Source organism: uncultured Kordia sp., assembly GCF_947496985.1.
GTDB lineage: Bacteria > Bacteroidota > Bacteroidia > Flavobacteriales > Flavobacteriaceae > Kordia.
The window spans coordinates 1-93,373 of the sequence record NZ_CANMEZ010000015.1 but is presented as its reverse complement, the minus strand read 5'-3'; the positions used below and the strand labels follow the sequence as shown (position 1 = coordinate 93,373).

Annotated in this window: 69 protein-coding genes; 43 read left to right on the top strand and 26 right to left on the bottom strand. The window is 31.8% G+C overall.

The features are described from left to right. The first annotated feature begins 159 nt into the window (after window positions 1–159). The 15 genes from Q0828_RS23875 to Q0828_RS23805 all read left to right on the top strand — a co-directional run bounded on the left by Q0828_RS23875 (window position 160) and on the right by Q0828_RS23805 (window position 41,787). Window positions 160–19,167, top strand: a complete 19,008-nt coding sequence (locus Q0828_RS23875) for a non-ribosomal peptide synthase/polyketide synthase (RefSeq protein ID WP_298427782.1) — start codon at window positions 160–162, stop codon at window positions 19,165–19,167. Between the two features lie 12 nt (window positions 19,168–19,179). Next, window positions 19,180–19,872 (top strand): thioesterase domain-containing protein, encoded by a 693-nt coding sequence (locus tag Q0828_RS23870; RefSeq protein ID WP_298427780.1) that lies wholly within the window; start codon window positions 19,180–19,182, stop codon window positions 19,870–19,872. Between the two features lie 102 nt (window positions 19,873–19,974). Continuing rightward, the gene (locus Q0828_RS23865; protein ID WP_298427777.1) at window positions 19,975–21,732 is read left to right on the top strand and encodes a carbamoyltransferase; all 1,758 of its coding nucleotides are present in this window, start codon (window positions 19,975–19,977) and stop codon (window positions 21,730–21,732) included. Window positions 21,733–21,750: 18 nt separating this feature from the next. After that, window positions 21,751–23,835, top strand: a complete 2,085-nt coding sequence (locus Q0828_RS23860; protein ID WP_298427775.1) for a hypothetical protein — start codon at window positions 21,751–21,753, stop codon at window positions 23,833–23,835. A 37-nt stretch (window positions 23,836–23,872) separates the two neighbouring features. Next, window positions 23,873–25,510, top strand: a complete 1,638-nt coding sequence (locus tag Q0828_RS23855; RefSeq protein WP_298427774.1) for a cyclic peptide export ABC transporter — start codon at window positions 23,873–23,875, stop codon at window positions 25,508–25,510. Between the two features lie 31 nt (window positions 25,511–25,541). Continuing rightward, on the top strand, window positions 25,542–29,969 hold the full coding sequence (locus tag Q0828_RS23850) for an amino acid adenylation domain-containing protein (protein ID WP_298427772.1): 4,428 nt from the start codon (window positions 25,542–25,544) through the stop codon (window positions 29,967–29,969). Window positions 29,970–30,047: 78 nt separating this feature from the next. Then, window positions 30,048–31,394 carry a hypothetical protein gene (locus Q0828_RS23845; RefSeq protein ID WP_298427769.1) on the top strand — a complete coding sequence of 449 codons (1,347 nt, stop codon included), beginning with the start codon at window positions 30,048–30,050 and terminating at the stop codon, window positions 31,392–31,394. Between the two features lie 89 nt (window positions 31,395–31,483). Beyond that, window positions 31,484–32,845, top strand: coding sequence for a hypothetical protein (locus Q0828_RS23840; protein WP_298427767.1), 1,362 nt, complete (start codon window positions 31,484–31,486; stop codon window positions 32,843–32,845). 35 nt (window positions 32,846–32,880) lie between these two features. Further along, window positions 32,881–34,803, top strand: a complete 1,923-nt coding sequence (locus Q0828_RS23835; protein WP_298427765.1) for an alpha/beta fold hydrolase — start codon at window positions 32,881–32,883, stop codon at window positions 34,801–34,803. A gap of 17 nt (window positions 34,804–34,820) precedes the next feature. Beyond that, window positions 34,821–36,182 carry a hypothetical protein gene (locus Q0828_RS23830; protein ID WP_298427764.1) on the top strand — a complete coding sequence of 454 codons (1,362 nt, stop codon included), beginning with the start codon at window positions 34,821–34,823 and terminating at the stop codon, window positions 36,180–36,182. A gap of 165 nt (window positions 36,183–36,347) precedes the next feature. Continuing rightward, window positions 36,348–36,821: a hypothetical protein gene (locus tag Q0828_RS23825; protein ID WP_298427762.1), complete on the top strand. Its 474-nt coding sequence runs from the start codon at window positions 36,348–36,350 to the stop codon at window positions 36,819–36,821. Window positions 36,822–36,833: 12 nt separating this feature from the next. After that, window positions 36,834–38,546, top strand: coding sequence for an ATP-binding protein (locus Q0828_RS23820; RefSeq protein WP_298427759.1), 1,713 nt, complete (start codon window positions 36,834–36,836; stop codon window positions 38,544–38,546). A gap of 6 nt (window positions 38,547–38,552) precedes the next feature. Further along, window positions 38,553–39,290: a LytTR family DNA-binding domain-containing protein gene (locus Q0828_RS23815; protein WP_298427757.1), complete on the top strand. Its 738-nt coding sequence runs from the start codon at window positions 38,553–38,555 to the stop codon at window positions 39,288–39,290. Window positions 39,291–39,643: 353 nt separating this feature from the next. After that, on the top strand, window positions 39,644–40,324 hold the full coding sequence (locus Q0828_RS23810; protein ID WP_298427755.1) for a hypothetical protein: 681 nt from the start codon (window positions 39,644–39,646) through the stop codon (window positions 40,322–40,324). A 98-nt stretch (window positions 40,325–40,422) separates the two neighbouring features. Beyond that, window positions 40,423–41,787 (top strand): hypothetical protein, encoded by a 1,365-nt coding sequence (locus Q0828_RS23805; protein WP_298427753.1) that lies wholly within the window; start codon window positions 40,423–40,425, stop codon window positions 41,785–41,787. 99 nt (window positions 41,788–41,886) lie between these two features. Here Q0828_RS23805 and Q0828_RS23800 read toward each other — a convergent pair whose 3' ends face one another. Together Q0828_RS23800 and Q0828_RS23795 are read right to left on the bottom strand one after the other, a co-directional pair. Beyond that, window positions 41,887–42,072, bottom strand: coding sequence for a hypothetical protein (locus tag Q0828_RS23800; RefSeq protein ID WP_298427751.1), 186 nt, complete (start codon window positions 42,070–42,072; stop codon window positions 41,887–41,889). Window positions 42,073–42,218: 146 nt separating this feature from the next. After that, window positions 42,219–42,446, bottom strand: a complete 228-nt coding sequence (locus tag Q0828_RS23795) for a hypothetical protein (protein WP_298427749.1) — start codon at window positions 42,444–42,446, stop codon at window positions 42,219–42,221. A 267-nt stretch (window positions 42,447–42,713) separates the two neighbouring features. On the opposite strand from Q0828_RS23795, the gene Q0828_RS23790 reads away from it, so the two are divergent. The 9 genes from Q0828_RS23790 (at window position 42,714) to Q0828_RS23750 (ending at window position 51,464) form a co-directional block, all read left to right on the top strand. Then, window positions 42,714–44,435 (top strand): helix-turn-helix domain-containing protein, encoded by a 1,722-nt coding sequence (locus Q0828_RS23790; protein ID WP_298427747.1) that lies wholly within the window; start codon window positions 42,714–42,716, stop codon window positions 44,433–44,435. Window positions 44,436–44,547: 112 nt separating this feature from the next. Next, window positions 44,548–44,766 carry a hypothetical protein gene (locus Q0828_RS23785; protein ID WP_298427743.1) on the top strand — a complete coding sequence of 73 codons (219 nt, stop codon included), beginning with the start codon at window positions 44,548–44,550 and terminating at the stop codon, window positions 44,764–44,766. Window positions 44,767–44,969: 203 nt separating this feature from the next. Continuing rightward, window positions 44,970–45,851, top strand: a complete 882-nt coding sequence (locus Q0828_RS23780; RefSeq protein WP_298427741.1) for a LytTR family DNA-binding domain-containing protein — start codon at window positions 44,970–44,972, stop codon at window positions 45,849–45,851. A gap of 233 nt (window positions 45,852–46,084) precedes the next feature. Further along, entirely contained in the window at window positions 46,085–46,330 is a 246-nt protein-coding gene (locus Q0828_RS23775; protein WP_298427739.1) for a hypothetical protein, read from the top strand. Between the two features lie 86 nt (window positions 46,331–46,416). Then, window positions 46,417–46,626 carry a hypothetical protein gene (locus tag Q0828_RS23770; RefSeq protein ID WP_298427737.1) on the top strand — a complete coding sequence of 70 codons (210 nt, stop codon included), beginning with the start codon at window positions 46,417–46,419 and terminating at the stop codon, window positions 46,624–46,626. Window positions 46,627–46,764: 138 nt separating this feature from the next. Then, a complete protein-coding gene (locus tag Q0828_RS23765) occupies window positions 46,765–47,904 on the top strand; it encodes a DUF2891 domain-containing protein (RefSeq protein ID WP_298427735.1) in 1,140 nt (379 codons plus the stop codon). Next, window positions 47,888–49,078: an Nramp family divalent metal transporter gene (locus Q0828_RS23760; protein ID WP_298427733.1), complete on the top strand. Its 1,191-nt coding sequence runs from the start codon at window positions 47,888–47,890 to the stop codon at window positions 49,076–49,078. The genes Q0828_RS23765 and Q0828_RS23760 overlap by 17 nt, the downstream gene beginning before the upstream one ends. Before the next feature lie 89 nt (window positions 49,079–49,167). Beyond that, window positions 49,168–50,622, top strand: a complete 1,455-nt coding sequence (gene pxpB, locus Q0828_RS23755; RefSeq protein WP_298427731.1) for a 5-oxoprolinase subunit PxpB — start codon at window positions 49,168–49,170, stop codon at window positions 50,620–50,622. Continuing rightward, window positions 50,616–51,464 (top strand): biotin-dependent carboxyltransferase family protein, encoded by an 849-nt coding sequence (locus tag Q0828_RS23750; RefSeq protein WP_298427729.1) that lies wholly within the window; start codon window positions 50,616–50,618, stop codon window positions 51,462–51,464. The genes pxpB and Q0828_RS23750 overlap by 7 nt, the downstream gene beginning before the upstream one ends. Here Q0828_RS23750 and Q0828_RS23745 read toward each other — a convergent pair. Further along, window positions 51,442–51,699, bottom strand: a complete 258-nt coding sequence (locus Q0828_RS23745; protein WP_298427727.1) for a hypothetical protein — start codon at window positions 51,697–51,699, stop codon at window positions 51,442–51,444. The genes Q0828_RS23750 and Q0828_RS23745 overlap by 23 nt on opposite strands. Before the next feature lie 257 nt (window positions 51,700–51,956). Between Q0828_RS23745 and Q0828_RS23740 the strand changes: the two genes are divergently transcribed. The 4 genes from Q0828_RS23740 (at window position 51,957) to Q0828_RS23725 (ending at window position 54,676) form a co-directional block, all read left to right on the top strand. Beyond that, window positions 51,957–52,376: a hypothetical protein gene (locus tag Q0828_RS23740; protein WP_298427725.1), complete on the top strand. Its 420-nt coding sequence runs from the start codon at window positions 51,957–51,959 to the stop codon at window positions 52,374–52,376. A gap of 15 nt (window positions 52,377–52,391) precedes the next feature. Beyond that, window positions 52,392–53,072 (top strand): hypothetical protein, encoded by a 681-nt coding sequence (locus Q0828_RS23735; RefSeq protein WP_298427723.1) that lies wholly within the window; start codon window positions 52,392–52,394, stop codon window positions 53,070–53,072. A gap of 163 nt (window positions 53,073–53,235) precedes the next feature. Further along, window positions 53,236–54,018 (top strand): histidine kinase, encoded by a 783-nt coding sequence (locus Q0828_RS23730; protein ID WP_298427721.1) that lies wholly within the window; start codon window positions 53,236–53,238, stop codon window positions 54,016–54,018. 1 nt (window position 54,019) lies between these two features. After that, window positions 54,020–54,676, top strand: a complete 657-nt coding sequence (locus Q0828_RS23725) for a response regulator transcription factor (RefSeq protein WP_298427719.1) — start codon at window positions 54,020–54,022, stop codon at window positions 54,674–54,676. Between the two features lie 23 nt (window positions 54,677–54,699). Here Q0828_RS23725 and Q0828_RS23720 read toward each other — a convergent pair whose 3' ends face one another. From Q0828_RS23720 to Q0828_RS23640, 17 genes are all read right to left on the bottom strand, one after another. Beyond that, on the bottom strand, window positions 54,700–55,527 hold the full coding sequence (locus tag Q0828_RS23720) for a carcinine hydrolase/isopenicillin-N N-acyltransferase family protein (RefSeq protein WP_298427717.1): 828 nt from the start codon (window positions 55,525–55,527) through the stop codon (window positions 54,700–54,702). A gap of 122 nt (window positions 55,528–55,649) precedes the next feature. Then, window positions 55,650–56,384 carry a nitroreductase family protein gene (locus Q0828_RS23715; RefSeq protein WP_298427715.1) on the bottom strand — a complete coding sequence of 245 codons (735 nt, stop codon included), beginning with the start codon at window positions 56,382–56,384 and terminating at the stop codon, window positions 55,650–55,652. Window positions 56,385–56,486: 102 nt separating this feature from the next. Continuing rightward, window positions 56,487–56,630 (bottom strand): class I lanthipeptide, encoded by a 144-nt coding sequence (locus tag Q0828_RS23710; protein ID WP_298427713.1) that lies wholly within the window; start codon window positions 56,628–56,630, stop codon window positions 56,487–56,489. Between the two features lie 388 nt (window positions 56,631–57,018). After that, window positions 57,019–57,255 carry a hypothetical protein gene (locus Q0828_RS23705; protein WP_298427710.1) on the bottom strand — a complete coding sequence of 79 codons (237 nt, stop codon included), beginning with the start codon at window positions 57,253–57,255 and terminating at the stop codon, window positions 57,019–57,021. A gap of 255 nt (window positions 57,256–57,510) precedes the next feature. After that, a complete protein-coding gene (locus Q0828_RS23700) occupies window positions 57,511–57,711 on the bottom strand; it encodes a hypothetical protein (RefSeq protein WP_298427708.1) in 201 nt (66 codons plus the stop codon). 137 nt (window positions 57,712–57,848) lie between these two features. After that, a complete protein-coding gene (locus Q0828_RS23695; protein WP_298427707.1) occupies window positions 57,849–58,043 on the bottom strand; it encodes a hypothetical protein in 195 nt (64 codons plus the stop codon). A 94-nt stretch (window positions 58,044–58,137) separates the two neighbouring features. Beyond that, window positions 58,138–58,290, bottom strand: a complete 153-nt coding sequence (locus tag Q0828_RS23690) for a class I lanthipeptide (RefSeq protein ID WP_298427705.1) — start codon at window positions 58,288–58,290, stop codon at window positions 58,138–58,140. A 120-nt stretch (window positions 58,291–58,410) separates the two neighbouring features. Then, on the bottom strand, window positions 58,411–60,216 hold the full coding sequence (locus tag Q0828_RS23685; RefSeq protein WP_298427703.1) for a tetratricopeptide repeat protein: 1,806 nt from the start codon (window positions 60,214–60,216) through the stop codon (window positions 58,411–58,413). An 88-nt stretch (window positions 60,217–60,304) separates the two neighbouring features. Continuing rightward, window positions 60,305–61,684, bottom strand: a complete 1,380-nt coding sequence (locus tag Q0828_RS23680; protein WP_298427701.1) for an aldehyde dehydrogenase — start codon at window positions 61,682–61,684, stop codon at window positions 60,305–60,307. Then, entirely contained in the window at window positions 61,654–62,178 is a 525-nt protein-coding gene (locus Q0828_RS23675) for a DUF4252 domain-containing protein (protein ID WP_298427699.1), read from the bottom strand. The genes Q0828_RS23680 and Q0828_RS23675 overlap by 31 nt, the downstream gene beginning before the upstream one ends. 49 nt (window positions 62,179–62,227) lie before the next feature. Then, entirely contained in the window at window positions 62,228–64,609 is a 2,382-nt protein-coding gene (locus Q0828_RS23670) for a penicillin acylase family protein (protein WP_298427697.1), read from the bottom strand. Between the two features lie 70 nt (window positions 64,610–64,679). Then, a complete protein-coding gene (locus Q0828_RS23665; RefSeq protein WP_298427695.1) occupies window positions 64,680–65,132 on the bottom strand; it encodes a hypothetical protein in 453 nt (150 codons plus the stop codon). Between the two features lie 483 nt (window positions 65,133–65,615). Then, window positions 65,616–67,844, bottom strand: coding sequence for a SulP family inorganic anion transporter (locus Q0828_RS23660; RefSeq protein WP_298427692.1), 2,229 nt, complete (start codon window positions 67,842–67,844; stop codon window positions 65,616–65,618). A 241-nt stretch (window positions 67,845–68,085) separates the two neighbouring features. After that, window positions 68,086–69,027, bottom strand: a complete 942-nt coding sequence (locus Q0828_RS23655; RefSeq protein ID WP_298427689.1) for a hypothetical protein — start codon at window positions 69,025–69,027, stop codon at window positions 68,086–68,088. Window positions 69,028–69,152: 125 nt separating this feature from the next. After that, window positions 69,153–69,320 carry a hypothetical protein gene (locus Q0828_RS23650; protein WP_298427687.1) on the bottom strand — a complete coding sequence of 56 codons (168 nt, stop codon included), beginning with the start codon at window positions 69,318–69,320 and terminating at the stop codon, window positions 69,153–69,155. 145 nt (window positions 69,321–69,465) lie between these two features. After that, on the bottom strand, window positions 69,466–69,855 hold the full coding sequence (locus Q0828_RS23645) for a Rid family detoxifying hydrolase (protein WP_298427685.1): 390 nt from the start codon (window positions 69,853–69,855) through the stop codon (window positions 69,466–69,468). 131 nt (window positions 69,856–69,986) lie between these two features. Continuing rightward, a complete protein-coding gene (locus Q0828_RS23640) occupies window positions 69,987–72,704 on the bottom strand; it encodes a putative LPS assembly protein LptD (protein ID WP_298427683.1) in 2,718 nt (905 codons plus the stop codon). 234 nt (window positions 72,705–72,938) lie between these two features. On the opposite strand from Q0828_RS23640, the gene Q0828_RS23635 reads away from it, so the two are divergent. From Q0828_RS23635 to Q0828_RS23590, 10 genes are all read left to right on the top strand, one after another. Continuing rightward, a complete protein-coding gene (locus Q0828_RS23635) occupies window positions 72,939–74,072 on the top strand; it encodes an N-acetylmuramoyl-L-alanine amidase (RefSeq protein ID WP_298427681.1) in 1,134 nt (377 codons plus the stop codon). A gap of 161 nt (window positions 74,073–74,233) precedes the next feature. Continuing rightward, complete coding sequence (locus Q0828_RS23630) at window positions 74,234–75,193, top strand: MlaD family protein (RefSeq protein WP_298427679.1); 960 nt, start codon at window positions 74,234–74,236, stop codon at window positions 75,191–75,193. 28 nt (window positions 75,194–75,221) lie between these two features. Beyond that, a complete protein-coding gene (locus Q0828_RS23625; protein WP_298427677.1) occupies window positions 75,222–76,535 on the top strand; it encodes a (Fe-S)-binding protein in 1,314 nt (437 codons plus the stop codon). 26 nt (window positions 76,536–76,561) lie between these two features. Then, complete coding sequence (locus Q0828_RS23620; RefSeq protein ID WP_298427675.1) at window positions 76,562–77,341, top strand: (Fe-S)-binding protein; 780 nt, start codon at window positions 76,562–76,564, stop codon at window positions 77,339–77,341. A gap of 3 nt (window positions 77,342–77,344) precedes the next feature. Next, the gene (locus tag Q0828_RS23615) at window positions 77,345–77,986 is read left to right on the top strand and encodes a hypothetical protein (RefSeq protein ID WP_298427672.1); all 642 of its coding nucleotides are present in this window, start codon (window positions 77,345–77,347) and stop codon (window positions 77,984–77,986) included. A 6-nt stretch (window positions 77,987–77,992) separates the two neighbouring features. Next, window positions 77,993–78,478, top strand: a complete 486-nt coding sequence (locus tag Q0828_RS23610; protein WP_298427669.1) for an ABC transporter ATPase — start codon at window positions 77,993–77,995, stop codon at window positions 78,476–78,478. Window positions 78,479–78,684: 206 nt separating this feature from the next. Beyond that, window positions 78,685–78,849 (top strand): hypothetical protein, encoded by a 165-nt coding sequence (locus Q0828_RS23605; protein ID WP_298427665.1) that lies wholly within the window; start codon window positions 78,685–78,687, stop codon window positions 78,847–78,849. A 114-nt stretch (window positions 78,850–78,963) separates the two neighbouring features. Next, window positions 78,964–79,170, top strand: a complete 207-nt coding sequence (locus Q0828_RS23600; RefSeq protein WP_298427662.1) for a hypothetical protein — start codon at window positions 78,964–78,966, stop codon at window positions 79,168–79,170. Between the two features lie 113 nt (window positions 79,171–79,283). Beyond that, window positions 79,284–79,451, top strand: a complete 168-nt coding sequence (locus Q0828_RS23595; protein ID WP_298427659.1) for a hypothetical protein — start codon at window positions 79,284–79,286, stop codon at window positions 79,449–79,451. Between the two features lie 157 nt (window positions 79,452–79,608). Further along, window positions 79,609–80,142: a hypothetical protein gene (locus tag Q0828_RS23590; protein WP_298427656.1), complete on the top strand. Its 534-nt coding sequence runs from the start codon at window positions 79,609–79,611 to the stop codon at window positions 80,140–80,142. A gap of 255 nt (window positions 80,143–80,397) precedes the next feature. Here the strand turns inward: Q0828_RS23590 and Q0828_RS23585 are convergent, their stop codons facing one another. The 5 genes from Q0828_RS23585 to Q0828_RS23565 all read right to left on the bottom strand — a co-directional run bounded on the left by Q0828_RS23585 (window position 80,398) and on the right by Q0828_RS23565 (window position 83,616). After that, window positions 80,398–81,570 (bottom strand): lanthionine synthetase LanC family protein, encoded by a 1,173-nt coding sequence (locus Q0828_RS23585; RefSeq protein WP_298427654.1) that lies wholly within the window; start codon window positions 81,568–81,570, stop codon window positions 80,398–80,400. A gap of 54 nt (window positions 81,571–81,624) precedes the next feature. Further along, window positions 81,625–81,882 carry a class I lanthipeptide gene (locus Q0828_RS23580; protein WP_298427651.1) on the bottom strand — a complete coding sequence of 86 codons (258 nt, stop codon included), beginning with the start codon at window positions 81,880–81,882 and terminating at the stop codon, window positions 81,625–81,627. A gap of 35 nt (window positions 81,883–81,917) precedes the next feature. After that, window positions 81,918–82,679: a nucleotidyltransferase domain-containing protein gene (locus Q0828_RS23575; RefSeq protein ID WP_298427648.1), complete on the bottom strand. Its 762-nt coding sequence runs from the start codon at window positions 82,677–82,679 to the stop codon at window positions 81,918–81,920. Between the two features lie 227 nt (window positions 82,680–82,906). Then, complete coding sequence (locus Q0828_RS23570; RefSeq protein WP_298427645.1) at window positions 82,907–83,155, bottom strand: hypothetical protein; 249 nt, start codon at window positions 83,153–83,155, stop codon at window positions 82,907–82,909. Window positions 83,156–83,367: 212 nt separating this feature from the next. Next, window positions 83,368–83,616 (bottom strand): class I lanthipeptide, encoded by a 249-nt coding sequence (locus tag Q0828_RS23565; protein ID WP_298427642.1) that lies wholly within the window; start codon window positions 83,614–83,616, stop codon window positions 83,368–83,370. A 282-nt stretch (window positions 83,617–83,898) separates the two neighbouring features. Between Q0828_RS23565 and Q0828_RS23560 the strand changes: the two genes are divergently transcribed. The 5 genes from Q0828_RS23560 to bshA all read left to right on the top strand — a co-directional run bounded on the left by Q0828_RS23560 (window position 83,899) and on the right by bshA (window position 92,126). Next, window positions 83,899–85,500, top strand: coding sequence for a sensor histidine kinase (locus Q0828_RS23560; protein ID WP_298427639.1), 1,602 nt, complete (start codon window positions 83,899–83,901; stop codon window positions 85,498–85,500). 239 nt (window positions 85,501–85,739) lie between these two features. Beyond that, window positions 85,740–87,413 carry a helix-turn-helix domain-containing protein gene (locus Q0828_RS23555; RefSeq protein WP_298427637.1) on the top strand — a complete coding sequence of 558 codons (1,674 nt, stop codon included), beginning with the start codon at window positions 85,740–85,742 and terminating at the stop codon, window positions 87,411–87,413. Between the two features lie 96 nt (window positions 87,414–87,509). Beyond that, window positions 87,510–87,797: a hypothetical protein gene (locus tag Q0828_RS23550; protein ID WP_298427634.1), complete on the top strand. Its 288-nt coding sequence runs from the start codon at window positions 87,510–87,512 to the stop codon at window positions 87,795–87,797. A 270-nt stretch (window positions 87,798–88,067) separates the two neighbouring features. Beyond that, on the top strand, window positions 88,068–90,986 hold the full coding sequence (locus Q0828_RS23545; RefSeq protein WP_298427631.1) for a glycoside hydrolase family 3 N-terminal domain-containing protein: 2,919 nt from the start codon (window positions 88,068–88,070) through the stop codon (window positions 90,984–90,986). 12 nt (window positions 90,987–90,998) lie between these two features. Next, a complete protein-coding gene (bshA, locus tag Q0828_RS23540) occupies window positions 90,999–92,126 on the top strand; it encodes an N-acetyl-alpha-D-glucosaminyl L-malate synthase BshA (RefSeq protein ID WP_298427628.1) in 1,128 nt (375 codons plus the stop codon). A 493-nt stretch (window positions 92,127–92,619) separates the two neighbouring features. Here bshA and msrB read toward each other — a convergent pair whose 3' ends face one another. Then, the gene (gene msrB, locus Q0828_RS23535) at window positions 92,620–93,063 is read right to left on the bottom strand and encodes a peptide-methionine (R)-S-oxide reductase MsrB (protein WP_298427625.1); all 444 of its coding nucleotides are present in this window, start codon (window positions 93,061–93,063) and stop codon (window positions 92,620–92,622) included. Window positions 93,064–93,373 lie beyond the last annotated feature (310 nt).

Below are 93,373 nucleotides of genomic sequence, written 5' to 3'. Positions count from 1 at the left end.
TTATCACAAAGAAACGATACAAACAATTGCAGACAACTACATTGCTGCACTACAACATATTATATCACATTGTAATGAATTTTTCGATCATGAAGAAGAAGATCAAGACTTTGAAATCTCTTTAATCTAACCGAATTAATTCATTAAAAACCACACCACATGGAGACCAAAAATATTCACGAAATCATTGAATTTCTAAAAAGTAATGGAATCACATTATTTGTAAAAGAAGATCAATTAGGGATCAAACGAAAAAAAGGAAGTGAACTATCAGAAGATATCTTAGCAACCATAAAATCCAATAAAGAGCAACTGATTTCTGTCTTAAGCAGGCAAAAAAGTCAATCACGAAACAAAATAAAAACTGCGAGTGATTACGGTTTGCCAATAAGCGTTACCAATAAGGAATTGGCAGATTTCTTGAAGTTATCAGCGCATCAGAGTAATATATCTGATATCTATCCGCTTACGCCACTACAAGAAGGTTTATTATTTCACAGTCTCTATGAAGAGAATACATCTGCATATATAGTTCAGTTTCAGTGTGATTTGGTCGGAACTTTCTCAAAAACATCATTTGACAAAGCTTGGGCATATCTATTAGAAAAACATACCATCTTACGGACGGCAATCTTTACGGAAGCACTAGATCTTCCTGTGCAATGTGTTTATGATCGTGTACAAATGCCTGTCACAGAAATTGATTATAGTGAACTATCAGAAGAAGAAAGAAATACAAAAGTAGATGTGTTTTTAGAAAACGATAGAACTTCTGGATTCTCACTCGAACAAGCACCATTATTCCGTGTCACCTTACTCAATTTAGGGAACAATCGTACACGAATGGTATTTACAAACCATCATATTTTGTGGGATGGATGGTCGTTTTCGAGTCTTATGGGAAGTTTTATGGCGTGTTATACACAACTTGAAACTGAAGGTACATTGCCAAAAGTTACATTGGATGATTATGGTGCACACATTCGTAGAATTTCAGGAAACAATGACAGTATCGGCCTATCGTATTGGAAAAAATATCTATCGGAAGTTACGTCTCCAACCTATTTCCCTTTCATAAATGATGTAGCAAAGCGAAACAAAGTATTTGGAAATACAGACGATTTATTAATACTACCAAAAGGATTTAGTGTTGAAATAAACAAATATGCAGAGCAAAATAGAATAACTGTAAACACTTTATTACAAGGAGTTTGGTCGTTTTTACTATCAAAATATACAGCACAAGAAACGATTGTTTTTGGAGCAACAGTTTCAGGAAGAGATTCCAATGTAAAAGGAATAGAAGACAAAGTTGGACTCTATATCAACACAATTCCTGTGTGCAGCCAGGTTAATCAGGATACAAAAATTGCAGATTGGTTACAAGAAATTCAAAACGAACATACAATAGCGCGTGAAGAACATAGCTACCTTCCATTAAGCAGTGTAGAATCGCAAAGTACGGTAAATGGTTCATTATTTGACAGTATTTTGGTATTTGAAAACTATCCAGTAGAAGAAATTTTATCAGAATCAAAATCGAGTTTTGAAATTGAAAATGTCGAAGAAACGGAAAGTACAAACTATACACTGGCAATAAGCGCAGCACAATCAGGGAATGGTTTAGCAATAAATTTTATGTACAACAATACAATTGTTGACACTGAAATGATTGCAAAAATCAAAACCCATATGCAAACGCTATTAAAAAGTTTCTTAACAGCAGAAAAAGTAGCAGATTTACAGTACCTAACCATTGATGAGCAAACAGAATTGTTGGATGTATTCAATACCACTTCCGTAGAATATCCTCAGAAAGAAACCATAATAAGTCTATTTGAGTCACAAGTAGTAAAAACACCAAATGCAGTTGCGGCGGTGTATGAAGATCAAAAACTAACATACAAGCAACTTGATGCACAATCGAATCAATTAGCACATTACTTACGAGAAAAAGGCGTAAAAGAAGAAACGTTTGTACCAATTTGTGTAGAACGTTCATTACACATGATTGTTGGAATGTTAGGAATTGTAAAAGCTGGTGGCGTATATGTTCCAATAGATCCAATTTATCCGCAAGAACGTGTAGATTTTATCTTGAATGATCTCAAGGCAGAAATAGTTGTCACAGCAAACGCTTTCGCGGAATTCTTCTCAGAAAACATTGAAGTATTAGAACTAGATACTATATCAGAAACGCTAGAAAGTTATTCAACAGGCAAAACAAAAAATACAATAAAAAGTGATCAATTACTCTATGTAATCTATACATCAGGAACCACAGGAACGCCAAAAGGAGTGCTCATCACACATGAAAATGTGGTGCGTTTATTCTACAATGAAGACTCATTATTTGATTTTGATGAAAAAGATGTGTGGAGTATGTTTCATTCGTACAACTTTGACTTCTCAGTATGGGAAATGTACGGCGCCTTACTCTTTGGAGGAAAACTAGTAATTGTACCAAAATCATACACAAAAGATCCAGATTTATTTGGAAGCTTACTATCAAATGAAGGAGTTACAATATTAAATCAAACACCATCATCATTTAGTGTATTACAAGAACGCGTCTTACAAAACAAGCTAGACTTACAAGTCAGATATGTCATCTTTGGAGGAGAAGCACTGCATCCACAAATTGTAAAAAACTGGAAAGAAACATATACGGATTGTAAAATGATCAATATGTATGGAATCACGGAAACGACGGTTCACGTAACATACAAAGAAATCACGGAAAAAGAAATAGCATCAAATCAAAGTAACATTGGAGTTCCAATACCAACGTTAGGATGTGTGATTCTTGACGATTCACAAAAACTAGTTCCAACAGGTGTACAAGGAGAATTATATGTTAGTGGAGCAGGATTGGCAAGAGGTTATCTAAACCGAGAAGAACTAACCAAAGAACGATTTGTCACACTCAAAATAGGAGAAGAAGCAAAACGATATTATCGAAGTGGTGATTTGGCAAAAATCAACACAGATGGCGAATTAGAATACCTAGGAAGAAAAGACGATCAAGTAAAAATACGAGGATATCGAATAGAACTTGGCGAAATAGAAGCTGCTTTAGAACAAATTAAGACAATCAAACAGTCGGTTGTATTAGCAAAAGAAGCCACTACAGGAGATAAGCAATTAGTTGCATATATTATCACAGAAAAAGAATTTGATCAAAAGGCAATTCAGGAAGAACTTACTACAAAAATTCCTGAATATATGGTTCCTAAACTCTATGTTTCATTAACTGAATTTCCATTAACATCAAATGGAAAAATAGACAAGAAAAACTTACCTTCTCCAGCTTCTGACGATTACAAAACGGCAAACTATGTTGCGCCAACAACGGAAATAGAAAAACAATTAGTAGCAATTTGGGAAGAACAATTAGAACTTCCACAAGTTGGAATCTATGACGATTTCTTTGAATTAGGAGGTGATTCCATCAAAATTATTCGTTTAGTTAGTGTATTAAACAAACAATTTGATACAAAAATAGCATTAGCAAAATTCTATCAAAATCCAACAATTACACACCTTGTTAACTTAATTGATGGAGAAAAAGAAACGGTTGATGAAAGCACTAAAGCTCGATTAATCATTGAAAAAGAACTGGAAGATATTGCGCTATCCGTTCTAAACAGTCATCCTGAAAAAGAACGCATTGAAAATGTGTATCCTATGAGTGATATTCAGGTTGGAATGGTGTTGACAAGTGAAATGATGCGTGGTGATGGGGAAATTGGAATTTACCATGATCAAATGGTTTCGCAAGTAGGTTCATTAGAAATTCCACTTATGGAAAAAGCACTGAATTTACTCGTAAAAAAGCATGAAATCTTGCGTACATCTTTTCATTTATATGAATTTAGTCAACCAATTCAAATTGTACACAAAGCAAAAAAGAATTCAATTTTAATTGAAGATATTAGCGAAAAAACAAGTGAAGAACGTGAACAATACATCAATGATTTCTTAGTAAAAGAACGTTCAGAAAATCCTTTTGATGTCACAAAAGCTCCACTTTGGCGTATTCATATCTTTCAAATAAACGATTCTGATTCCATTTTTATGTTCCAATTCCACCATGCAATCATTGATGGTTGGTCGGACAAAAGTTTCCGTTCAGAGCTGATGCAAACCTATTTGGAGTTACAGAAAAATGAAAACTTCAAACCAAAGAAACTTGCAATCGGACTTAAAGAAAGTGTGATTTCAGACCTATTAGAACTTAAAAATGAAGAAAATAATACCTATTGGAAGGAAAAACTTCAAGGTTACAAACGATTAGATATTCTCAGTAATGAACGTCAGTATCATGAAACAGGAATCATTTACAGACAAGAATTTTATGAAAAAATCATAGCTAAATGTAAAGAAGATCACATTACGCCAAAAAGTTTATTTGTTGCAGGATATTTGTATACGTTGAGTTTATTCTCTTTGGAAAAAGATATGACAGTCGGAATGGTTTCGCACAGAAGACCTATTGCTGAAGATGGTGATAAACTATTGGGTTGCTTCTTAAATACTGTTCCGTTCCGTTTCAATACGGAAACTATCGGAAATGATTCTTGGCTTGCATATATCAAAGAAATTGAAGCTGCATTGCAAGAACTCAAAGGAAAAGATCGTTTCTCATTATTAGAAATTTCAAAACTGCATAACGAAAGCTCACAAAACAACCCGTTTTTTGATGTAATGTTTAACTATGTTGATTTCCATGTGATTGATAATTTGATGGAAAATAAAGAGTTTGAAACGCATACGAATCAAAAAGAAACGACAGAATTGGCTGTTGGTGATTTTGAACGTACCAACACATTTTTAGATATAACTGTAAGTTTAACAGGAAATGAACTAACGATTTCGGCGAGTCAAACCAAGAAAATAAAATCAGGTCATCGTTTAGAAGATGTTGTTGATTATTTTGATAATTTCTTGAATAACTATCTTGAAAATTCAGAGGCAAAAGTCAATAGTACAGCAATCTTATTCGAAGATGAACAAACACAACTTTTAGAAACCTTCAATAATACGAAAGTTAACTATGGCGAAGGAAAAACGGTTTTAGATGTATTTGCAGATCAAGTTGCGAAGAATCCGAATGCTGTTGCGATTACATTTGAAGAGATAACACTTTCGTATCAAGAATTAGATGCAAAATCGAATCAAATAGCAAATTACTTAGCAAAACAAAATTTACAGGCAAACAGTTTAATTCCATTATGTATCGAACGTTCAGTGGAAATGATAATTGGAATCTTTGGAATATTAAAAGCAGGTTTTGCTTATGTTCCAATTGATCCAACAAATCCACAAGCTCGAATAGATTTCATTCTAGAAGATATTTCTACAGAAATCATATTGACAGAAAGTTCATTAGAAAATAGATTTGTAGAAGCAAATCAAACGGTTATTTCTTTAGATGTGTTAAACTTTGAAAATGAGGGAAATACGTTTGAATCAGAAGTAAACGAAGATCAATTAGCATACATTATTTATACCTCTGGAACGACAGGAATTCCAAAAGGCGTAATAATTGAACACAAATCGTTGTTCAATTTCATACATGGTTTTTCTGAATTATATGATTTTTCGGCTGCAGCCAGAATCGGATTCAAAACGAATTATGCTTTTGATGTTTCGGTTCATGAAATCTTCGGTTGGATCAAAGATGGTGGAAGTGTGGTAATACTTCCAAAAGATGCTGAAAAAGAAGCAAAAGGACTTATCGAGCGTATTGAGAAGTATAAAATTACACACCTAAACTTAGTACCTTCGTTATTTTCAGTTTTACTTGAAGAATTACAATTTACAGACAAAGAAACGCTTTCAAGCTTGGAATACTTTTTCTTAGCAGGCGAAGCATTGCCAATTCAATTAGTAAGAAACTATGATGCATTAGGTTTTGAAGCAAAGTTGGAAAACATATACGGACCAACAGAAGCTACGATTTACAGTTCATATTACAGTACAGAAAACTTAACAGACGATCAAACAAGTATTCCAATTGGGAAACCAACGCTCAACACACAATTATACATTTTAGACGAACAATTATCATTAGTACCAAGTGGCGTTATTGGCGAATTGTGTATCAGCGGAAAAGGCTTATCGAAAGGTTATTTAAACAGAGAAGAATTAACAGAAGAGAAATTTGTAAATCATCCGTTTAGAGAAGGAGAGAAGCTTTACAAAACAGGCGATTTAGCAAAATGGCTTCCGGATGGAAACATTGCATACATTGGACGAAAAGACGATCAAGTAAAAATACGAGGATACAGAATTGAGTTGGGTGAAATAGAAACAGCTTTAGATAAGTTGGAAAACATCAAACAATCGGTTGTTGTAGCAAAAGAAGACAATACAGGAAGTAAGCAATTAGTAGCGTATTTTATCGCAGAAGAAGAAATTGATTTTACAGAAATCCAAGAATCATTAGCTAGTGAATTACCAAATTACATGATTCCGAACCGTTTTATACAATTAGAAGAATTTCCACTAAATGCAAACGGTAAAATCAACAAAAAGGAACTTCCTGAATTAGATACAACCGCATTAAAAACAACAACATACAAAGCACCAACAACGGAAACTGAAAAGCAATTAGTTGCTATTTGGGAAGAACTATTAGGAATAGAAAACATAGGCATAAAAGACAACTTCTTCCAACTTGGAGGTGATTCTATCAAAGCGATTCAATTGGTAAGTCGTAGCAAAATGGTAGACATTCATTATCAAGTTCGCGATATTTTTACACATCAAAATATAGCACAAATTGCATTACATGTAAAAGATGCAAGTACACTCATTCAAGAAACAGGTGTTTTAAAAGGCGAAGTCGTATTACATCCAATTCAAAAACAATTCTTCGAAAAAGAAAACGAATCATACAATCATTACAATCAATCTGTATTATTAACGCTTTCTAAATCAATCACTGAGAAAAATCTAGCGGAAGCGATAAGCTTATTGTATAAACAACACGACGCGTTACGTTTACACTTTCAACTTGAAGAAAACATAATCCAAACTTACGGTACACAAAAAGCTAGTTTGCAAGTAGAAACGGTAAATTCAGTAGAAGATATTTCAGAAATATGTGCAAAAGCGCAAAAAACCTTAGTGATTGAAAAAGGTGATATTGCACGTTTTGTATGGATTCAAACACCAAATGAAGAAGCAGAAAATCGTTTGTTTATAGGAATTCACCATTTAGCAATTGATGGAATTTCATGGAGAATCCTATTAGAAGATTTTACAAATATTGTTGAAAATCAACAAAAAGGAATTACAAATTCATTACCAGAAAAAGGAACATCATACCGTCAATGGACAAATGCTTTAGAAAATTATGCAACTTCGGCAACTTTAGAAAATGAAGCAACATATTGGAAAGAAGTATTATCCAATCATGGAAATTTGCCAACAGATACTTCGCATGAAGCATCAATTACGTTTCAAGAAACTAAAAATTATAGTGTTTCTTTAGACAAATCGGCAACACAATCATTGGTACATGAAGTGCACAAAACGTATGGAACTGAAATCAATGATATCTTATTAACTGCATTAGCGATGTCATTACAATCGTGGGTAAATGCTCCAAAAGTAGTTATAGGATTGGAAGGTCACGGACGTGAAGAACTATTCGATAATATCGATATCAATCGTACAATAGGTTGGTTTACAAGTTTGTATCCAGTTTGCTTAGATATGAAAAACACTTCCAATATTGGAACGTTACTAGCAGATACAAAAGACATGTTACGTGAAATTCCAAACAAAGGAATTGGATATAGTGTATTGCGATATCTTTCTGAAAAAGAACAGATTAAAACAGAATTGTCTGTTGCATATGAAGAAATCATCTTCAATTACTTAGGAAGTTTTGACAATAGTGTTTCTTCGGAAAAAGACAGTTTGGTTGGTTTTGCAAGTGAATCAGCAGGTGAAACCATGGGCGCAAAAAATAAATATCCTTATAAGTTCTCAATCAATAGTATGATTGTAGAAGGTTGCTTACAACTAGATTGGGATTACGATGCAAAACGTTACAATAAAGAAACGATACAACAACTTGCAGACAATTATATTACAGCTTTACACTCAATAATTGAACATTGTAAAGCGACAGAAACACCTATAAAAACAGTAAGTGATTATAAATTACCAGCATCAATTAGTAACGAACAGTTAGCAAACTTTACAGCATTAGCTAAACATCAAAGTGAAATTGAAGACATTTATTTGTTGAGTCCTTTACAGGAAGGGTTTCTATTCCATAGTTTATATGACGAAGATACTTCTAGTTATATCATCCAATTTCAATGTGATATTATAGAAGGTTTCTCAGAAAACTCATTTCAAAAAACATGGAAATACTTAATGGAAAAGCATACAATTCTAAGAACAGCAATGTTTACGGAAGAATTGGCGATTCCTGTACAATGTGTTTATTCGGAAGTTGAACCACCAATTACTACCGTTGATTATAGTAATTTAACAGGTGAAGCTTTAAATGAAGCAGTAGAAACATATATAGAAAATGATAGAACTGCAGGATTTGATTTAGAAAATGCGCCACTATTTAGAATATCATTACTAAACATAGGAAACAATCGTACGAAAATGGTATTTACCAATCATCACATGTTGTGGGATGGATGGTCATTATCGAGATTAATGAGTAGTTTCATGTCGTGTTATTCACAATTAGAAACGAACGGAACGCTTCCTGAATTGTCATTTGATAACTATGGTGCACACATTCGTCATATCTCAGGAATGAATGAAATAAAAGGTGAAAACTATTGGAAAGAATATTTATCAGAAGTAAACTCGCCAAGTTACTTACCATTCATCAAAGATGCTTCCAAACGAAATAAAATCTTTGGAAATACGGAAAAAGATTTCACATTCAAAGGCGACATTCAAGCATTTATAGAAAAGCATCATATAACCATGAACACCTTGGTTCAAGGAGCTTGGTCGTACTTATTGTCAAAATATGCAAATCAAGAAACAGTTGTATTTGGAGCCACAATTTCTGGAAGAGATGCTGGAATTGAAAATGTAGAAGAAAAAGTAGGTTTATATATCAATACAATTCCTGTAAGTAGTACTATAAAAGGAGAAGTAAAAGTTTCGGATTGGTTACAAGAATTGCAAAAAGAACATACTGTAGGTAGAGAAGCATACGGTTTTATGTCGCTAAACACGGTAGAATCACAAAGTGAAGTAAGTGGATCATTATTTGATAGTATCGTTGTTTTTGAAAACTATCCTGCAGAAGAAATATCATCTGAATCGAGTGCTAAATTCATGATTGAGAATGCAAAAGGTGTAGAGCGAAATAACTATTCGCTCTCACTAAGCATTTTTCCAGCAATAGAAGGAGTTACAATTAGATTTGGTTACAATGATGGAGTAATTGCTGATGAAACTATAGAAATGATCAAAGGTCACTTGGACTCACTCTTAGAAAGTTTCTTAAGCGATGTAGAAAATATTAAAGATTTAAATTACTTACAAGCAGCCGAAAAGAAACAAATTCTAACAGATTTCAACAGTATAAAAGCAAGCTATCCAACAGAAGAAAATGTAGTAAGCCTGTTTGAAACACAAGCTGAGAAAACACCAAATGCTATTGCAGTTGTATATGAAGATGTACAATTGACCTATAAAGAGTTGAATGAAAAAGCAAATCAAGTAGCGTATTACTTAAAAGAAAGTTACAAAATAACAAGTGTTGACTATATAGGAATCATGATGAAACGCTCTGATTGGATGTTAGTTTCCATACTTGGAATTTTAAAATCGGGCGCAGCCTACGTACCGATTGACAGTAACTATCCAATGTCGCGAAAATCGTTTATGGTAGAAGATACCAAGATTAAAGCTTTGCTAATTGCTTCGGAAGACTTATTTGAAGCCATGGAACTCAATGTAAGTTTATGTTCAGTAGATATTGAATATGATACAATGGTAACCGATATGCCACATGCGGAAAACTTACAATTAGACAGAAAACAGTCAGATGTAGCTTATACAATCTATACATCAGGTACTACAGGGATTGCCAAAGGAAGCATCATTACACATGAAGCCATTGTCCGATTGGCAAACATGACGGAATTACCTCTAAATGAAGAAACACGCATACTACAATTGGCGTCTATTTCGTTTGATGCAGCAACTTTTGAAATATGGTGTTCTTTATTAAATGGTGGACAATTAGTAGTATATCCGCATCATGAAGTTGATCCTGAATTAATAAACGATACCATTCAAAAAAATAAAGTAAACACAACTTGGTTTACGTCTGGTTTATTAGATCAATGGGTTGAAAGTGATATATCTCAATTACCATTAACATATATGCTATGTGGAGGAGATGTATTAACACCTTCAAGCATTTCATTATTGTATGATAAATTACCACAAATAACAATCATAAATGGATATGGACCAACGGAAAATACAACGTTTACAGCCTGTTATCGAATACCAAAAGACTTTGATGCACACAAAAGTATTCCAATTGGATATCCAATCACAGGAACTTCTATCTATATTCTTAATGACAATCTAGAAATTGTTCCAATAGGTGTTGCAGGAGAATTATGCACAGGCGGCGCAGGATTATCCAAAGGATATCTAAATCAGCCAGTATTAACAGCAGAGAAATTTATTTCGAATCCATTTGTAAAAGGAGAACGCTTATACAAAACAGGTGATTTAGTAAAATGGTTGCCAAATGGAAGCATTGAATTCATTGGAAGAAAAGATGATCAAGTAAAAATACGTGGATATCGTATAGAACTTGGCGAGATAGAAGCGGCATTAGAAAAAATTGAAGAAGTAAAACAATCGGTTGTATTAGCACGCGATGATGAACAAGGAGGAAAACAATTAGTAGCCTATACCGTTTCAGATGTATTACTAGATAGCAAATACCTTCAAACTGCTTTAGAAGCAAAACTACCCGAATACATGATTCCTAAAGCGTATGTAAACCTTACGGAATTTCCACTAACAACAAATGGAAAAGTAGATCGGAAAGCATTACCAACTCCAAGTATAGATGCCTATCAAACATCAGCTTACATAGCGCCAACAACACCAGAAGAGATACAGTTAACAGAAATCTGGCAAGATTTATTAGGAATTGATCAAATAGGAATAGAAGATAACTTCTTCGAATTAGGTGGCGATTCTATCAAAGCAATTCAGTTGGTGAGTCGTAGTAAATCATCTGGTTTGTTTTACAGTGTAAAAGATATTTTTGAACATCAAACCATTTCAGAAATAGCAAAACGACTCAAAGAGGCAAACACTATCATAAAAGAAAGTGGTGTTTTAGAAGAAGAAGTTGCTTTGCATCCAATTCAAAAACAATTCTTTGAACATAACTATATAGAATTCAATCATTACAATCAATCTGTATTAGTAACAATTCCAAAAACGATTTCAAAAAGAACATTAGAAAATGCAGTTGAAAAATTGTACAAGCATCATGATGCATTACGATTGAGCTATCAAAAAGATGAAAATAATACATATCCAACTCAAAAATATGGTACACATGAAGTTGTTTTAAAAGTTGAAAAAGTGATGGCTGTAGCCGAAATATCAACGTTATGTAACAAATACCAAACTGATTTAGATATTCATAAAGGTGACATTGCACGTTTTGTATGGATTCAAACACCTGAAACGGAAGAAAAAAATAGAATATTCATAGGAATTCATCACTTAGCTGTAGATGGTGTTTCATGGAGAATTCTATTAGAAGACTTTACAGATCTTATTAAAAATGAAACAACTTCATTGCCAGCAAAAGGAACTTCATATCGTCAATGGACAACAGAATTACAAAAGTATGCTGAAAAAATTACAATAACAGACGAACAAAAATACTGGAAAAAAGTATTAGCAAATTACAAACCGTTCCCAGTTGATATCTCACACACGGAAGAAGTTACAAACAAAGAAACGGCAAGTTATAGTGTTTCTATTAATACTGAAAAAACACAAACATTATTACAAGAGGGACATAGTGCATACGGAACGGAAATCAATGATGTATTACTTACAGCTTTAGCTATAGCGATGCAAGAATATATAACAGGAAACAAGCTTGTTATTGCACTAGAAGGTCATGGACGTGAAGAATTGTTTGATGGAGTTGATATCAACCGAACAGTAGGATGGTTTACAAGTATGTATCCTGTATGTTTACAAACAAACAACAATACAAATCTTGGAACACTTTTAACAGATACAAAAGATATGTTACGTCGTATTCCAACAAAAGGAATTGGATACGGAGCATTACGTTATTTAGCTACTGATGAAGATATCCGAAATGATTTATCCGTTTCCTATGAAGATATTATTTTTAACTACTTAGGAAGTTTTGATAATAGTGTTTCTGCTAAAGAAGAAGGCATCATAGGTTTTGCTGAAGAAATTGCCGGAGAAACGACAGGAAGCAACAATACAAATCCACACAAACTATCAATCAACAGTATGGTAGTTGAAGGTGCATTACAATTAGATTGGAATTATGATGCAAAACGTTATCATGAAGCAACAATTAAAGAATTCGCAACACGTTACACAAATGCTATTGACGAAATCATAAAACATTGTACAGCAATTCCTAAAAAAGTAAAAACGGCAAATGATTTCGGATTGCCATCAGAAATTTCAAATGCTGAATTACTAGAATTTCAAAATTTAGAAATACATCAAAACACCATTGAAGATATATATCCACTAAGTCCGCTACAAGAAGGATTATTATTCCATAGTTTATATAACAATAATACAGCGGCCTATATAGTTCAATTTCAATGTGATATTGTTGGAGAATTCTCAAAAGAATCTTTTGAAAAAGCATGGGCTTATCTACTAGAAAAACATACAATCTTGCGCACAGGAATTCACACGCAAAACATTTCAATTCCTGTACAATGTGTTTATGAAAATGTAAAAGTTCCGCTAACAATAATAGATTACACTGATTTATCAGCAAAAGAAGCGGCAAAAGCATTACAAACATTTATTCAAGAAGATAAAAATTCAGGGTTTGTCTTTCATGAAGCGCCATTATTCCGTATCACATTGATTCATACAAGAAACGGACGTACTAAAATGGTTTTCACCAATCATCATATGTTATGGGATGGATGGTCACTATCAAGGTTAATGGAAAACTTCATGAAATGTTATACAACCATTGAAAAAAATGATTCACTTCCTGTATTACCAAAAGACAATTATGGAAGTCACATTCGACATATCATATCTAAAAATGAAGGACATGGGAAATCTTACTGGAAATCCTATCTAGCAAACATTTCGGAACCAAGTTATTTACCATTCATAAAAGATGCTTCCAAGCGAAATAAAATATTTGGAAACCAAGAGCGCGAATTTGTATTAACGGTAGATATGAATACCAAAATTTACGCATACGCAGAAAAGCAACGAATTACGGTAAACACTCTATTACAAGCTACTTGGGCATACTTGCTCTCAAAATATACACAACAAAATGAAGTCGTATTTGGAGCAACTATATCTGGAAGAGATTCTGATGTAGTAGGAATTGACGATAAAATCGGACTATACATCAATACAATTCCCGTATGTAGCACAATTGACGAAACTCAGGAAATTTCAACCTGGTTGCAAACGCTACAAAAGGAACATACAGAAGCAAGAGAAGAATATGCATACTTGCCTTTGAGTACAGTAGAAGGGCAAAGCAATGTAAAAGGTTCTTTATTTGATAGTTTAGTCGTTTTTGAAAACTATCCTGTAGAAGAAATCTCTTCAGAAACCAACATTAACGAAGGTTCAAGTTTTGGGTTAGAAAATGTAAAAGGAACGGAAAGTACAAACTATTCACTATCACTGGTTATTTTACCTGCAAAAGAAGGGTTAACAATCCGATTTGGATACAATGATGCGTTAATTGCAGAGGATACAATTGAGATGATTGAATTGCACATAGAGCAACTCTTAGAAAGTTTCTTAACAGCAGAAAAAGTAGCAGATTTACAGTACCTAACCATTGATGAGCATACAGAATTGTTGGATGTATTCAATACCACTTCCGTAGAATATCCTCAGAAAGAAACCATAATAAGTCTATTTGAGTCACAAGTAGTAAAAACACCAAATGCAGTTGCGGCGGTGTATGAAGATCAAAAACTAACGTACAAGCAACTTGATGCACAATCGAATCAATTAGCACATTACTTACGAGAAAAAGGCGTAAAAGAAGAAACGTTTGTACCAATTTGTGTAGAACGTTCATTACACATGATTGTTGGAATGTTGGCAATCGTAAAAGCTGGCGGAGTATATGTTCCAATAGATCCAATTTATCCGCAAGAACGTGTAGATTTCATCTTGAATGATCTCAAGGCAGAAATAGTTGTCACAGCAAACGCTTTCGCGGAATTCTTCTCAGAAAACATTGAAGTATTAGAACTAGATACTATATCAGAAACGCTAGAAAGTTATTCAACAGGCAAAACAAAAAATACAATAAAAAGTGATCAATTACTCTATGTAATCTATACATCAGGAACCACAGGAACACCAAAAGGAGTGCTCATCACACATGAAAATGTAGTGCGTTTATTCTACAATGAAGACTCATTATTTGATTTTGATGAAAAAGATGTGTGGAGTATGTTTCATTCGTACAACTTTGACTTCTCAGTATGGGAAATGTACGGCGCCTTACTCTTTGGAGGAAAACTAGTAATTGTACCAAAATCATACACAAAAGATCCAGATTTATTTGGAAGCTTACTATCAAATGAAGGAGTTACAATATTAAATCAAACACCATCATCATTTAGTGTATTACAAGAGCGCGTCTTACAAAACAAGCTAGACTTACAAGTCAGATATGTCATCTTTGGAGGAGAAGCATTGCATCCCCAAATTGTAAAAAACTGGAAAGAAACATATACGGATTGTAAAATGATCAATATGTATGGAATCACGGAAACGACGGTTCACGTAACCTACAAAGAAATCACGGAAAAAGAAATAGCATCAAATCAAAGTAACATTGGAGTTCCAATACCAACGTTAGGATGTGTGATTCTTGACGATTCACAAAAACTAGTTCCAACAGGTGTACAAGGAGAATTATACGTTAGTGGAGCAGGATTGGCAAGAGGTTATCTAAACCGAGAAGAACTAACCAAAGAACGATTTGTTACACTCAAAATAGGAGAAGAAGCAAAACGATATTATCGAAGTGGTGATTTGGCAAAAATCAACACAGATGGCGAATTAGAATACCTAGGAAGAAAAGACGATCAAGTAAAAATACGAGGATATCGAATAGAACTTGGTGAAATTGCAGCCACATTAGATCAATTAGAATCTATCAAAAAATCGGTTGTTGTAGCCAGCGATGACAAATCAAATAAGCAATTAGTAGCTTACATCATCACAGAAAAAACAGTAGATAACAAAACAATTCAAGAAAAACTAGCAACAAAATTACCTGAATACATGGTTCCAAAAGTATACATTACTTTGGACACATTTCCACTAACAAACAATGGGAAAATTGATAAAAAAGCACTGCCAGCGCCAATAGATATTGATTATCAAACTACGGCATATGTTGCACCAACAACAGAAATAGAAAAACAATTGGCAACTATTTGGCAAACACAACTAGAAATAGAACGTATCGGAATTCATGATAATTTCTTTGAATTAGGTGGAGATTCTATCAAAGTCATTCGCTTGATAAGTGTTTTGAATAAACAGTTTAACACGAAAATTCCAATCGTTAAATTCTATCAAGCACCAACAATTGTAAACCTTGCAATGTTGGTTACGAATGAAAACAAAGAAGATCAAACGGTAGTGTATTCAACTATCGAGGAAGAATTAAAAGCGACAATGTTATCAGTTGTTAACGATCATCCAGATAAGGAAAAGATTGAAAATGTGTATCCTATGAGTGATATTCAGGTTGGAATGACATTGACAAGTGAAATGATGCTATTAAATGGTGAACTAGGAATTTATCATGATCAAATGGTGTCGCAGGTTAGTAAAATAAATGTTCAACTCATGGAAAAAGCACTACAATTAATGGTGCAAAAACATGAAACATTACGTACATCTTTCCATTTATATGACTATGCAAAACCCGTTCAAATCATAAAGAAAGAGGTCGAAGTTGCTATAAAAGTGATTGATATTAGTGATAAAACTGACGAAGTAAAACAAGAAACTATCAATACTTTCTTAATAGAAGAACGCGAACAAAATCCATTTGTAATTACAGAATCACCACTATGGCGAGTACATGTTTTCGAAATGGGAACTTCCGATTCAATGTTTGTTTATCAATTCCATCATGCTATCATGGATGGTTGGTCTGACAAAAGTTTCCGTTCGGAACTCATGCAAACCTATCTAGCGTTAGAAAAAGATGAAAACTATCAGCCAACTCCTTTAGCTATTAACATAAAAGAAAGTGTGGTTTCAGACATGTTAGAGCTTCGTAATGAAGAAAGTATTAATTATTGGACAGACAGATTAAAAGGGTACAAACGATTAGACATTTTATCAGACGAACAGTTTTATGATCAGTCTAATAAAATGTATGCACAAGATTTTTATCAAGAAATTTTAGCAAAATGTAAAACGGATCATATCGCACCAAAAAGTTTATTCTTTGCAGGATACTTATACGTATTAAGTTTATTTTCTTATGAAAAAGACCTTACTGTTGGAAAAGTGGCACACAGAAGACCAATAGCAGAAGATGGAGACAAACTTTTGGGCTGTTTCTTAAATACAGTGCCTTTCCGTTACAACATGGATCAAGTACATACAAATACGTGGATAGAGTATATCACTTCCGTAGAATCGTCTCTGAACGAGCTCAAAGGGAAAGATCGTTATTCATTATTAGAAATCGCAAAACAACATCAAGAAAATACAGATCAAAGTCCATTCTTTGACGTTTTATTTAACTATGTAGACTTCCATGTAGTTGATAAGTTGATAGAAAGTAAAGCATATGAAGATCATGTATCACAAATGAAAGTTGGTGATTTAGCCGTAAATGGTTTTGAACGTACAAATACGTTTTTAGAATTCATAGTAAATGTAACAGGAGATGAAATGATGATTTCTTTTAGTCAAACCAGAGCATTCAAATCTGGTCATAACTTAGAAGAAGTATTTGTGTACTTTGATAATTTCTTACACAATTATTTATACAATGACACGTCTATAACAACTCATACAACAGTACTATCAAGTGAAGAACAGGAAACTTTAGTTAAAAAGTATAATGCAACTACAATTGACTATACGGAAGAAACTGTATTAGAATTATTTACAAAAAAAGCACAAGAAAGTCCTGAAAAAATAGCTGTTGAATTCAATGGAACAGAATTAACATATAAAGAATTAGATGAACAATCTAGTCAGTTAGCAAATTGTTTACAATCTGAATATAAAGTTGAAAAAGGAAATCATGTTGGTATCCATTTAGATAGAAGTGAAATCTACATACTCACAATTCTAGGAATCTTAAAAGCAGGTTGTGTATATGTTCCAATTGATACTACCTATCCAGTTTCGCGTAAGCAATACATACTAGAAAATGCCGAAATCAATCTGTTAATATCGGATACCAATTATATGTTTGAGTTAGATTATTACAACGGAACGTTATTGGCTTTAGATGTAGAATTTGATGCAAATCAATTTAGTACGGAACTTAAAACACAAGTTACATTACAAGATACTGCGTACATTATTTATACATCCGGATCAACAGGAAATCCAAAAGGAACACCAATAATACATGATTCATTAGCAAATTATGTACAATGGGGAAGTAATTGTTATGTTGAAAAAAGAGCGCAAGCGAATTTCGGATTATTCACATCACCTTCTTTCGATTTAACAATTACAAGTATCTTCTTACCGCTTGTAACTGGCGGATTAATTACTGTATTTGATGAAGCACAAGATACAATTGCTGTATTATACGATTATATCGAAAATGGAATATCGAGTATAAAAATGACGCCTTCACACGTAAGTCTATTAAATGAAATAGAAATAGAAAGTGATACGTTGAAAGTAGCAATAGTAGGAGGAGAAGAACTCAAAACCACTCATGTAGAAATACTAAAAAGAATAAACCCGAACATCAAAATTTTCAATGAATATGGCCCAACAGAAGCAACTGTAGGTTGTATGGTTCATGAAGTAACAATTGCAAACGATATATCTATAGGAAACCCAATTGCCAACACAGAAATTTATATTGTAGATACCAATACTAATTTAGTTCCAATTGGAGGTACAGGAGAACTTTGTATAAGTGGAAAAGGATTATCAAAAGGATATCTAAATGCTCCGGAATTAACGAAAGGTAAATTCATTCCAAATCCATTCAAAAAAGGAGAACGTTTATACAAAACGGGTGATTTAGGAAAACGATTATCGGACGGAACTATTCAATACTTAGGCAGAATTGACGATCAGGTAAAAATAAGAGGATATCGTATTGAACTAGGAGAAATTGAAAATACAATCAATACAATTCCAACAATTTTAGAATCGGTAGTGTTTGCTACAGATGATCAAACAGAGGAAAAACAACTAATTGCTTATATAATAGCTTCGGGAGAAATAGATAAAAAAGATATACAATCTGTACTTGCGGAAAAATTACCCGAATACATGATTCCTAAGTTATACATGCAATTAGAAGCCTTTCCATTAACCACCAATGGAAAGGTTGATAAAAAAGCATTACCAGCAATAGATGATACTGCATATCAAACAGTTGAATACATAGCACCATCAACGCCAATAGAAACACAATTAGTAAACATTTGGCAAGAATTACTAGGCGTAGAAAAAGTTGGAGTTAGTGATAACTTCTTCGAACTCGGAGGTCATTCATTATTAGCAGTACGTATGGTATCAAGAATCAACAAAGATCTTTCCTTAAAACTGGATATCAGAACAATGTTTGAAATGACAAATATTTCACTATTAGCAGCTCATATAGCGCTTAAACAAAGTAATGTAGAAGACGAATCAAAAACATACAAACAAATAGAATTGTAACATATATCATACATGAAAATCATAGCATTCACATTTGCAGGCGGCAACAAATATTCATTCAATACACTATTTAAAAAAGAACTAAATACAGTTGTCTTAGAATATGCAGGAAGAGGAACTCGAATGGCAGAAAAATCATTTACAAATTTGGATGATGTAGTTGCTGATTTATTTCCGAAAGTTCAAAAAGAAATTGAATCAAAAGAACCATACATTATTTACGGGCATAGCATGGGATCAATAGTAGCCTATCAAATGTGCAAAAAAATTGAAAAACTTGGATTGAAATTGCCTGTAAAATTAATTGTTAATGGAGTAAAAGGACCACAATACACAAAAGAAGAAAAAATTTCGGGATTGCCCGATCGTGAATTTTGGCAGGAAATTATAAAACTAGGAGGAATTCCTAAAGAAGTTGGAAACAGTCCAGAATTAGTGGACTTCTTTGCACCAATTTTAAAAGCAGATTACAAGTGTGTAGAAAGTTATCAATACGATGAAACATCGCTAAAACTGAATATTCCTATAGATGTTTTTTACGGTTCAGAAGAAGACATAAAAGAAGAAGAAATTTTAGGTTGGAAAGATGTTACAAACAAAGACGTAATCATAAAAAAATTAGCAGGAAATCATTTTTTCATATTTGAACATCCAGAATTTTTCAATACCTATTTTCAACAACAAATGTCATATAGTTATAAATAACATAAAAAAAGGCATTGCTAAAAAGTAAACTTACTAGGAAACAATTAACGAGTAGCATACCTAACATAAAAAATAACCACCATCAATTACTAAACTAATATTATGAAAGTTAACATCATTGGAATATCCGCCTTTTATCATGATGCATCTTGTTGTATTCTTCAAGATGGAAAGTTAATCGCTGCCGCAGAAGAAGAACGATTTACACGTATAAAATTTGATCCTTCCATTCCTAAAAAAGCATTAAACTATTGCTTGCAAGAAGCTGGAATTACATTAAACGATATTGATTGTATTGCATTTTATGAAGATCCAAGAAAGAAAATATCAAGACAAATTTGGAGCGGACTCATAAAAAATGACAGTACGCTAAAAGATACAAACTTCAATAAAGTAGCAGACGAAATTCGTGACGTATTAGGATATGAAGGTAAAATCATATATGTAGATCATCATGCTTCACATGCAGCAAGCGCGTATTATTTTTCAGGGTTCAATGATGCTGCATTACTCACAGTAGATGGTGTAGGAGAGTGGGCAACTACAACATATGGAACAGGAAAAGGAAACGATATCGAATTATTTGAAGAAGTTCACTTCCCACATTCAATAGGATTATTATACAGTACTATTACGAGTTATTTAGGTTTCCTCGTAAACAATGGAGAATACAAAGTAATGGGATTAGCTCCATATGGTGAAGCTATATATGTTGACAAGATTAGAGAGTTAATAGAATTGCATGAAAACGGGCAGTTCAAACTGAATATGAAATACTTCGATTTCGTAAAAGGAAATCGTATGTATACAGATTTATTGCCTGAATTATTTGGAAGCGCACCTAGAGAACGTGAATCAGAAATGGAACAATTTCACATGGATGTTGCCAAAAGTTTGCAAGTTGTTTTAGAAGAAACACTCATAGAAAAAGCAAACTATCTATACGAAAAAACTGGAGCAGACAATTTATGTATGGCTGGTGGAGTTGCACTAAACTGTGTTGCGAATGGTAAAATTCTTAAACACACAAAATTCAAAAAGCTATTTGTACAACCTTCTTCTAATGATGCTGGTGGCGCACTTGGCGCTGCAGCCCTAGCACATTTACAACTCACAGGTAAACGACCAATAAACGAACAAATTCCACATGTATATTTAGGACCTTCATACACTGCAGAAGAAATAAAACAAACATTAGGAGCAACAAATATCTACTATCAAAACTTAATTGGAGATCAAAAAAATCTCATGAAAGAAGTTGCTGCCAGATTAAGTGAAGGAAAGGTAATAGGATGGTTTCAAGGACGAATGGAATTTGGACCAAGAGCATTAGGCGCACGATCTATCATTGCCGATCCAAGAAATTCAGAAATGAAAGATAGAATCAATGCAATGGTAAAAAAGAGAGAAGGATTCAGACCTTTTGCGCCAGCAGCGTTACACGAAAAAGCGGCAGAACACTTCGATATCGATCATGAATCACCTTTTATGTTAGAAACCTGTCAAGTAATATCTAAACTAGCGCTGCCTGCAATTACGCATGTAGATGGTTCTGCACGTTTACAAACAGTCACTAAAGAAGCCAACGGACGTTTTTATGAATTACTGAAAGCATTTGACGAAATTACAGATTGTCCTATACTCTTAAATACATCATTTAATGTTCGTGGAGAACCTATCGTGTGCACACCTGAAGATGCTATAAGGTGTTTTGTAGATACAGATATTGACTGTCTAGTATTAGGAGATTTCATAATAGATAGAAGTCAAAACAACTTCGATTTATTACGCCTCTTTTTACAAAATGACGCCAATAAAATTAAAAGTGGTATTGAGCACGATGTATATACCTTCATATAAACAATAAAGTAGGACAAATTGGAAAATACAGATAAAATAAAACAACAAGCAGAAACATTATCACATCTATTGATGCAAGAACCAAAAGATATGGATACTATTAATTCCTTATTTGAGGAAATAGGAATCTCGACTTCATTGGTTGAAAAAAATGTAAAGAAAAGGAACCAAACTCTTTTTACAAAAACAGATACAGTTGGTATTTGGAAAAAGAAAATAGTCAATGGACAAGAAATATATCAAAGAGATATTGAAAAGTATGCAGAATGGCATTCATGGGCTAATGTGAATCAATTACCTGCAAAATCATATAAAAAACGGATTGTATTTTTAGGGGAATCGGTTGCAAGAGGCTATTTCTATGCACCAAAATACTCAGTAGCAAAAGAACTTGAAGGTGTATTAACAGCAAGTAATGCATTTAATGGAGTAGAAGTAATAGATCTATCTAAAAATAGTTTACTCATTGATGGATTGCAAGAACTTACGCAATCATGTGTGCAATTAAAGCCAGATCAGATAGTTGTATTTGCAGGAAATAATTGGGTACACAAACTCTATGAAGAAATCACGAAAGATGATTATAAAAAAATTGCAGAAATCTATGAAACAAAAGGCTACCAAGGTGTTAAAATTTACACAGAAAACAAACTTGAAGCCATTGTTCAGAATTACTTGAAAGTACTTGTAAAAACAAGCAAAATATATAAAATTCCTTTAATAATTATAATTCCAGGGTTTAATCTGCTAGACTGGAAAAGCGATGATACAGAAAAAATACTAACTAGATTATCTGGAAATCAAATTCAAGAATGGATTGCCGCAAAAAATGATGCAGATATTGCACTAGCGGCAAAAAATCATACTGAATTTAACGCAGCTGCAGAACGCTTAGTTACAATAGATCCTTCCAATCCAGTTGGGTTTGAGTATTTAGCAGAAAGCTACATTCATCAAAATAAATTTGATGCAGCTCGTGAATGTTTAGACGAATCAAAAGATACCATCCTATTTGGAAGAGGTATCAGTCCTAAACCAAGATGCTTCAGAATTATACGTGATGTCATAATTCAAACGGCTACAGAACGCAACATTCCATACATAGATGTACATAAAATATTTTTAGAAGAATACAGTAATGAAGTTGCTGGCAAAGAATTATATCTTGATTATTGTCATCTTTCCGAAAAAGGAATAAAAATGACGGCAAAATACACAGCTAAAACCATTATTAATACACTTACAAATCAAGAAATTTCTTTAGATTCAATTCCTGATTCCTCAATAAAACCTAGCAATGCTACTGCGGCAATAGCTCATTTTTGTGCAGCAATTCACAATGCACACTTTACACAACCAAAACACATACTAACATATCATTGTCAGCAAGCCGTTAATTTATATCCAGAAATTAAAGATATAATGTTGCAGTACATGAATTTTACTTCTCATAAAACATCTTCAATTCTTTGTGGCGCTTTTGAAAAAATTATTGTTGGCGGTCAGATGGAACAATACGAAGGAGGAATGTCTTTAATACATCCTAAAGGAAAAAAATTAATCGATATTGATTTGCTAGATGCTATCGTAGAAGCACTAAAAAGTATTGGTTATGACTATGAAAATGAGCTTAAAAAAATTCGTTTAAAAGAGCATGGAATTACTGATAAACCAACAGATTTACTAACTTCTTTTTACAATCTGAAAGGATACAATAGTTATAATACAACTACGTTTAGAAATTATTTGCAAATACGAAATCACACTAAGGAATTTACAATCATAACTTCTGGAAATGAAGATTTAGAAGCAAATATAGTTTACCGAATACCAACATATTTAAAAAACGGTGAGCTAAAAATATATATCAATACCAAAGAACAATTACTTACAACGCTACCATTTAGTAATACTTGGAAAAAACACACACTACAAATTCCTAGTAAATACCTACAGGAATGTGTCAACAAAATTATTATAGAATGTCCTGTGAAATACGATTCAGAAGAATTCTTAAAAACAGTAAAAGTATCGACGGCAATGGATTCATTCTTTCCAGTATTGGGAGAAATTTGTGCACTTACAATCACAACCAAAGCATAAAAGGAATAAACATTCAATAAAAAAACGCGCTCACACAATGATGTTTAAAATCACATTCAAAAATATACTTCTTATAAGTATATATTCATTGCTCAATACAGCATTAAGCTTTGGAATAATTTATATTATAAACAATGCACTCTCAGGCAATGAAGCTTTCTTACGCGATTATATTGGAATGGTTTTCATTGCGTTGGTAGTGTATAGTTATCTATTAAACGTAATCTTTCAAAAACAACTATATAAATTTACTTACGCTATTCTATATAGTGAAGAAAAAAAATTATTTAAAAAGATACTGGAAATACCATTAATACGACTCGAAAAACTTGGGCCACAACGATTTTATACAGCAGTAGAAGACTTACGAACATTCTCAACATTACCATTCACGGTAACAAATACAATCAATGCAGTATTAACACTAATTCTATATTTAGCGTACATGTTTACATTATCGTTTACATCAGCCTTTATTGTTATCATATTGATTATAATCGTTATATGTTCTTTCCTTATAGTGATGAAATTAATGTCTAAAAAAATAGTAAAATTGAGATCGTATAGCGATGAGTATTATAAATATGTAGATGATGTTGTAAAAGGATTTAAAGAATTAAAACTGAATTATTTCAGAAGAAAAAATTTAATGAGTCGTTTCCTCATTCCAAATCGTGAAAATGCAGAAAATTTAGGATATAAAGTGAATTTTGCCTTTTACCTTATTGGACTGATAACGCAATATGGATTGTATTTTGTAATCGCTTCCATCTTGTTCATATTACCTCAAATGGGATTATTAAACAGAGCAGACGTTATTGCATATGTAGTAATATTATTATTTATATCATCGCCAATATCAAGTTTAATGGATCTTCAACACACCTATACACAATTTTTGGTGGCACACAGGCGTTTGAAAACATTTGCAAAAGATTTTCAAATAGTAGAGTTAAAAGAAGAAAAAGAAAGAGAAGTAAGCTCAGATTTTTCTTCTTTAGAATTCATAGATACTGCGTTTTCTTATGACAATGATACAAACGAAAGTAACTTCTCATTAGGTCCAGTCAATCTAAAACTTGAAAAAGGAGAAGTCATATTTATTGTTGGAGGAAATGGTTCAGGTAAAAGTACTTTCATTAATATCTTAACAGGTTTATATCCAAATAGTGAAGGAGAATTGTTACTCAATAATGAAAAGACAGAAAACACAAAAGAAAAACTTCAAGACTTAACAGCAGCAGTGTTTACAAACAATTACATCTTCTCTCAAAACTATGAGAATTTCACTACGGAAGACAATCCACAATACAAAGAATTACTAAAAATAATGGAATTAGATACGGTTGTATTAGATGACAATGAAGACTCTGCCCGAAGGAATTTCTCAAAAGGACAAAGCAAGCGTATGTCACTCATATTTGCATTACTGGAGCAAAAACCAATATTAGTATTAGATGAATGGGCAGCTGACCAAGATCCACACTTTAGAAAATTCTTTTATGAAGAATTGATTCCGAAACTCCAAAAAGAAGGGAAAACGATCATTGCAGTAACGCATGATGACGCTTATTTCCATCAAGCAGATAGAATTATAAAATTTGACTATGGAAAAATTGTCAAAGATGTTCGTGTAGAAAACAAAACAAGTCTCATGAACGAAAAATGGTTATAACAAACAATTCTCATTATAGGTCCGTACATTTATGAAATTAACGCTTCCTCAATACGATGTATATTACGAACAACTCTTATATCCAACGGAGCCAATTTATAATATTGGCGCTAAGATTAAGATTGAAGGAACAATTGATGTAGAAACGTTTCAAAAAGCATATGATGCGTTAATTCGTCAGCATGATGCTTACCGAACGCAGTTTACAGAAGAAAATGGAATTGTTGTTGCAAATATAATAGAAGAAGAACGCTATGACTTACAACTGATTGATTTTTCAAATCGTGAAAATGCAGATGAAGTGGCCAATATATTCATGGTAGAAGAGTTTGTCAAACCTTTTCAAATACTCAGCACATCTTTTTTGCATACATTTATTCTGATAAAAGTAAATGAACAACTTCACTATTTATTTTCGGTATATCATCATATTATAACAGATGGTTGGGGAACTTCATTGATGTTTCAACGTTTGGTGAAAAATTACAATGAAATCTTAACATCAGGAAAAGTAACAACTAACTATCCATTTTCATATAAAGATTTTGTGAAAGATGATGAAGAATATCATAATTCTGAAGCATTTGAAGCAGATAAAAACTATTGGAAAGCTAAGTTTATAGAACTACCTGAAAATCTATTTGAAAAAAAAGAAGCATATAAAAACATACACAAAAGCAGTCGGAAATCTGTAGCAATAACGAGAGAAGTATATAATGAAATAGCCGTATTGGCAAAGCAATACAAAGTATCTACTTTCCATTTCATACTTGGTGTTTTATATGTATACTTCGGTAGAAAACACCAAAATAAAGACTTTGCTATTGGATTACCTGTACTAAATAGAAGCAAATCAATCTTTAAAAAAACAGTTGGACTTTTCATGGGAGTTTCGCCTTTGCGAATGCAACTAAACTTTGAAGAAACATTTGGTGAATTGGTCTCAAAAATTAGAAACCAATTGCGACAAGATTATCGTCATCAACGACTTCCGTTAGGAAAACTGATTCAAACCTTAGGTGTTTTTAATGAAAAAGAAAAGGTTTTCAATATTACACTTTCGTATGAAAAACAAAACTATTCGCACAATTTTGGCGATACAAAAACACGAGTAATTCCCTTAACTCACCAGTCAGAAAGAGTTGCGTTGGCGATTTATATCAGAGAGTTTGATGAAAAAGAAGATGTCATCATCGATTTTGATTACAATACAAATTATTTTGATGAAATATCAATTAATGGAGTAGCAACACATTTTGAAACCTTAGTAAGCAATATCTTAAAAAATCCAACAAGTACATTAGCACAACTTGAATATATTCCAAAAGCAGAAAAACAAAAACTACTAGTAGATTTTAATCAAACAGAAACAGCATACCAAAAAACAAAAACATTTCTTGATGTTTTTACACAACAAGTAAAATATTTAGCAGACAAAGTGGCTGTGTATGATGTTGATAATGAATATACTTATGGAGAGTTAGAAAAAAAATCGAATCAAGTTGCAAGCTATATTTTATCGTTAACGAAAGATAAAAACACTAATTGTATTGGAGTTTTAGTAGAACGATCAGCGGAACTCATTGCAATTCTTCTTGGAATACTAAAAGCTGGGAAAGCATATATTCCACTTGATCCTACATTTCCAAACGAACGATTACAATATATTATAGAGCATAGTGAATTAGAAATTCTTATCAGTGATCAACCAAACGTAGCGCTTCAAACACCAACTAATGAAGTTCTTTCAACAACTACTTTATGGGAGCAAAGTAAAGACTTGCCCGAAAATGAAATCAATAATAGTATTGGGAATTCTACAGCATATATAATTTATACATCTGGTTCAACCGGAAATCCAAAAGGTGTAGAAATTGGGCATGCATCATTGCTTAATTTTCTACTGAGCATGCAACAAAAACCTGGAATTGAAGTTGCAGATAGCTTATTTTCAGTAACAACCTATTCGTTTGACATTTCTATACTAGAATTTTTTGCACCATTACTATCAGGAGCAACACTATACGTGGCAACTAATGAAACTTTGGACTCTCCTGAAACAATTATAAATACATTACATCAAGTAGAACCAACAATAATACAGGCAACTCCAAGTTTTTACCAATTATTATTTAATGCAGGTTGGAATGGAAACAAAATGCTGAAAATACTATGTGGAGGAGATGCCTTAAGTAAAAAATTAGCATCAAAACTACTAGAAAAATGTGATGAAGTCTGGAATATGTATGGACCTACAGAAACCACAATTTGGTCAAGTGTAAAACAAATTAAAACTTCGGAAGATGCTTCCAATATTGGAAAGCCAATTGCCAATACACAATTTTATATTCTAGATAAAGAATTGCAAACGCTACCATTAGAAACACAAGGAAATATTTTTATTGGCGGTGATGGTTTAGCGCTTGGATACTATAAAAATCAGGAACTTACAAATGAAAAATTCATCAAAAATCCGTTTGGAAAAGGATTCATCTATGAAACAGGTGATGTAGGCTATTGGACATCTACGGGTGAAATTATATTTGGAGGAAGAAATGATAATCAGGTTAAAATAAGAGGTTATCGTATAGAATTAGAAGATGTTGAAACAAAGCTAAACGCACTCTCAACAATAAAACAAGCTATTGTAATTCCGAAAAAGAGCAAAGATCAAGAAGCTTTTTTAGCAGCGTACATTATTCCTACACATGATAATTTTAAAGTTGAAACTTGCCGAAAAGAATTGGCAAAGCAATTACCTGCATACATGATTCCTTCTTACTTTAATACACTGGAGACATTTCCAATGACGTTGAATAAAAAAGTAAATCGTAAAGTGTTGATTAATTTAGCATTACAATCAAAATTTAATGAAGAAAATCAACAAAAGGAACTAACTCCTTTACAAGAGAACTTATTAATATTCTGGAAAGAAACACTACAATATGATGGACATATACATATCAATGATAACTATTTTACACTTGGCGGACATTCACTAAATGCAGTGAAATTAGTATATAAAATAAACAAAGAACTATCATATAACATCAGTTTAAAAACCATTTTTGAAAACCCTACAATTGTTTCACTCGCAAGTTATTTAGAAACTAAAAAAACAACAAAGAAAGCACTATCACCAATCTTAAAAGCTACTAAAAAACTGTTGTATAAAGTAACTCCTTCTCAATATGCTATATGGCTTGCGTCTCAAAATAAAGCTACTTCCATTGCATATAATATGGTCGCTGCATTCACAGTAGACGGAAATATAGATTCAGAACGTTTCCAAACTTCTATATCCCGATTGATACAAAAGCATGAAATTTTACGAACGAATTTTGTTGAAAAAAATGGTACTGTATATCAAAAAATAACTACTAAAAATGATCAATGTTTTTCTATAACAGAATTAAATAAAAATATTCAGATAGATGAAGTTAAAAGTTTTATAAATACTGAATTCGATTTAGCGAATGATAATTTGATTAAAATTTTAATACTAAAAGAAAATCAAACAGCTTCCACAATTGTATTTTGTACGCATCATATCATTATGGATGGTTGGTCATTAGAATTGTTTACAAAAGACTTTGTTCATGCATATAAAAACACGAAAGTGTTAGTGAATACAAGTGGTCAACTGCAATTTAAAGATTATTCAGAATGGTTGCTAATGAACAAATCAACTTCTGAAAACACTACCTTTTGGAATGATTATATGTCTAATTACGAACCAAAAGAAAGTTTTAAATCAGATACTATTTTTGAAAATCATCAACATACAGGAAGTCACTTTGACGTTTCTTTAGATGTTGGAGAAACAAAACACTTACAAACGTTTGTTCAAGATAATAAAACAACAATGCATAACTTTTTAGTGGCAGCATTACAGGTTTTAATCTTCAAGTTAAATCATCATACAGATATTAGTATCGGAACTGTAAATTTAGGAAGAAATCGCTCTGAAATGAACAGTATTATTGGAATGTTCGTAAAAACATTGCCATTGCGTTTACAACTTAAGACTATTGATTCTTTTGAAAAAATCATTGATTTAGTTCAAACAAATATTTTGAAAATTGATGCACATCTAGATAACGCAAGTGTACAACAAACAAACATAAATTTTGATGTATTAATAGCGTTTCAAAATACAGATTTCTCTCATATGGAAACAATTATGATAAATAATATCAAACTTACTCCATATCCAATAGATGTAAACTACAGTAGATTGCCGTTGTTGTTCAACTTTGCTATCGTAGCAAACGAATTAAAACTGCATCTTTCATATGATAGAACAAAATATAATAAAGACACAATTGAATGGATTTGGGCTAAATATCAAAAACTCATAGAAGAATTAATTAAATCTCCGAAACAGCAACTTTCAAAAATTGAAATAGCATTACCATTTGAAGCGGAAGACACCTTAGATATTGATTTTAACTTTTAAAGCGAAGAAATATATAAGATAAATGCTACTGTGCAAAAATCATGAAAACCTACCATACATACTATAAAATCAATTCATATGGATACTATCTTATCTTCCAAATACAATGAGTTTATTGCACAAAAAAATCATGAATTTCCATCATTAGTAGCAATTGAAAAAGCAGCCGTCCCAAAAATATTAAAACAATTTCACTATCCAATAAGTAGTTGGCCAGTACTTATAGAAAAAGAAATAGTTAAAGAAATAAAGCTATTAAGTGTTCGAATACCGAAATTAATCGCAAAAATTCCTGAGTTATATTTTAACAATGACATTCAAAGAATTGCCGATTTCTATGTAAACGGAAACAAAACGCTTGCAGAATTCACTATGATGTGTCAGGAAAAGCAAGTCTTGGCTTCTTGCAGATTAGATATTGTGAACACTAATAAAGGTTTAAAAGTATTAGAAGCAAACATTTGTTCTTCTATTGGCGGTTGGCAGTTGCAAAGTTTTGAGAAAGAAATTAGAAGTTATCATCCACTTTTGAAAAGTGATATTAAAAAAGAAAAATTTATATCAAGAAATACGCAAGTCAATTATATAAAATTCATCATAAATGAAATACTAAATAATGTTTATGATATAGATAAAGAAATAAACATATTTATATCGCTAGATGATGAAGAAGCTATAGCACCTATTGATACTGTTGCGTTTTTCCAAAACTTGATTGATGTTGTTAATGAAGAAAAAGAATATAAAATAAAAATATTTACAGGAGATGTCACTAAATTATATCTAGAAGGAAAAAATCTTCATTTCAATTCAGTACGCATTCACGGATTGTTAGATATGGATATAAAAGAAATTCCATCAATTGTAACAAGAGCTTTTCTTTTAGGAACTACCTATTTTCCAGATAACTTGGCAACAAATATGCATTCCGATAAGCGAAACTTAGCATTACTAAGACTATTAGCAGAAGCAGGAAAGTTTACTGCTACTGATAACAGATTATTGAAAAACTGTATGCCATGGACAGTTGAGTTGCAAAGTAAAGAAGTCAATTATAAAGAAGAAAAAATAGCAATTACAGAGTTAATTAAAGAAAAAGACAAGTTTGTGATCAAGCCATTTCGTGGATTCCAAGGAAAAGAAGTCTTCGTTGGAAAATTTTTAACACAAACACAATGGGAAGCGATCGTTAAAAAAAACGTAAACTCAGGAAAATTCATTTTACAAGAATTTTGTGATTCCAAACAATACCTAGCGCCTAATAAAAATAACGAGTGGACACCACATAAAATAATTTGGGGAACATTTGGTTTTGGAACTAAGTATGCAGGCACTTTCGTGCGAATGTCTGAAGTGACAAGCAATAGAGGCGTTATCAATGCAGCAACTGGTGCTATAGAAACTATTGTTTACGAAGTCTTATAATGCATTTTTTACAATTAAAACAAACGAAGACTACACTAAAAAAGTAGCAAGAATTAATACAATAACTGAACAAAATATACTTAACTAATATGAAATCAATTCATATGGATTCTATTCTATCTCACAAACATGATGAATTTATTGCCACACAGAAGCCTGAATTAACTTCGTTGGTAAAATGCGAAACAGCTAATGTTCCCTATATTTTCAAGAAATATCATTACCCTGTGAGTTCTTGGCCTGTGCTAGTAAACAAGGAAATGGCAAACGAAATACGGCAACTCAGTATGCGAATTCCAAAATTAATAGCACAAATACCTGAATTATATTTTGATAATGACATTCAAAAAATTGCAGACTTTTATTTAGAAGGAAACACTACAATTGCTGAGTTTACCATGATGTGTCAAGAAAAGCAGATGGTAGCTTCTGCTCGTTTAGACGTTAGCTATTCAGATGATGGTTTCAAAGTATTAGAAGCCAATATGGGGTCTTCTATTGGAGGTTGGCAAGTACAAAGTTTTGAAGAGGAAATACGCAGTTATCATGGGCCTTTACATAACAGTACTACAAAAGAAAAATACTTTTCAAGTAATACACAAGTGCATTATGTAGAGTTTATCACGAATGAAATCTTAAGAAGTGTTAGTGATATTGATAAAGAAATTAACCTTTTCTTATCGTTGATTGAAGGCGATAACATGTTGCCAGAAGATACTGTAAACTTTTTTCAAGATCTGATTGATCAAGTTCATAAGGATAGAGATTTCAAAATTAATGTATACACAAGTGATATTGAAGACTTGTATTTAGATGGTAAGAATTTATGTTTTAATTCAATTCGTATTCATGGAATCTTAGATATGAATGAAAAGGATATTCCACCAATTGTATTTAGAGCATTTTTGTTGGGAACAACATACTTTCCAGATAACTTAATTACAAATCTTCATGCAGATAAAAGAAATTTAGCTCTATTACGATTCTTGGCAGAAGAAGGTAAGTTTAGCGAGGAAGACAACAAATTACTTAAAAGATCGATGCCATGGACGGTTGAATTCACAAGTAAAATAGTGAATTACAAAGGAGAAAATAGGGCAGTAACTGACTTAATAAAACACAAAGATAATTTTGTAATTAAACCGTTTAAAGGGCTGAAAGGTATAGATGTTTCGGCAGGGAAATTTTTAACCCAAGACGAATGGGAAGCAGTAGTTGCTAAAACCTTAGATTCAGGAAAATTTATTCTACAAGAATTCTGTGATTCAAAACATTATTTAGCACCTAACAGAAACAATGAATGGACGCCACATAAACTCATATGGGGAATGTTTGGTTTTAATGGTATGTATGGTGGTGTTTGGGTTCGACTGTCTGAAGTAGTCACGGATGTTGGTGTTATCAACTCCGCAACTGGTGCTATTGAAGCTATCGTATATGAAATTGCATAATTCTATTATTTAAGTTCAAGAACTAAAAATTACACATGTATAAAAAATTAAAACTCTTACTAGTCTTTTTCCTTTTCTCTGTGACCATACAAGCACAGCATTTTGAAAAAACAGAATCATTTTACCCAAAATCAGAAACACTTAAAAACGAGGATATTGAATGGGGATATTTAACGGTACCTGAAAATTGGAATGGTACCACGGATAAATCTGTGAAATTAGCGGTCGCTGTTATCAAAAGTACCTCAAAAAACAAAGAAAAAGGAAGTCCAGTTGTAGTAATAGAAGGAGGACCAGGATCTGGAGCTATAAATGCCGTATGGTCTTGGATATCGCATCCATTACGAGAAAAAAGCGATATAATTTTAATAGATGTAAGAGGAACAGGATTATCCGAACCAAAACTATGTCCAGATTTAGGAAATGAATTCTTTAAAATATTAGCTAAAAACCAAACACCAGCCGAAGATGCAATAGAGAAAGCGACGGCCGCTATGAAATGTCAACGAAAACTACTCATAGAAGAAATAGATGTAACAGCATATCATAGTGGAAACATTGCAAAAGACTTACATAGTCTTAAAACATACCTAAAATATGACAATTGGACTGTTTATGGAATTTCTTATGGAACATACATGGCGCAAGTATATGCAAACAATTTTCCTCAAGATGTGCATACTTTAATTTTAGATTCACCAATTTCAGACATTAAAGAATATTATACAAACAATACTATCAATTACATAAGTAGTCTAAACAAAGTATTTACAGATTGTAAAAATGATCCAGATTGTAATATGGATTATCCTGATTTAGAAAATAAATACTATGAAACAATTGAGAAGTTGCAAAAGAACCCTATAACAGTAGAAGTCAACAAAGATATTATTGAAGAAGGAACATTCACGTACAATGCGGAAGATTTTAAAATTGCCATTCATCAAGCATTATACAATCAACAACTCATAGAAGTATTACCGTTATTAATTTACGAATTTAACAATGAAAACAAAGAAGCCTTGAGCGAATTGGTAGTAGCTTTTTCAGGTGCTTTATCGCTAGATTATGGAATGTATTATTGCGTAAGTTGCAATGAAACCATTCCGAATAATTCATATGAAACCTATGAAAACAATAATAAAACAACTAAGTTAAAAGAAGGTTTATCATTCTATGCTTCGGATTTTGTAGTATGTGATTCTTGGAATAAAAAGTTAGAGAATAATATCAAAATTGATTCAGTAGGATTACAAGTAAATGTTCCTACGTTAATCTTTACAGGAAAATTTGATCCAATAACACCAGAAACAAATGGAGAAGCATTACAATCAAAAACTACTACTACATATATAATAAATACAAAAACTACAGGACATGCGTCTAGTTTCAGTTGGTCTGCAAAAAAAATGGTTAATCAATTTGTAAAATCGCCAAATCAACGTCCAAAAGCAGAAACAACAGAAATCAATCAAAAAGTAAGTTTCATCAATAATATCAGTATAAACAAAGGAATTTCAAAAATGGGGAATAGTTTTGGTTCGCCAGATATACTATTTTTTGGACCCTTATTAATTGCATTATTAGTATGTATAATTACATTTTTTGGTTATATAATTTCAATGTTTAAAAAGAAAAATGGAAAAAAAACAAGTCTAATTATGAAATTATTATTCATACTAAGTTCTGCAATTGGTGTAGTATTAGTATTCGGATTTATAATAGCGTTAATTAGTACGGCAGACAATAATTTATATACTTTAGCATTCGGATTTCCAGAAGAATACGAATACCTATTCACGTTATTGTACATATTTATAGCAGTATTGCTTTGTACCATCATTTACTTTATCATCAGCATTCGAAAAGTGCCAAGTATCGGTGTAGCCGTAACCATTTTATTTTCAAATTCCCTTATCGCATTATATTTCCTTTATTGGGGAATAATATCCTTTTAATAGATAAATAAACAAATATGAAACAGACAATCTTATTTGATACTTATACCGCTTTTAAAGAGCAATCCAGTGAAGTAATTCCAGCATTAATTAATACAAATACAGATGTATTACCAGAAATTTTCCGAAATTTCAAATACCCTATTTCTTCTTGTCCAGTAATTGTAGACAAAGAATTAACTCAAAAATTAACGGAAGTAAGTACATTAATTCCAAAACTATTGCACAAAATTCCTAGACTTTATTTTAAGGATGATGCTCAGGAAATTGCTGATTTTTATTTTGATGGTGATGAAACAATTGCACAATTTTCAATGATGTGCCAAGAAAAAGAAGTTCCTGTAAGTTGCCGATTAGACCTAAGTTTAACAACAACAGGATTCAAAGTATTAGAAGTAAACATGGGCTCTTCAATAGGAGGAATGGAGTTTCAAAACTTTGAACCAATTATTAGAAATACACACAATATATTATCAAATGTAAATACGGGGAAACAATTTAACTATCGTAAAACACAAACACTATATATTAAATTTGTTGTTGAGCAAATCTTAGCGTATACGCAAACAAATAGTGCAGAAATTAATATCTTTTTAGTATCCAGAGAAGATAGTGAAAAAGAATACAATGAAGTAGCAAAAAACTTTTTTGACGCATTGTTGAAAAAAGAATTGCAACGAATTGGAAAAAGAGGAAATGTATATATGGATACGGTTTTATCATTGAAAATGAAAAGTGACGGATTGTATTTTGAAAATAAAAATATGCATGCAGTATTAATTCTAGATTTTTCGTTAAATACAATTTCGCCAGATTTATTTCGTGCATTTATCATGAATAGTATTTACTTTCCTGATCATTTGGGAACTACATTTATTCGTGATAAAAGAAATTTAGCTTTGTTACGACGACTTGCTAATGAAAATAAATTTGAAGGAACTCAGAATGAATTGGTATTGCAATATATTCCTTGGACAGAACTTGTTACAGATGCTGACGTAATCTATGAAAATGAAACACATAACATTATCAAACTATTGAAAACGAATAAAGATAAATTTGTCATAAAAATCAGTGATGGCTTACAAGGAAATGATGTTTTTATCGGAAAATTTATGTCAATAACTAATTGGGAAAATGCAATAGAAAATGCATTAGCAACCAAAAAATACATTGCGCAAGAATTTAGCGATTCATTAAATCTATTAGCTCCAAACAAAGAAAATGAATGGACGCCGCACAAGTTAGTTTGGGGATCTTTTGGCTTTGGTGATACATACGCAGGTTCATGGGTTCGAATGTCTCCTGTAGAAAAAACAACAGGAGTTATCAACTCTGCAACAGGAGCCGTAGAAGCTATTGTATATGAACAAATATAAAGTATTAAGTAAGCATTGTGTATAAGATTTCACGAAAATAACAGTGATAATAATGCTTGTATTTTGGCTAATATAACTACTGTGTATGATTATGATTAAAGAAAGATTATTCTTTCGTTTACCATAAATATATTTTATATTAGTCAAATATCAAAATTACCAGCCATGGAAAAACTATCAAAACCTTTAGTAGAAGGGAAAGATTATAATGTACATATAGCTGCAGAAAATGTAGAACCGTTGAAAGATGAGTTTATTGAAGAAGGTTCTTTAGGACCTTTCCTTAGAATTAGTAGCGTTAAGGACAAAAATATAATATATTTATATGTTTATTTTCATAATGAAATTAAAAAAGGTGATTATACAGTATATGAAGTAACTAATGAAGCTAATCCAGATCTATATGAAATTGAAATTGATGTTAAAAATAGACTCTATGAACCTACAAAACCACAGAATTTATGGATGTTTATTATTAAATCAAGTGTTGATCTACAAAAAGGCAGAGTAGTTTTATGTAATGTGAACTTCAATTACATAAAACCTGATACTGAAAATAATATATCAAAACCTTACGATGTTGGAAATCCAAAACGTGGGACTAAAGTTATTATTCATAGAAACGAAAATGAAACATAATAGTCTTAGTTTATGAAAATAATTAACTATTATGTTTTTATTATTTTTACACTACTCACCATTTCAGTATTTGGACAAAATACATACACAGAAACATGGTTTATAAATCATTGTGAATACTGCAAAAAAAATCCCGAAGACCGAAATATTATAAAACTAGGAGATGTAAATGCATGGCATAATGCGCATGTGAGTCTATCAAAACGTAATTTTAAAGCCTCAAAAAAATATATTCTATCAGATATTAAGACAAATGATACTTTAAAACAATTGTTTCAAAACCATCTACTATATGCTTTAGGCTTAGAAGATAAGGCGAAAAACTATCTTTTAAGTCTTCAAGATGTATCAGATAAGAGTATTAATCAATTTATTTTTAAAAGTTTAGGTAGTTTATATTTGAAAAAACAACAATACGATTCTGCGAATTTTTATTTTGAAAAAGCATTGAAAATTCCGATAAAACAATCGTATTATTTGAAAAATGAAATTGCACAAAATCAAGCGTATATTTTTCTTTTAAAAAGTAAATATAAAGAAGCAAATGAGTTATATCAGAATATCTTAATAACGAACAAAAGTAAACGTGATACTTTCCAAATAGCAAAAACATACTCAAATATAGGGAATCTATATTTTGAGGAATACAAAGATCTAATTGCTGCACAATACTTTGATTCAGCATATACATTTTCGAAATCGATTAAAGATTTAGAATTAAAAAAAACGATTACCTATAACAAGTATTTCATTTCAGAAGTTTTAAAAAAGCATTCAGAAGCAATCAACTACTTAAAAGAGCATTCCGCTATTAATGATTCACTTCAAAAACAAAATTCATTATGGCAAGTTGCGCAAGAAAAAGAAGCCTTTAATATTGCACAAAAACAAGCCGAATTAGACATAAAAACAGCAGAAAGTAACACATTAATTGCAATTTCTGTTGGAATTCTTATAGCATTTTTAGGAGGTCTTATTTTATATAGAAAACTCGCACAGCAACATAAACAAATCAAAAAGCTAAACCGTGAATTGAATGAAACAAATACTGTTAAAAACCAGCTATTTACAATTATTGCACACGATTTACGCAGTCCTGTTGCACGCCTAAAGCAATTATTTCAATTACGAGCTGTAAAAAAAGATTCAGATGCTATCTCATCTGATAAAAATGTTTCAAAAATTATAGATTCGCTAAGTCTATTACTTGATAATCTATTGAATTGGTCTCTAAGTCAGTCCGATTTACTTTCTGTACAAAAAGATTGGTTTCCGTTATGGCAAATCATTCATCAAATAGAACAACAATATCAATCATTAATAGAAGAAAAAGACATTCAATTTAATATTGATATCAAAAAAAAAGTATTGGTATATGGCGACATGGAAATTTTTAAAATTGTAATTCGAAACTGTTTAGACAACGCAATAAAATTCACGCCAGAAGGAGGAAACATCATAATTTCTGGAGAGGAAGAAGATGAAACATTCACAGTTTTTATTACAGATTCAGGTATTGGAATTCCTGAAAAAGTATTAAAAAGCATTTTTGAAATACAAACCAATAAAGCTCAAAATGATACCACAGGTAGAAAAAGCTCAGGTCTAGGTTTAATGCTCACAAAATCAATGATACAACTCAATGGCGGAACAATAAAAATTGAGCAAAACCCAACAGGAGGAACGATTGTAAACATATCAGTACCGTTTAAAAATGTAGCGTAAACTTATATGGAAAAAATAAACATTTTAATTCTTGAAGACAGTCCAGAAGAAGTAATAATACTAAAAGAAATACTTTCAGAACAATATCATATTACTGGAGTTGCAAGAAATTATGAAGAAGCTACACAACTTTTTAATGATAAAACTCCTGACATAGCCATCTTAGACATTTTCATTGACGGCAAACGAGAAGGCATTCAATTTGCAGATTATATCAACAATCACAATCCAATTCCGATCTTATTCTTAACCAACTCAAAAGACAAGCTATCATTCATTGCTGCAAAAAAGCAAAAGCCATACAATTACCTGCTAAAACCTGTTGATCCCTTGGAAATTCGTTTCGCAATAGAACTAGCAATTGAAAAATATGTGGATCAAATTGGGCAACTGACGACCAAAGAAAACAGCGCATTGGAAATTAACAATACCTTACTCATTAAAAAAGGGAATGTATTAATAAAAGTAGCAATTGCAGACATTTATTATCTAGAATCTGATGATAAATATTGTAATATCTTCACAAGTGACGCTAAATTTTTGGTCTATAAAAGCCTAAAAAGCTTTTCGGAAACACTACCTCAGAACTTTGTGTCCATTCACAGAAAACACATAGTAAATATCAATCAAATTGCATCAGTACATCCGAACGATTACATGTTGACACTAAAAAATGGGCAAAATTTACCAGTAAGTCAACGTCATCGAAAACTACTATTAGAACTCTTCACAATTATAAAATAGAATTTTTTTAAATTTGGGCGTAACCTTCGCGAAAAACTCAGGTCGGGCTTTTGCGAGTCGCTCTCTCCATTGCATTCCAAGGAGCTCCAACAAATCGCGCTATCCCTTACGGAATTCTAATGCATACAAAATTAGTTGTCAATGACTTCTCGTTAATTACCAATTTCTCTTAACTCTTCACTTTTCATCGTTTGCGTTACATTCTTCTGCGTTGACGAATTATTCCTAATCAACTTCAAATTCAAAACTACATTTACACTGTAAAAGCAAACAAATGACGTCGTATAAATGCTTTTTTTTGGCGAAATCTGAAAAGCCTAAATAGAGTAGGAGAACCAACTAAAATTATAATTATGAGCAAACTAACATCTCAAGAATTAAAAGTATTAGAAACACTTTATAAATGGGACCCAGAACTTCAAAAACATATAGAACCAAATAAAGAATCATTAGTAAATTATTGGAGAAATCCGTCTGAAGCAAATGAAGCATCTTTACAAGAAAAGTTTGGAATTGAAGATACCTTTTTCAATAAACCAATGGTGCTTTTTGATGATTACGAATCAGTAGAACTTTCAGATGAATATTTTCTTCAAAGAAGTGAATGTGAAAAAGCAGTTGTAGAATTTACAATAGATTTTTTGTCTTTGCTTATTTCAGCATTTGGAGCTTCAGTGCCTAGAAGTGTTAAAAAATCTGCAACACTTATCAATCGTATTTTACAAGTAAGCAGTAAAATATATGATTTTATACTTAAGCTTGTTAATGAAAAGAGTGTATCTAAAAAAGTAGAAAATCTGTATGAGATTCTAAAAATCCTTATAAAAGAAAACATTTTAAGCACTCTTTTTGATATCATAAAAAATGAAATGGGTCCTATTGAAAAAATATGGTTTGCAGCTAAAGTTGCTGGAACGATCCTTTTGGGAGTCCTTTCAGGTGGAGGATTATTAGCTGTAAAAATAGCAATGCTAATAGCAGATGGAATTGATTCAATAAGAAGCGCAATCAAAGTTTCAGAAAAATGCTGCTAATGAGCTTTTTTTAGTGACTAGCTTGAAAACATAAATACTTAATCTCTTTTTGTAAGAGCTAAAGTTTTTCTAATCAACAGTATAAAAATCTATAACTTATGAAACCATTATATAACAAAACACAAATTATACACAGTTTATCATTTGCGAGTAACTCAGCATTCAAAAAAGTTTTTGAAGACGAATCAACTTGTAAAAAATCGTATGAGAAATTACAAAATTTTGTAACAGAAGTATCTAAGAAAGTATTCCTTGATGAAACTATAAAAAAACTAATAGGAGACGATTGGGAAACTGTTTGGGGGCCAGTAGTATATTCTCATGATCATAATTCTTCTTTTGCCGTTGCTGATAATACGATGGGTGCATATTACTCTAAATCACAAAATCTATTTGTAATTGCCATTGCAGGAACGAATTCTATCTCAAGTTATGGTTGGATTCAAGAAGATTTTCATGTAAATAAAACTGCCGTATGGAAAGATATTTCAGGAAAAGGGTATGGAGACATTTCGCAAGGAACAGCTACTGGTTTAAATATACTTAGAAATACAATGAAATATAAAAATAAAAATCTTTTAACGGGATTAAAAGATTTTATTATCAGAAATGATGTCAAACTAGCAGAAGTAGCTGTTACAGGACACAGTTTAGGTGGAGCACTTTCGCCAGCATTAGCATTATACTTATCAGATAAGCAATCAGAATGGGATCCTAAAAAAACAATGAACATTTCAACATATCCAACTGCTGGACCAACAATAGGAGTTCATAAAGTTTATTCATGGCCATCAGGTGAAACAGGAAAGAGTTTTACCGACTATTTTGAAGAGCAAATTAAAAAAAATAGAATAAAATGTTTTGGTATTAAAAATAGCTTAGATATTGTGCCTTTAGCTTGGAATAGAACCGATTTAGCGACAATACCAAGTCTTTATAAAAATGAAGATAAAGATAAAAATATAGAAGATGTAAGTTTTGGAAATGCTGCCCTTATAGCTGTACTTAATTTATTTAAAAAATCGAATAAAACAAGTGAAGCAAGGAAACAATACATATACAAACATATAAAAGGAATAGAACTTAAAAAAGGGACGTTTGACGATAAAATTGATAATATTATTAAAGATAAATTTAAGCTCTTAAAAGGCATTACAAAATTATATAACAGTAAGTACATACCTAAATCTTTGCATTCAAGTATAGGAAATCTTGAAAATATAACTCGATTTTTTGGGCAAGCAGCTTACCAACATACAACTGCTTATGCTAAATTATTAAATATTGAAGTATTTTTAAATGAATTTACTACAATTATAAATAGTGATTCTGCGACTGATAAAGAGCAACATGACACACAAATGGTGATAGAAATGGCAAATGAAGCTTTAGGTTTTGATATCAATAGTTTACTAGAGTTGAGTGAACTAACTGATGAAGAATTAGAAAAACTAATAAAATAGGAAGAATAAATTAGATATCATATTTTGAAAGTATCCAACATCAATTCACAATTAATGTTGGATACTTTTTTGCTTTTGAGATTTTCTGTCTTTCTTCTATTAAATTGGTGTTACACAGCATCCAAATTCACAAAAGGCTTGAAAACCAAAATTTACATTATGGCAATCGGCATCAATAGTACATGCACCTAGCAAGCGTTCACACTCTTCGCCAAAACCTCCATTAATGGTACGTTGTTCTGACTTTGTCAATTCTTTTCCGATGCTTAAAATTTGTTGTTTCATGGTAGTACGTTTTTTAAAATATTATTGGTTAATAAATGATGAAATAATCACCGTGATATTCTTTTTTATACGGTAAAGACTCTGGAGTACTTCCCAAAGTCTTTACTTTATATAGTATTCTCAATCTTATAGAATACTAATACATATTAGTTAACACCTATACAATGCTTATTCCATTGTATCAATGTTTGCGTTGCTAACGAGTCATTCTCAGGACTAATTCCATCGCCTTCAGGATCATTAGTCAATGAATGATATACGATAGAAAGTGATGCACAATATTCTTGAAGATTTGTCAAACCGTCACCTCCATTAATTTTTCTTTGTTCTTCCTTGTTTAAAACAGTTCCGATGTTTAAAATGTTTTTTTTCATGATAAAATTTTTATAGTTAATGCAACAGTAAACAATTTATGACACTTACTGTTTGTGTCTAAGCGCATTAAATCAATGCCTTACAAAGCAACAATTCATACTATAGACATACAAAACATAGTAGGTAACATTCATGAATATGTAGTATGAATTCATGAATCTGTATTTTTTTCTTCAAAAAACAGTACTTTTAGTTATCATTTTTTATCAGAACTCATTTAAATACAAAAAGGTTAAACGAGTTCTCTAACTAAAAAAACTACCATCTTGAAACTAAATTTTATAAAGAAAAATCAATTTCAACTTCAAGAAATTAGTTTTCAATCTTTTTTACTGTTAGTGTGTTTTTTCTGCTATAATTGTGAAAATGCAACAGTTGATACACATTTAGAAGGTAAAGACTACAATGAAATTGATAACATGTTTTCAGATGCTAAAACACAGCAAGAAAAAATTTTCTTTGCCGAATGCTTTTTGGAAAAAGCTAAAAATGAAGACAATATTTCCAGAACACTTCAAGCATATCGTATGTTATCCGTAACGCATGCAGACGAATATGTATTGGCGTATAGTGATAGTATTATTGCGATGACGATTAAAAATCCAAATACATATTATCCAGCAATTGCTTATGAAAAAAAAGGAGATTTTTATTATCAAAAACGAGCTTATCAGCGTGCATTAGACAATTACCTTGAATTTTATAATTATGCACTAAAATTTGATCAAAAAGGAATGGTAGCGCGTGCTAATTATAATTTAGGCGTTGTAAAAAGACGTACAGGAAACACAGAAGAAGCAATAGAGTTGTACAAAAAAAACTTTGTCTATTGTCAAGAAAATAAGGAAAAGATAAATGCACGGAAATACCTAAACTCAATTACAGCATTGGCAAATATATTTAATGATATTCAACAAGTAGATTCTGCTAGTTATTACAATACATTTGGATATAATGAAGCAGTTCGTTTAAAACAAGAATCATATAAAAATCATTTTGGATTCAATCAAGGAGTTACACAGTTTCATAGAAAAGCATATCAAACAGCAATAGACAGTATTTCAAAATACACTCCATACTTCGAAAATGTTCAAGACGATGATAAATTAGTCTTTATGTATTATTATTCAGGTGAAATGTATGCTGCTACTAACCAAGAACAACAAGCTATTGAATACTATAAAAAAGTAGATTCTATCTTTCAAAAAACACAATCCATCTTTCCAATTACACGTAAAGCTTATGTACGTTTAGATAATTATTATAAAAGTAAAAACGATTTAGAAAATCAGTTGATCTATAAAAATCAAATGATAAAAGTGGACAGCATTCTAAAAGCAGATGAATTGTATTTAAACAAGTTAATTTTTAAAGGATATGATATTCCCAAATTGAAAGCAGAAAAAGAAGACATACTTTCACAAAAGCAGCAACAAAAAGAACGATTCAATACGATTGTGATGATATTATTTGTGTTCATTTTATTGTTAGGAATTGGATTTACGATACAATATCGAAAGCAAAAAATATATCAACTTCGGTTTAACGATGCTATTAACTCTTCAAAAACGAAAAAAAGCTCTCAAAATCAATCTAAAAAAGCCCAAAAAATTGCAGTTCCAGAAGATGTTATTGAAAATGTATTACAAAAACTAGAAACATTTGAAGCAAAAGCTGTCTTTACATCCAATGAAATTACGCTCAATTCCTTAGCCAAGGAGTTTACAACGAATCCAAACTATTTATCTAAAATAGTAAACCATTATAAAAAGTGCTCTTTTTCAAATTATATCAATCAATTACGAATTGAATATAGTATAGAACAGCTTCAAAACAATCCAACATACATACGATACACTATCAAAGCAATTGCAGCAGAAGTTGGTTTTAACAATGTACAATCGTTTTCAAAAGCATTCTACAATCTAAAAGGAATTAAACCATCTTATTTCATTAGACAATTAAAAAAAGCAAATCAAGCTTCCTAAATTCATATAAAAAACTACAGATTCATGAATATGTAGTTTATCATGTAAAAATATTACCTTAATACACTGTAATTTTTATAGTTTCATTGCAAAATTCAAAAAAACCATACATATGAAAAAACGATTGCACGTATTAAAATTAAATAAAACAAAAATTGTAAAACTATCTAGCATAAAAAATATACAAGGAGGAACAGACTTAGAAAGTGATCCGAACAATCCAAGAGCAACCTGTGATGTCATCACTACTGATCCAACTTCAGACATGACAGATGATAAAACAAATACAGATAATTACATACCGAGTAAAAGTTGTGTTTATTACTGTTAATATTTAATAATACTTATTAATTCACATATAAACGTTATTACAGTAGTAAAGTATTCAAGATCAGATATACGATTTTGAATACTTTTTTTATGGAGATTCATCACATAAAGACATATTTGGTCACAAAAAGTAGGGGAAATACTATAAAGGGTGGAAACAATTTTGTAAATTGAAGAAGCATCTATAATCTTACTATAAAAGCTTTGAAGAAATTAACCTACTACTTTCAGCAAAAACATCAACTCATAGATAATCAATCATATTATCTAAAACTCGCTATTGTTATAGGAATTGTATTGACGGCTTTTATATACATTTTTGATCCGTACGATAACTATTTAGCGATTCCTAAATTTGAAATTCCAATGCAAATCATTCAACTTGGTTATGGAATTAACACAGCACTTGTTATTTACGGACTGTATTGGTTGCTATTTAAAAAACTAAAATTTGCAAACGAAAAACGACCTTGGAAAACATATCATCATTGGTTATTGCTTGTTGGCATAATGAGTATTGCCGGTTTTATAGGAACAGCCTATCATCGTTTTATGATGGATGTTGGTGAAGTTGAAACGAGTTACTACCTATTTGTAACTATTCCAAGATCAATAATGATTAGTGTTCCACTATTTGTGATTACTATATTATTAGATAAATTATACACGAATACGATGCTTAGTAAAACCAATAGTAGCGTTGTACCATGTTTAGAAACAAAACAATTTATTGCAGATAAAAAAATCATTCTAAAATCACCAGTAGTCAATCAATGCATTGAAATTACACCTTCTTTAATAGGTTATATAAAAGCATCTGGCAATTATGTGGAAATTTATTCTATAGGCGATAAAAAACCTCAATTATTGCGCGCACCATTGCGTTTTATAGCAGAGAAATTAGCTTCATACGATTTCATTATCAAATGTCATCGTCAATATTATGTAAATCTTCAAAAAGTTACTTCGTATAAAGGAAACTCACAACGGATGCTACTGAGTTTAGAAAATTCTACAGACACAGTTCCCGTAAGTAAAAGTTTTACACAGGATTTCTTTATGTATCTAAATGAGAAAGAAAAATAACACTTTTTCATTCGTCACAAAAAATATTCATTCATCACATTTTTTTTCAAATAGCTGAAAAACAAGCTAATATTGAGATAAGTTTTCTATGCAAAATAAATGCGAAGCATGGAGAATTGTTATTAAATAGTATGCTTTAATAGCTCATAATATAATTCATAATAGTTGTTCTTCCCTTATCACTGAATTGCCAAAACAGAATCTTTAAGTTAAATCATTAAGAATTAATTATCATGAAAAAAAAGAATGTAAGTAAATTAAAATTACAAAAAAGAGCAATTTCTAAACTAGATCATTTACGTGGAGGAAACTGGCAAGTAGGAAATCCAGTTGCAGCTGGAACGAATGTACTTTCTAACTGTAACATTTGTGATTCTATAAGAAACACACAATGTAAAGGAAACGACTGTCCAAACTTTTCAGTTCCGTGTAAAGACAAGGCTACACCAGTTGGAGCAGCACAAGCAGCAGGTGTTTAAGAACTAAAATGCCTAGAATAGCAAACTTCGGTTTGCTTTTTTCTTTTGAGTTAGTACATAAAAATAATCAACTTAAATATAAACAGATGAAAAAAAAGAATCTAAAAAAACTATCCTTAAACAAAAATGCAGTATCTAATCTTGAAGAGGTTAGCGGAGGAGTGGCAAATCCTGTACCTGTAGGAACTCGAGTAGCTTCTGGTTGTAGAGAATGTTATTCAAAAATTAGAACAAACTGTTATACAGATGCATGCACAGTAGGAATCTTATGTGGATTATCTGCTTGGATATGCTAATAAATTAAATTTATACTATTTGAAAGCGAGCTATATGCTCGCTTTTTTAGTTTATAAAGAGTACATAATTAAATCAACAATTCAACAATCTAATAAGAAATTCCTATCTTGAAGCTCCAACCAAAAATACTATCTAAATTGAAAAAAATAAGTTACTTCTTGCTCATTTGTCTATTCGTACAATGTCAATCTAAACCTAAAGAAGAAAAAGCAGTTGTTAAAAAAACGAACACTGCAGCAACAACTATGGTTTCAAGTAAAATAGCAACCTTATCACTTACAGAAGCTAATCGTTTAGCTGCGTTGCCGTTGCATTGTATGCAAGAAGAATATCCTAACAAACTCAATCAAACCATTGGAAGCAAGGAAGATTTACAATCGCCAAAAGCATTACATCCAGCATTTTATGGTTGTTTTGATTGGCATTCATCTGTTCACGGACATTGGTCACTTATAACATTACTAAAACAATTTCCGAATTTAGAAAACAGTGATGAAATTAGAGAGAAGCTAGCACAAAACATTTCAAAAGAAAACATAGCAACTGAAATTTTATACTTCAAAGGAAAATACAATAAATCATTTGAACGCACATATGGTTGGGCTTGGTTATTAAAACTAGCAGAAGAATTACACACATGGGACGATCCATTAGCACGTACGTTAGAAGTTAATTTGCAACCAATGACAGATATCATTGTGCAAGGATATTTAGATTTTTTACCAAAACTAAACTATCCAATCAGAGTAGGAGAGCACACTAATACAGCTTTCGGACTTACCTTTGCATATGATTATGCAAAAACGGTTGGAAACACCACTTTAAAAAGTGTAATAACGCAAAGAGCAAAAGATTTCTATCTAAACGATCAAAACTGTCCTATAACATGGGAACCAAGCGGATTTGACTTCCTATCACCTTGTTTGGAAGAAGCTGACATCATGCGTAGAATTTTGCCAAAAGAAGAATTCAAAACATGGCTACATACATTTTTACCACAATTAGCAGACAAAGATTTTCAATTGGCACAAGGAAAAGTATCAGACAGAACCGATGGAAAACTAGTGCATTTAGACGGTGTTAACTTTAGTAGAGCTTGGTGTTTATACGGAATTGTTAATCAATTTCCTGAATATGCACATTTGAAAAATATTGCTAATCAACATATAAACTATTCATTACCAAGCATTGTAGACGATAACTATGAAGGGACACATTGGTTGGGTTCATTTGCTATTTATGCTTTAAATACGGCTGCGGATGTTCAAATGGATTAAAAATATAGGACCAGGAACTTTAGTTGCTGCAGCGTTTATCGGACCCGGAACGGTAACAGTTTGTACAAAAGCAGGTGTACAATTTGGGTATAGTTTACTTTGGGCAATGCTACTATCAATCATTGCTACAATTGTATTGCAAGAAATGGCAGCACGAACAGGAATTATTACGCAAAAAGGATTAGCAGAAGTCATCAAAGGACAAATAAAAAGTCCATTATTACGAAACTTAGCGATTTTCTTAATATTAGGTGCCATTGTCATAGGAAATGCTGCATACGAAGCAGGAAACATAAGTGGCGCTTCTTTAGGAATGCGAGTATTTGGCGAAACAAACGCAATATTATACCCTATGATGATCGGAATGATTGCATTTCTATTACTATTTATAGGAAACTATAAAGTATTAGAACGCAGTTTAGTTGCTTTAGTATTGATCATGAGTATATCGTTTCTAATCACAGCAATTCTAACAAAACCAGATATAATTGCGATTCTAAAAGGAACATTTACGCCTACAATTCCAAAAGATAATATGTTGATTATTATTGGTTTGATCGGAACGACGGTGGTTCCATACAATCTATTTTTACATGCTTCATTAGTCAAAGAAAAGTGGAAAACAAAAGAAGATTTAACTACAGCTCGAAAAGATACAATGATTTCTATTATCCTTGGCGGAATAGTCTCAATGGCAATCATTATTGCTGCTACAGCAACCACAGGTGGAGACATTAACAATGCTTTTGACTTAGCTAAAGGGTTAGAGCCATTATATGGTGAATACGCTAAATATTTACTCGGATTAGGTTTGTTTGCAGCAGGAATAACATCAGCAATCACAGCGCCTTTAGCGGCTGCATACGTTGCAAAAAGTTGTTTTGGATGGAAAGGAACACTTAAAGACAATAGATTTCGTGCAGTTTGGGCAATTATACTAATCCTCGGAGTTGTGTTTTCGTCATTAAAACTCAATCCTGTAGAAATTATCACATTTGCACAAGTTGCGAACGGTTTATTATTACCAATTGTTGCAATTTTCTTAGTATGGATTGTAAACAAAGCCAATGTTTTAGGAGAATTCAAAAATACACTCTTTCAAAACATATTGGCAATTTGTATCATTCTGATTACACTTATTTTAGGAATCAAAGGAATCATAAGTGTATTTTAAATGAAAGAAAAACTACCTGAACTTTAGGGAAAATATATAAAGTTGACGATATCTAAAAACTAACTGATTTAGACTCTTATTTCTAAAAAATGATACACATAAACTGTGATGTTGGAGAAGGCGTAGACAATGAGGAAATTCTTATGCCGTATATCAATGCGTGTAATATTGCTTGTGGTGGACATGCAGGTGATCAGGAAACGATGCATGAAGTAGTTGCATTAGCAAAAAAATATCAAGTAGATATTGGTGCACATCCTTCGTATCCAGATCGTGAAAATTTTGGACGTATTTCTGTCGATATGGCTGAAGCCGAATTTATAAAAGCGATTCAAAAACAAATCATAAATTTAGAAGAAATAGTTGCTTTGCATGATGCAAAAATCACACATATAAAACCACATGGAGCATTGTATAATGATGTGGCAAAAAGTGAAGAAAAAGCACAACTTTTTCTTAAAGCAATTTCAGAATATAAAGACAAATATAAACTCTATATTCCGTATAATTCTGTCATAGAAAAGTTAGCATTGAAACAAAATTTTGAAATCTATTATGAAGCATTTGCCGATCGTAATTACAATGATAATTTGACTTTAGTTTCACGTAAAAAAAACAATGCAATTTTAACAAAAATAGGGGAGATTGTTCAACATGTTTCCTGCATAAAAAATGAAGAAAAAGTACAGACAATTTCTAATAAAAAAGTTACACTAAAATCGAATACATTTTGTGTGCATTCAGATACGCTTAACGCGATCGAAATTGTACAAAAAATATATACACATTTTAATACTAAAAAAAAGGGTGCAAGAACAACATTTCCAAACTATAAACCATATGGAAATTCAGGAGTTTTAGTAACTTGGGAATCAGAAATGACTTCTAGTGTACTAAATAAGGTGTTGGAATTTAAGAAAAAAATCATAAAATTTGATATTAAAGTAATAGTTGAGTTAATACAGTCAAACAATTCATTGTTAATGATTTATGATGAGTTAAATGTCAATTTTAGAACACTCCAACATTTGTTGGAACGACTGTTTTTACTTGAATCTGATAAAATTCAGACGGAAACTCGATACTGTTGGGAAGTTCCTGTGTGTTACGATATAAATTTTGGAATTGACTTGGATGAAATAGCACAAAAAAACAAGCTCTCAATTAATGAAATTATACAACTTCATACGAGTCCAAAATATCAAATTTTCTCTATAGGTTTTTTACCTGGATTTTTATATTTAGGAGGACTAGATAAGCGACTTCATATAGATCGAAAATCAACACCAAGATTAGAGGTCAAAAAAGGAGCTGTTGGCATTGGTGGAATGCAAACAGGAATCTATCCAAAATCAAGTCCTGGAGGATGGCAAATTTTAGGAAATTCACCTATCAGTTTTTTTGATGTAAACAAACAAAATCCATGTTTTGCAAAAGCAGGAGATTTTATAAAATTTGTTTCAATTTCAATAACAGAATACTATCAGATTTCTGAAGCAATTTTGAATAAAAATTATGAACTTAAATCAAGTGTAGAATGGTAGAAATTTTACAAAGTGGATTGTATACTTCTGTCCAAGATTTAGGTCGATTTGGGTATCGAAATTATGGTGTTCCTATTTCAGGAATTATGGATGAACATCATGCAAAATTGGCAAATCATTTATTAGGGAATAATGAAAAGAATGCAGTTTTAGAAATTACATTACAAGGTCCAAAATTATACTTTCATGAAACAACGCAATTAGTAATCTGTGGAGCAGATTTATCTCCTAAACTAAATAAAAAGCCTGTCAAGCTAAATAGTCTAATAAACATAGCAAAAGGTGATCAACTTGAATTTGGTGTTAGAAAATACGGTGTAAGAGCTTATTTGGCGATTAAAAAAGGTTTTCAAACAACGAAAGTGTTGAAAAGTCGTAGTTTTTATGACGGAGTCACTCAAAAGTCACGTGTGGAGGAAGGAGATTTCATTCCTTACAAAGCAACAATAAAGCAAATCTTATCAAATGCCAATATCGTGGTGAACAAAGAAATGTTTCAAAACAATGAAATAGACGTATATAAAGGACCAGAATTTGATTTTTTATCAAAAAAACAACAAGAACAGCTTCAAAATGACATATTTTCTATCGGATTAAACAATAGAATGGCATATCAACTCAAAGAAACACTCGAAAATGATTTTCCGTCCATCATAACTTCGGCAGTATTACCAGGGACAATTCAGTTAACACCTTCAGGAAAGTTAATAATATTAATGAAAGATTGTCAAACAACTGGTGGTTATCCAAGAATATTGCAGCTAGGTGAAGCTAGTATAAATAGGCTTTCGCAAAAACATACAAGAGATACGATACGATTTAATATGATTTCAATTTCGTAATATCTATTTCATCAGAAAGTAATTGCATAGCATCTTCTTCGCTCAACTTTGACAAAATACTTTGTGTTCCGTCTTTAAAAGTATCATGATTTCGAAATAATCGCCATAACGCCCTAATAAACTCGGTATAATTAAGCCCATCATTCCATTGAATGAACTTTTCAGAAAATGCTTTATCTATATGTGATTGAATAATCACGCGAGAAGCATTCATGTTTTTATCGATTGTAGTCATTTGGAGGTCGCTTTATTAAATAGTTGTATGGCGAAAATACTATGTCTTCTAACAGCGAACAAGAGGAAAGTTCCGCAAATAAAGGGGAAAAAGCCCCTTTTGAAAAGGAAAATTCCTGATTTTTAAATACTAAAAAACAGTTAAAAATCTAATTATCAGTTTTTTATAATAATTTCGAATAAATTACGTTGCTTGAAGTTTTTGTTATGTGCTAGTTTATAGATAAATTGGTGACAATAATCAATAATATTATAAGTATGAGTGACTACAAAACCCCTAATGACAAACTTATTACTAATGAACAAGCGGCAGAATTGAATGCTTGTTACAAAGCAAAGCAGAAAGATGGCTTTGGCGCTGAAAGTAATGATGATAATTTCGCTTGTTCTAGCTGGTATTCGCTAGAAGATTTGGAAGGTTATATCAATTATGTAAAAGAACAGGCTTTGGAGAAAAAGATTCCAATTGATGGAATTCGATTCTATTTTGGTGTCTATCCCGAAAATGCTGAAGATCAGTCTAAAGCAGGACAAAATACCTTATTTATGTGTCCAACAAAATCAAATACAGCTCTTTTTGGAGAGAATAACAAAGGTAATAGTGAAGACGTCATAGAAATTTCTCCAATGAACATGGGAGATCAAGGAAATCCTCCTCAAATTAATTATGGTGGATAAATACTTAATTAATTAATGGAAGAATTACGTTTTTTATCTAAATATTTAGTCTTAGCAACTGCAATTATTGGGTTGATTTTTTATATAATTAATTATGTGAAATACCAAAAAAGAGAGTTTGCTAAGACTGAATATTTTTTATTGTCAATATGGGTGATGGCAGGGTTTGATTTTTTCGGAAGTAAATTCTACTCATGGTTTGGTATGCTAAATTATCCAGTTTACAGTACCTATATTATTATATTCATGCTTTTTTATTATTATTGGTATTATCGATTGATTAAACCAAAACTTAAAAGAAATTTAATTATAATTTTTGCATTGATATTTTTAGCTTTTGCATTGATCAATGCATTTTTTATTCAAGATTTTTATACAGGGATTCAAAGCTATACATACGCTTTGGGTGTGATATTTTTGATAATATCAATATGCTTTTACTTTGTTGAAGTATTTAAAAGTGATATGGTTTTGAATATTACAAAATCAACTCATTTTTGGTTTAGTCTCGGAATTTTGCTGTTTCACGGGACTTTTTTACCTTTTCAAATAGCTCATAAATTTTTCCTTCTAGGAGATTCTAGAATATTTAGCATAGTACTATTTTTCTTAAATTTTTTAATGTGTTTCTGTTTTATTATTGGATTTTTTACGATGAGAAAAAATACAGAAATCGAAACTTCAGATTTGTTATGATAAATTTAGGTATAGAATTAATAGTAATTATAACTTCTGCTACCTTATTTTTTAGCACACTTGTTTTTATAACACTATTTTTTATTTGGCATCGAAAAAAAACAAAAAAATTGCTGAGCTACCGTGAGAGTATGAATTATTTTAATACACAAAAAGTAAAATAATGGAAGCTGAAAAAGTTCAAATGCTTGTAATTGTTGCTGCTACATCACTTGTGTTGTTGACAATATTGATAACGTTAGTTATTTTATTTGTTTTCTTTCAAAAGCGCAAGCTAAAGTTTATTCTTGAAAAGAAAGAAGCAGAAAAAAGATACATGGAAGAAATTGCGAAATCGCAAATTGAAATCCAAGAACAAGCATTGCAAAATATGAGCTGGGAATTACATGATAATATAGGGCAACTATTGTCTGTAGCACGTATGCACATTAATATACTAGGAACACAATTAGCAGAAGAAAACAAAGAAAAGTTAAATGATGTAAGTGAAATAGTTGGGAAAAGTTTACAAGAAATACGTTCATTATCCAAAACCATGAATACCGAAATTATTCAAAATATGGGATTGGTAAAATCAATAGAAGTAGAGTTAGAACGATTTAATAAATTAAATTTCTTAGCAGCAACCTTACATGTAGAAGGCGAGGAAAGGCAGTTAGATATTAAAGAAGAAATAATATTATTTAGAATATTACAAGAGTTTTTCTCAAATGCAATTAAGCATTCAAAAGCAAAGAACTTAGCAGTACATCTTAATTTTAACGAAGATCAATTGCTAATTGTAGCCAAAGATGATGGTGTTGGATTTGATGAAGGAGAAATAGAAAAAGGATCAGGATTAATCAATATGAAAAGTCGTGCGGCTATCATAAAAACAGAATTCAATATGAAATCTGCGAAAAATAAAGGAGTTTCCTTAACTTTATCCTATCCGTATAAAAAATAGTATGAAGAAACATTCAGTTGTTATTGTCGATGATCATTTGCTTTTTGCTCAATCTTTACAAGGTTTAGTGAACACATTTGAGGAGTTTGAGGTTTTATACCATGTAAAGAATGGAAGTGAACTGATAAAAAAATTATTAGAATCTGAAAATGTCCCAGATATTATCTTGTTAGATATAAATATGCCTGTAATGAATGGTTTTGAAACCATGGAATGGATCAAAGAGAACCGTCCTAGCATACAAGTATTAGCACTTTCTATGGACGATCATGAGGAAACTATTATAAAAATGTTGCGCTTAGGCGCGAAAGGATATCTGCTGAAAGATATTCATCCTGAAATATTTTACAAAGCATTAAATGAAGTAATTTCTAATGGAATTTACTATTCAGAACGTGTAGCTACTACTTTATTAAATTCACTTCATGGAGGAAATGATAAAGATGTAAAAAATGGAAAACCATTAAAGGATACCGAATTGATGTTTTTGAAGTTGGCTTGTACCGAAATGACATATAAAGAAATAGCACAAGAAATGTGCCTGAGCCCAAAAACCATTGATGGTTATCGAGAATCTTTATTCAAACATTTTAAAGTAAAAAGTAGAATAGGCCTTGTTTTATATGCAATTCGAAATAATTTAGTGAATAGTAAGTAGTTTCGACTAAAAACGCAAACCAATTATTTATCTTTTAGCATAATCTTTTGTCGTTTCTTTTTTGCGAATTCTTTAGTTAAATCAAGCTTTACTAAATTTGCATTGTTCAATTTATGACATAAAACAAACTCATTATCAGTAATATTGATAAAAGAAGTGTATAGCGTACCTACAGCACGACCTTCTTTTGTTGTGTATGGAACTTGAACAGCTTGTCCAACAGTATTTCCAACCTTTAGAAGTGTAATTTCTTCTTCGCTTTTTTCCATAGCATCAATTCTATGTTGAATACTTTCATAGCGTTTACACGGATAATTTCCTGCATTAGGTTTAGACAAAAGATAATTGGTCATAATCATTTCATTCTCTTTTCGCCAATGAATTATTTTTTTGCCTTTTATCCATTCAATAATAACCGCTTTTCCTGATTTATCACCAAACATAATATGACTTCTATCTAATGCAATTTTTTTCTTGTCTAAAAAAGCAATGGCTTCCTCAACAGTAGCACATTTAGCTAAAATTTTATCACCAATATTGCTCATTGGGTTTTTAAATCCTTTAACTTTTTCTTGTATCGGAGTTACAGCGGCATCAAAGAAAAGCCCTTTATCATTAATTCCACCTTGTGCAAAATCATCCCAACCATACCACAAACGGGCATGTTTCTTTTTTGTTTTTGGTTCAATTTGAATATATGCTTTTGTGTCTAACCAATAATCTTCATTATTCACAGCATATACTTTGCCAGTTTTTATATCTACATAAAACAATACTGAGCAAGCTGTAGATACACTCGGTATAATAAAGCTAATAAGAAAAAATATGGCAAGAAGTTGAAAACGTTTCATGATCTAAAAAAATTATATTGAATATTTCTAAAAACAGGAAACAAGTTACAATTTTAGCTATTGAACCATTCAATTTTAAATAAACATTAACGATTTCCTGAATTTTGAATTATTTAATTTCCTTAAACCTTAAAATAAGTACTTTCAAATGGAACTCTGAATTGCGGACCGTAAATTCCTTTTTCAGAACGAACGCCGCAGCCAATAATCATGTTGATTTCTGCACCACGTGGAAGTTTCAGTATCTTTTTTACACGTAACGTGTCGCTTCCCTCCATTGGACAAGTATCGTATCCAATAGCAGCCATGCTTATCATAAAATTCTGTGCAGCCAATCCAGCACTTTTATGTGCTACAATGCGTAAATCGCTCAAGCGGACTTGCCTGTAGATTGGTCTAAATAATCCAATGCAATTAGAAACTACATATTTTAACCAGCCATAAATACCTAAAAACTCTGCATAAATAGGAGGAATCAACTTTTGATAATAGTTTAAAGCAAATTTTTCTCTTTTGGTATATTCTTCCTTGGGTTTATTTCCATAGAGATTTTTTAAAAAGCCAACATTTGCGTTAGCACGTTGTTTCCATTTGTCTTTTCTGGCAACCACTACAACTAATTGTTTGGCTGTTTTTGCAGCATTTTGATCTAAACAAGCTACTGTGAGTTGTTTCAAAACTGTTTCATCTGTGATATGATAAAACTCCCATAATTGTAAATTACTACTGGTAGGTGCTAATACTGCGTTTTTAAGGCATTGTTTGACTTTTTCTGTGTCAATATTCACATCTTTATCAAAAACGCGTACAGAGCGCCTGTATTGAATAGCTTCGGTTACTGTTTTTTCTGAGGTCATGTAACAAACTTACTAATCTTACTGAGAACAAAAAAACCAAAGAAATTAACTTCTTTGGTTGTAAAATATTTTATTTAACTAAGATTGCTCTTTCAGTTTGTATTAACAATTATTTCTAGTATTAAAATCTACAGTTGTTCTTGAAAATGGAGGATTACCTCCTAAAATTGCATTCTTAGTTTCTGTGTTTAATTTAGATACGTTCATTTTGTTTAACTGAAAGTACTTGTTTGATACCTTTTTCATAATAATTTTGTTAATGTTAATATGCTTTATTTTATCAAAAATTACACCAAAGTCTTATCAGAATATAAAAAAGAGAATACTGTAAAACCGTATTCTCTTTCAAAACAATAAATATTTTTTAATTTAAAATGTAGGACGGCATATTGCTATTGAGTTTTGGCATCCACAACCAGAAGCAGTTAGTTCATCATTACCTCCTTTTACATTAAGTAAATTGAAAGAGGAAATCATATTTTTTCTTAATGATAATCTGATATTTTTCTTTTTTTTCATATCTAAATAAAGTTAAATTATGCTTACTCTTATGGTTTTCAGCTTTTCCTTAATTCAAAAGAGAATGCAACTATTTACATTCTCTTTCATGTTTAAACTAAAATATATATTAACTCTACGGTATTTGACAAGTTCCTGTGCCGTTTTCACAACCTGCAGTTCCTCCCGGACATGGACCTTCATCAGTTTGTAAAGGAGTTCCATTACAAATAGGGCTTCCAGAACATAAGCATAAAGAAATGTTCGAATGACAACCAACAAAACTTGTAAATCCAAAACCTCCTGTAAGGTTGTTTAATACGCTTACTTTTTCCTTTTTGATATTTAAGGATTTTAAATTTCTTTTTTTCATAATAAAATAATGTTAATGTAACGCCTACTATTTAGGGTTTCGGCTTTCCCAGTACTAGATCGATCTGAGAACAATATTATGAGAGTTTTGAGTAGAAAAAAAGAAAGACAAACCCAATTTAAACGAAATAGATCAGTATTTAATATAATTGGTTTTTAGTGTTTATGCATTTAATTCAATAGTATATAAAAAAGAGAATGCATTTTACTACATTCTCTTTCGTGTTTAACCTAGATATTTTATATGAAATGATGTCTATGGTATATGACAACCATTAGGGATACAGCCAGAAGTACCTCCTGGACATGGACCTTCATTGGTTTGACCTTGATGTGGACAATTAAAGCAAGTAGCTCCAGTGCAAATCCAAGATGCTCCTTTAATACTTTGCATTGCAGCTAAAGAACTTATTTTTTCCTTATTAACGTGCAATGATTTTAATTTCTTTTTTTTCATAAATAGAAATTTTAAATGTTAATGTAACGCCTACTTTTAGGGGTAGACTTTCCCAGTACTTGATCGATCTGAGAATAATATTAAGAAGTATTTATCCAGAAAAAAAACAATGCAAACCTATATTAAACGAATTAGGACTAAAAGTGGCAGACACACGAATTTTCAGATGCTAAGTTGTCACAAGGATCAGTACAGTTTACTGTGTGATCCGACATTCCGTGTTCTGCAGTGGAACGCGTTCCACCTTTTATTTCGAATAAATGCTTCGTATTTATATTAGCAATATTTACTTTTTTTAATGTCAATACACTTTTTCTGATACTTTTCTTCATACTTGTTTAGTTTTAGAAATTAATAATGAAAATGCTACATGATAATGAATTATTCTTGTCATGTATGCAGGGAATTAATTGGTTGATAGAGGATTTAAAATAGTACACAAGTATGCTCAGCTTCATTTGTAGCACCTAATGCTGTAGAGCGTGTTCCACCTTTAATTTTTGCTAAATTTTCAATAGTAATTTTAGCGATACTTACTTTCTGTAATTGAAGATTCTTGTTTTGTTTACTTTTTTTCATAATAGTTTATTTTTAATGATTTAATAATAAAATTTGTGAATTATTACTGCGTCAAACATAGAAATATCAACGCAAATTTTACAATTTACGCACCCTAAACTAAACAAAATAGGGTTGTATTTAATTATTTTTTTTCAGGTTCTTAATGTAGTAGGAAGGATAGAGCTGTGTGTAGTTTTTAAAGTGCTTCGTGAAGGAATCAGCACTTTTATAACCTACTTCTTGTGCAATAGATTTTACAGAGTATGCTCTAAATAAAGGATCAGTTTGTAAACGCTTTAATGTATACTGCATTCGTAAGTCAGTAATGTATTCATTGAAGCTTATTCCTTTGTCTGTATTAATGATTTTGGAAAGATAAGTAGCATTCGTTTTTACTTTTTTGGCTACAAATCGTAAATTACAATTAGTGTCTAGATAATGTTCTTGTTGTTCAAACTTTTTTAAGGATTCTAAAATTGCAGTTACTTTTTTATCAGTAATCATAACTTCTTTTTTAGGTTGAGAAGTTATTGTTGTCTTTTTAGATTTCGTTTTTTCTTCAATAGTGATTCGTTGCTCGTATTTTAATGCTGCAATTTTAATATTCAACTCTCTAAAACGAGCTTTCTTCTTTTGTTGATTTCTATAGATGACAATAGAACCTACAATTATGAGTATAGATAAAATCAATAAAGAATAACGAAGAATGGTATTTAATTTGTAATTATTTTCTTGTCTTTCTATGACAATTTGTTTTAAAGTTTCAAGATCACTCTTTTCTTTTAGGAAACCAAAAAGTTCGTTTCGTATATATTGATCTCTTTTTTCTGTATGCTCATCAATTTCAATAAGTTGTGTGTTGATGTAACTGTCTAATTGTTCAGTATTACCAAGTTTTCCATGATTTTTAATTAATAACGTTAATAAACGTTTATAATCATTTGGTATAAATTTCTTGCTTTTAGGATCGTTTTCATTTTTTTCATTAATGATGGCAATTGCTTTTTTTATAAAAGCGTTTGATTTTTCATAATCATCTAATTTGTGATGGCATTTTGCAATATGATAATAGACTTCAATAGTGCGTACCTTATTTTTAAACTCTAGAATTATTTTTTCTGCTTTCTCAAAATATTCTAATGCTTTTTTATACTCTTTTTTTAGTTCATACGCAATTCCGTAATCATTGTAAAAATAACTTACTCCTTCAATATCACCATAGTTACGACTACGCTTAATTCCTTTTTCTATGTACTTAAGAGCAGAATCGGGTTGTTTTAGTTTTAAATACGAACCACCAACTCCCATAATGATATTGATTCTAGAAATTTCGTAAAAATCATCCGTTTTTATAGTCGTTTCATTATCCGTTTTTATAGCAATTTCATAAGCAGTTTTGTAATGTGCCAATGCTTGAAGATATTCTTTAGCTTTGCGTCTAAGTTTACCAAGATTTGCAATTGCATTTGCTTCTCCAACATCATTATTATATTTGATTGAAATATCAAGAGAAGTCTTAAAATCTTTATGTGCTAGTGAATCTTCTGTTTCCTGTTCACGTATTTTTCCACGTAGTGAATATACTCTGAATAGAAATTCACTGTCTTTTTCGTTTAACTCAATACCAGTACCTAGCGCTTTGTATATGTATTCGGACGCATCTTTGTATTTTCCTTTTACATCTTCTGCGTAAGCGTAGTAAAAATAACTTTTTACAATGTTTAAGCTATTTAATTGTTTTAAGGCTCTTTCGTATAATGTATTGATATAAAGATTAGTTACATCTTCTTGGTCAGAACGTAAATATTCTTCTATACATTTAATCAACTCAGTATCTGTAAATGATTTTATATCAGTAGTATCTTGTTTTTTTTGAGATTGAACAAAGCTATAGCTATAAATAGTAAATAGTATACAGATGGTAAATGATAATGTATTCTTCAATGAATTTTTAGTTTAATTATACGAAAAATCTTTCTACACAGAAATAGAAATTGTGTAGTATATGCAGTTAAATTTTGATGAAAAATTACTAAAAATACTTTAGAAAAAACTTTAAAAGTTTCATTTTTCCATTATATGGAGCATATCGAATAGGAATATCGAGCCAATTTGCTTTTTTGATAACAGATTTTTTATGTGAAAATGTGTCAAAGCTAAGCTTTCCATGATACGCACCCATACCACTTTCACCAACACCACCAAACGGAAGTCTGTGGTTTCCGAAATGCATTACGGTGTCATTAATAGCACCACCACCAAAAGAATGACGTGTAATCATTCGGTTTGCAAATTTTGCGTCTTTTGAAAATACATATAAAGCCAATGGCTTTTCATAATTTGCTATAATGTTACTAATATCTTCTAATGATGAATATACTTGAATTGGTAGGATAGGACCAAAAATTTCGTCTCTCATCGCTTCGCTATCTAGTGCAGGTTCATCTAATATTGTTGGTGCAATGTACAAATCGTCTTTATCGGTAACTCCGCCAAATAATACTTCATCCTCTTTAATCATGGAAGTTAAACGATTAAAGTTTTTTTCGTTTACAATACGTGTATAATCAGGTGATTCTTGTGGGTTTTCACCATAAGCAGCTTTTATTTCGTCAATTAAAGCCTTTGTAAAATCAAATTTTGCTTGTGCTTGTACAATTAGATAATCGGGAGCAATACAGGTTTGTCCTGCATTCAAGAATTTTCCCCAAACAATCCGTTTTGCAGCCAATTCAAAATCTGTATGAATATCAACAATGCAAGGGTTTTTTCCGCCAAGTTCTAAGGTCACTGGTGTTAAATGTGGCGCAGCAGCTTTTGCAATAATTTTTCCAACATTGACACTTCCTGTAAAGAAAATATAATCCCAGCGTTCTGCTAATAGTTTTTGAGAAACAGAAATTCCGCCTTGTACAACGGTTACATGGTCTTTTTCAAATACCTCTGAAACAATTTCTGCTATAATTTTGGATGTATTAGGTGTTAATTCGGAAGGTTTTATAACAACTGTATTTCCTGCTGCGACAGCTCCAATTAACGGTGCTAATGATAATTGATATGGGTAATTCCAAGGTGCAATTACTAAGGTAGTTCCGTATGGTTCAGAGTAAACTCTGTCCTTTGAAGGAAAATTTAATACTGATGGAAATACGCGTTTCGGTTTTGTCCACGATTTTAATTTACGAATCGTTAATTGTAACTCAGAAATCACAATGCCAGTTTCAGTCATTACAGATTCAAATTTTGGTTTTTTGAAATCTGCATACAACGCGTCACAAATATCGTTTTCACGTTTGCGAACCTCTTTGAGTAACTTTTTTAAAACTGTTTTTCTGTAATGAACATTTTTAGTGCGTCCTGAAGCAAAAAAGTTTTTTTGTGCTAAAATGATTTCGGAGCAGTTGTATTCCATAAATATTGTTGTGTAAGCGATTGTGTTAAGTTATCAAATTTACCAGTTTCTGCGTAGTCTCTTATGGTAGCAGGATTGAAATTTCCATTTAAATATAAAACAGTATGTTTTCCGCCAGAAGTCTTATGAACAATGACTTCTCTGATGGAAGTCCCAACTTCTCTAACAGAAATTAATGTACGTTTGAATTCATCATTTTTTCTGAAAATATCTGTAAAACGTTCATTTGTTAATTGATTTATTTCTGCTTGAATAGTTCGTTCTTCAGGTTGATCTTGCGGTTGCAACTGTATAAAACGGAGGTCGTTTACATTTCCTAAAACGGAATTCATTTCTGGAGAAAGCCCTTTTAGTACAGCAAACATAAAACGCGGAACTTGCACAGCAGTTACCTTATCATCGTTCTTATGTGCATTGTAAAAGTTAGCCATTTTGTAATAACTACCACAAGATAAAAAGAGTAAAATACTTAAAATCAATAGTGTTTTCTTCATTACTGACGTTTTAGAATTTATGTTAAAAACGATTGTAAATTACTATTTTTTATTTTAATGTTAAGATGTTTTTTGAGGTCTGTTTGATTTCTTCTGTATTTAACATCATTTTCCTAAACCTTCCTTGCGCATACATCTTTGCTTGATCTTGATAATGAGAACTAAACAAGTTTCCGGATTGTCCTGTTGGTAAAATACTCATGCTATTTTCAATATCTGAAAAGTCTATAACACGTCGTGTAGAAGGTCCAAAATACACATTGTATTCGCCAGTATCTTCATAATGATAGCCTAAATTGTTAATTACTTCGCGTGTTCCGGGAACTTCAAATGGTCCAACATTAAAATATGGACGTAAGGTTTCTACTTGTCCCATTGGATGTGGATGTTCAACCGTATGTACTTTATTCCAAGTCCAGGTATTGGTATTGTTTCCAAACTGAACTTCAAGTAAAGCAACAGCTTCTTTGAAAGATTTTAGTAAAATATCGCTTCTCGTTTCTTTTACCGAAGTTGTGTTTACATCATCATACCAAATAGATTCCTGATAGAGTAGTGGTGCTTCAAATCGTTTTAAAATATGCGTTTTTAGTAATTGTGCATAGGCTTCTTTATTCAATTCGTCTGAAAGTGTGTTTTTTAAATATTGATTGATGAATCGGTGATAAATAGTTGGTGCAATATCTGTAGTTTTATTTTCACCATTCCAAATATGTAAAATATTGATCACTTCTTTTTCAAGTTCCGAAAATTCATTTTTACCAATCACATTCAAAAGTTCTCTGATTGCTTTCAAATGTATATTCGATTTTACGTCAAGCGTCATATTCATCATATCTTGCTTGGTCCAATTGTTTTTTTCTTCAATTAATTCTTTGATACGTTCAGCTCTGTTTTCAGGAAGATAGTATCCTGGATACAGGCTTCCTGCAATGCTATCAGGTTGATTATTTGCAGAGTATACATAATTCCATGGAGGGTTTGTGGCACTTGGATTTTCATCAAACCTCATAAAACGAATTGGTTCATCATTACCAGAAGCGCCATCAAGAAATAGTTTTGAGTTTACATGTGCTGGACGTTCAAAAAGCTTTCCAACAGCGTACCAACCAATATTATCTTGTGCATCACCATACATTAAGTTTAATCCTGGAGCATGAATTTTAGGCAAACTTTTTTCAAATTCAGCTTGACTGTTTGCATGAGACATCAAATAGCACGCTTCCAATAATTGATTTTCATGTTGTAAATACACCCAAGACATTGCAACAGGTTTTTCAAAGTTAATTCCGTCAGCAATACCATTTAAAATAGGTCCATGATGCGATGTTTTATACGTTTGTGTAATGTCTTCAGCATCTTTTATATGGATGGTTTTTGTATGCGTTTTATAGTTTTTCCAACCAGTTGGTGTTTTGTATGAGTTTGCATCTTTCGGATTATTTTCTTCCCAATAAAAATCGATATCATCATTTTCAAACATCGTCATTCCGTAGGCAATATTTCTGTTGTGGCCTAACATTGGAAATGGAGTTCCCGCTAAATAATACCCGTAAATTTCATAGGTTGGCGTGTGTATATGCGCTTCATACCAAACAGAAGGTTGCGAAAATCCGATATGCGGATCGTTGGCAAATAATACTTTTCCTGTGGCAGTTTTTTTCGGTGCAATTACCCAACTATTACTTCCAATAAATTGTGGAACTGGTAAGGGTTCTAAGGCTCTATGAACCGAAGAAACGAGTGTGCTTTCTATTTGAATTGTATCTTTTTCTTTTGCAGGATAATTGTGTAATAAAGTTGTTTTTGGGTTAACGTGTAATCCTAAATCTGCTAAATATTCATTGCCTAACTTTTGTTGAATTTCAGTTAATAATGGATCAGTTTTGTGCGCCATTGCAAAGCTAAATGCCATATAACCAAACACATTGTGTATATCTTTGAGGGTAAATGTAGTTTTGTCAATTCCCGTAAGGTAAAATTCGACAGGAGTTGCGCCATTTTCAACAAATTCATTAATCCCATTGAGATATGCTTGTGCGAGCTTGTAACTTTGTGTGTTTTTATCCAAATTTTGTACAGTCAGTTCGGAAGCTTTATCAATACCTAAAGCAGCAAAAAAACGATCGGTTTCAAGAAGTTTTTCCCCAAATAATTCTGACAATCTTCCGGGTGCAATTCTACGAATCAATTCCATTTGCCACAAACGATCTTGCGCATGTGCATACCCTAAAGCAGTAAAAGCATCTGTTTCGTTTTGTGCATAAATATGAGGAATTCCGTAGGTATCGTAATGAATATTGACTTCTTTTTGTAGATGATCAATATCGAGTGTTCCATCATAAGTTGGTAATAGTGTTCTGTAAAAAAAGAATCCTACAATACTAATAATCAGTAATAGGATTCCAATAATTTTCGCGGCTTTTTTCACAAGTTGGAGTTTTGCTTAAAACTACAAAAAATTGTTTAGAGTTATATTTTTTAAAGGTAAAGAAGCTTGTCTAGCAATGTAATTCAGGATTTTTTGTATGTTTCACTCCATCTCCATAATGTGCATACCATTCTACAATTCTATAATCAATGCGATCAAATATGTCGTCATCTGTATATGGTTGATTTTCAATATTCAATCTGTCTAAATCTTTATGTGTTTGTGTAATAATAGTTTCACTAAAAAGTTTCTCATCGGTTAGCTTCTCTCTCAAATAATTGATTAAAATTCCATGACATTCTTTAGTAAAATTAGCATTTGCATTTCGGTGTGCTTCATCTCTAAGTTTTGAAATAGCTCTTATTAATTCCCCTTGAACAAATTCTGCTTGTCCAGATTCAGGAACAAAATGTTGCCATATATATGCTGCGTTTTTAGGAACTTCTACTCGTTTTACATTTTTTTTATTGTCTGAACAATTACAGCATATGATAAGGAGTAGGAGGTAGCTAAGTTTTTTCATTGTTGAATGTTATATTGTATATTTTTTGAAAGACCTTTTTAGAAAATGAAAAGATATGGTTTTTATGCTCAACTTTATAACCTTCATTTAAGGTTATTTCTTACGAAAGTAAGAATTTTAATCTTTACTTAATGGTATATATGTTTACTGGAAAACTACATATTATGAAAACGGAAAATTTGAAATTGTTAAACTTGAAGAAGAGATGTATTTTCAAGTTTCCAAGTAAAATCATTTAGTGGTGGAGCTATTCCTGTATGTGAAACTGCTATTACAGTTGATGTCGCGTCTTCAATATTAGATTGTCTTAGAGGAGAAAGCCCAATTGATATTGGAGCTGTTTATAGCAATGTTTGCGAAGAAGAGATACACGAAATGATGATTTGTGTCAATGTACGATATTCTAAACTTATTTCAGAGAGCGAACTGAAGTTCGCTCTCTGAAAAATTATCTTCTAAAATCCTTATTTTAATCCCTCAATATCATGTTATTTTTGCATCTAAGAGCGTTGCCAATTCTTTTCCATACTCTATAAATGCAATGGTTTCATCTGTCCGTGCCAATTTAATTTTATCAAAAATGATGAGTGCCTCGCCATTGCTTTCTAAATGATAAATCTGATGATTTTCGAAAAATCGAATAATTTCATCTGTAAAAAATGCCCGAATTTCTGATTCATTATTCCCCATAAGTAGGAATTTTTTAGAAAAATCTGGATACATATCAAAATCAATGTCTTTATAGCCTGTAAATGCCATTACTCGATCAAATATTTTTTCTAATACACCTTCTTTTTCCATTGTGAAAACAGGAATTTTTTTATTCAATTTTAAGACCATTAGCGTTGTATTAAACGTCTCAGCTGTAAAAGCTTGACCTTCATTGAATGTTACATCTGCAATTTCCCAAGACATATTCAAATCTTTAAATCTTCCTTTGAGACAATTATATTTTCGTTCAATAGGTCTAATTTCAAAAAAGTGAAACTTCTTTAAATAAATCGTATTCCAATCCACTTGACTTGCGTATTGATAATCTTTCTCAGTGGCTAAATTTCGTAATCGTTTTTGTCGTTGTGATAATTTATTGGAACCAGCCAAACTAATTTTTAAAGCTCTATTGTGGGTAGATGAAGATACATGCGATTCTAACCCAGTGATAAAGACTTCACCACCGGTATTTCTTTGTATTTTTAAGTATTCTACCAAATAGTCCATATAAGTCATTCCTACCAATCTTGTTTCTGATAAATCAATATTGACATCAGCTCCAGAAGGAATCTGAGCTACTAATTTGTCTACTTTTATGATGCCTAAAAAATTTGCAATTCCTCTAATCTTTAAATGAAAACTGCCATCTGGTAGTTTCACCAATTTTGTACGAGACCTATAAACCATTTTAAAAAATTGAGGAATGGAGAGCCTTGCTAGTAACATATGAGCAACCAATGCCAAAAATAACCCACCAAGTAAACCAATTAATAAATTAGTGTATAATGTTAAAATCATTGTTCCAACAAAAAATATGAGTTGTTCAGTTCCTTGTTTGTAAACTTGTTTAAAGACAGCTGGTGATGCCAATTTAAATCCAGTATAAACAAGTAAAATAGCAAAAGCACATAGTGGTACTTGTCTCATTATAGGACTCAAAAGAACAATGAAGAGTAGTAACAAAAGTCCTTGATACATGTTAGACCACTTTGTTTTTGCACCATTATGAATATTGACTGTACTACGAATAATCACAGCAATGATTGGTAAACCACCAATCATACCAGCTACCATTGTGCTCAATCCAATACCTGTTAAATCTTTATTTAAATCCGTCTTTCGTCTGTAAGGGTCAATTTTGTCCACTGCTTTTGCTATGGCCAAAGATTCAATACTTGTTATAATCAACATAGAAAATACGGTTGTCCAGAATTCTATGGTATTTATTTTACTAAAATTGGGATGCATTATGGAGTCTGTAATCGTATCTGGAATATCGAGTAATAAACTTGGGCCAACTTCGTAGGCTTTTCCAAAGAATGAGAGTGTATGTCCGTCAAAGAAATTGAAAATGTAAACAAAAGGAATGGATAGCGCTATAACCCACATAGGTGCAGGTAAAAGATGGAAAAAGCGGTTGCTAATTTTAGAATGAAAAAGTAATAAAAGCAACCCTGATAATGCAATAATGGACACAAAAGGATTGGCTTTAGGTAAGTATACAACAGCATCAATAAGGTTTTGTATAATACTTGGACTATCAGAATGTGTTCCCATAGCTACATGGATCTGTTTTGCAAATATGATAATTCCGATGGCAGCTAAAATACCTTGAATCACAGAACTATGGAAAATATCTGCAAATCGCCCTAATTTTAATACGCCTAATAACGTTTGAAGTGCGCCTGAAACAACTACTGCAGCTAATACATAATTAAACGCTTGACCTGAGCCATCATCCATTAATACAATTCCTAAAAGTATAACTCCGATGACACCTTTAGCAGGTCCGTTGACAGATATGTGCCCTCCGCGATAAAGGGTAGTAACTACACCACCTACAATTGCTGAAAAAATCCCTGACATTGCAGGCGCGCCAGCTGCTAAAGCAATACCTAATGAAAGAGGTAAAGCAATGAGTGCAACACTTATGGCAGCTATTAAATCACTTTGCCAATTTTCAATTAATCCCTGAATACCTTTTTTTGGTGTATTTTCCATTTATGTAACGATCCAATAATTTATAAATATTTCCTTAATCAACTAAAATAGTAAATATTTGGAATTATTAGGGCTGAGGAGAGAGAGTTGTTAAAAAAAACTAAAAAAAGAAACTTTATTCTTTTAATCGATGAAGTTTTTTGAGGCTTTATCTTTTTAATTAATAACATATACTACATTAATGAAAATCGCCTAGTGACGCTTTTTTTTAAGACGGGAAATACTATTCTTTTTTATAGCGTTATTTGGCTTGAAAGAAGCTTTTAAGTTTTTGCCAAAACGAGTCTGAGTCATTTGCTTGTTTTTTAGGAATGGTACGTATACTTTTTAGACTAATATGTTTATTCCATTTTTCTTTTTCTTGATGTTTATAAAAGTGATCTTGAAATGATTTTAGATTGTCCCAAGAATTTAAACTTACGTAATGCTTTGATGAATCATAACTATTCTCAACGAGTAATTGTCCTATTTTTTTAAAAGAAACGTTCGTTTTCTTGAAATTAGTTGCATCATACCAGCATATATCTTCTTTTGGTTCATATTTATTTAATGCTACCTGATTAGGAGTACATAGAACATTTGCGCTTTCAAAATCTGCTATAGTGGGTTTCTCAGACTTTTTAATGTCAGTAACTACAATTAGATTCATGCCCGATTTTGTTTTTTTTTCAGCTTCAAGTACAAAAATTCCACAATAATCGTCATCATATAGTTTGAAAATTAGACAATCACCTTTTTCAAAAATTGAATCACTAAACTTTTCAACTTTTTTCGTATGAATAGTTTTCTTTTCAGTTTCAATTTTTTGAAGAAAGCTAGTGAGTGCTATTTGTCTTTCTGCTATATCTTCTGGAGATGCATTTAATTCTTTCCAAAGTTCAATGTCTTTGCCAGAAATAATGATTTTTTTTACACGATTGTATATAGTTTTATCAAGTGCTTTACATTCCCATTGTAAATTGGCTATTGCAAACCAAAAGTTATGATTATCATCATCAGAATCTATTTCAACTGCATATTCGGTAATTAATTTTTTAGTAATTTCAATAACGCTAACACCTTTATCATAAAGATTAATGAAATCATACTTGATGTCTCCATAGGTATCATTTGATGAAATTTCTGTTCCCCAAGTTCCCATTATAAATAGTGATATTAATGCTATAGTTTGAAATATTGTCATTATAAACGTGCAATAAAAATAAGCTTTTATATTTAAACAAAAAGATGGAGAAATGTAGAGGCTGTACATAAAAAAAGCGCTTGCATACATTGCTAGCGCTTTTTATTATGAGATTTTAAAAGTTTTTATTGATCGTGTGGTACATTACTGCAATCATATACAATACATCTGTTTAATTCATTGTATAAAACACAAACGCAACCTTTTCTATTTAAACCACGACCATTAATTTTTTGCTGTTGTTGTTTTTGTAATGGATTAATTCCTTCTAATTCTAAAAGATTCTTTAACATATTTAATAAATTTTAAAAGTTAATAATGAATCAAATAACTATAGAAAAAAGAGAAGAAAAAACAGTCAACAGAGGTGATTTATAAATTATCACGTCTATGTTGTGTGTGATTTTTTTAATTATAAAAATGGTAGTTTCTTAGTTTTTAAGCACCTTCAATTGCAGTCATAGAGATCTCTACATTTACATATTTTGGTAAGTTTCCAACTTCCACAGTTTCTCTTGCTGGAGCAGTTGCATCATCAAAATATTGACTGTATACAGCGTTTATTTTACTAAAATCATTCATGTTTTTAATAAAAATAGAAGTCTTTACTACATTATCAAAAGTCATATTAGCCGCAGCTAAAACTGCTTTCATATTTTCCATAACTTGTTTGGTTTCTATGTCAATAGTACCTTCTACAAGTTCATTAGTTTTTGGATCAATAGCAATTTGACCAGAAGTATATAATGTTCCATTAATCAATACTGCTTGATTATACGGTCCAATAGGAGCTGGAGCATTTGGAGTTTTTATGATTTGTTTTGCCATGATTTTGGTTGTTTATTTGTTGATTTGTTTTTTGTCAATTTATTTTTGTTTATATATCAATAACAAAGCGATATCAACATACTAGAATTCCATGAGTGATAGCGATTCTAAAAGTAAGGTAAGTCTAAAAACTACAATCTTCTATCTGGCTCGCTTCGTTTTTCCCACTTCACATCACGTAATACAGATGCTTTAATTCCTATAAAGAAATACCAAGAAGCTCTGGTACTAAAAGGAACCCAGTTAAAGTTGATTCGCCAACTCTTTAAATCACGTTCAAAACGTAATTGTGTATAGGTAAATCCTTGATTTTTAAAATCATAACCAGAAGAGACTCCAACTTTCCATTGTGGCGTTAGTTCAACGTTTCCAGAAAACATTAAGGAGTTATTGGATATTTCGTTTTGTCTATTGTTATTGGCGTATGTCATGGAATAGGCGAGTCGTAAATCCCATGGAATCTTGGCTCTATAGGCTTCAACGTCTTCTTTCTCTTCATCATCATCTTCATCATCTCCAAATGAACTACTACTATCACTAAAGTCTTGTGCTTTTCCGAATAAATCATCATCACGTCCTCCGCTTCGCGTATTATCAATATTGTTACCTCCTTTTCCTTCTAAACTTTTACTAGAGAACGAATAGTTTAAGGTCATGTTTGCGCTTGTCAAACGGAATAAACTTCCACCATTATCAATATTGAATTTATTTATACGTGTTCCATTATTATCAATTGCATACGGATCAAAAGTAGCCCCAAAGTTTACATTCAATTTTTTATTGAAAACCTGAGTACTTCCTGTCATACGAACTGGACTCCATGCAAGTGAATCTGCTGCAATATTATAGTTTGTAGAAAAGTTAAAACTATTTAATAATATTACTTTTTCTGGTTTTTCTGCCGTAGAATCTTTTGCACGTACTTTTGCTTCCAAAGTATTAGCAATATTTATTCCTATAGAACTTGCAAATGTTCTACTTGGAGACCCAAATAATCCATCTTCAAAACGTGTGTAATCTTCTGTGGTGCCGCCATCAGCATCTACCACATATGTATCATAATATTGATCAAATGCAGGATTGTAACTGTAACTAATGGAAGGTCTTAACGTATGTCGAATGGCTTGTATGTTTTTATCTTCTCCAAAATTAAATGTACCATAAATGGTGGTTCCAACACTTGCACTAAAGTTATATTGACGATACGAATCGAATCCGTTAATGGTTTGTTTTTCAGAATCAATTTGCTCCGTTGGATTGTCAGGGTCTGGTGTTGCGTCAGTTCTATTGGTTGTTCTTAATGTCCAAACTTCATCATAATTTCCACCAAGGCTCACACTAAAGTAATCAAACACTTTAAAGTTTGTATTGATTGGAATACTATGTCTCATTCCCATTTTAGCATCATCAAACATTTCTTTTTTAAAGAATAAAGAATCTGTTGTGGTAATTCTGTTTTCTCCTCGTAAATTATATTGAAAGTTAATATTCTGAATGATTCCTTTCTTTGTTCCTTCGCGTTTAGCAAACGGATAAATACGTTCCATACTTGCTTGTAATGTTGGCAAGGTAAGATTAATACTTTCCGTATTTGTGTTTTGAGAATGTGTAGCTGTTAACGAAACATTTACAGAAGGATATTCTGGAAATGTTTTTGAATAAGAAACAGATGAATTTAAAGTATTATTTAAAAAGTTTGGTGTATTCAATTGGTTTATAGATGCCTGGTAAAACTGACTACTACCTAAGTTTACAGAAGCAGAAAATCGAGCGTTTGGATTTGCTTTCTGATCTTGATTGTGTGACCAGCGAATGTTGTAAATATTTGATTTACTGTAATCAGGAAATCCTCGCTGACTGTTTATTAATGCTTCAAAGCGGACACTTAAATTTCCTCTAAATCGATAGCGTAGAGCGTAATTACTTTCAGCTCTAAAAGCGTAACTTCCATTGGTATAATAATCTCCCAGAAGTGCTAAATCGAAATAATCACTTACCGCAAAATAATATCCACCATTTTGGAAAAAATATCCACGACTACTGTTTTCTCCAAATGTTGGAAATATAAATCCAGAAGCTCTATCATCCGTTAAAGGGAAATATGCAAACGGAAATCCTATCGGTGTAGGAACATCTGCGATATACATATTAGTAAATCCAGAAACGATCTTTTTATTAGGAACGAGTTTAATTCTTCGTGCTAAAAAGTAATATTCAGGATTGTCTATATCTTTAGAAGTTGTGAATCGTGCATTTTTGATGAAAATTACGGAATCATTTTCCTTTTTGGTTAATTCACCGGCAATTCTAGTTCCGTTTTGTTCGGTTCTTGAATTCCAAATCAATGCTTTTTCAGTATCAAAATTAAATCGAATGGAATCTGGCTCTACAACATTATCTCCTTGTTTAAAGTATGGAGCTTGTGAATATACACCTGCAGTATCTTTTAAACGACCAGCATATACTTCATTTTTTTCATAATCTAAAATAATGATTCCCGATTTCAATTCTGTATCCTGATAATACAATTCGGCTTCATTATATAAGTATATCTTTTTTGTACGCTGACTAATTCTTACATAATCTTTAGACTTGTATTTTATCTGATCTAATAAAACAGGTGCTTTTTCAGGAACAGAATCATTCTTTATAGAATCGTTCTTTATCGTGTCCCTTTTTCTTGCGGTACCAATTTTAATAGAATCTTTTATAGAAACCTGCAACGTATCCATTGGCTGTTGCGGTTTTATAGGTAGCTTTTTCCGCTCAGGAAGTTCTTGTGAAATAGCAAACGAACTAATCAATAACAGTAATAGCTGTATAAGTATGTAATTTTTTTTTGTCTGCAATGGTTTAATACAAATTCGTTATAAAGCACAAAAGAAAGATTTCTTTTATGAATAGTCAAGTAACTTTTATATTTTCGTTTCAAATATCAGGTCGTAAAAGTATGGCTCAATATTTGAAGTGCCAAACCTCGAAGTGTATTTTTATCATACTTTTATGATATTTTAATCATAATTAACACAATAAGAAACACTCTTTAAACATTATTAGTATACAAAATGATGAAAATCGGATATATGAAGAACTTTTTTTCAGTTTTATTTATAATAGGTGTCGTAAGTTTTTTAAATGCTTTTGAAAATGAAGCTGCAAAAAATGACCCGCCAGCAAAGAAAAAACAATTTGTAGTTATGATTGATCCTGGACACGGTGGACGCGATACTGGAACACCTGGAACAGGTCGATACAAATCGACAGAGAAAGATATTGCACTAGATGTTTCGTTGGCTTTAGGGAAATTACTAAAACAAATTCCGAATGTGAAAGTCATTTACACACGTACCAAAGACACGTATCCTACATTACAAAACAGAGCAATAGTAACGAATAAGAAAAAAGCAGACTTATTTATTTCTATTCACTGTAATGCACAACCAGGAAAAAAGGGGACTGCATATGGATCTGAAACGTTTGTATTAGGTTTGAGTAAGAATAAAGCAAACTTAGAAGTTGCCAAGCGTGAAAACTCGGTAATCTTTTTAGAAGATAATTATGAAGAAACTTATGGAGGATTTGATCCAAACTCACCTGAATCTTTAATTAGTTTGATTATTATGCAAGAAGAATACTTGGATCAAAGTATTGAAATTGCATCGTACATTCAAAAAGAATTCAAAACTACTGGGAAGCGTAAAGACAGAGGCGTAAAGCAAGCTGGTTTTTGGGTATTGTCAAAAACATACATGCCAAGTGTATTGGTAGAACTTGGTTTTTTAACTCATAAAAAAGAAGAAGATTTTCTAAATTCTAAAAAAGGAAAGAAAGTCATGACGAAATCATTATATAACGCAGTTAAAAAGTATATTTCATTACATATGGATACAACTGTTAGTGATGATCATGTGGTAATAGATGACGATGAAATTACAGAAGAAAAGGTTGCTTCTAAAATATATAAAGGAGTTACATTTAAAGTGCAATTGGCAGCGAGTTCAAAGAAAATGGCAACAAAATCGTATAATTTTAAAGGTTTAAACCAGATTTCAAGAGAAAAAGTAAATAAAATCTATCGTTATTTCTATGGTGAAACTTCCGATTATGAGGAAATAAAGCGCATGAAAAATGAAGCTGTTCGTAAAGGATATAAGGATTGTTACGTGGTAGCTTATAAAAAAGGGAAGAAAATATCGTTGAGTGAAGCGCTAAAATAGAGATAATTAGCTCAGAGAAAACCTGTGAAATAGCTTCAAGAAATTCATATAAAATATTGAAGCCAACCTCGGAGGATTTTAAATCTCGATTATCGAGTAAATTAGACACATTCTTAGGAAATTTTTTTTAATTTTGTTGAGTTCACAAATTCCCAAAAAAATTGAAAATCTCCAGAGAAGTTAAAACCGCATTATTAGTAATCACTTCGCTAATATTATTATATGTTGGAATCAGTTACTTAATGTCCAAATCGATTTTTTCAAACAATCGAGTATTTTATACAGAATACAATGATGTTGGTGGCTTAGTTCCTTCCACAAAAGTCTTAATCAATGGTAACACTGTTGGTAAAATTCAAAACATTCAATTACAGCCTTCAGGAAAGTCAATAGTAACATTTTCGTTAGACCATGATTTTCAATTCTCAAAAAATAGTCTTGTACAATTACAAGAAAATGGATTCATAGGAGGAAAGTCGTTGGCAATTATCTTAAAAAACGACAATTCAGCAAAAGCAGTTTCTGGAGATACACTTCAGTCGGTAACCCAAGTTGGAATGATTGATGGCTTCAAAAATCAATTTACACCATTACAAGTTAAAATGGAAAGCATGATTGTAAGTGCCGATTCATTATTAACAGCTGTAAATACCATATTAGATGTAGAAGCTAGAAACAATATCAAAAACAGTATTAGTGAACTAAATAGTACGATTACTAGTTTTAAACGTGCTTCCAATACATTAAATTCTATTTTAGACAGTAATAAAGAAAAACTTGATAATACATTAACTAATGTAGATAATATGACAGCTAATTTTTCTAAACTTTCTGATTCTTTAGCAAATTTAGAATTAAACAAAACGATGAAAGACTTACAGTCAACTATCAAAGGATTTGACAATATTGTAGCTGGTATTGAAAATGGTGAAGGTTCAGTTGGAAAATTATTAAAAGATGAAGAGTTATACAATAACCTTACAAATGCATCTTTACAAATGGCGCAACTTTTAGAAGATATGAAACTCAACCCGAAACGATATGTACATTTCTCACTATTCGGAAAAAAAGCGAAACAGTATGAGAAAAAAGAAGAAGAGAAAGATACCAAGAAAAACTAACGCATAACCATCTAAAGAAATACTACCCATGGAGTACATTCCAAACATTCTATTTGCCATACTACTAATTGCTGGCGTAGGTTATTTTACAAGAAATGTCAAGAAATTATCTAGAAACATAAAGCTAGGAAAAGATGTAGATCGATCAGATAATAAATCTCAACGTTGGAAAAACATGGGAATGATTGCATTAGGTCAATCTAAAATGGTCAAAAGACCGATTGCCGGTTTTTTCCACATCGTTGTTTATGTAGGATTTGTGATTATCAACATAGAAGTACTAGAAATTGTTATTGATGGATTATTTGGTACACACAGAATATTTACAGAAATTTTACCCGATAGTGTATATGGATTCCTAATTGGAACATTCGAAATCTTAGCGGTAGCTGTATTTATATCAGTAATTATCTTTTGGATTCGTAGAAACGTAATTAAGTTAAAACGTTTCCTAAGTGCAGAAATGAAAGGTTGGCCAAAAAGTGATGGAAATGCTATTTTATATTTTGAAATGGTATTAATGACTTTATTCTTAGTGATGAATGCCGCAGATATTCACTTTCAAGAAGCAGGTGTTGGGAATGTAGTAAGTCAATATCTATATCCTATTTTCGAAGGAAATGTTGAAATGGCACATATAGTTGAAAGAGCAACATGGTGGATTCACATTGCAGGAATTTTAATCTTCTTAAACTATTTATACTATTCAAAGCATTTACACATCTTATTAGCGTTTCCAAATACTTGGTATGCAAATTTAAACCCAAAAGGACAATTTACTAATGATCCTAATGTTACGAAAGAAGTATTGTTAATGATGGATCCGAATGCAGATCCGTTTGCAGCACCAGCTGAAGGAGAAGAGGAAGAAGAACCTGCAAAATTTGGAGCTTCAGATGTACAAGATTTAAATTGGGTTCAATTACTCAATTCATATACGTGTACAGAATGCGGACGTTGTACAAGTGAATGTCCAGCAAACCTAACTGGAAAAAAACTTTCTCCTCGTAAAATAATGATGGATACAAGAGATCGTTTAGAAGAAGTTGGTGAAAATATAGATGCCAATAACGGTACTTTTGTAGACGATGGAAAAAGTTTATTAAATGATTATATCACTACAGAAGAATTGTGGGCATGTACATCTTGTAATGCTTGTGTGGAAGCGTGCCCTGTAAGTATTGATCCATTATCAATTATCATAGAAATGCGTCGTTACTTAGTTATGGAACAAAGTGCAGCTCCAACAGAATTGAACAATATGATGAGCAATATTGAAAACAATGGAGCACCTTGGCCATACAATCAGATGGATCGTTTGAATTGGAAAGATGAAAACTAAACAGAAAACCTATAAAAACTAAAGACATGAAAGTACCAACAATGGAACAACTTATGGCAGAAGGTAAACAACCAGAAATATTATTTTGGGTAGGTTCTGCTGGTAGTTATGATGATAGAGCAAAAAAAATAACAAAGGCTTTTGTGAAAATTTTAAATAAAGCAGCTGTAAATTTTGCTGTTTTAGGACCAGAAGAAAGCTGTACAGGAGATGTAGCAAAGCGTGCAGGAAATGAATTCTTATTTCAAATGCAAGCTGTTATGAATATAGAAGTATTAAATGCGTATGAAATAAAACGAATTGTAACCTGTGATCCACATTCTTTTAATTGTTTAAAAAATGAATATCCTTCTTTAGGAGGAAATTATGACGTAATACATCATACACAATTTATAAAAGAACTTATTGATAGTGGACGTTTACAAAATGTAGGTGATACGTACAAAGGAAAACGAATTACGTTTCACGACCCATGTTATTTAGGAAGAGCTAATAAAGTATATGATGCACCTCGTGATGTGTTAAATATTTTAAATGCAAACTTAGTTGAAATGAAACGCCACAAATCAACAGCACTTTGTTGTGGAGCTGGAGGAGCGCAAATGTTTAAAGAACCTGAAAAAGGAGATAAAGACATCAATGTATTACGTACTGAAGATGCCTTAAAAACGAATCCAGAGATTATTGCTACAGGTTGTCCATATTGCAATACCATGATGACTGATGGAATAAAAAGTAAAGAAAAAGAAGATAGTATTATAGTACAGGATATTGCTGAGCTTATCGCGAATGCACAAGATTTATAAAAGATGAAGAAAATAATAACGATACTTACACTGTGTTTTGTAACGTTTGGAATTGCTCAAACAAAAAAAGAAAAAGCATTAACAAAAGTCACTGAAGATGTTTGCGAATGTATTAATGAAAAAGATACCGCTAACATTAAAAGAGAAGCCTTAGAAATGCAATTAGGTATCTGTATTGCAAAAGCGTACTCAAAAAATAAAGAAATTTTAAAAGGTACCTATGATATTTCATTTACGGATGAAGCTTCAATGGAAGCCTTTGGTGAAGAAATAGGATTAAAGATGGTTGAAATATGTCCGCAAACCTTATTTCTTATAGCGCAAGATTACATAGGTGATGACTCGGAAGAAAATGCAATTGATAAAGAAGAGATTAATGGTGAAGTAAATGGAATAACACTGTCAGGAAAAATAATAGACATCTCTGAAAATCAATTTAATATAATAACCTTTAAAGGAGACAATAAGCGACAACATAAGCTTCTTTGGATGGAATACTTTGAAGGGCAAGAATTATTGACAGAATTCGGAAACATAAAAAAGAAAGCACTTAAAGTATCGTATATAAACAGAGAAATGTATGATTCTAAGTTAAAAGATTATCGCACATATAAAGTATTAAGAAAAATTGAAGTTGTAAACTAAGAAACTATGCTCGTAGAATTTAATGTACTTTCAGATAGTGCCAGAGTTTGGATTTACCAAGCAAACCGATCATTCAGTGAAACGGAATTAGAAGAACTCCAATCAAAATTAGGAGCTTTCATCACACAATGGACAGCACACGGAAGCGATTTAAAAGCTTCTTTCGAAATTAAATACAAACGTTTCATTATCATTGCTGTAGATCAGGAACAGCAAGCAGCTACAGGTTGTTCTATTGATGCATCTGTTCATTTCATACAACAACTTGAAAAAGAATACAATGTTGATTTGTTAGACAAAATGAATGTGTCTTACAAACAAGGAGAATACATTGCCTACAAAGACTTAAAAGCTTTTCGAAAAATGGCAAAAGACAAAGCTGTTACGGGAAAAACAATCGTTTTTAATAATTTGGTAGCAACCAAAGCGGAGTTTCTTGAAAACTGGGAAGTCCCAGCAAAAGAAAGTTGGCATGGACGATTTTTAAACTAAAAATAACAAACAAAATATATAAAAAGGTGTACTATTTAGTACACCTTTTTTATTAGAATACAATTAGGTTGTTAAATCATCACTCTGGACTTGATCCAAAATCTTATTATGATATATAAAACGTGAATGTAAACGTTTTAATAGCTGTCCAAATAAACATTACAATTTTTTCCTTATCTTAAAATCTAACCAAAAACACATTCCTCATGAAAAAAAAAGCATTAAAAAAAAATAATTTTCAAAAAACAATGATTTCAAGCTTGTCTAAAATTACTAAAGCAGAAGAAATACTTGGAGGGCTTGAAGCTAGGGGAACTTCTCCAAAATGTGCATATAGCGAATGGGAAACTTGTCCGGGTTCGCAAGTATAGAAAATATGGATGTTTCTAATAAAATAATTTATTCTGTATATAAAGATTTTATGAAATGGGTAACAGAATCATAAAACTGTGACTTCTACATATAATCACAAAACTTTAAATACAATGAAAAAAAAGAATTTAAACAAGAAACTAAGTTTACAAAAAGATTTAGTATCAAATTTAGAAACGGAAAATGTTAAAGGTGGATTAAGAACAGACATTTGTTCAGGATTACAAGATACCTGTTCTAATTGTCAAGGTCCTACAAGACAATGGCCGTGTCCGACACCAACAAGAGGCGATTGGACTTGCAACTGTCCACAAAACTAACAACAATGAAAAGCGGGTTTTATCCCGCTTTTTTATTTTAATATGGTATTCCCGTAAGCTAATAATTTTATGTTTTCTTACATTTAATATTATTAACCAAAAATGACTAAATCATGTTAAAAAACATTTTAAAACTTACTGGAGTAACAGCACTTGAGAAAAAAGAACAACAGGCTATTAATGGAGGACGTAAACAATGTGCACCGTTCGGAATATGTCTAGAGTTTGGACTTCAATGCGGAGAAATAGAATGCCAATTAGGTCCTTTAGACGACTGTTAGTAGTGGCGAAAAGAAATTAAAATGGGCAGACAATTGTCTGCTTTTTTATGAAATCGTTTATATACTCAATATTTTTTCACTAACTTACAAACACATTCTCCTCATAACTACCATAATACTGATTCATTGTTGCATACAAATCTAATACAGAGTAATTATGAATTCATATATAGAGAAAAATCAAACGCAACACACACAAACTTCACAAACGCCCGTTGCACAAGCTAAAACTGATACTACTGTTCAGTTAGTAGACAATCGTCCTACAACCGTTATTCAACAAAAAACAATTCAAAAAATGCACAATCATGGTTCAGGAGTTGTTCAACTTGGAAAAAAGCAAGATAAACAGAAAAAAGCAGCGGCAGCTGCTAAAAAATCTAAACAAAGTAAAGCCGATAGAAACGCATACAGAGCATTACAGTATGAAACAACTTCTAAGAAAGATGGAAAAGCCAAACAAGATTTAGCAAGGAAAGTAAAAGGAACAATAGCGCATGGTACTGGAGATAAAAGCAAAGGAAAGCAAGGAAAAACAAAAAAAGAACTGGCTGAAATTAATAAAAAATTGAAGCAAGCTAAAAAGCAAGCACGTGCTAACAAAAAACATCAAGACTGGCTTGATCGAAGCGATAAAAATGACAGAGGTGGAGCTGGAGGCGGACATGGAGTACTTGTTTCAGCGAATTAATAAAGGTTAATTACAGTCATTTTATATTCCTATGGTAAAACCGTAACAACTTGACATTCATTAATTTTATATTTATGTGAAACAAAATAGATCATTAAATAATATCATATTTTATCCCGCTCAATATGTTTATAAGGGAACATGATGCTAACTGAGCTTATTTTTAAAATAGTAATGGTTAGACACATGTTTTATTAATTAGTTGGATAAAAGTAAAGTCTTGTTAGTTACTAGCAAGGCTTTTTTTATGTAGTATTAAGACATCAATATCATTTCATCCCAATCCATAAAATCTGTTTGTAAAGCACTTAGCAATGAAAGTCCTAAACCTGTATATCCATTTAAAAAACCAGTCATATCTCTTCGCGCATAACCTCCCAATCGTGTAGGGTTTTGTTGGATTTGTGGTGAACTACGTTCTAATTGCGCTAGTGTTTTTAAATACCAATAATTAGATGCAAATTTAAAATCGTCAATCTGAGTTTTTTGATACAAACGTTGAAATATATGTGCCGCTCCAGATGTTCCGTGACATATCCAAACATCATTCATCATTGTAGTTTGTAGATCTTTTCGGTGTGTTGTACAGATCAATAATTCAATAACAACTTCTTGAAGTTTTGTATCTTTTAAAACCGTACTAGAGTTCAGTAATACCGTCAAAATACCTAAATCGCCATAACACCATGCAAGTCTACTATGAATACTTTCTGTAATTCCTTTTCCAATTCTATTTGGGAAAAAAGTACCTTGTGTTATATAATCTTTTTGATGTGAAAAAGTAAAATCGATGACTAACCGGATCATTGCTTCACATTTGACACAATTGATTCTTTTTGTATACAACTTATTCAACACAGCGATAAAACCATACATTCCATGTGAAACACCTAAATTGATACTTGGAAATTCATGCTGTGCATCTGAGCGTTCAAAAAATGAAATTGGCGTGTCTAATTGAAAAATTTCTGTATGAATACGATCAATAAATGCTGACAGGAGTGAAGTATCAGTACTTTTCTTATTCAACAGATACAACAGAATTCCACTAAAACCATTCAAAAATTCATAATTACCTCTTTTAAACTCGCTAGTAGCTACATGAAAAAACATGGTGTCGTACTCAGGAGTATCAAAAGCATTATCTATCGTTATAAAGTTTTGAATATAATTTAGAAACCATCCAATACCTCCTAAACCTTCGGAATACAGATAAGAAGTAGGCATTTCAGTTTCGAGTTTATCATACAAAATCTCTAAAAAATGAATCGCTTTATCATAATGCTGTTCATCTTTTGTAACTTGATGTAGCTGAAAATAAAAAATAATAATACCTGGCAAACCACCATTAATAGTTACAGAATCGTTTTGATACGATTGTATAAAAAAATCAATACTTTGTAAATGTTGATGAATTTTTTCTCTCATATATAAAATAGGCGCAATATGTATCGCGCCTATGTAATTTAGGTGTTAATTTGATTACGAACAATCTCCCCATCCGCCTTGTCCAAAGCTTCCATTAGTATAGCGATCATCGCCGCCACAGTGGCAATCAGAATACCAACAAGTTCCCGCACACGATGGTTCTACCGTGTCTGGAATACAATTGTAAGGACATGTTTCTTCGCAAGTTTCATTGGTGTTATTTCCACCAACAATTTGCTTTTTTGCGTTGCTAGCTAAGGAAGCAACTGATTTTTTGTTCAACATAAGTGAACGGTTAAACTTCTTTTTCATGGTAATTTATATATAATGGTTAAAAAATAAATTCACTAACTAGCAATTTCAAATTCTTCAAAATTCATCTCTAAATTGGCTTCAATTGCACTAAAAAGTTCAACTACCGTATCTTTAATCTCACGCGTGGTTGTGTGTGTAATTCCTTCCTTAAAAGCCTTTAAAAAAGCACTGTCAGGAAACTCAGGAAGATCATATACAGTCCTAAAATTAGCATCTGAAATGTATTGTTCCATCTTAAAAAAGGGATATTGAAACACACATTCAATTTTTAATAATTTTGCATATAAAATCAACACTTTCTCTAAAAACACATAATATTCTTTCAAAGTAAATTGATGTAAAATAGGACGTGTTAACACATCTTTATACTTCCATAAATTATACGCTTCCAATTGTAATGTTGTGTTGGCTTGCGGTATAAATGGTAATTGCATCACAAGTATTGCTTCGTTTTGTAAATGTTTCATTTCTCCTGTTGCATCATACAAAATCGTTCCTTGTGAAAGCATACGTGCTTGAAACTTAGAATACGTCCGTAATTGTGTATAGAAATGCTCATAAGCTTCCATTATGGAATAACTTGTATATGAAATATGAAAACCATTACTGATTTCAACGCCTTTAGCTCGTTTATAAGATGAAGGATTCAGAATGATTTTGATATCAATATCAGAAGTTTCTGTGAATTGTCCTGTAGCATAACTACCAACTAAAAAAACACCAATAACGGAACTGTTTTTAGTCTGTTTGGCAACAAAATCAGTAATAGTTTCGTGTACTTTTTTTGGAATCATGGTAGTTTTTTAAAACAGTAAATAATCGATTGCTTTACTTGTATTACTACAAAGTTAGCGCTACGTTTTAGCAAAAAATTACGGTTTCACCATAATAATGAAGCATTAGCATTAAGCTTTTGTAAACAACACTTTGTATATGTTATGTAAGTGTAAATTTCTTACTCATTATATAGCATAGACACAACTTAGAGTTGTGCCTATGTTTGTTTATTAAAAATATGCTCTTATGAGCAATCTCCCCAACCTTGTCGGTCTGTGTAACAATCACCGTTGGTACAATGACAATCAGAATACTCGCAAGTAGGTCCACACGATGGATATACCGTTTCAGGAATACAATTGTACGGACAGGTTTCGTCGTAGGTTCTTTCTTCTTTTCCTCCTATAATTTGTCGTTTAACATTTTTAGTAACAGCTAAAGAAGCAACTGACTTTTTGTTCAACATAAGTGAACGCGAAAACTTTTTTTTCATGGTATTGTTTTTAAATTAGTAATACTACAAAGCACTCTATAAATACTGAATTTAAAAACAGAAGTTTCCTAAAATTAGATGATTTAAGATACAACAGATGTCTACACTTATCTAGTAATCACAGTAGTTATGTAAAGTATAATACATTGTTGTTCTTTAAAAAATAGACGCAACAGTTCATTACGTCTATTCGGGTTAAAATTAGTACTTCTTTATGAGCAAATTCCCCAACCTTGTTCACCTGTAAAGCAAAAGGCTCCAGTACAATTGCAATCAGTATGGCATGTATCTCCGCATGTTGGATACTCGGTTTCCGGGATACAATTAATTTCGCAAGTTTCACAAATAGTACCGTCATCCGAATTATTATTTCCTCCAATAATACGTTTACGGGCATTGTTTGCTAACGAAGCCACCGACTTTTTGTTCAATGATAATGAACGTGAAAACTTTTTTTTCATGGTATTGTGTTTTATGTTAATAATGACACAAAGCACTCTATAAAAACTGGGATAAAAAACACAAACTACCCGAAATTAAAGGATTTATGCGCCCTAAAACAGCATATTTTTAATTAGTGTGTTTTACAAAAGGATTAAGCAATATGTATAAGATAATAGTTTACTTTTCGTAAGGTAGAACTAATGATTGCGTGTACTACAAAAGTCTTTCTATTTTCTGTGAAAGCTTTTCTTGAAACCTGTATATTTGCCATTCAATACCTCCAAAACAATTGTTTTTAAGTGTATAAAAATGTCAAATATTATGTTGGTGTATTTCTAATTTTGGGAATTAGTGGTTTTTTGTTGCATAATTTATTACGCAATTATGAAACCTTAGAACAGCAAGAAATACATGCGCAATTAAGCAAAGCGCACAATGACGCCATTACTAATGCAAAAGCAGGGATTGAAGTATATGCATCGTTAGTATCTGGATTTAAAAGTTTTACACAAAACAGCAAAGAATTCCCTTCTGAAATTCAACTACAAAGCTATCTTAATGACTTTCTAAAAGAAATACAGTTTAACGATTCTATTTTAGTAAATTATATTGATACCGAACATGTATTCAAATATGTAATTACACCAAAAAAGATTGACCCTAATGGTTTAAAAGGGCTTTCCGTAAAATCAATCATACCCGAAAAAAGAATTCTTGAATTAAATGAATTAATGGAAAGTAACACCATTAAACTATTTACACCAATCAACTTAAGAGAAGGTTGGGCAGGTTTTCCGTTTAATTTTTCTGCAAAAAATGCTAATAATGAAGTCATAGGTTATATAACGCCTATACTTAATGTAAAATATCTATTAGATTTCTTTTATGAACATGCCGATGATGATCTGTATGTCCACAAGTTTTTAGTGAATGATTCTATCGATTTAACGCGTGAAGCATTTTATAACGGCTCTACCATATATAATAAGTCGAGAGACAAAGAGTATTACAAAAAATTTAATGCAGCTGAAGAAGACTTTATATACTCTACTATTGAATTATTTGGTTTAAAGTTAAAAGTAGGGAGCGCTTACAAAATGCCGCAAATGATTGATAAGAGCATTAGTAGAATTGCATACTTGTGGTATGGAATTGTTGCGTTTCTATTATTCTTAATCGTACATCAATTTTTGAAAAACAACTCCTTAAACAAAAATTTACAAGAAGCAAATGCAGAAGTAATTTCAAAAAATAAAGAATTAGAAAACAATCTTACCAACATACAAACGCTAATCAAAGAAATTCATCACAGAGTCAAAAACAATATGCAAATGATTTCTGGTATCCTAACCTTACAAGAAGAAGAGTACGAAGATGAAAATATTAAAAATGCATTACGAGATGGTCAAAGTAGAATCAAATCGATGTCGTTGGTGCATCAAAAACTCTATGGAACACATACATTAAGAGATGTAAAAACCAAAGAATACATTACCCAGCTTATTCACTTTATAGAAGATATTGTTCGCAATAACTATCAGGAAATTATAAAAGAAATAACAATTGATGAAGCATTAGTTTTTGATGGAGATACTACGGCTAATTTAGGATTAATTGTCAACGAATTAATCACCAACTCATTTAAATATGCCTTTAAAACAGATCAACGCAATGAAATTTCCATCACTATTGAAAAACAAAATAGTTATTACAAACTTACATATAGTGATAGTGGAGAAGGTCTGTCAGATGATTTTAACTTTGAATCAACAACTTCCTTAGGTATGGAACTCATACAAATCTTAACCGATCAATTAAGTGGTGAATTAAGTTATGTAAAAGAACCAAAAAAGGCATTCATAATATATTTCAAACCAATTCAATCTAGTTTTTCAGTCTAATTTCTACTGAACTACAAGATGCATTCTATAAAACAATATTGAATCCTACGAATGAAAATATTTTGTTGTTTGCTTAAAATAAAACAAAGAGCTTTTAGTTACTCTTAACTACATATATAGTTAAAAATACAAAAGTGAATATGAATTGAGTTTTGTAAAAGTGTTGTCAATTTTTTGCGTCCATAACTATTATAATAAATAAACAAATTCCATGATATAGTATGTTAAAAAGCTCAATTATGAAACAAGTACTATTATTGCTATGTTATGCTTTCTTGATGAGTTCTGTGAATGCACAGCGTAATTTGGCAAGCAAGGAATCATTTGACAAATCAGTCGCGTCCTATTCTAAGTACATATACAAAGATGCTTCAAAAGCACTAACGTACGCACTCAAAGCAAAAGAAGTAGCCACGGATAATGAAAACAAAGAGCAATTAAGTCAAGTATTTTATTATATATCTAAGTGTCATTATGACCTTGGTAATAACATGATTGCGCTAAAAAATGTTGAATTGGCCATCTCAAAAGCTACACTTCTTGAAGATATTACTCTTTTATATAAATGCTTTTGTCTAAAAGGAGATATACTTTCGGAATTAGGGAAGGATTCTAAAGCGCTTATAGCAAATCTAAAAGCTAAAGAATATGCTAAAAGTATTGGAAATCCTTTTTATGAAATTACTCCGCTAGCGAATATTGCATATATAAAGAAAATTCATAAAGACTTTGAAGAAGCAATAGATACCTATAAAAATATAGTAGAGCGCTTAAATACATTAGATAATAAGCAAGCAGACTATTACAGACTCATATCTTTTATGAATATTGCGGATATATACCTTTGGTTAGAAAAACCGAATGAAGCTGCAATATATAACGAAAAAGGACTAGAGAAATGCCCAGATAAAAATAGAAAATGGGCGTATTATCCTTTATTAATGAATAAAGCAATTATACATTATCAACGAAAACAATACAATGACTGTATTTTATTGGCAAAAGAAATTAGAGACTACGCACTAAAAGATAAAAAGGAAAATTTACACATAACCTCTTTATTCTATCTTGGGAAAAGTGCATACAAACTGGAAGCGTACCAAAAATCGATAAATTATTTAGCGAAGGCATTAGATATAGCACATACTTCTGAAAATGTAAATACTAATGAAAAAGAATTACACGAGTTTTTAGCGTTAGGATATAACAAAATAGGAAACGTTGAAAAAACATCATTTCATTTTGAAAAATACACAGTACTAGAAAAGAAAGAAAGCTTTGAAGATTTAAAAATCAATAATGAAACTCATGAGTTATTAGATATTGAGCCTTTAAAAACTGAAATAAACCAATTAGGAAACAAATTAACGAAGCAAACAAGAAGTAAAAAAAAGTTACTCATTCTGTCTTTATGTTTGTTGATTCTATTTATAAGTATCATAATTTATTATAAGATCAAAGGTCGGTTGGTAAAAAAGAAGTTTGATATCCTTGTGAAAAAAGTTTCTGAATTAGAACAGACGAAGCAAGTAACTCGTAAAAAAAATAAAGTACCTGATGATAAGGAAAGAATGATCTTAAACAAAATTGCAGATTTTGAAAAAAACGAACAGTATTTATCAATAGAATGTAGTTTAGGTTTCATGGCTGAAAAACTAGAAACCAATGTTTCTTACCTATCTAAAGTAATTAATACACACAAGGAAAAATCTTTTACAACATATATTACAGAATTAAGGATTAATGCGGCTCTAATTCGATTAAAAAATGATAGAACACTACAATTTTATACAATTCAAGGTATTGCAGAAGAATTTGGATTCAAGCGACAAGAAACATTTTCAAGAGCTTTTAAATCACATACAGGGATATATCCTTCACAATACTTAAAGAACCTTTCGAAAACCAAGTAATCTATTGATGATTCATGATTCATCAATACTATCATTTTCATTTTAACTGAATATTATATTGCTTCACTAAAATTTAATTATCAAACGAAAAATAGTATGAAAAAGAAGAATCTAAAAAACCTAACATTACATAAACATCGTATTTCTAACCTAACGTTACTCCACAAAAAAATAGGAGGAATCGTAAGTCAAAATACAACTATGAACCCTTACGATACAATAATAAGAGATCCGGAAACCAATCCGCATGACACATCAGAAGCAACAGATTGTGCTTCATGGTGCTATCATATTTGTAATACAAATGGAGCAACAACTAAAGCAAAGCCTCCAACAGAAAATGAAGAATGTAATAATCATCATAATCAACATGTTTCTAGATAATCTTTAATCTGTAAAAAGAAATCTATTATAATCTCAAAAAGCCTTGTTAATTTTTAACAAGGCTTTTTTTATGTGCGAGAAAGTCTGTACATTTAATATATATTCGAGTTAAGGATAGAAACGGCATCCTTTTTGCGTTCGTTTTAGTGCATTTGCATAGCAGGTTTATATTTAGAAAAGCAAAAAGATACAGTGAATAGCCTGACCTAATAACACTGACGCAGTAGTGTGTTTTTGGGAACTCCATATAAATGAAAGTGATTTTACCCTATGAAGAAATACTATACAATAACGATTATTTTAATCGTTTCCCTATTTATAATAAGTGCACAACAACAACATCCGTTTTACATTCAAGATTTTACTACACAGGACAAATGGATTGATAGTGTATATACAAACATGACGCAAAAAGAACGCATTGGACAACTGTTCAATGTGGCTGCGTATTCCAATAAAGATTCGGTACATGTCAATGAAGTAAAGCAAATGATAAATAACTATCATATTGGTGGTTTAACATTTTTTCAAGGAGCACCAACACGACAAGCAGAACTGACAAATGAATATCAAAAACTATCTAAAATTCCATTGTTAGTGGCAATGGATGCGGAATGGGATTTAGGCATGCGACTCGACTCTACGTATCGTTATCCTTGGAATATGACGCTTGGCGCGATAAAAAACGATTCTATCATAGAACAAATTGGAGCTCGTATAGGTAAACATTGCAAGCGATTAGGAGTACATATCAATTTTGCACCAGTGGTAGATGTAAATACGAATCCGAACAATCCTATTATTGGAAATCGTTCATATGGAGAAAACTATATCAATGTAGCCAACAAAGCAGCTGCATTTACACGCGGTATGCAAAGTGAAGGTGTTATTGCGTGCGCGAAACATTTTCCTGGTCATGGAGATACTGCGCTTGACTCGCACAAAACTTTGCCAACAGTTGAATTTTCTGCACAGCGTATAGATAGTATAGAGCTTTTTCCGTACAAACAATTAATCTCTGATAACATCGGAAGTATTATGGTAGCACATCTCAATGTGCCAAGTATGGAACCAAATGATGGATTGCCAGCTTCTTTGTCATACAATATTGTAACCAAAAAACTCAAACACGAAATGGGCTACAATGGTTTAATATTTACAGATGCATTAAACATGGCTGGTGTTGCAAAAGACTCAACAATCCTAAATGTAGAGTTAGATGCTTTCTTGGCAGGAAATGATGTATTGTTGATGTCGCAAGATGTACCAAATGCAGTAGCATCATTTGAACAAGCGCTACTATTAGGAACACTTACGGAAGAACGTTTGGAATACTCCGTAAAAAATATTTTAAGAGCAAAATATAAGCACAACCTAACAACATTTGAACCTATAAAAACGGATTCATTGCTCATAGATTTACATACAATAGAAGATGACATTCTATATAGAAATGCTATGAAACAAGCAATTACTGCTGTAAAAGTAACGGATAGTTTATTGCCGCTAAAAAACTTAGAAAAGCAAAAAATAGCTTATGTTCCTATGGGAGATGCCGATGGGAAAACCTTTGTAAATACCTTACGTAAGTATACATCGGTTCGAGTGTTGAAAGAAAAGAATTTGGCTGATTTAGTAAAAAAGCTAAAGCCATATACAACGGTAATTGTTGGTTTTCACAAATCAAATGCAAATCCTTGGAAAGGCTACAAATTTACGGAGAAAGAAATTGTTTGGTTACAAGAAATTGCACGAACCAACACGGTTATATTAGATGTATTCACAAGTCCATACAGTTTATTACAAGTTAAAAGCTTTACAAATATTGACAACATAGTAGTTTCGTACCAAAACAGTGACGAAGCCCAAGAAATATCCGCACAGATTATATTTGGAGCATTAAAAGCACAAGGGAAATTGCCTGTGTCTATCAAAGACGAATTTTCAGTTGGTACAGGCATAGAAACAACTACCTTACCAAGATTAATGTATGGATTGCCAGAAACTGTAGGTATCAATTCCCAAAAATTACAACGAATTGATTCCTTAGCACGATTGGTGGTTTCTCAAAAAATGGCGCCAGGAGTACAATTACTAATCGCTCGCAAAGGAAAAGTGATTTACAATAAAAATTTTGGATACCATACCTATAACAAAAAACGTCGGGTAAAAGATCAAGATATCTATGATGTAGCTTCCATGACTAAAATTTTGGCAACACTTCCATTAATCATGAAAATGGAAGAAAGTAAAAAAATTACATTGCAATCAAAATTGGAAGAATTGCTTCCGAAATTTAAAGGCACTAATAAAGATACCATATCAGTTATTCGAGTACTATCGCATTATGCACGCTTAAAACCTTGGATTCCATTCTATATAAATACCTTAGATAGCGTTACCAAAAAACCATCTCCAAAATGGTATAGTGATTCACTTACGAAAGAATATTCTATAAAAGTAGCTGATAAAATGTATATGAATGTAGAATATAAAGATTCTATCATGCAACGAATTATTGATAGTGACTTGTTAGAAAGACTGCGATATAAGTATAGTGATTTGCCTTATTACATTCTAAAAGACTATGTAGAAGCAGAATACAAATCGAACTTAAACAAACTTACACAACATTATTTCTACAAATCGTTAGGTGCACATTACACAACTTACAATCCGTTAGAAAAATTTGGCAAATGGATGATAGTTCCGTCGGAAGAAGACGACTATTACAGAAATCAAAAATTGCAAGGCTATGTTCATGACATGGGCGCAGCCATGCAAGGTGGAATAGGAGGACATGCCGGATTGTTTAGTAATGCCAATGATGTTGCCAAAATGATGCAGATGTATCTGCAAGGCGGAAGTTATGGTGATAAAAAATATTTTGACGCCAAAACGATAGCAAAATTCAATACCTGTTATTTTTGTGCAGATGATAATAGGCGTGGAGTTGGGTTTGACAAACCTCAATTGGGCGATGTTGGACCAACCTGTGGATGTGTGTCTATGACAAGTTTTGGACATTCAGGATTTACAGGAACCTATACATGGGCAGATCCAGATGAAGAAATTGTGTATGTATTCCTATCCAATAGAACCTATCCGACCATGTCGAATAGAAAACTAATTAAAACTGATATACGAACTAAAATTCAAAAGCTTATTTATGAAGCGATTGAAGAGTAAACTTAAACTGATTTGAAAATAGCGATAGTATGTTATCCAACCTTTGGAGGAAGTGGCGTTGTAGCTACCGAACTCGGAATTGCCCTAGCCAATAGAGGACACGAAATACATTTTATAACGTATAAACAGCCTGTTCGTTTGGCATTATTAAGCGAAAACATTCACTTTCATGAAGTAAATGTACCCGAATATCCATTATTTCATTACCAACCCTACGAATTAGCTCTATCGAGCAAATTAGTAGACATGGTAAAACTCCATCAAATAGATTTATTGCACGTACATTATGCCATTCCACATGCTTATGCAGGATACATGGCAAAAAAGATGTTAGCAGAAGAAGGCATTACCATTCCTATGGTAACTACTTTGCATGGTACGGATATTACCTTGGTAGGAAGTCACCCATTCTACAAATCGGCAGTAACATTTAGTATTAACAAATCGGATGTGGTAACGTCGGTTTCAGAAAGCTTAAAACAAGATACTTTACGTTTATTTGATATCAAACGAGAAATAGATGTAGTACCAAACTTTATAGATGTAACTAAATATAATCATGGGTTTACAGATTGCCAGCGTAGTTTAATGGCAACCGAGGACGAAAAAATCATTACGCATGTTAGTAACTTCAGAGCAGTAAAGCGCATTGATGATGTCGTTCGAATTTTCAATGAAATACAAAAAGAAATTCCTGCTAAGCTTATGATGGTTGGAGAAGGACCCGAAAAAGAGCCTGCAGAACAATTATGTGAAGAACTCGGAATTTCAGACAAAGTTATCTTCCTAGGAAACAGTAATGAAGTGGATAAAATTCTATGTTTCTCAGACTTATTCTTATTACCGTCAGAAACCGAAAGTTTCGGATTGGCAGCGTTGGAAGCAATGATTTCATCTGTTCCAGTCATATCAAGTAACACAGGAGGAATTCCAGAAGTAAATGTGCATGGTGTTTCAGGATACCTAAGCAATGTGGGAGACATCAAAGACATGTCAAACAATGCATTAAAAATCTTAAAGGATGCTGCTGAACTCGAAAAGTTTAAAATAGGAGCAAAGGAGCAAGCATTGGAGTTTGATATCAATAAAATTGTACCTGTGTATGAGTTTATATATCAAAAGGCGTTTGAAATGGCGTGACTTCGACAGGCTCAGCCACCGCACTTTGATTAAACTCAGTAACTGTGCTTTGACAAGCTCAGCCACCGCACTTTGATTAAATTCAGTAACTGTGCTTTGACAAGCTCAGCCATCGCACTTTGATTAAACTCAGTAACTGTGCTTTGACAGGCTCAGCCACCGCACTTTGATTAAACTCAGTAACTGTGCTTTGACAGGCTCAGCCACCGCACTTTGATTAAACTTAGTAACTGTGCTTTGACAAGCTCAGTAGCCTTACTTTGATTAGCTTAGTCACCTAGTTTTAAAAAATGGCTGAATATAGTTGAAATGTGGATTATTTCACTAAAATCTTTAAGGACTTATAAAAATCAAAAGCCATTAGTTAATTTTTTACTCTTGTATTAGGCTCTTTTTTAAGTTTATTAAGCGCATTTTCAACTCTTACAAATGTATAATTTTACCTTGAGGACTGAGGCTCTCGAAGTCCAGATAGTAGACTGAGTGTCGAAGTTTAGTCCTTCAACACCAATGATTCTGAATTGATACAAAAACGCAAACCACTTGGCTCAGGTCCATCAGGGAATACATGGCCTAAATGTGCATCACAGGTACTACAAGTCACTTCTACGCGAATCATGCCGTGTGTAGTATCTTTAATATAATCAATCACATTATTCTTTACAGGCTCAGTAAAACTAGGCCATCCACTACTAGAATTAAACTTCAAATTCGAGTCAAACAAAGGAGTGTCGCAACAAACACATGCATACACACCAGGATCATATCGACTACAATGTTCTCCAGAAAATGCACGTTCTGTTCCTTTTTGTCGTGTAATATAATATTGTTCAGCAGTTAACTGCGCTTTCCATTCCGCTTCTGTTTTTTCAACACGTGTATCTGGTTTTACATTTCCATGCGTTGCGTAGTGTATAATATTTTTCCAGTTAAGCATAAAGTTTCTTTTTCTTTCCTGTAAAGATACGGAGAAGCTTCTAATGTAGCAATGTGTTTATGGTTATGTGTTCTCTATAGATGCAAGCAGTTGTACTTTGAGCGCCTCAGTCCGCTACTAGTTCATTGCATAGATAGTATTGATTGTCTATATTGTTTTTTGAATCAGCATTTACATTTAAAGCAGTTGTACTTCGAGCGCCTCAGTCCGCTACTTGTTCATTGTATAGGTAATATTGATTGTCTATATTGTTTTTTGAATCAGCATTTACATTTAAAGCAGTTGTACTTCGAGCGCCTCAGTCCGCTAC

Excerpts from the sequence above, each read along its gene's own strand:
- Q0828_RS23715 (WP_298427715.1), bottom strand. The coding sequence starts at position 56,384 with ATGACCTCAGAAAAAACAGTAACCGAAGCTATTCAATACAGGCGCTCT.
- Q0828_RS23740 (WP_298427725.1), top strand. The coding sequence starts at position 51,957 with ATGAGTGACTACAAAACCCCTAATGACAAACTTATTACTAATGAACAA.
- Q0828_RS23620 (WP_298427675.1), top strand. The coding sequence starts at position 76,562 with ATGAAAGTACCAACAATGGAACAACTTATGGCAGAAGGTAAACAACCA.
- Q0828_RS23550 (WP_298427634.1), top strand. The coding sequence starts at position 87,510 with ATGAAAAAGAAGAATCTAAAAAACCTAACATTACATAAACATCGTATT.
- Q0828_RS23610 (WP_298427669.1), top strand. The coding sequence starts at position 77,993 with ATGCTCGTAGAATTTAATGTACTTTCAGATAGTGCCAGAGTTTGGATT.
- Q0828_RS23825 (WP_298427762.1), top strand. The coding sequence starts at position 36,348 with ATGGAAAAACTATCAAAACCTTTAGTAGAAGGGAAAGATTATAATGTA.
- Q0828_RS23555 (WP_298427637.1), top strand. The coding sequence starts at position 85,740 with ATGAAACAAGTACTATTATTGCTATGTTATGCTTTCTTGATGAGTTCT.
- Q0828_RS23580 (WP_298427651.1), bottom strand. The coding sequence starts at position 81,882 with ATGAAAAAGAAGTTTAACCGTTCACTTATGTTGAACAAAAAATCAGTT.
- Q0828_RS23810 (WP_298427755.1), top strand. The coding sequence starts at position 39,644 with ATGAGCAAACTAACATCTCAAGAATTAAAAGTATTAGAAACACTTTAT.
- Q0828_RS23735 (WP_298427723.1), top strand. The coding sequence starts at position 52,392 with ATGGAAGAATTACGTTTTTTATCTAAATATTTAGTCTTAGCAACTGCA.
- Q0828_RS23650 (WP_298427687.1), bottom strand. The coding sequence starts at position 69,320 with ATGTTAAAGAATCTTTTAGAATTAGAAGGAATTAATCCATTACAAAAA.
- Q0828_RS23570 (WP_298427645.1), bottom strand. The coding sequence starts at position 83,155 with ATGAAAAAAAAGTTTTCGCGTTCACTTATGTTGAACAAAAAGTCAGTT.
- Q0828_RS23815 (WP_298427757.1), top strand. The coding sequence starts at position 38,553 with ATGGAAAAAATAAACATTTTAATTCTTGAAGACAGTCCAGAAGAAGTA.
- Q0828_RS23870 (WP_298427780.1), top strand. The coding sequence starts at position 19,180 with ATGAAAATCATAGCATTCACATTTGCAGGCGGCAACAAATATTCATTC.
- msrB (WP_298427625.1), bottom strand. The coding sequence starts at position 93,063 with ATGCTTAACTGGAAAAATATTATACACTACGCAACGCATGGAAATGTA.
- Q0828_RS23835 (WP_298427765.1), top strand. The coding sequence starts at position 32,881 with ATGTATAAAAAATTAAAACTCTTACTAGTCTTTTTCCTTTTCTCTGTG.
- Q0828_RS23850 (WP_298427772.1), top strand. The coding sequence starts at position 25,542 with ATGAAATTAACGCTTCCTCAATACGATGTATATTACGAACAACTCTTA.
- Q0828_RS23660 (WP_298427692.1), bottom strand. The coding sequence starts at position 67,844 with ATGGAAAATACACCAAAAAAAGGTATTCAGGGATTAATTGAAAATTGG.
- Q0828_RS23645 (WP_298427685.1), bottom strand. The coding sequence starts at position 69,855 with ATGGCAAAACAAATCATAAAAACTCCAAATGCTCCAGCTCCTATTGGA.
- Q0828_RS23625 (WP_298427677.1), top strand. The coding sequence starts at position 75,222 with ATGGAGTACATTCCAAACATTCTATTTGCCATACTACTAATTGCTGGC.
- Q0828_RS23590 (WP_298427656.1), top strand. The coding sequence starts at position 79,609 with ATGAATTCATATATAGAGAAAAATCAAACGCAACACACACAAACTTCA.
- Q0828_RS23565 (WP_298427642.1), bottom strand. The coding sequence starts at position 83,616 with ATGAAAAAAAAGTTTTCACGTTCATTATCATTGAACAAAAAGTCGGTG.
- Q0828_RS23805 (WP_298427753.1), top strand. The coding sequence starts at position 40,423 with ATGAAACCATTATATAACAAAACACAAATTATACACAGTTTATCATTT.
- Q0828_RS23605 (WP_298427665.1), top strand. The coding sequence starts at position 78,685 with ATGAAAAAAAAAGCATTAAAAAAAAATAATTTTCAAAAAACAATGATT.
- Q0828_RS23745 (WP_298427727.1), bottom strand. The coding sequence starts at position 51,699 with ATGACTACAATCGATAAAAACATGAATGCTTCTCGCGTGATTATTCAA.
- Q0828_RS23615 (WP_298427672.1), top strand. The coding sequence starts at position 77,345 with ATGAAGAAAATAATAACGATACTTACACTGTGTTTTGTAACGTTTGGA.
- Q0828_RS23760 (WP_298427733.1), top strand. The coding sequence starts at position 47,888 with ATGTTCAAATGGATTAAAAATATAGGACCAGGAACTTTAGTTGCTGCA.
- pxpB (WP_298427731.1), top strand. The coding sequence starts at position 49,168 with ATGATACACATAAACTGTGATGTTGGAGAAGGCGTAGACAATGAGGAA.
- Q0828_RS23750 (WP_298427729.1), top strand. The coding sequence starts at position 50,616 with ATGGTAGAAATTTTACAAAGTGGATTGTATACTTCTGTCCAAGATTTA.
- Q0828_RS23675 (WP_298427699.1), bottom strand. The coding sequence starts at position 62,178 with ATGAAGAAAACACTATTGATTTTAAGTATTTTACTCTTTTTATCTTGT.
- Q0828_RS23820 (WP_298427759.1), top strand. The coding sequence starts at position 36,834 with ATGAAAATAATTAACTATTATGTTTTTATTATTTTTACACTACTCACC.
- Q0828_RS23655 (WP_298427689.1), bottom strand. The coding sequence starts at position 69,027 with ATGACAATATTTCAAACTATAGCATTAATATCACTATTTATAATGGGA.
- Q0828_RS23720 (WP_298427717.1), bottom strand. The coding sequence starts at position 55,527 with ATGAAACGTTTTCAACTTCTTGCCATATTTTTTCTTATTAGCTTTATT.
- Q0828_RS23770 (WP_298427737.1), top strand. The coding sequence starts at position 46,417 with ATGAAAAAAAAGAATCTAAAAAAACTATCCTTAAACAAAAATGCAGTA.
- Q0828_RS23635 (WP_298427681.1), top strand. The coding sequence starts at position 72,939 with ATGAAGAACTTTTTTTCAGTTTTATTTATAATAGGTGTCGTAAGTTTT.
- Q0828_RS23575 (WP_298427648.1), bottom strand. The coding sequence starts at position 82,679 with ATGATTCCAAAAAAAGTACACGAAACTATTACTGATTTTGTTGCCAAA.
- Q0828_RS23830 (WP_298427764.1), top strand. The coding sequence starts at position 34,821 with ATGAAACAGACAATCTTATTTGATACTTATACCGCTTTTAAAGAGCAA.
- Q0828_RS23875 (WP_298427782.1), top strand. The coding sequence starts at position 160 with ATGGAGACCAAAAATATTCACGAAATCATTGAATTTCTAAAAAGTAAT.
- Q0828_RS23595 (WP_298427659.1), top strand. The coding sequence starts at position 79,284 with ATGTTAAAAAACATTTTAAAACTTACTGGAGTAACAGCACTTGAGAAA.
- Q0828_RS23865 (WP_298427777.1), top strand. The coding sequence starts at position 19,975 with ATGAAAGTTAACATCATTGGAATATCCGCCTTTTATCATGATGCATCT.
- Q0828_RS23600 (WP_298427662.1), top strand. The coding sequence starts at position 78,964 with ATGAAAAAAAAGAATTTAAACAAGAAACTAAGTTTACAAAAAGATTTA.
- Q0828_RS23585 (WP_298427654.1), bottom strand. The coding sequence starts at position 81,570 with ATGAGAGAAAAAATTCATCAACATTTACAAAGTATTGATTTTTTTATA.
- Q0828_RS23725 (WP_298427719.1), top strand. The coding sequence starts at position 54,020 with ATGAAGAAACATTCAGTTGTTATTGTCGATGATCATTTGCTTTTTGCT.
- Q0828_RS23730 (WP_298427721.1), top strand. The coding sequence starts at position 53,236 with ATGGAAGCTGAAAAAGTTCAAATGCTTGTAATTGTTGCTGCTACATCA.
- Q0828_RS23680 (WP_298427701.1), bottom strand. The coding sequence starts at position 61,684 with ATGGAATACAACTGCTCCGAAATCATTTTAGCACAAAAAAACTTTTTT.
- Q0828_RS23710 (WP_298427713.1), bottom strand. The coding sequence starts at position 56,630 with ATGAAAAAGGTATCAAACAAGTACTTTCAGTTAAACAAAATGAACGTA.
- Q0828_RS23775 (WP_298427739.1), top strand. The coding sequence starts at position 46,085 with ATGAAAAAAAAGAATGTAAGTAAATTAAAATTACAAAAAAGAGCAATT.
- Q0828_RS23705 (WP_298427710.1), bottom strand. The coding sequence starts at position 57,255 with ATGAAAAAAAGAAATTTAAAATCCTTAAATATCAAAAAGGAAAAAGTA.
- Q0828_RS23840 (WP_298427767.1), top strand. The coding sequence starts at position 31,484 with ATGAAATCAATTCATATGGATTCTATTCTATCTCACAAACATGATGAA.
- Q0828_RS23800 (WP_298427751.1), bottom strand. The coding sequence starts at position 42,072 with ATGAAACAACAAATTTTAAGCATCGGAAAAGAATTGACAAAGTCAGAA.
- Q0828_RS23845 (WP_298427769.1), top strand. The coding sequence starts at position 30,048 with ATGGATACTATCTTATCTTCCAAATACAATGAGTTTATTGCACAAAAA.
- Q0828_RS23545 (WP_298427631.1), top strand. The coding sequence starts at position 88,068 with ATGAAGAAATACTATACAATAACGATTATTTTAATCGTTTCCCTATTT.
- Q0828_RS23665 (WP_298427695.1), bottom strand. The coding sequence starts at position 65,132 with ATGAAAAAACTTAGCTACCTCCTACTCCTTATCATATGCTGTAATTGT.
- Q0828_RS23855 (WP_298427774.1), top strand. The coding sequence starts at position 23,873 with ATGATGTTTAAAATCACATTCAAAAATATACTTCTTATAAGTATATAT.
- Q0828_RS23690 (WP_298427705.1), bottom strand. The coding sequence starts at position 58,290 with ATGAAAAAAAGTAAACAAAACAAGAATCTTCAATTACAGAAAGTAAGT.
- Q0828_RS23785 (WP_298427743.1), top strand. The coding sequence starts at position 44,548 with ATGAAAAAACGATTGCACGTATTAAAATTAAATAAAACAAAAATTGTA.
- Q0828_RS23795 (WP_298427749.1), bottom strand. The coding sequence starts at position 42,446 with ATGAAAAAAAACATTTTAAACATCGGAACTGTTTTAAACAAGGAAGAA.
- Q0828_RS23695 (WP_298427707.1), bottom strand. The coding sequence starts at position 58,043 with ATGAAGAAAAGTATCAGAAAAAGTGTATTGACATTAAAAAAAGTAAAT.
- Q0828_RS23700 (WP_298427708.1), bottom strand. The coding sequence starts at position 57,711 with ATGAAAAAAAAGAAATTAAAATCATTGCACGTTAATAAGGAAAAAATA.